Origin of the sequence: Bacillus sp. XF8 (genome assembly GCF_017498755.1) — a bacterium.
GTDB lineage: Bacteria > Bacillota > Bacilli > Bacillales > Bacillaceae_G > Bacillus_A > Bacillus_A bingmayongensis.
In genome coordinates, this window is record NZ_JAGDQK010000032.1 from 1 (window position 1) to 115,343 (window position 115,343).

Below are 115,343 nucleotides of genomic sequence, written 5' to 3' on the forward strand. Positions count from 1 at the left end.
GGTATATGAGGATACTTCAATTAAACGATAAGCAATTGAAGAAAATAAACAAACTCCGTAAAGTTTGTAATCTAGTTACTTTAGGATAAAAGGATAAGATGGGACGCTGTATGCGATGAAAGTCGCACGTACAGTGTTAAGCGGGGGAAAAGATGGAGATAACTTCAAAGTCTTACCTATCGCAACTAGTGGCAAATAAAAAGAGAGCACACATATAAATGCGCTCTTATAAGGTAGGATTCTATGAGTAAGGATCTTCATACAATAACATATGCTTGTCTCATTTAAATGTGAAAAAAATCAACAAAAACGCTAATTGAAAGGAAAGTGATCGGTATGGAAGTTCAATATGATGCACAAGAAAGAGTAAAGTGCCATACCGATTAATATTAGAATCACAAGAAGCCATACACAACTAAGACATTAGCAATATTAAGAGATTTTTTGTCGGTAGTTATGGATATAGATCTTTTCTACAAAGTAACTTACAATCAAACCAATAAGTAAAGGAACGACGGAGCCTGTTGAAATGAAGAAGCCATTTGTATTATCTATATATTCGTGGTGAAACATTAGCCATGGAATAGTGAACAAGTGACCAATTAAAAAGAATAGCCCCGTTGTTAATACAAACGTTGAAAAAGTAACAAGGAAACTTTTTAATTTCATCTAATGTACCTCCTAAAGTCATATTAACAGTATTTCGTATTATTGTTAACATGATAAATCGGATTGTTTGTTTAGCAATAATTTTTGAGAAAATAATCATTTAAAGAGTTTAAAGAATCGGTAAATTACTAAATAAAAATTTCATTTTGTACAAAACAAAACCCTAGTTTCCTAGGGTAATGGGTATAACAGCCCGATTTATTCGAGCCTCTATACTATAAGGTGTAACCGTGATAGTTACTAATGGTAAATGTAACTAAAAAAGAGCAGCTAGCAAAAGCTGACTGCTCGGCCCTAGGGAAAGGGAGAAGAAGAGTATGGTACTACAAAATAGGATTATGGCTATTCACCAGACAGTTTATAGTTTAACCGTGACTTGGAATTTTATTCTGACAAACCAAAAAGAGCACGTTTGAACAGTGCTCTTTAAGGAAAAAAAGTTAATGTTGAAACCGATTAAAGTGGTGTAAAAGGGGACCTTTTCATTATTGAGATATTAATTTTTTGTCTCAAAATAACATATGAGCATTGAATCTAAAAAGTGACAATGAAAAAAGCAAAAGAGCAGCTAGCAAAAGCTAACCACTCGGCTCCAATGGGGGTGGAGAAAGATTAGGGACTTTAAATGAGTTCTGGCTATCGCCTAACTACAGTATTGACGGAATATTGAGGTTTATTCAGCTAGAAACTTATATTATGTAATTTAACGGGTTAATTATACCGAAACTGGTGGTTCGAAATTAGACAAATTAGACACCTAAAAAGAGGTAATATAAAGAAAAATGTAACATACAATAGCACGGAAAGGTTCTCTAACGTGTTAGTTACTCCTGTCTTTTACATGGCACCTGGGCGAGGTGCTTTTTTTTGCACCTTTTGAGAAGGACAAGCATATATTGGAGTGTAGGATAAGCTCTCTTAGATCCTATTCAATATTCACCGAAAACTCCTTATCACACATTTGGGCATCTACTGAAGTGGATGCTCTTTTTTATTGAGAAAAGAGACTTTATTCATATTGAAAATGCTCCAATGAATGAGGGTATAACAATTACTATTTTAAGCGCTGTCGTGATCGGTACAGTGTCTTATTTGTTGTTAGGGAAAGATAAGGGGTTCGACCAAGATACATGTAATTTAGGCTCATAGACTGCATTTTATCTCTAGTATTAGATTGTAGTGTAACTAAATTTAAAACTTGAAGATTAGATATGATTATTATTACTCTAAAATGCAGCATGTAGACTATGAAACAAGCAGTTTTTGTTTTTAAGCATAGAATATGATGAATTCTATTGTTAAGAGGAGGGAATCATATTTATGAGATGTAATTGTCATTTCAATCACTTTCGAGATTGTGGTAGATTTTGGGATGATTTAGTGTTTGGAAGATGTATACGCAGACATAGAGATTTTAATGATTGTGATGATAGAGATTGGTAATTTTCTTTGAAAGAGTGCTTTGAATAAAAGCACTCTTTTTCTCTTAATAGAATTTCTAAACTCTTATTGATAATGTTTATTAAATAGCAAGAATGTAGTTGCAATTCGATTTAAGGGCTAACGAAAAAAACAACACAACGAACAAAAATAGAGATAGTTAACAAAGTGTTGGTATTCAGGGTTTATATGTGATAGTAATGAGTTATTTGAAATGCAGCAGCTCGATGAAAATAAACAATTCCAACAAATTGCAGGACAACCACAAGCTTTACAAATGTTGCAGCAATAATCGCAAGTGTGTGAGCAGTTCCAACAACAAGCTTAAGTAATGCAAGCACAAGGTGTAGAGCCAATGCAAGCTGGAATGCAATCACCACAATTATCATTAGAAACGCCAAAAGTTCGCGACTTCTATGATCATGAAGTGCATATATATATTCATAATGCATTTCGAAAGTCCAGCTTATACGATGAGTTACCACCAGAAGTACAACAGCTAGTCGATGAGCATGTGAAAGAGCATATGGATGCATTAAATGCTCCAATGGAAGCTGGTAAACAACAGCAGATGGAACCAGAGCAACAAATGCAAGAAGAGCAAAGACAGATGAAGGAACAAGACTTAGAGTTACAACATCGTAAGTTAGACATCGAAGAGAAGAAGGTTGAAAAACAAATGCAGAAGGGTGAGAAGCAAATGAAGAATACTGTAACACAAGAAGATATTAACGACATTTTAGAAAAGACTCGATGGACAGTGGAAGAGTTTCACGGCAAATGTACAGTAGTGGTTGCTAAGTTGCCGAATGGATTTATTTTAACCGAATCCAGCGCATGTGTAGCCCCTGCTAATTACGATGTGAATATTGGAATTCAATGTTGCAAGGACCGCATTATTGATAAAATTTGGGAGTTAGAAGAATATAGGTTGCAATGTGAATTAGCTAAGCAAGTCGCTATAGAATAGCGGCTTTTTTTACACTTTTTGAGAAGGACAAGCATATATTGTAGTGTAGGAGAAGCTCTCTTAGGTCCTATTCAATACTCATTGAAAGCTCCTTATCACACATTTTGGCATCTACTGAGGTGGATGCTCTTTTTTGATTGGAAAAATTATATACCAAAAAATAGTAATACTGTAAGCTATGAAATAAATACAATTTTCTTTGCTGTATTAAAGAATAATAATGGTATCGTACCTGCTCTACCTTATCAAGCAGATATGTTGGAAAAAGATAGGATGATAGTCGAATGAATCACGTGTTCTTACTTTTATTTTCAATATTAGGTAATACAAAATCTAGTTTCTTCGTGGAGTCAAATTTTTTTTATAAATCGTACACCTTTTGAGCAGGACAAGCATATATTGCAGTATGGAACAAGCTTAAATCGCTTTTTTCATACTCATTGAAAACTCCTTATCACGAAAGAGCACTTTTGAGTGCTCTTTTTAATTTGGAATATATACATAAGAGAAAAGCTTGGAGCAGTCATTTCATGCACAAAATGAAATGTATCAAAATATAATGGGGAAATGCAGGGAAGTCATTTTTGTTAGTGACAATATAAATATTGAAGTTTAAAAGTACCGAGAGAAACGTTTTCATTCAAAAGAGTATTTATGATAAATAAGATGATTCTAATATAGGTGGATGAATACTATGAATCCAAGAGGTTTAGAAGTTACGGGAGCATGGTTTCAAGTAGGAGGAAATACGATAGCGGCTATTGGAACTACAAGGGGATTTATAGGTGAAGAAAATGTGGAAGAACCACTTGTAATTGTAGGTGGGTCATTACAAGCTCTTGGATATATACTGCAATTGATAGCATTAATAAATTCCAGAGAAATACAAGGAATGCAAGTAGTGAAAAATGCACTTAGTAAAGAGGAACAAATCAAACGAGGAAACCAATCTTTGGAGGAAACAGGGATTGAATTACTGGCTTTAGGAAATGTTTCAAATGTAATAGGAACGTTTTTTAATATACAAAAAGAAACGGAAGAGAATGATTATCTCATTATCACAGGAAATAGTTTGCAGTCTATTGGTGCATTTGTAGGGGTAGAAGTGGCACTAAATGAGGAACCTGAAATTCCATGGCTGATTGTAGTGGGGAATTCATTGCAGACGCTAGGGGCAGGATTACAAGCATATCAAGGTATCCACAATTTATCGAAGGAAAAACAAATGATTGAGAAAAATGATCGAGAAAAAGAAGATGAGAGATTAGTTGGACTAATCGGTATTTGGATACAAGCAATTGGTACGGCAATTTCGGCAATTGGAATCACACAAATGGTAGAGGAGTAAGATTGACACTGTGGCTACTAGGGAAATTAGCGTCGATATGGATGAAAGGGAATATTTTATTCTCTTTTAAGATAGGGCAAGGACTCTAGAGACGATCATGTTCTATAGTGTTGTTATTTTTAGTAATTTCAAATATAGATAGATGTTTTATGGTGTAGGTTTTTCTTCTTTCCTGTCGAAGATGTAATAAAAGGGAGGGAGTAAAATGACACAGTTTGAAGTAGAAAAAATCACTTATTTAGGAAAGGAAAAAGAAGAAATTGATTTTCGAATAGCTTATGTAAGGATTGATGACTATTTAGACTGGGAAGTCATTATACGTGGAACTACTGATAAAGGTGCAATTTTTGTTGAAATAATGAAGAAAAATGAGCAACCAGTATTTGAATTTATTACTACTGAAGGAGAAATTCTTCAAGGTAGAACAAAAATAGTAAAATTCATCCCGAAATTAACTGACACTGAAATCGATTTACTTGGCATTGGAAAGTTAAATGGTTATGAAATAAAAAGCGTCCAATAGGATGTACAAAATCTTACTTTTTTAATAAAGCCGTCTCTTATTAAAAAGAGGCGGCTTTATTGTTTGTTACATATCAAATTCAATTGTTTTTTCTTCACCAATTGCTACAGAATCTTTATTTTGAGGTGCTTTAAATACTAATTTTAAGTGATTAATTTTTTCAGGATCACCATCTAGAAGGAAGACTACACTGCCTTCTTTTTTTGTTTTACCAGTAAATTAGCCACCAACCTGCTGACTTAACAAAGGATGAGCTTCTTTTTGTCATACTATGCTAAGTTACAGTTTACTTAGTAAGTGTTCATGAGAAAAAAGAATCCGTTACAGATTCTTTTTTTCTGTATATATTGGATTAGGAGAGTATGTTAAACCCTTGAAGGGAGCAAGGATTTAACGGTAATAGTAACCGTGGTATTAATGTAACATAGTTTACTCGTATAGTTAATTGATAATATTTGTATTGAATATTGCTAATGTTTAGTATAGATACTTAATACCATAAGTATAGTATTAAATCATTTTAATTTACCATTTGATAAATTGTTAAATAGAACTAGCAAAATAAACACCTATTTCGATCGATTCCTACTATATACATATTGCAGGCGTGTATCTAATCTAGAAGGCATCGCTCTTGGTAATTAAATATGATATGACAAAAGGAGAAGAGGAATAATGGACAAACATATTATTGATATTTCTAAGTGGAACGGTAATGTCGATTGGGATGTGGCGGCACCGCAAATTGAGATTGCTATATGTCGTGTACAATATGGTTCTAGAACAGTTGATGAGCGGTATAACAGCTATGTAACAAATTTAGAAGAACGTGGTATACCGCATGCTGCATATGCTTATGGTTGTTATGTTTCTGTTACAGATGCAGTTGTAGAAGCGAAAGATTTTATGGCAAGAGCAAGTTCTAATGCTAAATTTCTTGTTCTTGATGTTGAAGATGATACGTTAAAAAGTTGTGGCCCTAATAAGTTAGCTGAAGCATCTCAAGCATTTATTGATACTTGTAAAGCTGCAGGTTGGAAAGTTGGATTGTACGTAGGTCATCACATGTATAATAAATATGGTTTAAGTGGAGTGAGAGCGGATTTCCTTTGGATTCCACGCTATGGTGGTAATAAACCAGCATATCCTTGTGATATATGGCAATATACTGAAACAGGAAATATCAACGGGATTGGCAAAGTTGATTTGAATTATTTGGTAGGTGATAAGTCACTGTCATGGTTCATAGGCAATACAAGTCAGATGCATAACAATTCAGAACAAACTGTGGGTATTGGAATTGCTCTTTCAAAATACCCTGAAGGTTACGGAATTAATTTATATGAGAATCCTGAAGAGCTTATATTTACTGGACGTATCACAAATAAAATTCCTTATCTTATCTTTGAAGGATATTGGGGCGGTGGAGATAAAGATATGATTAGGTTAGGAAGTGAGAAACAGTGGGCGAAATTAGAGCATTTTGATATAGAGTGGTTCCATGCATATTCAAAATACCCCGTTGGATATGGAGTTAATTATTATGCAGAACCTGAATGTATAAATTTTAAAGGTGTGATCGATGGTTCAATTTCTTATCGTATTTGGGCAAAACAAGATGGTGCTATCGATATTGGACAGAGCAGTTGGATTAAAGAAGAGCATGTAGTGATTAAGTGATATTGATATATTTAAATTGAAAAATGGTATTACGTTTGACAAACAACGTAATACCATTTTTGGTTTTACATAAAATAATCTTTATACAATGATATAAATTGTTTCCAATTTGCAGTATTAATACCCCCACCTAAAAATTCAGTAACAGCAAAGAAGTTAAAAGGAATTGGAAACTCTATTGATTGAATTTTCGCTTTACAAGTAGGTGTAACAAATACAAAAAACGGTTCTTTTTATAATATAGACTGTTTAAATTTTGGTGTGACGATAGGAATTTCTAATATAAGTGTTATGATAATAACTTTTGGATTGGGCATTTCGTAATCCTTCGTATATATTTTCCGGTACATCGTAAAAATCATATGTACCATTTCTAAATTCAATTCGTAAAATCATAGATGATGGATTATAACCTATAGCGACTAAATTTTTGGAAATTACTGGATATAAAGTCATTTTAGTTCATCTCCCTTCTTTTATATATTTAGATGTTGAAAAAGGAAAAACCTTCTATTTTGTCGAAATGTGATTGTTGAGAAGGAGGGACAGATATGAATGAACAAGAATTTATAGATATTATATTGGAAGAGGAAGATTCACTTGCACACATTTTAAAACAACTTGTTGAGAAAAGAAGAGAAGAAACAGGTTCTTATAACATCACTGTTCAAAATGTAATTCCTGTTAGGGAAAATCATTTTACAGTAATTCTATATAAAATTGTTTCGGATTTCTAAAGAAATGTACTTCTACGTATGCTTTTTACTTATGGTAGGTATAATACAGAATTGAGAACTGTTTCGTAATGTTTATCCCGCTATTGGCGGGCAGTAATACTCCCATCTCAAAATTCAGCGGAAGCAAAGGAGTTAGATGGGAGATAAACTGCCCATAAAAGTCCGATTGGTGAGGGTTAATAATCAGTGGGGGATGAAGAAAACTCCACTGATTAATTTTTCAATTTATGAGTTATAGAAACAAGTGAAGCAATTTGCACATAGGTCATCTCTGAAAAGAAGGATGGAAATAAAATGAAGGGTTACTTTATTTATACATATGAAAATGACTCATTTATTATTACAATACAACAGAGGGATTTATTTTTAGAGTTGCAAGTCATTTGTGCTTTATAGATTCTGGGAATCTTTTCTGGATTCATTTCAATCACAAGTTTACGGATTGGTATTATATATTTTTTTATTAGTGATGAGGTAAAGAAGTGAGAAGATTCATCATAATAAAATAGTCGCTTTTTCTATTTGATAATATGAGGATATTTGTTGAGTCTGTTTTGTAAAATACGATGTAGAATTTAAAGGTATATCGTGTTATGTATTGACTGAATAGCACATTGTAAATAGTATATAGATTGTTGAATAATATATCGTATTTATCCTTTTTATTAGCTGTGTTGCTGCGTTTTATTACAAGTTCACACGGAATTCATATTGTTATGATATTTTAATTTCACTACTCTTTGCTGTTAATGATTGTTTAAAAGGGAGTTATGTTTTATAAGATAGTTTCTATACACTTAATCCCGAATGTAATTGAAGCTAAGAAAGTGTTTGATTTTAATACAATTAACAGCCAATTATTTGTATGGAAAAGTTGAGGGATAAGGTGTCAATACAGAACATTGAAGGAACACGGATCTAAATATGTTTGTTTTGTCTGTATCCTTTTGATACAAGCTTTGACAATGAACTATTTTTGATAAGTGTTTAAGAAATGATCTATATGGAATAAAAGGAGGAATAATAACTCAAATTTCAGGGTTAGAAAAATATGCTTCTTACTATTACAATCACATAGATTAATATAGTTATGTTTTTCAGCAAGAGAGATAGGTAGATAATACAAACAGTGCAATATGATGCTTTTTAAAAAGCGATGCGAAAATATATTCGGGGCCTGTTTTGATTAAACAACATTTCAAAAGTAGAGACTCATTTATTGATGATAAATCAACAAGAGAATTGAAAGGCAGGAGAAAGTAACATGTCAGAAAATTATCGTTCTCGAGAAGAGCGAAGACAAGTACTAAAGAAAAAGCAACCAAGTACTAATAAAGAAAAAACGAAAGGGAAAACATCGTTTTTTCGTAAATTTTTAATTGGATGCTTAATACTTGGAATCGTGGCGCTCGTAGGGGGAGTAACTACTTTTTTCATTATGATTAAGGATGCCCCTAAACTTGAAAAATCAAAGCTTGTTAATCCACAATCAGCAAAAATTTATGATAAAGATAAAAACCTGATATATGAATATGGGAAAGAGAAACGAACAAATATTACGTATGATCAAGTACCGAAATTAGTAGAAGAGGCATTTTTAGCTACAGAAGATGCGCGTTTTTATGATCATAGTGGAGTTGATTTTAAGGGTACTTCACGTGCAGTTTTAGTCAGCCTCACTGGGAACTATGGCTCGCAAGGTGGTAGTACAATTACACAACAGGTTATTAAAAACTATTTCTTATCTATGGATAAAACGCCTAAGCGTAAGGCGCAAGAAATATATTTAGCTTATAAGTTAGAGCAACAATATTCGAAACATGAAATATTGGAAATGTATTTAAATAAGATTAACTTAGGAAATCGATCTTATGGTATTGCGACCGCAGCTGAAAACTACTATGGAAAAGAATTAAAAGATTTGACTTTACCAGAAGTTGCGATGCTTGCAGGATTGCCAAAGGGACCAAGTATTTATGATCCAACTAAACCACAAAATGTAGAGAGAGCAACAGAGCGTAGAAATGTTGTATTACATTTAATGAATCGCCATGGATATATTTCGAAAAAACAAATGGAAGATGCATCAAAGGTTCCTGTAACTGAAGGACTCCTTCCTCCTAAAGAAATTACAGAAATGCCATATCCAGCATTTATAGACGCTGTTGTAAAGGAAGTAGAGAAAGAATTACCAGATGCGAATGTTGGGTCTGATGGTTTATCTATTTACACAACTTTAGATCCAGAAGCACAGAAATATGCAGATGAGCTTTTAAACAACAATATTATTAATTATCCAAATGATAAATTCCAGGGTGCTTTTACATTTATGGATACAAAAACTGGAGAAATCCGTGCTATAGGTAGCGGACGTGGTGAAAATAAAGCGACATTTAAGGGACATAATATGGCAATTGAACTAGATCGTTCAGCAGGGTCAACAATGAAGCCAATTTTTGATTATGGTCCAGCAATTGAATATTTAAAATGGTCAACGTATCATCAGCTTGATGATTCACCATATAAATATTCGACAGGACAACAGGTTCAAAATGCAGATAGAACGTTCAAAGGTATGATGACGATGCGTGATGCTCTTAAAATGTCTCGTAACATACCGGCAATCAAAACAGCAAAAGAGGTAGGATTAAGTAAAGCACAAAGCTTTGCAGAAAGCTTAGGTATTCCATTTAAAGAAAGTGCGGTTGAGTCAACAGCAATTGGTACGAACGAAGTATCACCAACTGAAATTGCAGGAGCATATGCTACATTTGGTAATGATGGTAAATATACAAAACCACACTTCGTTAAAAAAGTAGTTTATCCTGATGGGAAATCACAAAGTTTTGAACCAAAATCTAAACGCGTTATGGAAGACTATACAGCGTATATGGTTACAGATATGCTGCGTTCTGTTGTTAAGTCTGGTACAGGTACAGCAGCGAATGTAAGTTCTTTAGATGTGGCAGGTAAAACAGGAACAACAAACTATTCATCTGAACAATTAGCGAAATATGGTATACCAGCTAGTGCATCACGTGATAGTTGGTTTGCTGGTTATACACCGCAATATACAATGGCAGTTTGGACTGGATATATGAAAGATGGTTCTGAAGATTATATAAGTAGTAAAAATACGAAAATTGCACAACAAATTTTTAAAGAGATGATGAGTGAATTTGGCACAAGCGGAGCAAAATTCAAAATGCCAAGTAGTGTTGTTCAAGAGGGAGATGAATTACGTGTGAAAGGTGCAAAACGAGATTCTTCTCCAAATCCGAGCACGTCAAATTCAAAGTCAAATTCAAACTCAGGCGAACAGAAGAAAAACGATGAGCAACAGAAACAACAAATTGAAGAAGAGAAAAAGAAACAACAAATAGAGGAAGAACAAAAGAAACAACAAATAGAAGAGGAGAAAAAGAAACAAGAGCAAGAACAAAAACAAAATGAAGAAAATAAGAACAATGATCAAGATGGCCAAGGGAATACAAATCCGCCAAGTAGTGGAAACGGAAATAACCAAGGTGGAACGACTCCACCAAGTGATGAAAACGGAAATAACCAAGGTGGAACGACTCCACCAAGTGGTGAAAACGGAAATAACCAAGGTGGAACGACTCCACCAAGTGGCGGAGACGGAAATAACCAAGGTGGAAATGGTCAAGGTCAAGGTCAAGTTAGTACGAATCCACCGAGCACTGGAAATGGTCAAGGCGAGACAACCACAAATCAAAATGGTGGTCAATAAATCTAATGTTCTTTAAAATTCATATTGTATAAAATGCGTAATAAAAACCCCTAAGATACCGTAATTAATCGGTAACTTAGGGGTTTTTACATGCCCTTTAAATATTAAAGGTGCCATAAAAATTTTGAAAATAAATGGATGGAAAATGATAGTGAATTTTTGGTGCAGCATATGGGAAAGTGACTGGATAAGTATGACCATAATAGAGGCCAATAGGATGAGCTCCATGATGCCAAAAAGAAGGTATTGCTTCACCAGGTAATGGATATTGCTGCCAAGTTGCAGGAAGTTCAATCCCGACATCGGAAGTTGCTGTATGAACGGGAACGACATGAACAGAAGGCGACACAGGAGCTGCAACCGTAATTCTTGAAGGAAATAGATACATAAAAGAATCACTCCTAAAGTGCGTTATACCACAGTATATTCTTGTATTTACTGTAAGGGTTCGTATTTTGTTCGATTATTGTTAGATATGGAGAGAATAGCACGATTCAATCTGGTTATTCTTTAGGATTAGATTTCGAGGCGCCGGGAGATGATATAGATGCGACTACTGAACAGGATAGTATCTAATTTTTTATCGATTCTGATGATATTTGGTCTTTTCAAGACTATGATTTAGTTGAAAGTTATCATGTGGAAATGGATGAAATTGAATTTAATTATGTAAAATAATAACTTTATTAAAAATAAAAATATTTTATATGAAAATTGTATTGGATTAATATCGATATATAAAATGGGTGTAAGCGAGTTGTGTATATATACAACTCGCTTTTTTGTGTGCTGGAAAAATACACTAAATGTACGGAGTAAAATGTTTGTTTTATAAGCTTTAAAGGAAGCGTTGTTGAAAATTACTATATTTCGGTTCAAAAGAAAAAGAAGGGACATCGAGCTTCTTAGTAAAAAACTTAGACGTTATTCTTGAAAAATAGTTTTGTTACAGCAGGAAAAGTATAGGAAACTTATCATTATAAAATAAATTGAAATCTTCTAAAAACTCTGATACATTGAAATAGAAATGTATTTTCACGATATTGTAAAGGCTTACAGCTATGTGCACGAAGATCTATTAGGATTGGAGGAAATGATAATGAAAGCTGAAGAAAAATTTTCCCCGGGATTAGATGGTGTAGTCGCAGCGGAGACGAAAATCTCGTTTCTTGACACAGTAAAAGGTGAAATTGTTATTCAAGGATATGACTTAATTGAACTATCAAAGACAAAAGAGTATTTAGACATTGTGCACCTTTTACTAGAGGAACATCTACCAAATGAGGATGAAAAGAAGGCGCTTGAAAAGAAATTGAAGGAAGAATATGAAGTACCAGAAGGTGTGTTCAATGTCTTAAAAGCATTGCCAAAGGAAACGCATCCGATGGACGGATTACGCACAGGTGTATCGGCATTAGCTGGCTACGATAACGATATTGAAAATCGTTCGTTAGAAGTGAATAAAGCCCGAGGTTATAAACTGTTAAGCAAAGTGCCAAATATTGTGGCAAACAGTTACCATATTTTAAACAATGAAGAGCCTGTTCAGCCTCTTAAGGAATTATCATATAGTGCGAATTTCTTCTACATGTTAACTGGCAAAAAACCGACTGAGCTTGAAGAAAAAATATTCGATCGCTCCTTAGTTTTATATAGCGAACATGAAATGCCGAACTCTACATTTACAGCGCGCGTGATTGCATCTACGCAATCAGATTTATACGGTGCTTTAACAGGTGCAGTTGCATCTTTAAAAGGAAGCTTACATGGCGGTGCAAATGAAGCGGTTATGTACATGCTGTTAGAAGCAGGGAATGTTGAGAAATTTGAAGAGTTACTGCAAAAGAAATTATATAACAAAGAAAAAATTATGGGATTTGGACATCGGGTCTACATGAAGAAGATGGATCCAAGGGCACTTATGATGAAAGAAGCTTTAAAACAGTTATGTGATGTAAAAGGTGATTATTCATTATATGAAATGTGTGAAGCTGGAGAAAAGATTATGGAGAAGGAAAAAGGCATTTATCCAAACTTAGATTATTATGCAGCTCCAGTATATTGGATGTTAGGTATTCCAATTCAACTGTATACACCAATCTTTTTCAGTTCAAGAACGGTGGGCTTATGTGCGCATGTGATTGAGCAACATACAAACAATCGATTGTTCCGTCCGCGTGTAAATTATATCGGCGAGCGACATGTGCTTAGCAAATAAAAACAACTGGGGAGTTGTTAAGGCCGCCCGCCAGGTGGGTGTTTGACCGACACCCATTCTTAATAATAACGAATTTTCGACAGAAAGGGAAGGATAGCGTGATTAAAACAAATGAAATTAAACAAAAAGATGCAATTTTAGAAGAGATTACGGATTATGTATTAAATAAAGAGGTGACGAGTTCAGAAGCGTTCAGTACAGCTCGCTATGTGTTACTTGATACGCTTGGATGTGGAATATTAGCACTTCAATACCCAGAGTGTACGAAATTATTAGGACCAGTCGTACCAGGAACTGTTGTGCCAAATGGTACACGTGTACCAGGAACATCATTTGTACTTGATCCAGTAAAAGGTGCTTTTAATATTGGATGTATGATTCGTTGGTTAGATTATAACGATACATGGCTAGCTGCAGAATGGGGACATCCGTCTGATAACTTAGGTGGAATTTTAGCAGTTGCAGATTATATTAGCCGCGTTCGTATTTCAGAAGGAAAAGAACCATTAAAAGTAAGAGATGTACTTGAAATGATGATTAAAGCACATGAAATTCAAGGCGTACTTGCATTAGAAAATAGTTTAAACCGTGTGGGTCTTGATCATGTGTTATATGTAAAAGTAGCAACAACAGCAGTTGTTACAAAAATGCTTGGTGGCACGCGTGAAGAAATCTTTAACGCATTGTCTCATGCTTGGATTGATAACTCGAGTCTTCGTACATATCGTCATGCTCCAAATACAGGTTCTCGTAAATCTTGGGCAGCTGGAGATGCAACGAGCCGTGGTGTTCATCTTGCTCTTACTGCACTAAAAGGTGAGATGGGTTATCCAACAGCACTATCTGCGCCAGGATGGGGATTCCAAGATGTATTGTTTAATAAACAAGAACTAAAATTAGCAAGACCTTTAGATTCTTATGTAATGGAAAATGTGTTGTTTAAAGTATCATATCCAGCAGAATTCCATGCTCAAACAGCGGCGGAATGTGCAGTGAAATTACATCCAGAAGTGAAAGAACGATTAGATGAAATTGACCACATTACAATTACGACACATGAATCAGCAGTTCGTATTATTGATAAAGAAGGTCCATTAAATAACCCAGCAGACCGCGATCATTGCTTACAATACATTACTGCAATTGGTTTATTAAAAGGTGATATTGTTGCTGATGATTATGAGGATGAAGTTGCATTAGATCCTCGCGTAGATGAATTACGAAATAAGATGGTTGTTGTAGAAAACAAACAGTATAGTTTAGATTACCTTGATCCGAACAAGCGCTCAATCGCCAATGCTGTTCAAGTTCATTTTAAAGATGGCACAGTAACAGAAAACGTAGAGTGTGAATATCCATTAGGTCACCGTTTCCGTAGAGACGAAGCGATTCCAAAAGTTGTTCAAAAGTTCTCTGCAAATATGGCTGTTCATTATTCTAGTAAGCAACAAGAAAAAATTCATGAAGCGTGTCTGAATGAAGAAAAATTAGAAAATATGAATGTAAATGAATTTGTAGATCTTTTCTTAATTTAAGTATAGGGGGAATAAGCATGGCTTGGGTTGTGAATAAACAGTCAACACAAGAGGAGCTTGCTAATCGATTCCGAGCTTTAGTAGAAGCGCCTGAAATTTTACAAATCCCTGGTGCACATGATGCGATGGCTGCTCTTGTTGCAAAAAACACTGGATTTTCAGCTCTTTATTTATCAGGAGCTGCTTATACGGCAAGCAAAGGGTTACCAGACTTAGGAATTGTGACGTCTACTGAAGTAGCTGAACGAGCAAGAGACCTTGTTCGAGCAACGGATTTACCTCTTCTTGTTGATATTGATACAGGGTTTGGTGGAGTACTGAATGTGGCACGTACTGCTGTAGAGATGGTGGAAGCAAATGTAGCTGCCGTTCAAATTGAAGATCAACAATTACCGAAGAAATGTGGACATTTAAATGGGAAAAAGCTTGTTTCCACTGAAGAATTAGTACAAAAGATTAAAGCGATTAAAGAAGTAGCACCAACTCTTGTAGTTGTAGCACGTACGGATGCTCGCGCTGTAGAAGGATTGGATGCAGCAATTGAAAGGGCAATTGCTTATGTAGAAGCAGGGGCAGATGCTGTTTTTCCGGAAGCGCTTCAATCTGAAGAGGAATTCCGTTTATTTAACAGTAAAGTAAATGTTCCATTGCTTGCGAACATGACTGAGTTTGGGAAAACACCATATTACAGTGCAGAAGAATTTGCAAATATGGGATTCCAAATGGTAATTTATCCGGTTACATCACTTCGCGTTGCAGCAAAAGCATATGAGCGTGTATTTACGCTTATTAAAGAAACAGGCTCACAAAAAGAAGGGCTATCTAATATGCAAACGAGAAGTGAATTGTATGAAACGATTTCGTATCATGATTTTGAGGAATTAGATAACGGAATTGCAAAAACAGTTTTATCTGAAGATCAATAAAACAAAGGGAAAAGGCGATGATGATACATCTTTGGCAAAAACAACTGCTTGATGTGGAGAGTCATCGCCTTTTTATATTTCCTAATTGCTTGCAAAAGAGGTGGAAACATATGAACTCTATAGAAGATTACTCTGTAGGAAGATGGCTGAATAAAGATTTTCAGTTTGTGAAAATGAGTAATACGATTGCAGAGGCAATCAATCTACTTATCGCATCAAAAACTGATGAACTGCCTGTACTAGAGGAAAAAAGAATGATAGGTATTGTGAAATTACTAGATTGTGTTCAGTGGATGAAAGAAAACAGTGATGAAAATACTTCAGTTCATATGATTATAGATGAATCTTTTCACAAGGGAACGAGAACGAACGCAATGGAAGTGGTTCAGCATCTACCATTTTATGTGATAAATGAAAAAAACGGAATGCTAGAAGGAGTTATAGGGAAAAGCGAGCTTTTTGCTTTTCAGAAGTTTATAAAACAGCAATTAGAAGAGGCTGGGCATGTAATTGAATGGTTACGACTCTCTTTTGATACTGCGTATGAAGGCATTGCGATTGTGGATGAAAACGGTGTTATCCAAATGTTTAATGATACGTATAGCCGCTTTGTGGGCGTAACGAAAGAAGAAGCGATTGGACAGCTCGCTGAAAATATAATTGAAAATACAAGACTTCCAGTTGTATTAAAAACAGGAGTACCAGAAAGAAATCAAGTACACCGTCTACAAGGACAAAATTTAGTTGTACACCGGATGCCGATTTGGAAGCAAGGAAGAGTGATAGGTGCTGTAGGGATGCTTATTCATGAAGGAATTTCAGATATTTATAAAATACTAGAGCGATTTGATCAAAAGGATAGGAAAATCAAACCAACGTTTTCTAAACCGAAAAAGAAGCAGATTCGATTTGAAGATATTCTTGGAGAAAGCCAAACAATTTCTGAAACGAAAAAAATGGCCCGAAAAGCAGCTGGGTCGAAAGCATCCGTGTTAATTACTGGGGAAAGTGGTGTCGGTAAAGAGCAATTTGCAAGAGCTATACATGATGCAGGTATAACGAAAAACGGTCCATTTATTAGTGTGAACTGTGCTGCTATCCCTGATAATTTACTAGAATCTGAACTGTTTGGTTATGCAGAAGGTGCTTTTACAGGTGCGAAAAAGAATGGGAAGTCAGGGAAGTTTGAGCTTGCAAATCATGGAACGTTATTTTTAGACGAGATTGGTGATATGTCTCTATTAACGCAAGTGAAAATTTTACGTGTTTTACAAGAAAGGGAGATAGAAAGAATAGGTGGTACACATCCAATTCCTGTTGATTTCCGGCTAATCGCAGCGACAAACAAAGATTTAAAACAAATGGTTAGAGAAGGTACATTTAGAGAAGATTTATATCATCGTCTTCATGTTATTCCGATTCATATTCCACCGCTTCGCTTTCGAAAACAAGATATACCACTCATTGTCGAAGAACATTTACAAAAGTTATGTCAAATGTACGGTGCTGAAGAAAAGACAATTGATAAAGAGGTATTACGCCTTATGTTCCATTACAATTGGCCAGGAAATGTTCGGGAATTAATCAATGTGTTAGAAAGGCTATTTGCACTATCGGATGATGCACATATACGAGCTAAGGACTTACCAGAGGAATTCTATTACAGGGATATGGAACAGAAGAAATTAGTACCCATGATTCAGTCTTTACCAGCAAAACAAGAAGCGATGAAAGTGGTGCGTGAAGAGGAAGAACGAGGATTAATTGAACGCGTTTTAAAAGAAGCAAAAGGAAATAAGTCAAAAGCAGCAGCATTGTTAGGGATTTCTAGGGCGACCCTGTATAACAAATTGTCACGATTTAAAATCTAAACAAATTGTTATAAACAGTGTAAAACTGTCTAGACAGTTTTACGTTTTCTTTTCACTGAGCCCGTGTTCTATCAAGTTTTTAGTTTGGCATAGATTTTGCATATAAATAAAATGAAGACCGAAATGATAGGGGGATACAGATGGAGAAAACAAAATTGCAATGGGATGAATTTTTTTCGCTGAATAAGGATCTTAATACAACTTTTTTTACACCGGAAGATTTTTCAGGTGATGAAGATTTAATCGCAAAAACAACGGAACAATTTGTTAAACAGGAAATTGTTCCTCAAATTGAAAATATCGAGCAGCACAATTATCAAGTTTCTCGCGAGTTGTTTGAAAAGGCTGGAGAACTTGGGTTGTTAAGTATAGAGGTTCCAGAAGAATATGGCGGATTCGAATTAGGGAAGGCAGTTTCTGGACTTGTAGCAGAAAAGATGGGATATGCAGGAGCGTTTAGCGTATCCTTTAATATTCATGCTGGTGTAGGAACATTACCATATATATATTACGGGACAGAAGAGCAGAAAGAAAAATACTTACCTAAAATCGCATCAGGCGAATGGATTGGAGCTTATGCTTTAACAGAACCAAATGCCGGATCAGATGCGTTAAGTGCAAAAACAAGCGCTGTATTAAATGAAGAAGGAACTGCTTGGAAATTAAATGGTGAAAAGCAGTGGATTACAAATGCTCATATGGCTGATGTATATGTTGTTTTTGCGAAGACAAATAAAGGAATGACAGCATTTATTGTCGAAAGAACATGTGAGGGTGTTTCGATTGGCTTAGAAGAAAAGAAAATGGGCATTAAAGGATCTTCAACTGCAACGCTTATTTTAGAGGATGTCGTCATTCCAGCTGAAAATGTATTAGGGGAAGTTGGAAAGGGGCATCACGTAGCTCTTAATATTCTTAATTTTGCTAGATTGAAACTTGCTTTTGGAAATATTGGAACAGCAAAGCAAGCAATTGGTTTATCTGTTCAATACGGAAGAGAACGAAAACAGTTTCAAACAGAATTAGTTGATTTTACGATGATTCAAGAAAAAATCGCAAATATGATTATCGCTACATACGGCGCAGAGAGTGCTGCTTACCGGACAGCCGGCATAATTGATGACGCAATCTATGAGAGTGATGAAAGCATTATGCAGAAAATGTCTCAATTTGCAATGGAGTGCGCGATCAATAAAGTAAATGCTTCAGAAACACTTGGAAATATTGTAGATGAAGCTGTACAAATTCACGGTGGCTATGGTTATATGCAAGAGTATGAAGTAGAACGGTTATATCGTGACGCTAGAATTAGTCGTATATTTGAAGGAACGAATGAAATTAACCGATTAACAGTAGCGAAAATGTTAATGAAACAAATAAAGCAAATAGAGGATCACAAAGATGAAGGAAACTTTGAAAATATAGAACGAAATCATCGCTATATTTTATTATCGAAACAATTATTGAAACAATCTTTGAAAACGCTATCTCAAACTCCTGAATTAAAAATTGAACAAGAACAAGAATATTCACGCGTGTTAGCAGACATGTTGAAAGAAGTGTATGTAATGGAATCAGCATTTTTACGTACAAAGAAAGCAGTAAGTAAAAATGGTGAGGAAAAAGAACGTACAAAACAGTTTATAACGGATGTTCTTTGTGAAGAAGGATACCGCAAAGTAGAATCAGCGGCAATTGTTCTTCTGTCTGCAGCAGTACAAGAAGAACAAAATAGAAACACAATTCTAGATGAAATCCGTCAACTGTCAGTACCTCTATATACGAATGTGTTTACGAAAAAGAGAGAAATTGCGAAAGCTATTATCAATCGCGGAAAATATATTGTTTAAATTAGGAGGAGAACAGTATGAAAAAGGTTGGCTTTATTGGTTTAGGTAATATGGGTCTTCCAATGTCTAAAAATTTAGTCAAATCAAATTACACGGTATATGGCGTCGATTTAAATAAAGATGCTGAAGCTTCTTTTGAGAAAGAAGGGGGAATCATCGGCTTATCTATTGCGAATTTGGCAGAAACATGTGATTTGATTTTCACAAGTTTACCATCTCCAAAAGCTGTTGAAGCCGTTTATTTTGGAGAAGAGGGTTTAATTGAGAATAGTCATCCGAATGTTGTGCTAATTGATACAAGCACAGTAGCACCGCAGCTAAATAAAAGGCTTGCAGATGCTGCGAATGATAAAAAAGTAGACTTTTTAGCTGCGCCAGTTAGTGGTGGAGTGATAGGAGCGGAAAATCGAACATTAACCTTTATGGTTGGTGGATCGAAAGAAGTATTTGAAAAAGGTTTATCAGTGATGGAAGTATTAGGCGCAAATGTTTTTCATGTGAGTGAGCAAATCGATAGTGGTACGACTGTAAAACTGATTAATAACTTACTGATTGGTTTTTACACAGCAGGTGTTAGTGAGGCGCTGACATTAGCGAAGAAAAACAATATGGATTTAGATAAAATGTTTGATATTTTAAATGTGAGTTATGGGCAAAGTAGAATTTACGAGCGCAATTATAAAAGCTTTATTGCACCAGAAAACTATGAGCCAGGATTTACTGTAAATCTACTAAAGAAAGACTTAGGATTTGCAGTTGATTTAGCGAAAGAAAGCGAGCTTCACTTGCCAGTAAGTGAAATGCTATTTAACTTGTATGATGAAGCTGGTAAAGCGGGATATGGTGAAAAAGACATGGCTGCTTTATATCAGAAGGTAAGCGAACAATTAATCTCTAGTCATAAATAATAATGAATTCTAGCAAATATAAAAAATAAAAAGGAGCGAATACAATGATTACAACAGAAATTAAACGAGTGAAAAATCATATTAATGGTGAATGGGTGGAATCTACTGGTACGGAAGTTGAAGCTGTTCCGAATCCTGCGACTGGAAAAATTATTGCTTATGTTCCCCTTTCTCCAAAAGAAGACGTAGAGCGTGCAGTTGAAGCTGCAAAAGCTGCTTATGAAACATGGTCCAAAGTGCCAGTTCCGAATCGTTCAAGACAGTTATATAAATATTTGCAACTTTTACAAGAAAATAAAGATGAGCTTGCAAAAATTATTACATTAGAAAACGGAAAAACATTAAAAGATGCAAGTGGTGAAGTACAGCGTGGTATTGAGGCTGTAGAACTTGCGACATCGACACCTAATTTAATGATGGGGCAAGCACTTCCAAATATTGCAGGTGGAATTGATGGTTCGATTTGGCGTTATCCAATCGGAGTTGTTGCTGGGATTACACCATTCAACTTTCCAATGATGATTCCTTTATGGATGTTCCCACTTGCAATCGCTTGCGGTAATACATTCGTATTAAAAACATCTGAAAGAACACCACTTTTAGCTGAGAGACTTGTAGAGTTATTTTATGAAGCAGGTTTCCCTAAAGGAGTTTTAAACTTAGTACAAGGCGGAAAAGATGTTGTAAATAGCATTCTAGAAAATAAAGACATTCAAGCTGTCTCATTTGTTGGATCTGAGCCAGTTGCTCGTTATGTATATGAAACAGGAACAAAATATGGAAAACGCGTACAAGCGCTTGCGGGAGCGAAAAACCATGCGATTGTTATGCCAGATTGCAACCTTGAAAAAACAGTACAAGGTGTTATTGGTTCTGCATTTGCTAGTAGTGGAGAGCGCTGCATGGCATGCTCCGTTGTAGCTGTTGTGGATGAAATTGCTGATGAATTTATTGATGTATTAGTAGCGGAAACACGCAAATTAAAAGTCGGAGATGGTTTCCATGAAGATAATTATGTAGGTCCATTAATTCGTGAATCTCATAAAGAGCGCGTACTAGGCTATATTAATAGCGGTGTAGCAGATGGAGCTACTTTATTAGTAGATGGTCGTAAAATTAATGAAGAGGCCCGCGAAGGGTATTTCGTTGGAGCGACAATTTTCGATGGCGTAAATCAAGATATGAAAATTTGGCAAGATGAAATCTTTGCTCCAGTACTGAGTATTGTGAGAGTAAAAGATTTAGAAGAAGGAATTAAGCTTACAAACCAATCCAAATTTGCAAATGGTGCAGTTATTTATACATCAAGCGGTAAACATGCACAAACATTCCGTGATAACATCGATGCAGGAATGATTGGCGTAAACGTTAACGTTCCAGCACCAATGGCATTCTTCGCATTTGCAGGAAATAAAGCATCTTTCTATGGTGATCTTGGAACAAACGGAACAGATGGCGTTCAATTCTATACACGTAAGAAAGTTGTAACAGAGCGCTGGTTTTAATAGATGAATAGAACATACATGTAACAAGTTACATGTACAAAAAGTACACCGCTTATTAAAGAGTGGTGTACTTTTCATATTTAACTATTCTTTTCGAAAGCTAATTTGATACCAAATCCAATTAAAACAATGCCAGTAATTCCTTGGATGTATCTTTGGGTAGCTGGTTTTTTCATGAAAAGACTAATTTTATCAATTAAGAAGATATAAAAAGCAAACCATATCGCGGTTAAAACGAGATAGGTAAGACCCATAATTAAAAACTGAACGAATGTATTATGGTCGGGATTTAAAAATTGCGGTAAAAAGGTTAAAAAGAACACAGCGATTTTTGGATTTAAAAGATTAGTAAGAAATCCTTGGCGAAAACAAGAGCTGTTTCCATCTGCATGTTTCATAGGTAGCTCATTCGTATCTAGGTTGTTTTTGTTCTTTAAAGAAAACAGTGCTTTTGTGCCTAAATAGACTAGATAAACGGCACCCACATATTTAAAAGTAGAAAATAAGAAAGCAGATTTAACAATAATAGCGGAAAGTCCAATTACAGCAGCTAAAGTATGAATTAAAAGAGCAATACATGTACCGAAAACCGTTTTCACGCCTCCCATTTTTCCTGAAGTAAGAGTGTTTTTCGTAGCCATTGCAGTATCAGGGCCGGGTAAAATGATAAGACAAATGGACATGATAATAAAAAGAAGATAGTTCTCCACAATCACTCCGCCTTTCTTTTGTTTATTTTTTTGAAAATTGAATCAAAAATAGTGTAACATACTTTAAGTTATGTGTTAAATAAAATTTCATTATGTTAAAATGTATTTAATAATAATTGCTCAAAGGGGTATGAAATGTGGAAAATATAAATATCGGAAAAAAGGTGGAGGAGCTTCGGAAACTAAGGAAATTAAGCATGCGAGAGTTAGCAAAATTAGCAGAAATAACACCTTCTATGTTAAGTCAAATTGAACGAGGATTAGCTAATCCTTCGATTCAAACATTGAAATTATTAGCGAAGGCCTTAGAAGTTCCAACCTTCAGTTTTTTAATGGAAGATACGAACACGAATGACTTAGTTGTAAGAGCGAATGAACGTAAAAAAATGATTGTAGGCAATTTATCATATGAATTATTATCACCAGATTTAACAGGTGCCTTAGCTGTATCTTTAATGACTTTACCACCTAATGCGATTTCCTCTGACAAACTTTTGGAACATAAGGGAGAGGAAATCGCTCATATTTTAGAAGGGAAAATTATTTTTCATTTACAACAAGAGGTATACACTTTACACCCGGGAGACAGTGTGAAAATTCCTTCTTACATGAAACATAAATGGGAGAATTCATTTGATCAGGATGCTGTTATTTTATTCGCTGTAACACCTCCATCTTTCTAATCATGGAGAAATGTACAGAAATGAAAAAAAGCTAGATGAAGCAGTAAAAAACTACTTTCATCTAGCTTTTTTATTGTGCATTAAGCAGATTGAAGAAGCGATTTACATCTTCATCTGAAACGTCACTTAATTGTTTGTATTTATACTTAGGATTTTGATCTTTGTCGACTACGACTGAACGTACTCCTTCAAAGAAATCCTCGTGTCTCATGAAATTTTTAGCGAGTACGAGATCTGTTGCAAAACACTCTTCTATCGATTTTCCCTTTCCATCAATAAATTGTTTTAATGTAATTTTTAATGAGAACGGAGATTTTGATAGCAATGTTTCTTTTGTTTTTAAAGTGAAAGAGCCTCTATCATTCTCTAATGAATGGATGATATCTTCGACTGTTTGGAATGAAAAGTGTTTTTCAATTTCTTCTTGTATGGAAGCAAGTTCACTTTCTACACTAGGCGTTGTTTCATATTTATTAATGAACTCTTTTAAAGTGATATGTACATTTTGATTATGCCAATTTACTTTTTCGATTGCATCAAGAAAAGTAGGTAAAGTTTCAGATGGCATATAATGATCAGCAGCATTTATATATAATATATCAGCAGCTTTTAACACAGCAGCTGTTAACGCGACATAACGACCAGTTTGTCCAGGTGCTTTATTTAAGAAGTAAGCAGCACCGACATCTGGGAAAAATCCAATGTTCATTTCAGGCATTGCCCATTTCGTACGTTCTGTAACAATTCTATGTTTAGCACCATTCGTAAGACCAACGCCACCGCCCATTACAATTCCATCTAAGCAAGCGATAATCGGTTTTGAATAATGATATATATAAGTATCTATTTCATACTCTTCTTCAAAGAATTGTTCAGCATGCTGTAATGCAACTTCATTTGAACGCGCTTCGTATAATGTTTTAATATCACCGCCAGCGCAAAATCCTTTTGTACCAGCACCTTTTAAGACGATAATAGCGATGCGATTATCTTTTTCCCATTCTTTGAGTTTTTGCCCAATCGGTTTTAACATATCATAAGATAAAGAGTTAAGTGCTTTTGGGCGGTTTAAAGTAATCGATGCAACACCGTTTTCACTAATGGAAAATAAAACATTTTCAGTCATTTCGAATCCTCCTCTTATATATCTTCTCGTTCTTATTTCTCGATACAATCTGAAATGTCCTTTATAATGTATTTAATAAGCAAGTATCGTGCCAATTTTAATGCCTTTCATTAAGAAGAAATATGGGTAACAAAAGTGTCTAACTGTCTAAACAAATGGACATTTAGACATAATATTAGAGTTTTTGTAGAAAATTGCATATTTTGGCGAGTTCTATTTGCAGGATTTCTACGTATGAAAAGGAATATTACAACAATTATGATTGATTATAGGTTAAAAACGGAGGATATACTATATATATGACTCTTACGCTTGGAACGAAATGATTGGGTGTAGATGAGAATCATATTTTGTTATATTCGCTGAATTGTCAAACTTTTAACGACACTTGAGTTTGTATATAATAAGAAATAGAGAAAGGGGAGATCGGAATGCCAGGGCCTTTGCTGTTATCGGTTATTATTTTGTCTTCTCTCATGGTAGGAATTACACAGTATTTTCATCATACAGATACGACAGAAGAAGTGAAAGATAAAGTACGTCTCGTATTTCCGGTTTTTATCATATCTATTTCACTCTGTTTTATGTTAAATAAAGACGGGTATATCGCGGCCTTATTCTCATTTTTTGTAGCGATTATTTTAATCACTGTATTGTACTATATAATGAAAGATTATTTACAAAAATAAAAGTGCCTGAAAGGGCATTTTTATTTTTATAAATATTAATAATTTCACATACCGTAATATAATAAGGAAAATAAAAAAGAAAATAAATAGAAAAGTGTATTCTTCACTATGTATTCACTTGTCAATCTAGGATACCCACTATACTATTAAAGTGTAGAGAATAGAAAAAAAGGGGTTGTATCCATATGAAATTTGAGATGCACACAAAGATTATTTCAAATGAAAAAGAAACGAGATTACATATAGAAGAAAATGTATTTCAATTAGTATTAGATGGTTATCACTTATTTGCTATGAATGAAATGTTACCCTTATATAAAACGGATCAAGACAGAATCGGTAATGCAATCGTTCAAAAGTTAGGGTGGGAAGATGGAAAGACAACACTTAACTATCAACTTGTTTCATTACAATCAGTAAATTAAAAGAGAGAAAGGAAGGGAAAGATGAAGTTTTTTCATACAGCGGATTGGCATTTAGGAAAACTTGTTCACGGCGTGTATATGACAGAAGATCAACGGATTGTTTTAGAGCAGTTCGTTCAAGCTGTGGAAGAAGAAAAACCAGATGCCGTCATTATTGCAGGTGATTTATACGACCGAGCAATTCCACCGACAGAAGCAGTAGACTTATTAAATGATGTATTACAAAAAATAGTGATTGATTTACAAACGCCGGTAATCGCGGTAGCAGGGAATCATGATAGTCCAGACCGTATTCATTTTGGCAGTAGTTTAATGAAGAAGCAAGGGTTACATATTGTGGGACAATTTCAATTTCCTTACGAGCCAGTTGTTTTACATGATGCGCATGGGGAAGTACATTTTCATTTAGTCCCATATGCTGATCCAAGTATTGTCAGACATGTGATGAAAAATGAAGATATTCGTTCTCATGATGATGCGATGCGTATTTTCATGAATGAACTTTCGGAGACGTTGGATCAAGAAGCAAGACATGTATTCGTAGGACATGCATTTGTTACTGCTTCAGGTGAAGCAGAAGAAAATACGAGTGATGCAGAACGTCCGCTTTCAATTGGTGGTGCTGAATACGTAAATAGCCATTATTTTGACAAGTTTCATTACACGGCGCTTGGTCATTTACATCAAGCGCATTTTGTACGTAATGAAACAATTCGCTATTCAGGTTCACCACTTGCTTATTCTATTTCTGAAGAACGCCATAAAAAAGGATATTATATTGTTGAATTAGATGAAACGGGACAGATGACAATAGAGAAACGCTTATTTACACCTCGACGCCAAATGAGAACAGTAGAAGCAAAAATAGATGATTTATTAAAGCATCCGACAAGTGAAGACTATGTGTTTGTCAAATTATTAGATGAAAATCCTGTACTACAACCGATGGAGAAAATTCGTTCCGTATATCCAAATGCAATGCATGTTGAACGTTCTATGCAAAGACGAGAATTTACAGAAGCCAATGAAGTTACTGTTTCTAGACATAAAACGGATGACTTATCCCTTTTGAAAGCTTTTTATAAAGAAATGAAGGGCTCAGACTTATCAGAAGAGAAAGAACGTCTTTTCTTAGAAGTATTACAAACAGTGCAAGAACGGGAAGGTGAACGAGGATGAGACCACTTCAGCTTATTATGACAGCGTTTGGTCCATATAAACAGCAAGAGGTCATTGATTTCAGTGATCTTGGAGACCATCGTATTTTTGCGATTTCAGGAAATACGGGAGCTGGGAAGACGACGATATTTGATGCGATTTGTTATGTGTTATATGGAGAAGCAAGCGGGGAAGAACGTAGTGATACGAGTATGCTTCGCAGCCAATTTGCTGATGATAATGTATATACGAGCGTAGAATTAACCTTTCAATTGAAAGGGAAACAATATGAAATAAAAAGGCAGCTTGGTCATAAAAAACAAGGGAATAAAACAGTTACTGGGCATGCTGTTGAATTGTATGAAGTAGTAGATGATGAGAAGGTTCCATGTGTGGATCGTTTTCATGTGACGGATGTAAACAAGAAGGTCGAAGATTTAATCGGACTTAGCAAACATCAATTTAGTCAAATTGTTATGCTTCCACAAGGGGAGTTCCGAAAACTATTAACATCGGAAACTGAAAATAAAGAAGAGATTTTACGTCGTATTTTTAAAACGGATCGTTATAAATTAATGCGTGAATTGTTAGATCAAAAACGGAAGCAGTGGAAAGACGTCTTGCAAGAAAAACAAAAAGAAAGAGAACTGTATTTCCGTAACGTCTTTAAGTTACCAGTTCGAGATGGTTCATTGTTAGAGATATTGGTGCAGCAGGAACATGTAAATACGCATCAAGTAGTTGAAGCACTTGAACAAGAAACGAATTGTTATGAAGTAGAAGTTGAGCAATTGCAAGCGCAGCAAACATTACAAACGCAGCAATTAAAAGAAGTAGAAGTTCGTTTTCATGCAGGGAAATCTGTTAATGAAAAGTTTCAAGATTTGCAGCAGAAACAAGAACAACAAACAGCTTTACAAGAGAATCGTGCGCAAATAGAGTCGCAGGAACAGCGTTTTAAACACGCAGAACAGGCGAAGCGATTATTACCATTCGAACAGTGGTATGAAGAAGCGGTGCAAAGTGAACAGAATGCGGAGCAATTACTAAAACAAATAGTTGCTAAGAAAGAAAAGACAACTGAAACCTTTGGACTTGCAGAAGAGAAGTATGAAGAATTAAAGGGCAAGGAGTCTGTACGTGAAGAAGCTAAAAAAAATGTACAGAGACTAGACGAATTACAGCCAATCATATCCTCATTAGCAGAGAAGAAATCAACATTACAAAAGGCAGAACTTCAGAGTGAAAAGTTGAAGGCGGGTATTCAAAAGCTTGAACAACAGCTAGCAGGGCAGATATCGCAAAAGCAACAAATAGCTGGAGAACTACATCAGTTAGAAGTAGCACTTGAGCAATATGTAGCAAAAGTAGAAGAGCTAACAAATATGCGAGAAGATGCAAAAGTATTAAAGCAAGCATATGACGTTTGGCAAGAAAAACAAAAATATGAACAAGAAAAAGAAACTGCATATCAAAGGATGGAATTGGCAGTTAAATCATATGAAGATATGGAACGCCGTTGGCTAAACGAACAAGCGGGGGTTTTAGCTCTTCATCTGCATGAAGGGGAATCTTGTCCGGTATGTGGTAGCAAGACTCATCCAGAAAAAGCAACAGAACGAGGAGATTCCATCGATGAAAAACAGCTGAATGAGCTGCGAGAAAATAAAAATATGGCCGAAAAATCGCACGTTCAATTAGAAGAAAAGTGGAATTTCTATCGTCAGCAGTATGAACAAGTAATAGAAGAAGTAATAAAACGCGGTTATCGCTCAGAAGAGCTAGTTGAAACATATCGCGCATTGGTGCAAAAAGGAAAGCAACTAGCGGCTGAGGTGAACACATTAAAAGCAAGCGAAGAAAAACGTAAACAGTTGGCTTCAAATCTAAAAGGATTAGAAGAACAATTAGAAGAGTTACAGAAGCAAAAGCGAGAAGCTGAAACTATGCAACACCGCACCGAAATAGAGTGTATAGAGCTTCGAACGTCTTATGAACATGATCAGCAAAAAATTCCTGAAGGCCTACAAACAGTAGAAGCATGGAAACAGCAGTTTGACAATGCTGTTAAAGAGCTTCGTTTTATGGAAGATGAGTGGAAGAAAGTACAAGAAGCTTATCAACATTGGCAAAATGAAAATATACGTGTGCAAGCTGAGTATGATGGGGCTGTGAAGCAAGCAACTCATACAAAAGAAAAGAAAGAAGAAACTTTCCAGCGTTTTATGACAGAGCTTGAACAAGGTGGATTTATCAATCAACAAGCTTATAAAGAAGCGAAATTAAAAGATGTAGAAATGAAACATCTGCAAGAGCACATTCAAAAATACTATTCATCTCTTGAAGTATTAGCGAAACAAATTGAAGAATTAGCAAATGAACTAAAGGGAAAAGAATGGATTGATATAACAGTTCTAGAAGAACAAATGAAAGAACTAGAAATTCAGCTTGATATTACAAAAGAAAAGCGCCAACGTGCTCAAAGTGCAGTTGCATACATTTCTGATTTACATGAAAACATTAGACGGATTGATGAACAAATTCATGAAGAAGAAAAAGCCTTCCAAGAACTTGTTGATTTATATGTAGTCATGAAAGGGGATAACGAAAGTCGTATTTCCTTTGAACGTTACATTTTAATTGAGTATCTTGAACAAATTGTTCAAATTGCTAACGAAAGACTTCGGAAACTATCAAATGGACAGTTCTATTTAAAACGAAGTGAACGAGTTGAAAAACGCAATCGTCAAAGTGGACTAGGATTAGACGTATATGATGCGTACACCGGCCAAACACGTGATGTAAAAACATTGTCCGGCGGTGAGAAATTTAACGCATCGCTTTGCCTAGCGCTTGGTATGGCAGATGTCATCCAAGCGTATGAAGGCGGCATTTCTATCGAAACAATGTTTATCGATGAAGGATTTGGCTCACTAGATGAAGAGTCATTAACAAAAGCAGTTGATGCATTGATTGACTTGCAAAAATCAGGACGATTTATTGGTGTTATTTCACACGTGCAAGAGTTGAAGAATGCGATGCCGGCAGTACTTGAAGTAACAAAGCAAAAGGATGGTTGTAGTCAGACTCGGTTTGTAGTGAAATAAAGTATAGTTGTTTACAATTTTTGGTTAATATATATAGTTTTATCTTATAGATTTTTTGAGACAAGTATTCAATTTATATTTTTCAAAATAGAAAGAGACTGGTAAGCTACCAGTCTCTTTCATTGTGCTATATAACAGAATTAACGCACACCTTTCATAATTCCTTGAATCTTTGGTGAAAGTAAAAATAATAGTGCACTTAGAATTATAGAAATACCACCAATTACACCAAAATATATAATTTCTGTTTCTGGTTTATATAGTGGAACAATTTGAGCGTTAATTGCTTGAGCTGATGCATTAGATAAAAACCATAAGCTCATTGTTTGTGCAGAGAAGGTGGCTGGTGCTAATTTTGTTGTTGCAGAGAGTCCGCCTGGTGATAAGCATAATTCTCCAATTACAACAAGAAAGAAGCTAAGCACTAGCCAGATTGGACTTACTAATGATTCTGTCCCATTTACATAAGCGGGAATAATCATGATTAAAAAAGAAATTCCAGCAAAGAAGAGCCCGACAGAGAATTTCTTAGAAGTTGACGGTTGGCGATTTCCAAGTTTCACCCATAACCATGCGAATATAGGTGCGAATAAAACAACGAATAATGGATTAAAGGATTGGTAACATGAAGATTGAAGTCCTAGACCAGCAAAATGTAATTGTGTGCGTTCATCTGCATATCTTGCCAAAATAATTGATCCTTGTTCTTGAATGGCCCAGAACATAATACCAGCGATAAAGATTGGTATGTAAGCAAGAAAACGAGAGCGCTCTATTTCAGTCGTTTTAGGACTGCGATACATTACAATGTGTGAAAAATTCTTTCGATATGATGGAGCTTTCAGAACCAACCATTACTTTTGAAGAAACGGCTGTAAGATTATAAGAAAAGAGTCGGCTTAGGCTGGTTCTTTTTTTGTATATTGTATTACAACAGTGAAATATTTTACTTGAAAATTTGGTAAGAGAACAGAAGTTAGTAGAATCACCCATCAAATACTCACTGCACGAATTGAGTTATATTAGTATGATTTACATTTGGAGGAAGTGCCGTTTAGAGAAAAAGATGTGCATAGTCATTTTTAAATAAATTTCTTAATAAAATTTTTTCAGAAATTTATTGAGAAATTAAACGATTCATCATATGGGTTTTATTGTAAAATTAAGGTTTTTATGTAATTAATGATAAAGTTTGTTATTGTTAATTCGGAAATTTGAAAGTTCTATTTTAATTTTTTTAATCTGTTATTTTCATAGAAATTAGGATTAGAAAAGTAAATATTTACAATAATAGCAGGTTTTTTTTATGTAGATAAGTATAGAAGCATAATAAAATCTTTTATCTGAAAAATAAAAAAAGATTGACAAAGTTATTGAGAAACATTATCATTTCGGTGTAGCAAAAGAAAATGAAAATCATTATCAATTGTTTCTTTATGATTATCACCTAGGTGAGTGTGGATAAAATTAAGATTAAAATACACTTGACTGATAAGTTTACTGTGTGTATTATTTTTTGTGAAAACATTAATTGATAATGATTATCAATATCGTGATTTGTTTTCTTATATGGGGTTCGTCTTTTGCATTTTGTAAGACAGAAGTATATAAGGATCTAATAGATTCTTGCAAAGAAAGGAATTGAGAATATGGACCTTAGGGAGTTTGAGGGGAAAGTTGCTTTAGTGACTGGCGCAGCACAAGGAATTGGAGAGACTGTAGCGAACATGCTTGCGGAAAGAGGGGCAAAGGTTGCAGCGGTTGATAAGAATGTTTTAGGTCTCAATAAGCTTACCGAATATCATGCAACAAGAGGAAGTGTACTGAAAGCGTTCCCTTTAGATGTGAGTAATAGTTCCGCGGTGGAAGATACAGTAAATCAGATTGAGGATACAATGGGCCCAATTGACATTTTAATCAACGTTGCTGGTGTTTTGAAGATGAGTGCAATTCACTCTTTAAGTGATGAAGATTGGGACAAGACTTTTTCTGTAAATGCTACAGGTGTGTTTTATGTGTCTCGATCAGTAAGTAGACGTATGATGTCACGTAAATCTGGTGCAATCGTTACTGTAGGTTCAAATGCAGCGAGTGTACCGAGAATGGAAATGGCTGCTTATGTAGCATCGAAAGCTGCTGCAACGATGTTTACGAAATGTCTTGGTCTTGAACTTGCGGAATATAATATTCGCTGTAATTTAGTTTCTCCTGGTTCAACTGAGACAGAAATGCAGCGCCTACTTTGGAAAGAAGAAAATGGAGCTAAAAAAATTATTGCAGGCTCACAAGATACATATAGATTAGGAATTCCATTAAAAAAAATAGCAATTCCTTCAGAGATTGCTGAAGCAGTTCTATTTTTAGCGTCAGATAAAGCAAGCCATATCACAATGCATAATTTGTGTATTGATGGCGGTGCTACTTTAGGAATTTAAATTACATATAGGAGGCTTTAAAATGATGAATCATACAACTGCTTTAAAGGAGTTAGCAACAAAATTACTAGATGACTATAAAGCTGGATCTTCATTCTTTTTTGCTTCACCGTACCGTACAATACTTGCCGAAGGAACGTTTGCTACGGTGAAACATAGTCAGGCAGAAAATTTTCCTGAGCTTGTTCATGCTGTATTAAATAACGCGAAGCAAGCTGGGCATCAAAATCCAATTGTTGTAGGAGCACTGCCTTTTGATCGTACAAAAGCTGTACAGCTCGTTGTACCTCATGAGAGCAGAGTTGCTGATCGCTTGCAATTTGATTCTACAGATCGAATCAAGCAATCACCTGTACTTACATATGAAATGAATCCTATTCCAGCACCTTCAGAATATATGTGTGGTGTAGAGCAAGGAGTAGCCAAAATCAAGGACGGTGGCCTAAAGAAAATCGTTCTATCAAGATCGTTAGATTTAAAATCTCCAGAAAAGGTTGACATTCAAAAGCTGCTTCGTGATTTAGCAGAGCATAATAAACACGGGTATACGTTTGCGGTAGATTTACCGAAGAGTGAAGAAGTAGAAAATAGTGATGCTTTACTGAAGCGTAGTCGTACACTCATAGGAGCGAGTCCAGAGTTACTTGTTTCACGGAGTGGAATGCAAGTAATCTCCAATCCACTTGCAGGGTCTAGACCACGAGGCGAAGACCCTGTAGAAGATCAGAGACGGGCAGATGAATTGCTTTCTTCAGCTAAAGATTTACATGAACATGCGGTTGTTGTTGAAGCGGTAGCTGCGGCACTTCGCCCGTATTGTCGTACACTACATGTTCCGGAAAAACCATCATTAATAAATAGTGAAGCGATGTGGCATTTATCTACAGAAGTAAAAGGAGAATTACTTGATGCTTCGGTGTCTGCATTAGAATTAGCACTTGCGCTTCATCCGACACCAGCTGTTTGCGGAACGCCGATGGAAAAAGCTATGGAAGCGATTCAAGAAATTGAACCGTTTGATCGAGACTTTTTCACTGGGATGCTTGGTTGGAGCGATCTAAACGGTGACGGTGAATGGATTGTTACGATTCGTTGTGCGGAAGTTGAAGAGAATTCACTTCGTTTATTCGCAGGAGCTGGTATTGTTGCGGAGTCAAAACCTGAAGATGAGCTAGCTGAAACATCAGCTAAGTTTCGCACAATGCTTCGGGCTATGGGATTGAATGATGAATCGCTGAAATAAATGTTGGAGGGATAAATGATGTTAACAGGATGCCGTAAGTGGCCAAAAGAGTTTGCAGATCGATATAAAGAGAAAGATTGTTGGCGTGGAGAAACGTTTGGAGCGATGTTAAGAGAACGTGCTGAAAAGCATGGTGACCGAATTGCTGTTACAAGTGGCGACAAGCATGTAAGTTATGCTGAGCTTGATACAAAAGTAGATCGTTTAGCTGCAGGGCTCCGCAAATTAGGGATAAAACAAGAAGACCGAGTTGTTCTTCAGCTGCCTAATATTACGGAATTTTTTGAAGTATGTTTTGCACTCTTTCGAATTGGTGCACTTCCAGTCTTTGCATTGCCATCCCATCGTAGTAGTGAAATAAGTTATTTCTGTGAATTCACTGAAGCGACTGCTTACATTATCGCAGATAAGCAGCTTGGATTTGATTATCGTAAGCTTGCTAGAGAAGTGAAAGAGAAGGTTCCGGCGCTGCAACATGTCATTGTTGTAGGAGAGGAAGAGGAATTTGTCGGAATACGTGATCTTTATATGAATCCAATCGAACAGCCGGAAGTTAAATCTAGTGATGTAGCATTCTTACAATTATCAGGCGGGACAACGGGGTTATCTAAATTAATTCCAAGAACGCATGATGATTATATTTATAGCTTACGAGTAAGTGCTGAGATTTGTAAATTGAATCAAGAGAGCGTGTATCTTGCTGTACTTCCGGTTGCACATAACTATCCACTTAGTTCACCAGGAATTCTAGGCACACTTTATGCCGGAGGAAGGGTAGTTCTAGCTTCCAGTGGGAGTCCTGATGAAGCATTTTCTCTTATCGAGAAAGAACGCGTCACAATAACGGCGCTTGTACCACCACTTGCGATGGTATGGCTTGATGCGAAAGCATCACGCAATAATGATTTATCAAGCATTGAAGTCATACAAGTAGGTGGCGCGAAATTTAGTGCTGAAGTTGCGAAACGTATACGCCCGACATTCGGTTGTACACTGCAACAAGTTTTTGGGATGGCAGAAGGACTAGTGAATTACACAAGACTTAATGACCCAGAAGAAATCATCATTCATACACAAGGAAGACCAATGTCAGAGTTCGATGAAATTCGTGTAGTTGATGAAAATGATAATGATGTAGAGCCAGGACAAGTAGGGAGTTTATTAACTCGTGGGCCATATACAATCCGTGGATATTATAAAGCTGAAGAACATAACGCTAAATCCTTTACTTCCGATGGTTTTTATCGTACAGGTGATCTTGTCAAAATAAATGAGCAAGGTTATTTAGTAGTTGAAGGACGCGATAAGGATCAGATCAACCGTGGTGGTGAGAAAGTTGCAGCTGAAGAAGTTGAAAATCACCTTTTAGCTCATTCAGCGGTACACGATGTAGCGATTGTATCGATGCCAGACGATTATTTAGGTGAGCGTACTTGTGCTTTCGTAATAGCTCGCGGGCAAGTTCCGGCTGTAGGGGATTTGAAAATGTTCTTAAGAGATCGGGGAATTGCAGCATACAAAATTCCGGATCGAATTGAATTTATTGAATCGTTTCCACAAACGGGTGTCGGAAAAGTAAGTAAGAAAGAATTACGAAAAGCAATTGCCGAAAAACTAAAAACTACTATCAATTCATAGAGTATAAATATTATTAATAATTCGGAAGGAAGTGATTAGATGGCTATTCCAGCTATCTCAGTATACCCAATGCCATTAGAGTCAGATTTACCAAATAATAAAGTAACGTGGAAACCAGATCCAAAACGAGCAGTGCTTCTTATTCATGACATGCAAGAGTACTTTCTTGATGCATATGATGCAGAGGAATCACCGAGAGTAGAACTGATTTCAAATATTCAATCGATCAGAAATACATGTAAGGAACTTGGTATTCCTGTAGTCTATACTGCGCAACCAGGTGGACAAACGCTAGAGCAAAGGGGATTATTACAAGATTTCTGGGGAGCAGGCATTCCTGAAGGGCCTCGTAAGCAAAAAATTGTAGATGAGCTTACTCCTGATAAGAATGATATTTTCCTTACAAAATGGAGATACAGCGCTTTTAAGAAAACAAACCTTTTAGAGATTTTGCATGAACAAGAGCGCGATCAGCTTATTATTTGCGGCGTTTATGCGCATATTGGATGTCTTTTAACAGCATGTGAAGCATTTATGGATGGGATACAGCCATTCTTCATCGCTGATGCGGTTGCTGATTTTTCACAAGAACATCATAAACAAGCTTTGCAGTATGCATCTGATCGATGTGCAGTGACTACGACAACGAATTTATTATTAAACGATTTAAAGAATTCGAAGGAAGTGGATTCAATATTCACATTACAGCTAGTACGCGAACAAGTGGCTGAATTGCTTCGTGAATCACCAGCAGATATTGGTGATGATGAAGATTTATTAAATAGAGGGCTCGACTCAGTTAGAATTATGAGTTTAGTAGAGAAATGGCGCCAAAAAGGTGTAGAAGTTACATTTGCAGATTTGGCTGAGCGTCCAACAATATATGACTGGTTTCATTTGGTGTCCTCTCAAGAGGAAAAGGTGCTGTCAAATACAGATAGATAAAGGGGTAAATGCGAATGTCTAATTGTCAAAAGGTTCGTCATTCATTGTCAGGTGCGCAAACGGGTATGTGGTTTGCGCAGCAACTTGATCCAGAAAATCCAATTTATAATACAGGTGAATACATAGAAATACATGGTTCAGTTGATACGAAAATATTTGAATTAGCTGTACGTAAGGTTGTAATGGAAGCTGAATCTTTACATGTCCAATTTGAAGAAGATGAGAAAGGGCCATGGCAAGTTATCGATGCTTCTCCTGAATTTCATATGCATATTATCGACGTTAGTAAAGAAGAGAATCCTCAAAAAGCAGCTGAAGCGTGGATGAAAGTAGATTTATCTACGCCAGTTAATCTAAAAAAGGACAAGCTGTATACAGAGGCACTTTTTAAAGTTGATTCCAATCGTTTCTTCTGGTATCAGCGCATCCATCACATTGTGATGGATGGCTACGGCTTTTCGTTACTTGCAGAGCGAGTAGCAAAAGTATATACGGCATTCATGAATAATCAATCGTATGATGAGAGACCATTTGGCTCTTTGCATACCATTTTAGAGGAGGATGCTACTTATCGAGCGTCGGATCAATTTGAGCAAGATCGTAGCTTTTGGTTAGAACGATTCCAAGATCAACCAGAGGTAGTAAGTTTGGCGGAACGTGCTCCTCGAACATCAAAAGAATTTCTTCGCCAAACAGCGCACTTGTCTCGTTTACATACAGAGTCGTTGCAAAGGGTTGCGCATGGATGTAAAGCGAATTGGCCGGATCTTATCATCGCTGCAACTGCTATCTATGTACATAAGTTAACAAGTGTGGAGGATGTAATCTTAGGTTTACCAATGATGGGACGCTTAGGATCAGTGTCAATTAATACTCCTGGTATGGTTATGAATGTCGTTCCACTTAGATTGTCTATAAGCTCAAATATGAGTTTTGCTGAGGTTGTAAAGCAGATTTCTAATGAAATTCGTGATATACGTCTTCATCATAAGTATCGTCATGAAGAATTACGTCGTGATCTTAAATTATTGGGAGAAAATCAAAGATTATTTGGTCCAATGATAAATGTTATGCCATTTGATTATGGTCTGAGTTTTGCTGGAAAGCATGGAGTTAAACATAATCTTTCGGCAGGACCGGTGGATGATCTTTCAATAAATGTGTCAAACGAGTTTGGTGGAAACGGCTTAAGGATTAATTTTGACGCAAATCCTGAGGTGTATAACTTGGAAGAGCTAATAACTCATAAAAAGAGATTTGTGAATCTTCTGGAAAATATTTTAGATCTTCAGGTAAATTCATCGATTGGAAAACTAGAACTCTTACTTCATGAGGAAAGCAAGCAAGTTTTAGTAGAGTGGAATCAAACTACGAAAGAAAGTTCATTCGTAAGTGTACCTACTCTCATTGAAAAACAAGTGAGTAAATCTCCTGATTCTATTGCTGTAGTATGTGATGGGACGGAACTTACTTATAAAGAATTAAATGAACAGGCAAATCAACTTGCTCATTTTCTGTTAGAAATGGGAGTGCAACCTAAAGAATTTGTAGCATTGGCATTCCCAAGATCTGTAGAAATGGTTATCGGGATGTTAGCAGTTCTTAAGGCGGGAGCAGCATATTTACCAATCGACCCAGAATATCCTGAGGATCGAATTACGTATATACTAAGCGATGCTCAGCCTGCTTGTATCCTAACACATTCTTCTGTTTTGGATAATTTACCAAATAAGAATCATTTAACAAGGGTTGTACTTAATAATAAGGATACAAAAGAGCAGTTAAGAGGATATCCGAAAAATAATTTAGATTCATTTGATGGTGTATCACTTTTAAATCCTGCATATACAATCTATACTTCGGGGTCAACAGGTAGGCCAAAAGGTGTGGTTGTGCCAATGCAAAGTTTAAGTAACTTTTTATTGGCAATGCAAGATCAATTTTCAATGGATGCACATGATCGTTTATTAGCTGTTACAACCTTTGCATTTGATATTTCCGCTTTAGAAATTTATTTACCACTTATTAGTGGAGCAAGTGTTCAAGTTGCACAAAAAGAAACGGTTCAAGATTCTTCAGCTTTAACAGAGATCATCCAAAAGAAAAATATTACAATTATGCAAGCTACACCAACACTTTGGCACGCGCTTGTAACAGATTATCCAGAAAGATTAATAGGACTTAAAGTTCTTGTTGGTGGTGAGGCGCTTCCATCGAATCTAGCGTCTCGGTTAAAAGAATTAAATTGTCATGTTACAAATCTTTATGGACCAACTGAGACAACAATTTGGTCAACTTTCATGGATATGAATGAAGAAGAGACCAGTATACCTTCTATTGGAAGACCGATTTGGAATACAGAGGTGTATGTGCTAGATGCAGGGTTACGACCAGTACCAATCGGAGTGGTGGGGGAATTATATATTGCTGGTACGGGACTTGCTAATGGATATTTAGGAAGACCAGCATTAACAGCTGAACGATTTGTTGCTAATCCATTTGGGAAACCTGGTACACGAATGTACCGCACGGGTGACCTTGTTAAATGGCGTCAGGATGGTTCATTAGATTATGTTAGTCGTGCAGATCATCAAATTAAGATTCGGGGATTCCGTATCGAGTTGGCTGAAGTAGAGGCTGTATTACATCAGCATCCTCATGTTGAGCAAGTCGTTGTAATTGTTCGAGAAGATCAACCGGGCGATAAACGTTTGGTTGCTTATATTGTACCTGATGCTGAAGGGAATCCTGACCTTGCAGAAATTCGAACATATGTAGCAGAGAGTTTACCAGGCTATATGATACCGTCAGCAATTATGATTATGACTGAATTGCCATTGACACCGAACGGCAAGATTAATCGGAAAGTGTTGCCAGCACCTGACTTTAATTTACTTGTCAGTGAACGTGTAGCTAGAAATCCACAAGAAGAAATTTTATGTGATTTGTTTGCAGAAGTGCTTAGCATAGCGCGGATTGGAATCGATGATAACTTCTTTGAAATAGGTGGACATTCACTGTTAGCTGCCCGTTTAATGGGACGTATTCGTGAAACATTAGGTGTGGAATTAGGCATTGCAAAATTATTTGAATCACCTACAGTCGCTGAACTCGCTAAACAATTAGATAGCACGCAGAGTGCAAGGCCGGCTATTCAGAAAGTAGAGCGCCCAAAAGAAGTTCCTCTTTCTTTTGCACAGCGTCGTTTATGGTTCTTGAACTGCTTAGAAGGACCAAGTCCAACATATAATATTCCTGTAGTTATTCGTATGTCTGGAGAAGTAAATCGAGCAGCGTTACAATCTGCGTTCTACGATATTGTTAATCGACACGAAACGCTTCGAACCATTTTCCCGAATACGCTTGGTACGTCACACCAGCAAATTTTAGATACTGATGAGGTGAACACTAATCTAATCGTTACACCTACAACTGAATCGGAATTGTCTGAGGTACTTGCTGAAGCGGTGAGATATAGCTTCAACCTTGCAGAAGAGCCAGCTATTCGTATGGAGCTTTTTGAAATAAATCCGGATGAACATGTGTTGCTTGTATTGTTGCATCATATTGTAGGGGATGGATGGTCATTAAACCCATTGTCAAGAGATCTAGCGGCTGCGTATCAAGCACATTGTAAAGGTGAATCAGTTCAGTGGAAGTCACTGCCAGTACAGTATGCTGATTATGCCCTTTGGCAACAAGAACTATTAGGAAATGAGAGTTTGCAAGATAGTCTCATTTCACAACAAATTGAGTTTTGGAAAGAAGAGCTGAAGGGATTACCAGATCAACTGGAGTTACCTACAGATTATCAACGTCCTGTGGAAACAAGTTATCGGGGAGAAACGATAGATTTTCATGTGAATCCAGAGTTACATAAACGACTATTAGAGCTTGCTCGTAAAAATGGTGTTAGCTTGTTTATGGTGTTGCAATCCGGGCTTGCTGCATTACTTACACGATTAGGAGCAGGAACGGATATTCCAATAGGTAGTCCCATTGCCGGACGTAGCGATGATGCGCTTGGAGATATTGTCGGATTGTTCGTAAACACACTCGTTTTACGGACAGATACATCGGGAGATCCTAGCTTTAGTGAACTGTTAAGCAGGGTACGTAAGGTTAACCTTTCAGCATATGAAAATCAAGATGTTCCGTTTGAACGACTTGTTGAAGTATTAAACCCCGTGCGTTCGAGAAATAGTCATCCACTATTCCAAATTATGTTAGCCTATCAAAATACACCAGAGGCTACACTTGATATACCGAATCTAGAAACGCATCTGGAGATTAAGAGTGTGGGTTCTTCAAAGTTTGATATAACGATAGAAATAAGTGAACGTAGTACATCTGAAGGTCAGCCAAATGGGTTACATGGTTTACTTGAATTTAGTACAGATTTATTTAAGCGTGAGACAGCTGAAAAACTTGTCATTCGTTTCATTCGTTTATTAGAGGATGCAGTACAAGATCCAGAACAATCTATTGGACGTTTGGAAATTTTGGAAGAAGAAGAGCGTCAAACAATACTTGAAAAATGGAATGGTGGTTTTCAAATTGTACCAGAAATGACATTGCCGGAATTGTTTGAGAAACAAGTTCACATGACTCCAGATGCAATTGCTGTCGTATTTGAGGACACTACACTAAGTTATACAGAATTAAATAAGAGATCAAATAAGCTGGCACGTCTGCTAATTGAAAAGGGAGTAGGTCCAGAGCAAATGGTTGCTTTGGCGATGCCAAGATCTCTTGATATGGTTGTAAGTCTGTTAGCAGTTTTAAAAGCGGGGGCAGGATATTTACCGCTAGATCCTGATTATCCAACAGACCGAATTTCATTCATGCTAAGCGATGCTAAGCCTGTTTGTATGATTACGAACACAAAAGTGACAATAGAGAGTGAAGAAATCGAAGCAATTGTAGTAGATGATCCCAAAACAATGGACACATTAAACAAATATGGTGAAGAGAATATAGAAAATGTAGAACGAATACAGCCATTATCACCTTTACACATCGCTTATGTAATTTATACATCCGGTTCAACAGGTAGACCAAAAGGTGTAATGATTCCTCATCAAAATGTTGTAAGACTATTAGGAGCAACTGATCATTGGTTCCAATTTGATTCGGATGATATTTGGACAATGTTTCATTCTTACGCGTTTGATTTCTCAGTTTGGGAAATTTGGGGACCCTTACTGTATGGAGGGCGTCTCGTTATTGTACCGCATACTGTAAGCCGTTCGCCTAGAGAATTTTTAAATTTGCTTGTTCAGGAAAGAGTAACTGTTTTAAATCAGACACCATCAGCGTTTTACCAACTTATGCAGGCGGATCGCGAAAATGCCCAATTAGGACAGAAGCTTTCTTTACGGTATGTCGTTTTTGGCGGAGAAGCACTGGAATTAAGCCGTCTAGAAGATTGGTATAGTCGTCATCCAGAAAACGCGCCTAAGCTTATTAATATGTATGGTATTACAGAAACAACTGTACACGTAAGTTATATTGAGCTTGATCAAAATATTGTATCCTTGCGAGCAAACAGCTTAATTGGATGTAGTATACCAGATCTTAAAGTATACGTATTAGATAACTATTTAAAACCTGTACCACCAGGAGTGGTAGGAGAAATGTATGTTGCAGGAGCAGGACTTGCCCGTGGATATTTAGGTCGTGCAGGATTAACTGCGGAACGATTTATAGCAGACCCATATGGGAAACCTGGTACTCGAATGTATCGTACAGGAGATTTGGCACGTTGGCGTCAAGATGGCACATTAGACTACATAGGTCGGGCAGATCACCAAATTAAGATTCGAGGTTTCCGAATTGAACTTGGTGAAATTGAAGCGGTTATTATGCAGCATTCTCATGTTGAACAAGTTGCTGTCGTTGTACGGGAAGATCAGCCGGGTGATAAGCGCTTAGTGGCCTATATTGTTCCGTCAGAACATGTAAACATGAATACAGCTGAAATGCGCCAATATGTAGGACTTAGTCTACCTGATTATATGGTACCATATGCTTTCGTTATGATAAGTGAATTGCCTCTAACTCCAAATGGTAAGTTAGATCGTAAAGCATTACCAGTACCAGAATTTACTGTATCTACGATAAGCCGAGGACCAAGAACACCAAAAGAGGAAATTTTATGTGATTTATTTACAGAAGTTTTGAATGTACCTCGAATTGGTATTGATGATGGTTTCTTTGATCTTGGCGGTCATTCCTTACTTGCTGTGCAGTTAATGAGCCGTATCAGGGAAGCACTAGGGGTAGAGCTAAGTATTGGCAGCTTATTTGCAGCACCGACAGTTGCTGGGCTTGCCGAAAGACTTGAGATGGGGACGAGCCAAAGTGCACTGGATGTAATTCTGCCACTAAGGACAAGTGGAGAACAATTACCTATGTTTTGTGTACATCCAGCAGGTGGACTTAGCTGGTGCTATGCGGGATTAATGAGGTCTTTAGGAACTGATTATCCAATTTATGGTGTGCAGGCACGCGGTATTGCAAAAAGTGAAGAACTTCCAAAATCATTAGACGAAATGGCTGCTGACTATCTTGAGCACATTCGTGAAATACAGCCGCATGGGCCGTACAGATTGTTAGGTTGGTCTCTCGGAGGAAATGTTGTTCATGCAATGGCAACACATTTGCAAAATCAAGGAGAAGAAGTTGAATTACTTGTCATGCTGGATTCTTATCCTGGTCACTTTTTACCAAATACAGAAGCGCCTACTGAGGAAGAAGCGCTTATTGCGCTACTTGCATTAGGAGGATATGATCCAGATAATATGGACGGGAAACCACTTGATATGGCCAATGCTATTGAAATACTTCGCAGGGATGGTAGTGCATTAGCGAGCCTGGAAGAGGAAACAATTTTGAACTTGAAAGAAACATACGTAAATTCTGTTGGTCTTTTAGGAAAGTATGTTCCAAAACAATTCCATGGCAATCTTGTATTCTTTAGATCAACAATCATACCAGAATGGTTTGATCCGGTTTCTCCAGATACATGGCTTAGCTATATAGATGGGGAAATTGAACAATATGATATTGATTGCCGCCATAAAGATTTATGTCAGCCAGGACCACTTACAGAAATTGGACAAGTATTAGCGAATAGATTGCAAGGGATGAAAGGGGTAAGTAAGTATGACGAATCCATTTGAAAACGATAACTTTATGTATAAAGTGTTAGTAAATAAGGAAGGCCAGCATTCTGTCTGGCCAGCCTTTCTTGAGGTACCAGCCGGCTGGGATGTTGTTTATGAACAAGATAGTAGACAGGCTTGTCTTGCGTATATCGAATTACATTGGAGTGATATGAAGCCAAAGAGTCTTCACTCACTTGAATGCGTTTCAGTAGGGGAGTAGTAATGAATTTAAAGCTGAATCCGAAAATTGTTGTTAGTGTTGTATATGTAACTGCTATGTTTATGGCTGCTATGGATGCAACGATTGTAAATGTAGCTCTGCAAACGATTAGTCATGAACTACAAGTTCCGCCTTCAGAAATGGGGACAGTCAATGTTGGATACTTAGTAAGTCTTGCGGTATTTTTACCTATTTCTGGATGGCTTGGAGATCGGTTTGGTACGAAGCGAGTATTCCTAATTGCTCTTTCTGTATTTACAGCTGCTTCCGCGCTATGCGGAATGGCTGATAATATTACTACCTTAAATATATTCCGTATCATACAAGGTGCTGGCGGGGGATTATTGACGCCTGTAGGAATGGCGATGTTATTTCGCACATTTTCACCACAAGAAAGGCCAAAGATTTCTAGGTTCATCGTCTTGCCTATTGCTGTTGCACCAGCAATAGGGCCAATTGTTAGCGGGTTCTTTGTGGAACATATGTCTTGGCGTTGGGCGTTTTATATTAATCTACCGTTTGGAATAGTAGCTTTACTAATTGGAGCGTTATTTTTAGTAGAGCATATTGAAAAAACTGCTGGGCGGTTAGATTTACCTGGTTTTATGCTTTCCGCACCAGGCTTTGCAATGTTCATATATGCGATGAGTCAAGGTCCATCGAAAAGTTGGAGCTCTCCAGAAATAATAGGAACAGGATTAGGTGGGCTTTTGCTTATCATTCTCTTTATTTTTGTAGAACTTCGTGTGAGTCAGCCGATGCTGGATTTACGTTTACTACAAGATCGTCTATTTCGGAATATGAGTCTTATTTCGCTATTTTCAGCTGCTGGATTACTCGGAATGTTATTTGTATTTCCGCTTATGTATCAAAATGTATTGCATGCGTCAGCGCTAGAAACAGGTCTCACTACATTTCCAGAAGCGATTGGACTCATGATTTCTTCACAAATTGTGCCTTGGTCGTATAAAAGACTTGGGCCACGTAAGCTAATTTCTATTGGATTGTTGTGCTCGGCGATAATATTTGTTTTGTTAAGTTTCGTGAATCAAGAGTCAAGCCCTTGGATAATTCGAATGTTACTATTCGGCATAGGATTTTTCCTAGGTCATTCTGTAGGAGCTGTTCAATTTTCAGCTTTTAATACTATTCATCCGTCTTCAATGGGGAGAGCGACAACTATTTTTAATGTGCAAAATCGATTAGGTTCTGCCATCGGTGTTGCGATTCTTGCAAGTCTTCTAGCTGCTTTTGGAAATAATGATGTAAGTGAAGCGGGAAATGAGAGTGCTAGTATTATAGCGTATCAAATCGCCCTGCTTGGTGCAGCTGTATTTCTATGCATTGCATTATTGTTTGCATTACGTATTCGTGATACGGATGCAATAGCTACACCAAAGAAAAAAACGTCAGTCCAATCAAACGAAGCTCATTCAAAAGCAGTTGCAGGTGAATAACGGAGGAAATATCTGCCCAGGTATAATAATAAATCTGGGTAGGTTTCTCTATTACAATAGCAATGATAAAAAGTTAGAAGAGGAAATGCTAATGGAGATATTTGTCGAAAGACTGAATAGATTCCATGCTTTTCTTAGTATGAGATATGGGTTATGAAAAGGGGAGAATTTTTATGAGAGATTGGGAGATTGTAGATTCAGTACCAGAGCTAAGAAGTAATCAATGTCAAGTATGGTGGGCACGAATTTCAGACTTACAATCGTGGCATTATAGTTTATTAAATGAAACGGAGCGTGAAAAAGCAAATTTATTTCATCATTCCAAGGACCGAGCAAGATTTATTATTGGATGTGCAATTAGTCGATTGGTACTGGGAAAACTGCTCGCAATGTCCCCGCTTCATATACCAATAGATCGAACCTGTTCAGTTTGTAAGTTAGCTCATGGACGCCCGCAATTACCTGTAGGTATGCCGCAGCTATCTGTATCACATTCAGGAGACAGAGTGACTGTCGCATTTACAACATCTACACCAATCGGCATAGATGTAGAACAAATAAATTCTAATATTGATGTACTTAAAATGGCAGTAGGAGTATTAACAGATATAGAAACTGCTCAGTTAATGCAACTGCCAGTTGAAAGACAAATTGAAGGGTTTTTAACCTATTGGACACAGAAGGAAGCTATACTTAAGGCGACTGGAGAAGGGTTAATGATATCACCTTCTAATCTAACTGTATCAACTCCAGATGATTTACCGAAACTACTTGTTTTTCAGGATAAGCCACAGCTTGTTGAGACTACAACTTTGATGAATTTGCAGCCTGGATCAGGATATATTGCTTCAATAGCTTTTTTAAACAAAGATGTATCAGAAATGAGGCAGTTTAATGCAGGAACACTTTTGCAAAGTAGTAGATTTCTCACACATTAATGAGCAGTAACTGATTAGTTGATGGAAGTGTGTATCGATAATAGAACCGATACCTACTATGATCATTTTCATATGAAGTAATTTTAGGAATATGTTCGTCTGAGTGACTGCTAGATTATATAAATATAGAAGAGGTGTTAGTCATGTTAGTAGTGGAAAATAAAAAAAGAGAATTGGCTGATGCTACAGCAGTTAAAGTTGTGAAAGATTTATTATTTTCTAAAGAAAAGTCATCTATTGCTTCTTTAGAAAATATTGTGAAAGATACAATTCAGTTCAATGTTGTGGAACAAGAAATGTTAGATCGAAAATATATTCCAAAAGAAGTGAAAAGTTTTTTTGATAAAAATGGAACATTTCTTTATCGAATTTCTTCCATTAGTTACAAAGGAAAGGTGTTATCTGAAAATCTAATTTTTGTTGATACTTCACTTTTACCGAGTGAAATTGTAAAAGAATTAGAAACTGGAAACGTCCCTATTGAAAAATTAATAGAGAGAATGGATGTAAGAAAAAATATGTTATATCAAGGCTATCAGCCTTCCGGAAATATTATTGAATTGTTTGATGGTTGCTTATTACAATCTAGTATATATCCTACGAGAAAATATCAAATTGTAAGTAATTGTAGATGTGTATTTTATATTTGTGAAGTATATCATGCGGATAATATATATGAACTAATGAGATGAATTTCAGTAAAATAATAATACCCCAGCCTTGTCTAGGCTGGGGTATTATTATTTTACTGCTTCTTTTAATTCCTTTCCTGCTTTAAAGGCTGGAACTTTTCCAGCTGCAATTTGAATTTCTTCACCTGTTTGAGGGTTTCGCCCTGTACGAGCAGCTCTTTCACGTACCTCAAATGTTCCAAAACCAATAAGTTGTACCTTGTCACCAGTCTGTAAAGCGTTTGTAATAGCATCAAATACAGATTGAACAGCTACTGAAGCTTCTTTTTGTGAGATATCGGCTGTTTGAGCCACATTTTTAATTAATTCAGTTTTGTTCATGTTTTCACCTCATATTAATTTTTTGTCTAGGTTTGTTAGTGTAATGAATAATAGAATGGAGAAATATTTATTAATGTAAAAGATTGGTAGGGTCGTATTGTTATCTTATATTTCGGTGAAAGAGGCGGAATCCCTGCAAAGTATAGTGGAATTTATTTTTATTGCTCCTTGAAAAAGGAAGGATTTATATAGATTATAATAAATTCGATATATAAAATAGAAGTGAGGGGGGAATTCGATTATGATTATTCGCACAAAACCAGAAGAAATCATATTAATTCGACAGCATGACCATGGATTTTTGGCGGGAGAATTTGCAAAAAATTTTAGAAAAGATGTATTTGAAGACAAAACATATTTAAAAGATTGTATTGATGCGATTTATGAACATGATAGAGGATGGATTGGCTTAGATAAAACACCAATTTGGAATGATGCTAAAAATTCACCTTATACGTTTATGGATTGTCCAAGTTCATTAAGGTTTGTTTTTTATACTTTAGGTCTTGATGAGATTGAAAATTCAAATCCTTACGGTGCTGCACTTTGTAGTAAACATTTCATATCATTTCCTCTTAATCAAGAAGATCAGGAAATGGTAGCGTTTTATAAGCAGGAATTAAATCGCCAAAAGCAATTTTTGAAAACGTTAACAAAGACGCAGTATGCCATGTTTGATAAGCACTATAAACTTTTGAAATTCTGCGATGAATTATCTTTATATGCTTGTATGAATGAACCTGGTATAACGAAAAAAGAAGAAATTGATTTATTTAAAGGCGGATTTGAAGGGACTGAGATTTTTAACAAAGGTACCAACGATCCGTTAACAGCAGAGTGGATAGATAAAAAAAAGATTCGAATCACACCATTTCCTTTTGAAACAGAATTTAAGACACATGTAAGTTATAAACCTATACAAAAGAATTTAATAGAGGAAATTGGTATTGTTAAAGCAGATGAAAAAACAGAATTTAAGGAACTAGAATTATATTTTGTGAGGTAAGTATGTGGTTGTGTAAATATAAGGAAAAGAGGAATGTAATATGAAACAAAGTATGATAAAACAATTTGATTATCATGTATGGGCAAATAAAAGAATATTTGAGCGACTAAAGGAACTTCCAAAGGATGTGTATAATCAAGAAGTTCAAAGTGTGTTTCCTTCTATAGCAAAGGCACTGATTCATATTTATGTGGTTGATTGTGTATGGCTAAATGTTTTAAGTGGCAAAAGTATGACTGTAGCGCTAAAAATAGGAGAACAACTACAAGAACAAGTAGAAACCAAAACAAAGTGTTTTTGGATAAACAAAAAGATATCAATGAAGTAGTTATACTTGATAATCCATACGCTGGAAGATTGGAAACATCTGTTTCCGAATTAGTGCAGCATGTTGTAAATCATGGAACATATCATAGAGGGAATATAACAGCTATGTTGAGGCAGCTAGGTTATCCATCTTCTATGACGGACTTTGTATTTTATTTACATGTAGAACAAAAATCTTAATGAAGAAAATGAGAGCTTAGTATTCAAATACATTGAGAATAGAAGGAGAGGAGAGGAAAGAAATGTATAAAGCATGCAGTAGCGAACATTTTACAATTGAGAAATTAAAAGATGGTATTTACGCGGCAATTGCGAAAGAAGGAGGAGGTTCTTTAGCTAATGCGGGTTTTATAAATATGGGGGATCAAACCATCATTTTTGATACATTTAATACACAACAAGCAGCTGCAGATTTAAAAGAGATAGCAGAAAAGATAACAGGTCACTCTATATCATGGGTTATTAACAGTCATTGGCACGGAGACCATATTCGTGGAAATCAAGTTTTTAAAAATTGTAATATCATATCTAGTTATAAAACATACGAGCAAATGGCAGAAATTCATCCTTCCAGAATTGATAAACAGAAACAAGACATAGAAGGTTTACATACATATATACAATCCCTACAAGATCAATTCGCTCAAAAGAATGATGAAAGCTTACGAAAACAGATTTCATTCTTGAATCAGTTAGCGATTTCATTACCTACACTGCAACTTATATTACCTCAATATTCTTTCCAAAATGAATTTACTATACATGGTTCGAAGAGAACCGCAAAATTGATTACGTTAGGTGGAGGCCATTCCGTTTGTGATACGATTCTTTACTTACCTAAAGAGAAGGTTTGTTTTATGGGTGATTTGTTATTTGTGAAATCACATCCTACTTTTTTTGAAGAATCTAATCTTCAAGAATGGAAGCGTATGTTAGAAATGATTGAGGAATTTGAAATTGATAAAGCAGTGCCAGGACATGGGCCTATAGGTGTAAAAACAGACTTGAGAAAAGTAATAGAATACATTGAAGAATTAACAGTTTTAGTTAGAGAGAATACAAATATTGATGAGGTCAAATGTCCGAGTGCATATATAAATTGGTATGCTCCTGAAGTATTTACATCAAACTTAAAGCATGTAAAGAAAGGAATGGAATTATCAATTTTGTAAAGGAATGTTACGAAGTAAAAAGATTATATAAAAACTAATAAAGGGTATCCCATATAAAAATGGGATACCCTTTGCTTGAAAATTTGATTAACTTGCAATTTTTTTATTTGATGTTTTAAACTTTTCGGCTTGTAAGAATCGATTTGTTTCTGCTACCACAATACTGCTTAATCCAATTAGACCAATCAAGTTTGGAATGGCCATAAGTCCATTTGCGATATCAGCAAATGTCCACACGATTCCGAGTTTTAAGTTGGCGCCAATTGCGATCATTACAATGAAGATGGCTTTATAGTATCGTACGGCACCTTGTCCAAATAAATAAGCTACACATTTTTCACCATAATATGACCATCCTAAAATAGTGGAGTAGGCGAATAAAATAATTGCAATACCAAGAATCATGCTACCAGTGCTACCAAATACAGATTGGAAAGCGAGTGTTGTTGCTTCCACACCAGTTTTTCCAGATTTCCATGCACCTGTAGTAATTAGTACTAAACCAGTAATTGTACAAACAATAAATGTATCAAGGAAAGTTCCCGTCATTGACACAAGAGCTTGTTTTGCAGGTGAATCTGTTTTTGCAGCAGCAGCGGCAATTGGAGCGCTTCCTAAGCCAGCTTCATTGGCGAATACTCCACGTGCCATCCCGATTTGAATAGCAGAAGCAACTGTTGCACCAATAAAACCACCAGCAGCGGCAGTACCTTGAAACGCACCAGAAAAAATAAGTGAAAATGCCTCTGGAACTTGATCGAAGTGATAAAAAATAATAATGAGCCCAGAAATTACATAAAAGAAAGCTTTAAGTGGAACGAAAAAACCAGTCACTTTTCCAATCTTTTTCACGCCACCTAAAATAACAATCGCAATTAAGAAAGCCATTAATATACCAGTTAAAGCAGGAGGAAACGAAAAATTGATTCTCATAGCTTCTGCAACGGAATTTGATTGCACCATATTCCCGATTCCAAAAGAAGCGGTTGTCCCGAAAATCGCAAATAAAATAGCGAGCCATTTTTTCCCTAAACCACGTTCTAAGTAATACATTGGGCCACCAGAATATTCCCCATTTTCATTACTTACACGATATTTTACCGCAAGAATAGCTTCTGCATATTTTGTTGCCATACCAAACAAGGCAGTAATCCACATCCAAAATATTGCTCCTGGACCACCGATTGTAACAGCAGTTGCGACACCAGCTATATTTCCCATTCCGATGGTTGCGGCCATGGCTGTCATTAGTGCTTGGAAATGACTAATATCTCCGGAAGAAGACGCATCTTCTGATTTTTTAAATGCTAGTTTGTGAGCGTATAATAGCTTACGAAACTGTAAACCTTTTAAACGCACTGTGAGAATGATTCCAGTTCCAACTAGAAGGAATAAGGTCGGTAATCCCCATACGTAGTGATTAATTTGTTCTAATACTTTACTTACTGTCTCCATCTCTATTCTCCTTTTAGAAAAAATAAAAAACCACTTCACATAAATGAAATGGTCTCTGGAGAAACAAGGAATAGAAAAATAAACCGATACAAATCGGCGTTTTCTTTCGCTTGTCTCTGTCCTTTTACCTGAGAGATTATCCGCTAATACAGCGGATTTGCTCCTTCGGTGCTCTTTTTCCTCCGCGCTATATGGAAGCGAGAGGGAGTCTCTCCAGAGATTCGTCCCCATGCAGTTCTACTTATAATCAAGACCTGAGAGTTTCAAAGCTGAGTCATCAACTTTTTGCCCCGTCGGTAGATCAATTGATCTTCTCCTGAATGGTTCATCCGAATTATGTGGTTAAAAAATTAATTATATTGATATGAAATGGTTTTTACATAATCAATAAACAATATTATAGGTTCCTTGTAAACGAATTGCAATCATTTTTTATTGGAAAATAATTTTTAAGAAAAGATTTTTAATTGTACTACTTAAAATAAAAGGGATAAAATAATGAAATTATTTCTGTGTAACCCCTAATATTTCTTCTATTTCATTTAAAGTGGATAACGCGATTACAATATGTTGGTCGGCAAGTCCTAAAGATTCTTTTGCGTTATGTATACTTTGGTCCAATGGTGTACCATTTTTAAAACTTTGTATAACAGATAAAGTAGCATTTTCCATACAATTTGAAGCAGCAATAAATTCTTTTCTAAAGCTATTCATTTTCTTTTTTAAATCAGAATCATTCATGTTGTTTTCAGCGTTAAAAGCATCCATCTTTTTAGCTAGTTCATTATAATGATTAGCTACATTGTTCATTTTATCTAGTGATTCAGCTGTATTTATGTTGCTTGGATTTAAATTTATTTCAGTCCATGCTGGTAGCCATTCTTGCTCGATAATATTATCGTATTTTGTAGTAAGAAAATCGATTTGGGATTTTAATTCTTGTTGATAGATTTTTTTATCGACAGGTTCTTTAGTAGTTTGTATTTTTGTCTCTTTCGTGTAGTTCAAAAAAATAATGGCCACAATGCTAGTGATAATCATCATGCTAAAAAGCCAAAACCACCATTTTTTATGAAACGATTTTCTCATTGGATATTTCCTCCTAATATGCGAAAAACAAGATGTATTAATCTATAATAACAAGTTACACATTCGGAAATTGTTGTATTTTGTCGAAAAAAGAAAAAGTTTTTAAGAAATAATAATCAAACTTTTGTATATGCGCTGAATCGGTTGCTAAAAATTATAGATTTATTATGAAAATACTCTTTTTATCCCGCTATTTGCAGTCAGTAAGACCCCCACCTCAAAATTTAGCAAGAGCAAAGAAGTTAGGTGGGGGATTAACTACCCGTAAAAGCCCGATTGGTGCGGGCTGATAATCAGTGGGGGTTGAAGAAAACTCCCACTGATTAAAGTTTCACTTTATTGAATCATGTATTAAATGTAAATACTGTTACAATTGTATCAAAATAGATGTTTTTCCGAATTTTTTATTCTGAATTTTTTGATTTATAACTCATTTCTATATAACATGGAAGTAACACTTTATATAGAAATGAGTTGATAGATTGTCAATTATTAAAAAAATAGGTCGTTTTTGTCCTGTGGATGGTACAGGATACATCATTAATGACTCACATATCAATAATATTCAACCAGTTTTTCTGAGAGTTATACAAGAAGTAAAGGATATATGTTTCCGTTTGTTACAGGATGATCTTCATAGTATTTACATTAGAGGATCTGTTCCAAGAGGGATTGGAATAAAAGGGATTGCAGATATAGATACAATTATATTAGTTCGAAAAGATCCAAAGAAAATAGACTTGGAATGGATCGAAAGTGTAGAACAACAACTGCTCCAAAAATTTGATTGTATATCTGGGGTGGAATTAAGTTTTTATGATGTAGAAGAAGTGATACATTCTGCTCATTTTTCTTTTATAAGTTTTATGATTCAAACACATGGGGTATGTATATTCGGTGAGGATATAAGGCCACGTTTGCCTAAATATAAAGTAAGTAAGGAATTGGCGTATGAACATCTTATTCATTTACAGGCACAAATCGAGCAGGCACGTGAAGAGTTAATTCATAATGAAGGTAGGGAGGATATAAAAGATTGTTGCCGCTGGATTATGAAGATAGTAGTCAGAGCGGGTTTAGCACTAACAATTGATAGGGAAGGACTTTATTCTAGAGACTTATATCCAGCATATGAGATGTTTAGTATGCATTTTCCTGAACAAGAACAAAACATGAGGAAAGCGCTGCAATATGCTATTGACCCTTTAGATGACACAATGGGTATTTTAGTATTTTTAGAAACGTTCGGGAATTGGATGATAAATGAATCTAATAATTACCTAAGTAATATTGGGTTTTATAAAACATAATATTATTATGTAAACAAAAGTAGTTTTTTTCAGAACTATATATGAGGGAGAAATGGGAAGGATGGATTTCTATATTGTAGATGTCTTTTCACAAGGGAAGTATACAGGGAATCAACTTACAGTATTTGTAGATGCTCATCAAATTTCAAGTAAGGAAATGCAGTTAATAGCAAAGGAAATAAACTATGCTGAAACAACGTTTATTCTCTCAAAAGAACAGAGAAACGGAGGGTATGATGTACGCATTTTTACACCAAATGAAGAAATACCTTTTGCTGGACATCCTGCATTAGGAACAGCTTTTGTACTCAAAGAAGCAATTCTTCAAAATGATACGCTTGAAAATATTCTATTACATTTCCAAGGTGGTTCTGTAGAGGTTACTTTTCACGATGAAGAAAATGTATTATGGATGCATCAAAATGAACCTAAATTTGGAGGAGAATTGAATAGAGATATGATTGCAGAAGTACTAAATATTGATATTTCTCAAATAGACCTTCGATATCCAATTCAAGAAGTATCAACAGGTTTACCGGTTATTCTTGTGCCGTTAAAATCGTTAGCTGCTGTAAAGGAAGTTCAAATAAATAAGGAAAAATATTTTCAACTAATCGAAAAGATAGAGCCAAAAGGAATTATGGTATTTTCTTCTGAAACGTATGAGGAAGTAAATGATCTGAATGTCCGTGATTTTGCAGAGTACTATGGTATTCCGGAAGATGCGGGAACTGGTAGCTCTAATGGATGTTTAGCAGCATATTTAATAAAACATCGTTATTTTGATAAAAAGAAAATAAATTTGCGTGTTGAACAAGGGTATGAGATAAATCGTTCATCTTTATTATATATACGAGCTGAAGAAAAAGAGGATGTAATCGAGGTTTTTGTAGGTGGAGAAGTAACAAGCATTGCAAAAGGGACATGGAATGTATAGTAAGGGGGAGCAGTATGTTATTAAAAACGATATTTTGTCAGGTAGAAAAAGAGAAAAAGGGTTTGTTTTCAGAGGCACAAGAGAAATGGAGAGATTTACAAAATCTAGAGGGATTTCATGGACAATTTGGAGGCTGGAATGAAGATGAGGCCTGTGTGTTTACTGTATGGGAAAACATGAATACATATCAAAAATTTATGAATGAAATGCACGATCCAATTTTTCATAATAGCAATCAAAAGGATACGTATTTATCTTGTGAAGTAGAGTTGTTTCAAACGTTATTTGATATGAAAGCTACTTCATTTACGGATGTACTTACAAAAAATCTATTTGTCAGAGCTGCAGTTTGTGATGTGAAAAGAGGAAGGGAACAGCACTTTTTGCATATACAGGAAACAATTTGGAATAAAGGAATGGAAAAATTAGAAGGAATGTTAGGCGGCGTTGTGGGAAGATCTCTTAAAAACGCTAATCGTTATGTCGTCCTTTCTTTTTGGGAAAATGAAATATCACATCAAAGTTATGTGAAAGAAATTTTCCCTGGATTATATGAATTAGCTAATGTAACGGAGGATGTTGAAAATATAAATGGAAAGCAAGCTGCATGTATAAAAGAATGGTCTGTATATGAATTATAAAAAAAGTGAATAAATGATGTATATCTAGGATAAATGATTTTAGTAGTTATGGTTGTATGAGTTATTAGTTTAAAAGTAGAAGGAGTGCAGTGAATGTATTATTGGTATGTAGTTCAATAAGACGAATTCTATTCTCTTAAACATGAAAATTATAGAAGACGTCAGATACCCATTCATGTTAATATATTTAAGTTATATTAGGAGGCTTACTCTTTTGTTATTGTACGGTAGAAGCAGTGTGAGCTTGAAATTTTTAGAGAAAAGGATGTGCCTAACTTGCGTATAAATAAATTTATTAGTGAATCTGGAAAAGCATCTAGACGCGGAGCAGATAAATTAATTAATGAAAGAAGAGTAATTATTAACGGAAAGGTTGCAAAAATAGGTGACCAAGTACAACCAGGTGATGACGTGCGAGTAAATGGAGAGCAGCTTCGAATTGCTCGTGACCATGTGTATATCGCTTTAAATAAACCAGTAGGTATTACATGTACAAGTGAAAAGGCAGTTAAAGGGAACATTATCGATTTAGTGAATCATCCTTTACGAATTAATCACGTTGGACGTCTTGATAAAGATTCAGACGGTTTAATTTTGTTAACGAATGATGGCGATATTATTAATGAAATTTTACGTGCTGAAAATAAACATGAAAAAGAATATATTGTTTCAGTAGATAAACCGATTACGCCTGAATTTTTAAAACAAATGGCAGCGGGTGTTAAAATTTTAGGAACAAAAACACTTCCTTGTGAAATAACACAGTTATCAAAATATGAATTCCAAATTATTTTAACACAAGGATTGAATCGCCAAATTCGTCGTATGTGTGAAGCTTTAGGATATCAAGTATACACATTAAAACGTACGCGAATTATGAATATTCAGTTGAATAATTTACCAGTTGGACAGTGGAGAGATTTAACGAAGAAAGAGAAAAAAAGATTATTTGCAGACTTAAACTACGAACCACAAGATTGGTAAAAAATAGGGGAAAACCAAAAACATGAAAATTGTTTTTAGTTTTCCTTTTTTATTGAACAAAAAATATATTTTGACACTTGCAAAAATAAAATGAATAGGATATAGTAAATAACAATTAATGGATGTATTATAAAAGCAAAGAAAAGGATATGAGTTATTTTTAACGGTTATACAGAGAGGGAAGGAATGCTGAGAACTTCCTAACGCAGGGAAATAACTTACCACCTTAGAGCTGCACTGGGGAAAATCAAAGTATCTAGTGCCGTGTAAGCGACGTTACCGCAAAAGAAGCCATTGTATTTTTACGGTGGGAATCTGGGTGGAACCACGAATATAAGCATATTCGTCCCTTTTATTAGGGATGAGTATGCTTTTTTATTTTTAATTTCATAATAAGCGAAGAAAAGGACACGAGTTATTTTAAACGGTTATACAGAGAGGGAAGGAATGCTGAGAACTTCCTAACGCAGGGAAATAACTTACCACCTTAGAGCTGCACTGGGGAAAATCAAAGTATCTAGTGCCGTGTAAGCGACGTTACCGCAAAAGAAGCCATTGTATTTTTACGGTGGGAATCTGGGTGGAACCACGGGTAAAAGCACGCTCGTCCCTATTTTAGGGATGAGTGTGCTTTTTATTATGAAATGGAGAGATGAACAATGAGAGAACAGATGATTGAAATTATATTTCCGGATGGTAGTGTAAAAGAATTTGTAAAAGGAATTACTTTAGAGGAAATTGCAGAATCAATTAGTACTAGTTTAAAAAAGAAGGCAGTAGCAGGAAAGGTGAATGGTCAGGTTTTTGATTTACGCCGAAACATTGAAGGAAATGCGAAAGTGCAAATCATCACTATGGATTCAGCGGAAGGTGTAGAAATCGCAAGACATACTTCTGCCCACATATTAGCGCAAGCTGTAAAAAGAATATACGGTGATGTGAAACTTGGGATAGGACCTGTTATTGAAAATGGATTTTATTATGATATGGATCTTCCAAATAGCATAGCTATAGAGGACCTACCTAAAATTGAAAATGAAATGCAAAATATAATAAGCGAAAATTTGAAGATAGAACGAGTTGAAATCTCTAGGGAGGAAGCAGCAAAGCTGTTTGAAGAAGTAAATGATCATTTAAAGTTGGAGCTTTTAGAAGCGATTCCTGAAGGTGAAGTTGTAACACTCTATAAACAAGGAGAATTTGTAGATTTATGCCGCGGTCCGCATTTACCGTCAACTGGTTATTTAAAAGCATTTCGATTAACTCATGTTTCTGGTGCATATTGGCGCGGAGATAGTAATAATCAAGTACTTCAGCGTGTATACGGTGTTGCATTTTCTTCTCAAAAAGAATTAGAAAGATATTTGCAGTTTGTAGAAGAAGCAGCAAAGAGAAATCATCGCAAGCTTGGAAATGAACTTGAATTATTTATGTTCTCAGAAGAAGCACCTGGGATGCCTTTTTATTTACCGAAAGGACAAATCATCCGAAATGAGTTAGAGGCTTTTTTAAGAGAAATACAACAAAAATACGATTATCAAGAAGTGCGCACTCCTATTATGATGAATCAAGGGCTATGGGAAGAATCAGGGCACTGGGATCATTATAAAGATAATATGTATTTCTCAGAGGTAGACAATAAAAGCTTTGCATTAAAACCGATGAATTGCCCTGGACACATGCTTATCTTTAAAAATAAATTACATTCATATCGTGATTTGCCAATTCGAATGTGTGAATTTGGTCAAGTACATCGCCACGAATTCAGTGGTGCATTGAACGGATTATTAAGAGTACGTACATTCTGCCAGGATGATGCGCATTTATATGTAACACCTGAACAAATAGAAAGTGAAATAAAGTCAGTGTTAAAACAAATTGACTATGTCTATAGAACATTTGGTTTTGAATATGAAGTTGAGCTTTCAACAAGACCTGAAGATTCAATGGGTGATGATGAGCTATGGATCCAAGCAGAAGAGGCCCTTGAAAATGTACTGAAATCATTAAGTTATAATTATAGAGTGAATGAAGGAGATGGGGCATTTTACGGACCAAAAATTGATTTTCATATTAAAGATGCTTTGCAAAGAAGCCATCAATGTGGAACAGTTCAACTTGATTTCCAAATGCCACAGAAATTTGATTTGAATTATATTGATGAGAGAAATGAGAAAAGAAGACCAGTTGTTATCCACCGTGCTGTATTAGGTTCTTTTGATCGTTTTCTAGGAATATTAATTGAACATTATGGCGGCGCATTCCCGGCGTGGTTAGCTCCAGTTCAAGTAAATATAATTCCTGTTTCTACTTTAGCACATGATCAATATACAAAAGAAATGGAAGAAAAGTTCAAACAGGCTGGTATTCGAGTGAAACGAGATATTCGAAGTGAAAAGTTAGGGTATAAAATACGGGAAGCTCAGATTCAAAAAGTACCATATGTTCTTGTTATAGGGGATAAAGAAATGGAAAATGGATCTGTAAATGTGCGTAAATATGGTGAAGAGAAATCTGAGGTGGTTTCACTATCTGTATTTATGAAAAGTGTGCAGGATGAAATTTATAATAAATGCTCTAAATAAAGTGAAACTATAATCAGTGGGGTTTTGTTCATCTCCCACTGATTATTTGTCTTCACCAATCGGGCTTTTATGGGCAGTTGATCCATCACCTAACTTCCTTGTTTTGACTAAATTTTGAGGTAGGGGTCTTACTGCCCGTTAATGCGGGATAAAAAATGTTGCTACACACCAATTTTAATAAGTGGTGTGTTTTTTACTACAATAAAAAAATTATTCACAGATGCTTTACTTTGTCTGGTCAAAAGAATGATTAGGTTTTAATAGAGAAGCATCGTCGTAATTCATTAATCCAATCTCATTGCACAACTCTACCAACTTATGAACACCGTTATATTGTTGCCGGTTTCTTTGATGAATACTTAAAAGTGCATTCTCAGTAACTTTTTTTGCCTTTTTAATACTTTGATTTTCCACAGCTTGAATAATTTCTTTCATCTTATCTAAAAAGTAAACTGTTTTTCTTAAAGTACGAATAAGAAGAACTTGTTTTACGTGCATGTGGGTATACAACCTGTATCCATTCTCAGGATTTCTATTTGGGGATATTAGTCCTTCTTTTTCCCAATGACGAATAGCAGAGGTTTGTACACCAGTTATGGAAGCTACTTCACCTATAGTCATTGTACTTTTCACTTTCTTATCGTTCATAACAGTCAAATTTTTGTCCTGTAGGAATAGAAGTGTTTGATCAGCGAGTTTTTTTCATGCTGTAATGTTGCTTGTTCTGCGTTGACAATCCAAAATGCATGGTCCATATCTTTGTTTTGAATATGACGAAGTACATCATAAGTGACTGTGAACCCAAACCCAGGAACCATTGCGCGAAGACAGCGAAAGTAGGCTAAATGTACCTTTGTATAAAGGCGATATCCGGTTTCAGAACGTTCAGGAGATGGTACAACCCCTGAAGATTCATAATGCCTTAAAGCACTTGTACTGATTTGAAGTTCTTTAGCAATCTCTATTGGTTTGTAATAATGCATTGTAGCACTCCCTTAAATCGAAAGGTTGATTTTAAATTTATCAAAGCTAGTAGTGGATGTAAACCTTAAATAAAAAGATTAAAGTGCTTCGATAAACTTTTGTTATATGAATGTGTGTTTTACTGGAGAACTCTGTTATAACATTATCACTTGCATTAGTGTTGTATATTTGATTGTATAGATGTTCATTTCATTATAAGTAAAAAGGCAGGGGGAACAAAATGAATATATTGCATGAAATCCCGAATGTAAAAGAGTATATGGAACTAAGAAAAAGTGTAGGACTAAACTCACAAAAAAAAGCACTTACAAAAATAGCTTTAAGCAACTCAACATATTCAGTTATTGTGAGAGGAACTGACTCAAAACTTTTGGGTATGGGGCGAGTTATTGGTGATGGAGCTTATTTCTTTCAAATTGTTGATATTATCGTCTCGCCTTTGCAGAAGGATAAGGGGATAGAAGACATTATATTAAAGGGATTATTGACGTATCTAGATGGAGTTTCTAGTGAGAATACTCATATTACAGTAATGGCGGATGTATCAAGTATAAAGTTATATCAAAAATTTGGATTTAATCTTGTATATCCTGATTTTTATGGAATGTCTAGAAGTTTGTAAAATCCATTTAGCAAAAAAGTATGCCTCAAGATTCAGAAAGAAACGAGGAAGGGAGGTGGGACGAAGAAAAAACACTGATGGAAGGTTCGTTTTATTGTATTATATAATTATTAAAAAGTTTAAGGGGCTATATATGGTGAATGTAAAAGAAATGGCTGAAGTTTATAGGATAGGATTACAAATTGGAATATTTTCAAAAGCTGACATAATTAATTGGGCTGATCAAACAATTGAAAAATTGGATTATCCTTCTAATGAAATTATAGAAGTTTCTTTATCTAGTAATGATAAATTGGTTGATATTGCATCTAAATTAAAAAACATAAAGGGAAGATATGATAAAAAATTACCGCTAAAAATTATATTGGGACTTTTATGGGAGAAATTTATTGTATGTGAAGAAAATGTATTGGAAATAAAATTTTTTATATCTAGTTTGGTACAGTATGATTGCTGTGAAGAGTTAGATGATGTACATACAAAGCTTTATAATTTTAATGAGGAAATATATTTGGCCACAGAAAATATATATGGAAATTTAGAGAATATTAGCCAAGAAATAAAAGAGTTTTTATCTATTTATAAAGATTTTAGTAAATGCTTTCGGTAGGTGGACGACATGATGAATAAAAACCAAAGAGCTCAAAGGCTCTCAGAACTTCTTGAAGCAAACAAGAAAAAGCATAAACCTACTTATGGTGCTTTATATGAGGAATGTACTTGCATGTTAGGTGTTGAAACAAAAGAATTATCTCTTGAAAAAGGAGAGGAAATATACACATTATTAAGTGAATCTTATCCTTTTGAATGGTGGGGGCGAATCGCTTGGAATAAGGTTGCACTTCAATGTACTGTTGCCTCAATAGATAAAATAAATCAGTTTATTCCATTGACAAGTAAAGTATATATTCTATGGAGCACGGGACCAGCTCCTGTACTCTATGCAGACTTAAAAGATGTATTGCGTAATATTGACGATGTAACGGCGGTTGGTAGCGATACTTATCTTTTTTGTCCAAATAACTTTGTTATAGAATTTTACCATGAAGGTGAAATCATCATTGGTTTTGAGAAAAAGCACATTTAAAAGCTTACATATAAAGTGAAACAATAATCAGTGGAGATGCCTCAGCCCCACTGATTATTAGTTGAACCAATTTTCATTATAATTTGAGTAAGTTTTCCAGACACTTGGCATTCTAACTGTTTTTAAATTCCTTTTTTAACCTGTTTATTTTCTACTTTCCATTCATCATTTTTCTTCTTAATCTCTAAAGCTATATTCATTCCACTAGATTCCTTGTAAAGGATATAACCATGATCTAATTTAATATATGTCGAGGGTTCGCCTATGCATTTTTGAGAACATGTTTTGTTAATTCAATTAATGATGTTCGCTTGGATCGATTTTACTCAAATGAATTAGCTCATCAATCTTAACCCAATGAAAACCCTGTAAGTCTAATTCAAAGATATTTTCTAAACTACCAATCGTATTCGTATTTATTGCTTCTATTATGTTCTTTTTTCTAATATAAAACCATTTTCATAAAGAAACATCATATATCCAAACCTTGTAGTTATAAGTAACATAAGGAATAAACCAGCAATAGTAATCTGTCGCAGGCGTTTACTCACTATATTTTCGGAACGCTTCATTGAATTTAATCCTCCCCATTTTTACTTATTTTACATTATGCTTGTCTTAATATATTTAGAAGCAACCGTCTCTAAGCGAAGGGGAGGTGGTGGGATTTCATTTTGTTATTTTTGTACCTTACAAAAATGTAAGGTGAATGTAAGATAAATCGCGGGCAGATTGTAAATAAAATTGAGAATATTAAGAAATGAAGTCAGAAATTTAAGAAATATTAAGAATTTATGTAGTGGAAACCTAAGAAACGTATGGCAAAGTAATGATATACAAATGGGGATGGAGTGATAGAAATGGCAACAAATGTAGTGACAGTAAAAAGTGTGGAGAAAACATATGGTAAAAGAAATGAAAGTCAGTCAAAAGCATTAAGAGGGGTATCGCTTACGATACAAAAAGGGGAATTCGTTGGGATTATGGGACCTTCTGGATCAGGGAAAACGACACTACTTAATGTAATTAGTACACTTGATCATGCAACAGGAGGAAGTGTGACAATAGCAGGCACAGATATCACTTCCATGAAGGGGAACGCATTATCAGATTTCCGTTCTCAAAAACTGGGGTTCATTTTCCAAGATTTTAATTTGCTTGAAAACCTCTCGATTTATGAAAATATTGCATTGCCACTTTCATTACAAGGAGTGCCTTCAAGTGAGATAAGTGGGAAAGTAAATGAGGTTGCACAGAAACTGGGGATTATGGAGATTTTAACGAAGTACCCATCAGTTATTTCTGGTGGACAAAAACAGAGAACAGCTGCGGCGCGGGCTTTAGTACATAATCCTGCTATTGTATTAGCGGATGAACCAACAGGTGCACTTGATAGTAAAAATGCGAAGAGTTTATTAGAAGCGATGCAAGATTTACATGAAAATCATGGAGTAAGTATATTAATGGTGACGCATGATGCATTTAGTGCGAGTTATTGTCAGCGGATTCTATTTATTCAAGATGGACTACTCTATAAAGAATTGAAACACCGAGAAACACGTGAGGATTTTTATCAAGATATTTTAGGTGTGCTTGCTCATATGGGCTCAGCGGCTGAATCCAAGTAGGGGGCGAGAGCATGTTATTGGAATTATCACGTCATAGTATGAAAAAGATGTTAAAGGATTATCTTGTTTTACTTGTTGGTCTCGTTATTAGTATAAGTATCTTCTATATGTTCCAAACGATGGCAATCAACAGTCAATTTACAAAAGATAATAGTATGATTAATAGTATTCGACTTGTATTTTGGGTTGGTGCTGTCTTACTTTCCTTCATTACAGTCTTTTATATTGTATATGCTAATTCTTTTTTACTCACATTGCGCAGGAAAGAGCTTGGTATGTATATGATGCTCGGAGCGAAGAAGAAAAAAGTCGCACAGCTATTATTTATAGAAACATTCGGTATGGGGATTGTTAGCATTATCATTGGAATTATTGTAGGAATATTACTAGCAAGTGCAGCAGGGAATTTTTTAATGAATGGTTTAGAAATTTCAGCGAAAGGCTATGCGCCATTTTATATACCTGCAGTTCTTGTTACATGTGGATTCTTCTTGATCTTATTTATAATTACTGGATTTATCAATAGTATACGTTTATTACGTAAAACTGAACTTGAGTTACTTCGTGAAGATGAAACACAAGATGCAATAGAAAAGAGTAGACGCCGTGTTATCATTTTTACTGTAATGGGAGTGTTACTGTTAGGAACAGGGTATTATTCTATCCTTCATATAGATAAGTTACGTGAAATAGGTTTTATACTAGCAACGGGTGCTACAACGATAGGGACATATTTTATTTTTAGTTCATTGTTACCGTTGTTTGTGACGCGGTTAAAAAGTAACAAAAAACGAAATGAAACAGGTTTAAATAGTTTTACATATGCTCAGCTTCGTTTTCGAATCAATAGTTTATCACGGGTGCTTGGGACTGTCGCGATGCTAATTGCACTTGGTGCAGGAGCGATGACAGCTGGGATGGCTTTTCAAAAAAACGTCGGCATTATGACGGATTTTTCTCGAGTCTATGATGCGACGATTCATGATCCGAATGAAAAAGATACAGCCGCATTAAAGCAAATGAAAATTGTAGAGCAACAAACATATAAGTATAAAGTGGACGGAAAAGCAGTCTATTATTTACGAGATGATTTAACGGCAAAGCCGCCGCTCATTTCAGATCATAAGGATACAAAGAATGTAAAAGAGCCTGTACGTAAACGCGTAAAAGAACCTTTAACTGAACCTCTATACACATCTATGGAAGCACCTGATGCTCCGCTTAAACTCCCGCATGTTCCGAGTGATTGGGAAGATGCGATTGTAAGAGAAATTCAAGTTACACATAATCAATTTAATGGAAAACCTGTTCGAATTGCTGATGCGAACCATTATAAAAACATTCAAGGAACAGAGCATAGTGTTACGCTCATACAAGTAGACGATTTACAAAAGTATAAACCGTTGTTAATAGATATTGATCAACGACAAAAAGAATTAGTAGAAAAAGCAAAAGGTGGAAAAGTAGAATTATATACAAAAATGACAACTTATCAATTTATGAATAGTTTTATGAGCGGTACGATGTTCATGGGATTCTTCCTTGGAATTGCCTTTTTAGCAATGATGGCGAGCTCTCTTATGTTTAAAATTTTAACCGGAGCTTCTCGTGATGTACGCCGCTATGAAATGCTTCGGAAAATTGGAGCACGCCGTAGTATGTTGTCACGTAGTATTTATAAGGAAATTTCATATCTATTTATTTTTCCAGCTATCATTGGTATTTCTCACATTTTAGTAGGGCTTAACTTGTTCCGTCTCTTCTTAGTTGATCCGTTTGTAAAAGTATGGATGCCAATATCTATTTTTCTTGTAATTTATGCCTTATACTACTGGATTACGGTACAGTTATATAAAGGAATGGTTTTGCCGAAAGAACAAATGACAAAATAATGTATTCTTTTCTAAAGAAATTGAAACTGAAAAAAAGAGCAGAGTTTTCTGCTCTTTTTTGTGTGCTAAAGCTGAGGTAGTCCTCTGCTATAAGAAAGTAACAGGTGCTACTCTTTTGTTAAGAATTTTTGCTAGGTCTCATTTTAAATCTAAAAAATAAAGTTTACATTTTTTGAATATTTTGTAAAAATAAATTAAGGGTTAAGGGAGGAGAAATTTCATGTTGTTTCGAGTTGGAAAGTGGTGGTGGATTACTTTTTTACAATTATTAGCTGCACTGGGATGTATTCTTTGTTTAGGGGCACTCCCCCGTTTATTTAAAGGATTACAAATGGATCCTATTGGATATGGAAAAACGATTTTATACCTTGGTGAGAAATTACTTCATCCAGGGGAAATTATGTATGGGTTTCGGGACTCTCGAACTCTATTTCCGCAAATTTGGATACATTACTTGGAAACTATGCTAGTGTTTGTTTCGTCTTTTCTACTGTCGTTATTCATAGCGTATGTGCTTGTTGTATGGGTACTGCAGCGTTCTCATATGAGGCAACGTGTATGGAATGGGGTTTTTCTTACACTTGAAAGTATTCCGGATATTCTACTTATTTTATTATCACAACTTTTGGTAGTGATTGTGTTTCAAAAAACAGGATGGATGCCAGTGAAGTTTGCAGGGCTTGCGGGAGAAAGGGTTCGCCTTTTACCGATTTTATGCCTCACATTACCGACAACGTTATTATTTATTAAACTATTATTACTCCGTTTTAGAGAAGAGCTAGAAAAAGATTATAGTATATTTGCAAAAAGTAAAGGATTAAGTTTACGACATATATTAACGCACCATATTTCAAGAAACGTGTTACTTACTACGGTTTACTATGCGAAAACGAATATTTTATTCATGTTATCCAATCTTTATATCATTGAATGGCTCTTTAATACATATGGCATGTTTGTATTCGTAAAAGAAAATTCGAAAATAGAAGTGTTTACTGTCTGCTTAGTTCTATTATATGTTCCGATTTTCTTCTTATTTCGCTTGTTGCATACGCTCATGCAAAATGTGATAAAGGAGCGTGTGTAATATGTGGCAAACATTAAAACATGACATGCGATTTTGGATTGGTTTGATTTTTTTAAGCGGACTTTTGCTTGTCAGTATCGGAAATACTCTATTTTTTGATGGGGAAATTCGGGAAGTAACGATGTTGTATAACGAAAAAGGACAAGTAGAAGCAGCTCCTTTTCCTCCATCATCTCAGTTTTGGTTTGGAAGTGACAGTAAAGGAAGAGATTTATTTCAATTAATAATAGAAGGGGCAAAATGGACAATTGGTGCGAGTTTAATTGTTGCGATTTTGCGGGTTATCATTGGAGGAGGGCTAGGTTTACTTCTTGGTATGTATAGTAAACGTTCTTTTCCAGCTATTTCTGCATTTTTTGATCCATTTAGTATTGTTCCCATGATTATGATTTCGTATTTTATGTTAAGAGAAGTTTTATTCTTTGAAAATGGTACGCTTCCAGTTCCTTTCGCAATGCGAGTTCTGTTTCAAATTAGTATTCTCACATGTTTGGCTGTGCCGACTGTTATGCTGTATACAGGGCAAGAGGTACAGCGTGTAAAACGAGAAGAGTTTATGATGGCAGCAACTGTTCTTGGAGGCAGTAAGTGGCATCGATTATGTCACCATGTTTGGCCTCATCTTGTACCATCTTTTTTCTTACTTGTTGCCCAGCAATTTGTTAGCATGTTGCTGTTACTTATGCATCTTGGCTTACTCCAGTTATTCTTTGGAGGAACTATATTATTTAGCGGTGAAGCAGATAGTGTGACGAAGGAATGGACAGGACTAATTGGACAAAATTTCCGCCATTTGACCACACATACTTGGATCGTTCTTATACCGATGTTTTTCTATAGTCTGACTATTTTGGCAGGAAATCTTATTAGTAATAGTCTGCAAGGGTCGATTGGAATAGGAAATCTGAGAAGAAGGAAAGTAGGAAAGAAAGAAGAGAAAGTCGAGAAACAGGTGAAAAGTGAAAGAGAAGATTTTTCTTTCCATCAAGAAGTATCAAAATAAAAAAGATAGATGAGAACAATCTGTTTTCATCTATCTTTTTTCGATTTTACAAAGGTGGTAAATCAATTTTTCCTTCTTCAAATAACTCTTTTAACATATGTTTCGTATAGCCTGCTGCTTGCCCAAATGTAATTTTTGCGGGCATGGGTGCTTCATTTACATCTACTACTACGTCAATAATACAAGGTTTATCTTGCTTAACAGCACTTTCAAAAGCAGGAAGCAATTCACCGATATGTTCAACACGGTAACCAACTCCGCCGCATATTTCTGCATATTTTGCAAAATTAGGGTTTGTTAAGTCTGTACCAAATTCAACATTTCCCATTACTTCTTGTTCGAATTTAATCATAGCGATTTTATGGTTATTTAATACAACAACGATAATTGGTAATTTATACTTAACGGCAGTGACAAAATCATTCATCGTCATTCCAAATCCACCATCACCGCAGATCGCAAAGACTTGTTTATCTGGATAAGCAAGTTGGCCAGCAATTGCTCCAGGAAGGCCACATCCAAGTGTTGCGAGCCAACTAGAGATGATGAATTGTTGATTCGTCATCCGAAAATGGCGGGCAGCCCATACTGTGACATTTCCAACATCTACTGATAAAATTGCATCATCATGAGCGACACGTTGCAAAGCGTGCATCACTCTTTGAGGTTTAATTGGAGTAGAAGAATCTTCTTCTTGGTTATGCAATTTCTCTTCCCATTTTTTCATCAGTTCTTGATGATGTTCTAGGAATGAATGATCCGTATGCTTCTCTACATTTTCTAAAAACCATTTCAATGTTTTATCTGCATCACCAGCTAATCCGATATCTGTCGCATAACGTTTTCCAATTTGCGCAGGGTCCGTATCAATGTGAAGCGTTTTGGCTTTTTCAGGTAAAAAGCCAGTAAAAGGATAAGAAGTACCAACCATAATTAATGTATCCGCATTCTTCATTGCTTCGTAAGACGGTTTTGTCCCAATTAATCCTAATCCACCTATACAAAGAGGATGTTCATCAGGAATAATCCCTTTTGCTGGAAGTGTTAAAACGATTGGGGCACTAATATGTTCTGCAAATGCAAGTAAAGATTCCTTCGCATGTTTTGCTCCTTTTCCGGCTAAAATAACAGGTTTTTTCGCTTCATTCAATGCTAATTTTGCCAATTTTAGATCCTCTTCTTGCGGAAAAAGTTCAGGCAATGTAAAAGAAGAACTTGTTATACGTGCACCAGCTTCCACCTCAAACTTCGGAACATCATCTGGTATGGTAAGAACAGATACACCTTTCTTTGTATATGCCATACGAATCGCTTGGTTTACAACTGCAGGGAGTTGTTCAGCTGACATAATTCGTTGATTATAAACAGCCACATCATCAAACATTCTTTCTAAGTTTACTTCTTGGAAAAACCCAGTTCCAAGTAAATCTGATTCAACTTGCCCTGTAATTGCGAGTACCGGTGCTTGGTCTAGTTTCGCGTCATATAATCCATTTAATAAATGAATCGCCCCAGGTCCAGCAATCGCCATACAAACGCCGAGTTTACCTGTTAATTTTGCATAGGAAGCGGCCGCCAAAGCACCTGCTTCTTCATGACGAACTTGAATGAATTTAATTTTGTCTTGTTTTTTTCGAAGCGGTTCAATAATTGAATTGATTGAATCCCCAGGCATGCCGTAAATGTGGTCAACGCCCCATTCGATAAGCAAATCAACAAGCGCTTCACCCGCTGTTTTACGAAACATAATAGATCCTCCTTGTGCATTGAGATACTATTATATTTTGGATAAATAGGTAAAATATACAAAATATGAGTCCTTTTTTTAATGATGGTCAGCGAAAAGAGTAAAAATAGTTATGAGTAAAAATCCACTAATAGCCCAAGTAAGGAAGGGAAAAGGAGAAAGGTGTTTCTTCGCTTTCCATAACATCTCATGCATTGTGACATATCCTAAAGAACCAATGGCACTCCCCATTATCAGTCCTTGTAAATGAATCGCTTTCCCATTCATCATAATCCCAAAGAGCGTGCCGGTACCGAGGATAATTGATAATAGCAGAATTGTTAATAGAAATGAGAGATATTTATGCTGTGTAAATAGAAAAGGAATAATTAAAGCTAATCCTTCTGGAATATGATGTATAACAATCGCAAATAAGAAGGGAATTGCAGTTTCATTATGGTTTGTAAAGGCAACCCCTAATGCAAAGCCGCTCGGCATATTGTGGATAAAAATAGCAAAAGAGAGAAATAAAAAAGTTTGCCATGCTTGCTGGTCTTTTTTATGTATCATAGGGTGATGGCAATAATTATCTAGTAAACTCATAATTAATATACCAAGGGTAATCCCGAGCATAGGACCGATGATTTCAAAGTTTGAAAAAGTTTCTGGAATGATTTCTAGCGATAATAATCCAAATAATATGCCGCCACATAGCGCATATAAACGGTGCATTTTCTCTTCAATCAGTTGCCGCGTTGCAAGTCCAACAGCTCCCCCTAATAGTAATCCTCCAAAAGAAAAAAGCGTAACGATCATCGGAAGCCATAACCGTTCCATAGCATCACACTCCATTATTGTAACCTTCATTTTCAGCTTACTGTGTGAAAGGATAGATTAGTCCAAATTATTTGGAAGTAATTCTAGAGAAAGTGAAAAGATATCTGTTTATTTGTTATAATCTGTATATTAGCTTTAGCTGAAAAAAGAAAAGAGGTATTAGTTTGCAAGCGAAGTGGAATTTATCAGAATATGAAAATCCGAAACGATATGATGTAGAAAATACAAGTTTGTCAGATTTTCCGCTTTTATTATCTTGGTCCAAAAAACTTGGAATCCAAAATGAATGGATTTTAGATATAGCATGTGGTACGGGAAGAGTAACCATCCCTTTAGCAAAAGACAGAAATATTTTAAGAAATTCATCCAATAATGGTGAATATAAAGTATATATATTTAATATGAACTCGTGATAAAAATGCTTATTGAAACAGTGTGTTTTTTTGTTTAAGGTTAACGTATATCGTAAGTAGATAATAGAGATTATGGCTCTAATACTAACAGATTTTATTTTTAACAAAACTTTATGAAGAGGTGAATGATTTGGTGAAAACAAGAAAATTAGCCTTCTAAAATAAACCACATAATTTTAGGAGGCTAATAAGATGAAATTTCATATAATTGATAAAGAAAATTGGGATAGAAAGCCGTATTTTGATCATTATATAAATCTTAAATGTACGTTTAGTATGACAGCTAATATAGACATCACGGACTTATTGAAACAACTTCGCAATAAAGAAATTAAACTATATCCTACTTTTATTTATATGGTCAGTAGAACAGTCAATGCCCATAAAGAATTTCGGACTTGCTTTAACAATGAAGGTGTTCTAGGATACTGGGATACAATGATACCAAGTTATACAATATTTCATAATGATAACAAATCTTTTTCAAGTGTATGGACCGAGTTTTCTAACGAATTCAGCGTTTTTTATAAGAACTATCTAGAAGATATAAAACAATACGATAATATACATGGCCTTTTCACAAAAGAAAATATACCCCTAAATTCTTTTCCTATATCTAGTGTTCCATGGGCTAGTTTTACAGGATTTAACCTAAATATAAATAATGATGACAACTTTTTATTACCTATCATTACAGGGGGAAGATATTTTAATCAGGGGGATAAAATATTGTTACCTATTTCGATACAAGTGCATCATGCTGTTTGTGATGGATATCATGCAAGTAAATTTATAGTAGAGTTACAAGAGCTATCTAATAATTTCTATGAGTGGCTTGGATAAAACTATAAGTTATTAAATATGTAATACTGGAAAAAACGGACTCAAACCCTTATATATATAGGTATTGAGTCCGTTTTTTTTTGTTAATTGTAAACCTACTTTTCCGAATATATATTTCGCAAAGTTTTGAACAACTCCTTCTTATAAGTTTGGCAGAACCGGAAAATTTCTAAAAATAAAAGTACATACTTGAAAATAGATACTCACTTTTATGACAATTTTGTAATCTTCTTGTAAGGAAAATAGATATTTAGAATCTTCTGTTTATTGTAGAGTGAAAGAGCACGGAGTTAAATTTATTGTTGTGCACAACTAAATTTATAAAGGAGAATGTTTATATGTTAAAAGAAAGGTTTGATGTTGAATGTACTAATTATTATATTGACGATTGTTGTAACAATGATAAAGGTCATAACAGCAAATTCGGAACATAAGAATTTATTTCTGTGGGCAGCTAAAATAGACCGAGAAAAAACATATTATTGTCAGCACACCTACCTGAATATACGTATGTCGTCATTAGGATTATGGCAGGTATATAAATTGATAATAAATTGTTTAATTATTACATATGAAAATAAAAAATTATAGTGTTAGAAATCATTAATGCTCCGACATACGGCAATCTGATTTTCGTAGATGTTACTTAGGTAACAGTAGAATCATGAGAGGTATATGAATCACCTTGACATCAGGGGCTATTGAGGATTTTCAAAATTTCTATCTAGTTCTTCTATAGATTACCTTATATTAGTTGAACCTTTGCTAAGCGAAGTTTTGAAGGTGTAAGAGAAAAAACATTTGAGATTGTATTACAAAATTAAAGGAGAAGACGTTGTTGATGAATGCGAACGGAAGAATTATCGAGAATGTGTATAAAAAAGTATGCGGGATTCTGATCATTATAATTGTAATTACAAGTAATTTTATAGGGACAGAAGTTAAAGCTGAAACAACTTTTGATGTGAAGAAAGTTGATCAATTTATGGATACTGCAATGAAACGATTCAAAATTCCTGGTGCTTCGTTAGGGATTGTAAAGGGAGATAAAATTGTTTATCTTAACGGCTATGGAATAGCAGGACCGAACCATCAACCGGTTACTCCGCAGACTCCCTTTGTCCTTGGCTCTACCAGCAAATCTTTTACAGCACTGGCTATCATGCAGTTAGTCGACAAAGGAATGATTGATCTTGAGGCTCCAGTACAGCGTTATTTACCATGGTTTCGGGTAGCTGATGAAGAAGCGTCTAAGAAAATTTTAGTCAAAGATTTATTACATCAAACAAGTGGGCTTTCTACTTATGATGGTCGTGTTAGCCTGACACACGGTAATAAGTCTATAGAAGAACATATACGAAGCCTAAAAAATACAGCACTTACCAAACCTGTAGGAGCCGTGTTCCAATATTCGAATTTAAACTATGATATCCTTAGTGGGATCGTTCAAGCAGTATCCCAGGAATCTTATACACAATATGTGAGAAATCACATTTTCGAGCCAATTAACATGAACCACAGTTACGGTAATTCGAAAGAGGCTAAAAAAGATGGTTTGGCAACTGGATATCAACCTTTGTTTGGATTTATGGTACCGACAAAGCAATTAAACCACGAGGCCACGGTTGCGTCAGGTTATTTAATTTCCACTGCAGAAGATATGTCAAATTATTTAATTACACAAATGAACCGCGGCCGTTTTAAAAGCAATGTTATATTGTCCGAAGAAAGTACCAAGCGAATGCATAAGCCTTCCTCATCGATGAGAGGTGGTCCATCTTACGCTATGGGATGGAGTGTTAACAAGAACGTGATTTTTCATGATGGTTTAACTGAAAATACGTATTCGTTTATGGCTATGGAAGGGGAATACGGATTCATTCTTCTTACAAATGCACAGGATCCCCTCATATCCTATGATAGCATCATTGCAGGGATTAACGGGATTGTTCACGGTCAAGATCGTTCGCAAGCTGACATGCCAGATTATACCAAGATATACTTGATTGTTGATTTGGTTGTATTAGTAGTTCTCGCTTTAGTCGCTCGTTCCATCTATAGCTTATTTAAATGGAGAAAAAAATGTAAGACTACATCAGCACGTACTGTCATAAATGTCTTGTTTATATTGATTTTTAATATTTTACTCTCTTTGGCGGTGCTGTTCCTTTTACCTAAAATAACTTCGGTTCCATGGTCGGCTATAACTTTATTCATGCCGGGGGTGGGACATCTTCTCTATTACCTATCCATATTATTGCTATGTGTAGGTGTGTTAAAAATGGTTCTGATAATTCGGATCCATATAACAAAAAATAAAACAAAAGGATTCACACATATGTAGAGAAAGGTATAATGAATGGGGTTGTTTTAGAAACTATTAAATGTGTAATGGCATTTTTGATATAGAAATAAAGTAAAGAATTGAATCATATTAAAAAGTTTAATTTTGTTGAATAATAAAAGTCACTTCAAAATGAGTGGCTTTTATTTGTTACCGTATTTTAGGATTTTTTGGTACTACCCACAGACTAAGTTCGCAATATTATTATATTATTTTAATATTCTTTATTTTATAATTATTTGTAAAAATAGTAACTACTATGACTTTTATATTAGGAGGGGATCTGCTGTGAATATAGTACCAATACAGAAAGATGAAACTTTAATTAAAAATATGGCAAAACTGTACTGCATGGTGTATGAAGGAAAAGACTTTGATGAAATGGTAGAAAGAATTACAAGACATATGGATAATAAAAATTTCAAGGGTATAGTAGCTATAAGTGATGCAAATGAAATAATCGGTTTCGCTTATGGATATCAATCTTTAGAAGGACAGTACTATAATCATGTATTGAGAGAAGCATTAAGTTTGGAACAAGCAAATCAATGGTTACAGGATTGTTTTGAATTTGTTGAATTAGCGGTCCATTCCGATTATCGAAAAAACGGATTAGGAACTGTACTACATAATCATTTATTAGATGGAATATTCAATAAAACTAGCGTTTTAACGACTCAAGTAAGTAACCATAATGCGCGTTCATTATATGAGAAATTGGAATGGATTAATATAATGGAACCATTTCATCCGAGTAAAGATGATGTCCCTTATGTGATAATGGGAAAAGATTTAAGTGCTATATAATTGTTAGTATCTCATATTTCTAAGAAACTAAACAACAAAAAAGAAGACCTTATTAAAAGGTCTTCTTTTTTGTTGGAATCCTAAAGATTTAGTCTAAATGCACCGTGCAATTATATAATTCTGAATCCCATCCATTCTCTAATTTTATAATCTTAGTTATTGATGTATTTTTAGGGGATTCTAACATACTTAAATGGGGTACTAATTCTTTAAGAAGGTGCTTAATGAATGAACCATGACTAACGAGAAGTATATTTTTGTTAGGATGTTTATATGTAATTTCTTCAATAAACGGTATGGCTCTTGCTTTAACACTATCAGCGCTTTCAATTCCTAAATCAAGTTCTCTCCAATTATTTCCCCATTTCGAAATTCGTTCTTCTTCAGTCGTCCCTTCAATTTGTCCACCGCTTACTTCACGAAGTCTAGGTTCTAAATGGATTTCTATATTTTCAATGCTTTTTCCTATTGCCTCAGCAGTTTGCTTTGCTCTTAGTAAATCGCTAGAATAGATCAAATCCCAATTTTCTGTAGCTAACCGTTTTGCTAGTTTATAAGCATCAGAGAATCCGTCTTGATCAAGTGGAATATTTGAATTTCCTTGAGCTCTTCCTTCTTTATTCCAGTGTGTACTGCCATGGCGGATAATACCGAGTGTCGTCATACTAAAACCTCCAAACTATAGTTTTTTAGAGAAATTATTCCATTATTATATAATAATTCAAAAAATGAGAAAAAGAAACTTTAAATTTGTTATACAAAAATTTTTGAAAATGTTGTTATTCAATCGAATGAATTGTTCGGAAGTTAAATATAAAATAAACGCAAGTAGGATTTTTGCATAGTATAAAGAATCTTTGTTGTATGAGTTAAAAAGGGGGTAACGTGATGGAAGTTACGATTCGAGCAGTAGAGATACAAGATGCTAGAGCAATTCATCGTATATGCATACAAAATGATGTTTTACCTTATATGGTGTTCTTGCCTAGTATGAGAGTGGATGCGATGGAAAATAGAATTCGAAACCTAGCGTCTAATCAGTTTGAATTTGTGGCGGAGTATGATGGAAAAGTCGTTGGGTTTGTTGGATTAACGCAAGGACAAGGACGGAGATCACATTCGGGAGATTTATTCATTGGTGTAGATAGTGAATATCATAATAAAGGAATTGGAAAAGCTTTGCTTACAAAAATGTTAGATCTTGCGGACAATTGGTTAATACTGGAGAGAGTAGAACTAGGTGTTTTGGAAATAAATCCTCGCGCAAAAGCACTATATGAAAAATTTGGATTTAGGGAAGAAGGTATTAAAAAAGGGAATTTAAAAGCTCATGGTAAGTTCATTGATGAAATCATGATGAGTCGTTTTCGCCCAAACGGACTTCTTGTAGATACGTGACTATTGTAAGAAATATACATAATGCAATTTGAACTTGAACCAACAAATAGACTAATATGTTATTAGTCTATTTGTTGGTTTATTAATGCTTTATTTACAAGTTCCAAATCTGATACTGTGTACGTTTTAACTTACTATATATATGCCTCTATATCATATTTTTTTAATAGATGTAAGATTGACTTAAAAATGACGCTTTTACTTATTATGTAAATACTTTATACTAGAGTACATACATTTTAAATTGGAGCGATTAAATACGGTATGGAGCTGAGAAAATTAGAGCAAATCATTGAAGCGAAAAAAGAAGAATTATTCACACTAGTTTCAAATTATGGATTTCAACATGAAAAAGTGCTTGCAGTAAGCCAGGAACTAGACAAATTAATTAATTGCATAATGTTATTAAAATAAGATGCTTTTCACCATTTGTAGAAAATGTCATTTTTCTCATATTAACATCAACGTTATGAACTTCATGTTATCATATATTAAAGTGTATTCACCTCATAATACAAAGAGAGTATGGATTGATACAATTCATTAAATTCTTTTCTTTCATAAGGATAATATTCACTCAAACAGTTATTTAAAAAGATTGAGGATCTTCTTAGTATTTCTTATGAAATGATTTCCTATATAAAAGTAAATGTTAAAATCGAAAAACTGATTCAAACATTCAAAGAATATTATTAGGTCTAATAAAAGTTGTTTGAATCTATGTAATGAAATTAAAAATGACACTCTTAAGCTTAAAACTGAAAGTATAGTTAGAAATAGTGCTCTTTACACACAAGGCGAATCTGTACTGTGGAATATGGTCTGAAATTCATATTGCTGCGATTCCTTTTTCGAATCATTTAGTGCATAATGATCAACCTGAAATGTATTTGCGTACATTGTATACCTTTGAAAGAACTTTGTAATCTGCTAGTCGAGAAAGCTGACTTTTGGGTATAATAATAAAGGAATTTATTAATTTATAGTATCGGTTAGGAGCGCAGTAGATATGAAAACAGTTGTTGTCATAGGTGGAGGAATCACCGGACTTTCTACTATGTATTATTTAGAAAGATTAAAAAAGGATTATGAAATAGATTTGGAATTAATCCTTGTAGAAAAAAATGAATATTTAGGCGGGAAAATTCACAGTGTGAAAGAAAATGATTTTATTTTGGAAACAGGAGCCGATTCAATTGTTGCTCGAAATGAAAATGTTATGCCGCTTGTAAAAGAACTGAATTTAGAAGATGAAATGGTATATAACGAAACAGGTATTTCGTATATTTACTCAAATGATACATTACATCCGATCCCTGCTGACACGATATTTGGTATACCAATGAGTGTAGAGTCGTTATTTAGTAGTACGTTAGTTTCAACGAAAGGGAAAATCATTGCACTTAAAGACTTTATTACTAAGAACAAGGATTTTACAAAGGACACATCGCTAGCTTTATTTTTAGAAAGTTTCTTAGGAAAGGAATTGGTGGAGAAGCAAATTTCTCCTGTTCTTTCAGGTGTGTATTCTGGTAAATTGAATGAGCTTACAATGGCATCTACACTACCGTATTTACTTGATTACAAAAATACATATGGCAGTATTATTAAAGGATTTGAAGTGAATAAAAAGCAATTCCAAGCTGCTGGGAATAAAAAGTTTTTATCGTTTAAAGGTGGACTTTCCACTATTATCAATCGATTAGAAGAGGAATTAGCTGGGACGGTGATACGAAAAGGGTTAGAAACGACAAGGGTAAGTAAAGACGGTGATAGATATGACGTTTCTTTTTCGACTCATGAAACATTAAAAGCTGATTACGTTATTTTAGCTACCCCTCATGATGTTGCACAAACATTATTACATTCTAATGAATTAGATGATGATTTCAACAAGCTAAAAAATTCCTCTCTTATTAGCATTTACTTAGGGTTTGAAATACCGGATGAGAAATTACCAGCAGATGGAACTGGTTTTATTGTTTCGGAAAATAGCGATTTACTTTGTGATGCATGTACATGGACAAGTAGGAAATGGAAGCATACATCAGATAAGCAAAATTTATTGGTGAGAATGTTTTATAAGAGTTCGAATCCTGCTTATGAGAAAATGAAACATAAAAATAAGGAAGAATTGATTCAAGTTGCCTTGTCTGACATTGAGAAAAGCCTTGGAATTAAGGGAGAACCGCAAACTGTTGAAGTTACGGACTGGAAAGATTTAATGCCAAATTATCATTTAGAACATAATCAGGCAGTTCAATCATTAAATGAGAAATTATCAGCTGCGTTTCCAAATATTTATCTAGCTGGAGCTTCATACTATGGTGTAGGGATTGGGGCCTGTATAGGAAATGGAAAGAAAATGGCAGAGAAGATTATAAAAGCGTTGAATAATCACTTTGAATAATGTAATCTTTGTATTTTTGACGAAATCCCTCTCTAGTATAAGAGTGGGATTTCGTTCGTTGTTACTAAAAATTGTACCTATCGTTTATTATTTAACTTTGATTAGAGTTTCTGCACGTATAGTTTTATTTTCTGTAATTGTTAATGTGACGTTCCCGGATTCTTTAAACGAATAAGGGGAAAGTTGATAAATTTCTTTCACCTTATATTTTTCTTCAATTTTTTTTGTAGATGTATTTTTTATTAGGGAAATATTTGGTTGCCAAGTTTCTTTTTTACCAGAAGGATAGTTTATTATAATTTGAGGATTTTTTAAATGCAATGTTTCCCAAGAAGCGAAATAAAGTTCAGTTTCTTTTTCCTTTTTGATTAATTGTTCTGAGAAATAGCCGAATTCACCGATATCACCTGAAATGATGTATTGTGTGTTCGTTATTTTAATGTTTAGCAAGGAAGATTGATAAGTGGCTGCGTGATAAGTACCATAAGAAAGTGATAATACCGAGGCGATTACAAGCCCAATTATAAATTTTTGGAAACTGTTTCCTTTGAAACTTGTCATCATTGCTGAGTTTGGTGCGAATTTTTGTGCGAATAAAAAAACAAACAAAATGAACAAGAGGGCAATGCCTATAAAAATATACATGCTCTTCATTCACCTCCGTTAATATAACAATTAACTCTGCGTTGAATAACAACATATTTTGTTGATTGCGAATAGTTTAACATAAATATCCAATTGAATGTTGTGTATAAACCGAATAAATTAAGAAAACTATTGAGGAGATCTGTTTCGCGTATTATGAAAACAAACTTTTATTTATGAGGAATCCTCCAATACGAGAAGGTATTTCTGATATAATATACCAGTAGAAAGAAAAGGAGGATTTTAATGGCATTTCCTGTTTTAGAAACAGAGCGCTTACGTTTAGTTGAAATTGATCAATCTTATTGTCAAAAAATATATGAAATCTTTTCGCTTGAGGAAGTAACGTGTTATTATGGAATGAATTCTTTTACAGAATTTGGTCAGGCTTCGCGTATGATTGAATCTTTTTCAAAAAAATATTTTGAAAAACGTGCAATTCGATGGGGAATCGTATTGAAGGAAACAGGTGCGTTAATTGGCACAATTGGATTAAATAATTTACAACTTTGGAGTAAACGTTCTGAGATTGGTTATGATTTACATCCTTCTTACTGGAGAAAGGGCTATGCAACGGAAGCTGCGCAACAAATTATCACGTATAGTTTTCAAGAGCTAGGGATATTCAGAATTGGTGCAATTACATATCCTGAAAATGTAGCATCTTGTAAGATGTTATCCAAAATAGGATTTCAGAAAGAAGGATTATTAAGAGGATATATTCATCAAGGAGATCGACAACGAGATGTATATATATATTCTATTATACGAACAGATTTAGAAAAGAACCATGAGATATAACATCCGTGGTTTTTCTTTTTTAGGCTTAGAATGTTAGCGCAATAGTAATGAAAATAAAGACCCCCTCTTACCAAAAGGCAAGAGGGGGAATGCAAGCATTAACCTAATTTAGGTAATAAACGTTCTCCGCTTTTCATGTTACTTTTACATAAAGGGCATTTTGGCTCTTCTTCAAATGAAAAGTTCTTTCTCATCCATCCTAAACAATCCTCTGATTCACATTCCCAAACAGGGGTTTGTTCTGGTGGTACTTCTGCTACATCGTTTTTTCGATTGCGATACATATGACCACTCCTTTTATGTAAAAATTTTTTAATTATATATTAAAAAGGTTGTTAACCGTGCGATGGTAACAACCTTTTTATTGTTTAAATTATAGCTTTACAACGTTTTTAGCTTGAGGTCCACGGTTGCCTTCTTCAACTTCGAAGCTAACTTCTTGACCTTCGTCAAGAGATTTGAAACCTTCGCCAGTGATAGCTGAGAAGTGAACGAATACATCGTTACCGTCTTCAACTTCGATGAAACCGAAACCTTTTTCGCTGTTAAACCATTTTACTTTACCTGTTAATGTCATGGTAAGTGCCTCCTAAAAATAAGAAAAATAAATTACAATATGATCCGTCTTATTTCAATGAAAATAAAAATTCACATATTATCAAAAACCTATTAGGAACACTTAGTATCCGTAATAGATGCTTGATAATATGTAAAGTGAAACTTTTATGAATTTGACCTTAAGACCTATCTTACAACAAATGGTGAGAAATAGCAAGTGTTGGAAATATTAGGTTTTTTGACATGGTTGATTCTTTAAGAAAATAATCCAAATGCAGGTTGAAAATTATATTTAGTTAGTTGAACTTTATATACGTATTCAGTAATTGGAAATCTTTTTTTGTAAAAACTTATCCTGAATAAAAAACAATCGTTAAAGTAGGAGGGAAATTATAAATGTTGAATATATCGTATTAATATGAGCAATTTTAAATTTTCTATAGTAGAGAATACTGTTTAGAGATGTAATTGAGTCTGTTACTAATCATTATTTTAAATAAGGAGAGCTGATATGCAGAAGATAGCGGTGGCAATTATACATGGAATTGGAAATCAAGATCATGATTTTGCAAAAGAAATGGAAAGAGCATTACGGGAGAATTTCGTAGAGAAGATACGAGGTAAGACAATAGATCCTTCTGTACAATTAGTTATTGCTCCAGTTTATTGGGCGGATGTATTTGAAGAACGAGAAGAGAGGTTAATCGAGTGTCTTGTATTAAATGAGGAGCTTCGATATAAAAGTTTACGTCAATTTATTGTTCGATTTTTTGGAGATGCAATTGCATATCAACTAACAAAATTTGGAAATGATAATTATGAGGAAGTACATAAAAGAGTACGGAAAAGTTTAAAATCTCTTATGGAAGAAGCTGGAGAAACTGCGCCTTTATGCATCATTGGTCATAGTTTAGGAGCAGTTATAGCAAGTAATTATATGTACGATTTACAACAAGAAAATGAAAATGTGCAAAAGTATTTGAATGAATTGACCCCACTAGAAAAAGGAGAAACATTTACATTGTTCTACTCATTGGGGACAACCATTCCGTTATGGAGTTTACGATATGTTGATTTTGATCAACCAATACAGGTTCCATCTTCTAAAGCGAAATACTATTTCCCGAAGGTTGAAGGGGAATGGATTAATTTTTACGATAAAGATGACATTTTGGGATATCCTTTAAAACTAATAAGTCCAGAATATGATGAGGTTGTAACAGAAGATCAGGAAGTGAATGTTGGAAGTATGATGACAAGTTGGAATCCTCTTTGTCATTCAGCGTATTTAGTAGATCGGAATGTTATAAATTCTATTTCAGATGGAATTGTAAGAGTTTGGATAAATGTAAATGAAGTGTAAAATAAGAAATAAATTACTTAGGAGGAAGTATTTGGATAATGATAGATTTGAAACAATAGAAGCTGCACGAAAAGGGAAAAGAAAAGTACACCCTATATTAGCTGTTATATTAACTATATTATTTTTGTCACTTAGTGAGGTTTTTAGTTTATTCATGTTGTTATTGCCAAAAGCAGAAACGACATTTATGAAAAGCATTTATGATAACTTAAGGATGCTATTAACATTTGGTGGAGCAATTTTATTTGTATTTTTATGGGTTCGTTTTATAGAAAAACGTTTATTTTCAACAATTGGTTTTTGGAAAGATAATGCTTTGAAAAAATACTTACGCGGAGCATTCATTGGTCTTATATTTATAACAATACCAGTTTTCATTTTAGTTTTAAGTGGTTTTGTTACATTACATATACAACAGATTTCAAGTACAGTCATATTGGGGATATTAGGTTCTTTAATAGCGTTTTTAGTACAAGGTGCCGCAGAAGAAATTGTTGTGCGTGGTTGGTTATTTCCAGTTATTTCAGTTAGAAGTCGGATATGGATTGGGGTTGTTGTTACCTCATTTTTATTCGGATTGCTCCATCTACTTAACACAGGTATTACAATTCTTTCTATGTCAAATATCATATTAGTTGGTGTATTTGCCGCGTTTTATGTGTTAAAAGAAAATAGTCTTTGGGGTATATGTGCTTGGCATTCTATATGGAACTGGGCTCAATATAATATATATGGTTTTGCGGTAAGTGGTATAACAATTTACTCTACACCTTTGTTTAAATCAACAACAAGCGGTCCAGAATCATTACATGGAGGAGCTTTTGGAATTGAAGGAAGTGTAATTACGACGATTATGTTTGCTGTTGCCTCAATTGTATTATGGAGACAAATGTGGGGAAGACGGTCGAAACAGTATAATATTGGATAATTTATGGGGGGAGTTACATCATGGCTATAATTTGTTTAGAAGGGCCAAGCGCGGTTGGGAAAACTACAACATGCCAGCAGTTAGAAAAAGAGTATGATGCGTATATTATTCCTGAAGTTAATCTTTTATTTGAACGTCCTAAAAATGAACACAAAACATGGTATTTAGAGAGACAAGTGGAACGATGGCATATAGCAGTGCAACAATCGAAGAATTATGAATTCGTTGTACTTGATGGAGATGTTTTTCAACCGCTTAGTTATAATTGGTGTTTTCATTTTGAAGTATTTGATCAGTCGTTACCTTTTTTAGAAGAATTTTATAAAAACAGCATACGGAAACGAGAAATTGGGTTTCCAGACCAATATTTTTATTTGTATACGTCGGAATGTGAATTAAGAAAACGAAAAGGTTTTGATTATACAAGAAAAAGAAGGAATTTCGAAAAACATATACATATTACTAAACCTCATAAAAAGTATTATCAACATTTAAATAATATTATACAAGAATATTGTAAGTTAATTGAAGCAAAAAGTGTGGAAAACAATGTGAAAGAAATAATGGAACATGTATTTATTAGGAAAACAAATACAGCACAAAGATACGATGTCACTAATTTGGGAGATGTCGCGAATTGGCTAAAACTAAATCGTGCATAAATATAAAAAGCGAGTGCTAACCTAGTCGGTGCACTCGCTTTTATGTTTGTTTTTATATATGACTGTACTGTTTGGATATTTGTAAAATGCTCTCTAAGATTTGGATATTTGCTGTTTCATTTTTGTAATGGCTTCTTGATATTCTGGTAAAAACATTTCAGTTGGTGAGGGTGAAATTTCACCGCAAATATCGATGCCGTGAACGGATTTTTTGTTTTTTTTGAACGAACATACTGTAATAATTTTGATAAATCCATATGTCCTTGATCCCAATTTGTAATAGCGTCACGAGGTTCTAATACATCTTTATCGATGCTCATATAAACTGTATTTGTTTCTATATGTGACAAAATTGTATTCACAGAGACTGCATGTGTAGATTCTATTGGGAACACCTTCACTTTTGATGATATCAAAGAATGTATTTGAAAAGAAGATGGTCCAATGATAATTGCTTTTTGCAGCATAGGATTGTTTCGAAGGGCAAACGATACCCATGATCCGCAAGAAAGCATTGTTCTTCTTTGGGAGGATGATAACTTCATATCAGAGTGATGATCGAAAAGAATAAGTGTAAAGGGTTCTGTAACTTCTTGTAGTAGTAAATACGATACATAATGAAAGTTACCTGAACCGATGAAAGTAATCCCTTTTTGTTTTCTATTTTGCAATTGTTCTTTAATATGATGTAAGGTATTTTTTTCACAATATAAATTTGAGTGTTCTAGATGTTTAAAATCTATATTTTCATGTGAATAAGAATGGAGTTTATTTTGTAATTCATACGTTTCGTCAAAATGAAGGAATGTTATACCTTTATGTAATAAACTCATAATCAGTCATCTCCCTTACATACTAACCTAGCACAAATTTAAATGATTTTAAAATAAATGACTTTCTTCATTTAACTAATTTCAAAGTGTATAGTTTTGAATAAAGCTAATCACATTTTGCCGAAAAGAGATGGAGTGTGGAAAAATTCTTATTTGAATGTTAGAAAATCATAATCTTTTGACAGAATAATCTTGCAATATAAAGCTGAATAGAAATAAAATAAAAGGAAACATAGGAAAGGGACTAATAAAATAATACTTTTGGGGGAGAATTTTTATGAAAAAAGCATCTTCAATGAATCACTTATAACGAGTTGTTAAAAAACGAAATAAGTAGAAAGAAAATGAGTGATGGAATGTTGGGGGGAAATGTGTTCAATGAAAATATTATTAAAAATATTAGGGATAATTGTTGGTATGGCAGTAATCGGTGTGGCACTTACTTATGGAATCTTATATTATCTTAATTCTAGTAAACCCACCGCTAAAAAAACACCAACTGCAGCTCCGGCAGTAGAAGTGTTAGCTGATAGCAAAGTAAAAGCAGAGAATGCGAAGTTGTTAGAGAATGGAAATTATTCATTACCAAATAGTGAATTTAATAAGAATTTCAAGTGGACTGATGAAAAGGTGCAGATTGCATTACATGAAATGGCACATCAAAAAGTGAAAGCAGATCAAAAATGGGGTTATATTTTTATAACACAAGAACGAATTGAAAGTTTAATAGAGATTGTTAAGAATGGTGATTTAAATCAAAAAGGTGCATATATAGATATTCTAGAAAGATGGAAACAAGGGGAATACAAGAAAGTTGATGCAGATCATAATACGATTTGGAAATTACAAAGCGGTAATCTTGGGGAAGGTAAGGGTGTAATGTCACAAGATGAGCAGAAAGAGTTGGTTAACAAACTCTTCATGCAAAAAGAGACATTTTCAGGAAGCACGTTAATAGCAAGTGGTGAACAAGCTGAAAAATAACTTATAGAATATACATAATCATGTTAAAAAGTTTAGATTGTTATTGACCTTGTCTTGGTGGATAGATGAGAAAAAATTCCATTGAGACAAGGTTATTTTATTTGACATATGAAATATATGGGAATAAGATTCATATATGAAATAAAAAAGAAAGGCTTTTTCGAATGGATATGAAAAAAAGAGAGTTATATGGAAATATTCGAGATGTCTATCATTGGTTGCAAAGAAATTTGGATAAAGCGATAGAAGAGCACGATATAAGTTATGTCCAATTTGGTGTGATACAAGTACTTGAGAAATCCGGAAAGGTATCGATGTCTAAGTTGATTGAAAACATGGGGTGTGTTCCAAGCAATATGACCACCATGATTCAGCGGATGAAGAGGGACGGATATGTTGCAACGGAAAAAAATCCAAATGATCAACGTGAAACACTTGTGTTTTTAACTGAAAAAGGAGAAATAGCTAGGGAAAAAGTCGATGTAAAATATGCAGGTTTTTTACAAGAAAATTGTAGCTGTTTTACTGATGAAGAAGAACAGAAACTGCAAGAGCTATTATTAAAATGGAAGCATCATTTAATTTAATTGTGATATATAAGAAAAAGTGTAACATTCTGTTACATTTTTCTTTATATAAATAATTCATATATGAAATAAAATTACGTATATAGAGTAGGGGGAGAAGAATGATTTCAAGTAATTATTTCATATATGAAATAAGAAGAGAGGAATGCAAGATGCAACCAAAATCAATGTTACCTATTTATCTTCATGCTTTTTTCAAGAATTGGTTACAGTAATTGACTTTGTTCTGCACATTTTTTAATGTAGTCACCTAGAAGATCAATGTTATCTATGGGGGAAAGTGAATGAACGTAAGTCATACATATAGCAAAAAACATCAAGAATAAAAAATATTCATTTGATATGCTTTAGATAGGCGGAATTACAAGGGGGCTATCAAATTGTATACAGTAAAGGGACATTTTGCATCGCTAAGTGGAAATCATTATGAAATCGGGAGAAAGCAGGGTGAATTTGTTCGAAATAATTTACATCTTTTATCTCAATTTATTCAGCAAGAAAAATTTATAGCGGATGAGCATTGGAAAGAATCTAGAAATATTTTGGAACAGTATTGTCCAGGGATAAACGAAGAAATTGAAGGTTTTTGTGATGTGTTAAAAATATTTCCTAGACAAATCATGTATTATTATCAAACGTTATTAAAAGCAGGGTGTAGTCACTGTGCATTATTACCTCATAAGACAGATTTAAAACATACGTATGTTTTAAGAAACTATGATCTATCACCACAAATTGATGATATGCGCTTTTGTTCGACTCATGTAACAGGTTCATATTATCATAGCGGGTTTTCTACTCAATTTTTCGGGAGAACTGAAGGTATGAATGAACATGGAGTATCTATTACCTTTTCTGCATGTGGTCAACCTGTTGGGGATATTGAAGGAATGAAGAATCCAAGGGTAAATGGTTTGCAGTGTTTTGCTGTAATTCGTGTTTTATTAGAAAAATGTAAAAGTGTGCAGGAAGCAATTTTGTTGATAGAAGAAATGCCAATTGCGGCTAATATAAACGTAATTATATCTGATTGTTTTGAGGCAGCACAGATTGAAATATTTGATGGTCATAAATATGTAACAAGAATAGAAGAAGATACCCAAGATTTTATCGTATCAACCAATCACGCAGCTAGTTCTACAATTAAAAAGATAAATAACAGAAAATTAGAACATTCTTCCAATCGATTTCATGTTTTGCATGATTGCTTGGTTCAAAATGAATACATAAGTATGGAAGCGTTAAAAAATTTAGTAGAGCGTGAATATCCTGCTGGCTTAACAGTTCATAACTATCAAGAATGGTTTGGAACCTTACACTCATTACTATTTGATTTACACGAACGAACAATTGATGTTTGTTTCGGGTCGCCACTCTTAAATAAATGGTACTCATTGAAAGTGGGGGAAGAGCTTCCGTTTTCTGAAGTCGATGTGAATTTTGTAAATCAACTATACGCTGATTTTTGGAGAGTAGAAGATAATTGAGCAATAAAAAAGTATAATGAATCAATATGTTTTGAAATCAAATAAATTTAAATAATTATTAAACGAAATGATTCTGCAGCTTAAACTTTAACTATTAGGATAAAGATTACTGTGAAGTAATTGAAGAGAAAGCAAAGAAGTTAGGTGGGAGATCAACAAGCTCGATTGGTGAAGGCTAATATTGGTGTACGCGTTTAATTTTGTAGGGATGTTCACTTGGCTATCGTCAATGATTTTACTCTTAGTTGGTGCTTATTTCACAAAATATATTCCTAAATTTAAGAAAGTCCATTAATAAAAGTAGAAAAAGTTATGCATAAAAAGGCCGCTCTAAAAATTGTCATGTAACGATTTTTTAGAGCGGCCTCTTTTTACTTAATTGATTAAATGACGTTTTTGTAAGTTTCATTCCTAAATTGTAAGGGAAATCGATGTAAAAAAATGAAAATGAACTTTAAAATTCAGGTAGAAGATGTAGGAAGTTGAGGTGAAATGAGTGAATCAAATAAACTTTTCAACCAATTCCATTATTCTTTTTGATGGAGTTTGTAATTTATGTAACTCTTGGGTGCAGTTTGTTATTCAAAGAGATCCGGAAGCAGTATTTAAGTTTGCTTCGTTACAATCAGAAATAGCAAAAAGTTTAATCATGAAATATGAAAGGGAATATAAAGGAGGCGACTCTATCATTTTATTTGAAGAAGGAAACCTCTATACAAAATCCACAGCAGTTTTAAAAATTCTTCGGAAATTGAGAGGACCAATCAAAATATTAACCATCTTGATTTTTATTCCTAAATTTGCGCGAGATAAAATATACGATATGGTTGCTCGAAATAGGTATCGTTGGTTTGGGAAACAAACTTCTTGTATGATTCCAACAAAGGATGTACGAGATAGATTTTTGGAAGAGGGTATCTAAAAGAAAGAAGGGATTTTAATGGAAAAAAGGATTATAAGAATAAAGCTGAAAAAGAGTGTGATTACATCTTTTAGGTGTTTTTTAGCGATTATGTTTATCATATATGGCGTAGCAAAAATTTATCCAGGTCAATTCTCAACTGGAGATTTTATTTTTGATTCAACAAAAGATTCACCGATGAAATTAGCATGGTATTTTTTCGGTTACTCTGATTTTTATAATCTGTTTATTGCTTTTGGTGAGTTGACAGCTGCAATATTATTACTTATCCCGCGTACAGCAACAGTAGGGAATATTATATATTTACCGATAACTGTCAATATTACAGTTTTAGATTACTGTTTTGATATTCCAGCACTTCCTATTAGTATTCTGTTAACGACATTAAGTGTTTTTTTACTTTTACTGGAGTATTCAAAATTGAAAAGAGTGTTTTTTGAAAATGGAGTTATAGATAAGCAGAGAGATACAGAAGAAAGGTGGATGAATGTAAAGTGACTATCTTTAATATCATTCTTTTACTTATTATTTTTGCTATTTCTTGCTGTTATTATTTTTTTGTGGATAAGAAAAGTGAATAATAAAAAAATAGGGAGAGTTATAAATATACTCTCTTTATTTTTTTATTTAAATTTTTATTATTGAAAAGAATCTACAATGTTTTTAACTACTCAATAAACACTCTTGTAGCAGCGTAGATATATTTATCCTTTCTATAAATAACCCCAATTTCTATTGTTGAGGTAGGATTTTTAATTGAAATCACTTGAATAGAGTTACTCTGTAGAAATTTCATATATGGTTTAGGTGTAAAGTTAAAGTCCTCGCAATGCAAAGTAATAAGCTGTGTTAAAAAGAAATTTTGGGGTAGGAGGATAACAAGATACTACTGCAATGTTAAAATATAAATATTAAGTACCTCCTATGCATCCACCAGAGCGGATTCGTGCAAAATATATCCGTAGTGAAAAATTTTTGGATAAATATAGATTGTTCAAATGAAGAAAGATAAACAAAGGATTAGCGAATCTCACTTAAGTATTTTTAGGAGGAATTAATAATGAAAATAGGGTTAATCGGTTTAGGGAAAATGGGATTAAATTTAGGTCAAAATTTAATGGACAAGAATCATGAAGTAGTAGCGTATGATGTAAATACAGAAGCTGTAAAAGAAATAAAAGGATATGGGGCTATTGGTACAGCTAGTCTAGCTGAACTTATTCAATCTCTCGAAAAACCAAGAGTTCTATGGATTATGGTGCCGCATGCTGTTGTTGATAGTGTTATTAATGAAATTACACCGCTTTTAAGTCAAGGAGATATTGTGATTGAAGCGGGTAATTCTTATTATAAGGAATCCATTCGTCGTTATGATGAGCTTAAAAAAGCTGGTGTACATTTTATGGATGCAGGAACATCTGGTGGAACAGAAGGTGCTCGTAATGGTGCTTGTTATATGATTGGAGGAGATCCAGAAGCGTGGAGCATTGTAGAGACTGTAATTCGAGATACGGCTGTAGAAAATGGATATTTATATGCAGGAAAAGCAGGAAGTGGTCATTTTTTAAAAATGGTTCATAATGGAATTGAATACGGTATGATGGCTGCTATTGGTGAAGGTTTTGAAGTGTTAGAGAAAAGCGAGTTTGATTATGACTATGAAAAAGTAGCAAGAGTCTGGAATAATGGTTCAGTTATTCGTTCGTGGCTCATGGATTTAACGGAACGTGCATTTTCAAAGGATGCAAAGTTAGATGACATTAAAGGAATTATGCATTCTTCAGGAGAAGGAAAATGGACAGTTGAAACGGCTCTTGATTTACAAACAGCGACACCTGTTATTGCGCTGTCTTTATTAATGCGGTATCGTTCATTAGAAAATGATACATTTACAGGTAAAGTAGTAGCAGCACTACGTAATGAATTCGGTGGACATGCAGTAGAGAAAAGCGACAAAAAATGAGTCATTTTCATAATGTAATCGGAAAGTTTTATTACATAAAAACAATCCTGTTCTCAAAAGAACAGGGTTGTTTTTTATTTATCCCGTATTAACGGACTGTAAGCACCCCAACCTCAAGATTCAGAGAGAAGCAAGGAAGATAAGCAGGGGATAACTAACTGCCCGTAAAAGCTCGATTGGTGAGGACTTTCCATCAGTGTAGGATGAAAAAAACCTCTACTGATGGAAGTTTCACTTTACATATCTTTAAAAAGAAGAACGCGTGCTGGAGAGGCGTCAGTTCCAACTAATTTTAATGGTGCTGCTACCATAAAATACTGATCTGCCGGCACATCTTTTAAACGTAACCCTTCAATGACAATAATATTTGCACCGAATAATGCCTTATGGGTTGGGTGTCCTGGTTGGCTACGTTCCACGCCGAGGGCATCAATACCAACCCCTCTAATCTTGCGCTCTGCTAGATAATTGGCACCGTCTTCGTTTAAAAAAATAAATTCATAATTAAACTCGTCTTCAAAAGAATTACGAGTTTTAAATAAGATAAAGTCATTCTCTTGAATATCGAGTTGTTGTAAATCAGTTTTTGTAATTCCGTTTTCAACTGCTGTTAAATCAAAAACTTTAATAGGTCCCACTAGTTTTTCTAATGGAATACTTTCAAAAGTTGCTCCTTCGTTAATCATATGTAATGGTGCGTCAATATGCGTACCTGTATGGACGTCTAATGTGATACGTGACTCGGTGACATGTGCATTTGTTGTTCTTGAAAACTGTGGTTGTTTTTCAGGCTTATTTTTGTAAACGGTCATCCCTTCAAATATAGGTGCTGTAATATCATATATTTTCATTGTAACTTTCTCCTTTCAAATGAGTGGTTATCGTTGGCCACCAATGGAAACCATCTTTTTCTAATAAAGCATCAGATTCTTTAGGGCCCATTGAACCGGACTCGTAGTTAGGAAAATATTCAGCTGGTTTATTACTCCAAACATTTGAGATTGTATCAACGAATTTCCAAGAAAGGGATACTTCGTCCCAATGAGTAAAGTTAGTTGAATCACCACGCATACAATCGTATAGAAGAACCTCATATGCTTCTGGTGTATTCATTTTATCCATACAGTTATTACAATAGCTTAATTGTATAGGTGTCGAAGTAGTACCGCTATCAGTTTTTTGTGCATTTAAATGAAGTGTAATTCCTTCTTCTGGCTGAATATGAATGACCAACAAATTAGGATGAACCTTTTTTTCGTTATTAAAATATAGATTCATTGGTAAGTTTTTAAATTGTATGACAATCTCGGTTGATTTTTCTTGCATACGTTTCCCAGTTCGAATATAGAAAGGAACTCCTGACCACCTGAAATTTTCAATCATTAGCTTACCAGAAACAAACGTTTCTGTATTTGATTCTGAATCTACTGCGCTCTCTTCACGGTAGCTAATTACTTTTTGCTCGTCAATCATACCTGATCCGTATTGTCCTCGTACAAAATCATGCTCTACTGTTTCTTCTGAAAGTGGTCGTAAAGCACGGAGTACTTTCACTTTTTCACTTCGAATTTCATTTGCAGTTAGCTTGATTGGTGGTTCCATTGCAAGGAGTGCCACCATTTGTAACATATGATTTTGAACCATATCACGAAGTGCACCGGAATCTTCATAATAGCGACCGCGCTCTTCTACTCCTAAAGTTTCGCTTGAAGTAATTTGGATGTTAGCTATATATTGATTATTCCAAAGAGGTTCGAAAATTGCATTCGCAAATCGAATGACTTTAATGTTTTGAACCATTTCTTTACCTAAATAGTGGTCAATACGATAAATTTGATCTTCTGTGAAGGCATGACGAATTTGATCATTTAATGCTTGTGCTGATTCATAATCATGTCCAAACGGTTTTTCAATTACTAAACGAATCCAGCCTTTCGTTGAAGTTAATCCTTCCGATTTTAAATTCGTAGCAATTGTGCCGAAAAAATCAGGGGCCATTGCTAAATAAAACATACGATTCCCTTCAGTAAAATACTTTCCATCTAGAGTGGTTAGCAAACTTCTTAGCTCCTGATAAGAAGATAAATTTGTTACATCAAAAGGGTGATAATAGAAATGGGAAGCGAATGTATCTTGAGTCATGTTTTCTTCTTGTAAATTGTGAATAGATTGTTTAACATTTTCACGAAATTCTTCATTAGATAATGGTCTTCTTGCCACGCCAACAACAGCAAAGTTTTCAGAGATTTTCCCTTGTCGAAAGAGCCTGAAAAGAGATGGGAATAATTTGCGCTTTGCTAAATCACCTGTCGCACCAAAAATAACGATAATACATTTAGGAGTAGTATAATTTTTCATGGTTAAATAGCCCTCACTTTAAACGAAATTAGTTCCCACTTAGTATGTTGATTATTGAACAATACATGTAAGAGCAATATAAAATAATTTTCTCTGCCATATATAATTTAGCTGTTAAGTATAAAATCTATAAAAGTGTTGTAGTGCTAAGAAAATAATTCCTTTTAGTTTTACTGGTAGTTGTATAAATCATAAAAAGAAGGGAAGTAGTATTCTTAGTTATCTTGAAAACTTTAGCTTATTTTGGTATATTTTGTGAGGGTATGTTGGTTTGAAAGAAGGTTTACTTGATTTAAGCACAATAGAAAACGATTACATTAATAGGAATGAACTTATGGAGGAACAATATGGGGAATTTTATTCTTTCTGAAAACTTTTTTGTGAAAGAACCGAAAAAGGAATTGTTGTTTCAATTATTTGAAGAGGTGTTTCGTATTCCTGCTCAAACGTTACAAAATTTTGAGTCCAATGGATTTTGGGACACTACATACAAACCTTTTTCATATTTACAAGAAGGTCAAGTAATAGCAAATGTGTCAATGTTTTCGCTACCAATGTTTGTAAATGGAGAGCAGATTCATGCAGCTGGCATTCAATCTGTCATGACACATCCAGAATATCGTAGAAAAGGATTGATGAAACAGCTGTTTTGTAAAGTATTACAAGAAATAGATACACAATATGAATGTACGGTTTTATTCACAGAGAAACCGGAATTATACGAACCATTTGGTTTTCGAGTTGTACAAGAACATCTGATGACATTATCCTATGATAATGAACAACCTCGTTTATCTTCACTTCGAAAATTAAACTTTTATGATGAAAAAGATATGGAACTTATAAAGGAAATAATGGAGAATTCCCAACAGCTTTCAATGGAATTTTCAACATTAAACTATCAATCTTCTTTTTATTTTAATATGTACGATGCGAAATGGAATGAAAAATTATATTATTCAGAGAAGTTGGATGCGCTTATTGTATTTGAAGTGAGAGATCAAGTCTTAAAATTATTTGGAGTGTTTGCACCAATTCTTCCAATTTTAGATGAAATATGCGCTGAAATCTCTGAATCATTTACAGAAATTGAGTTCTACTTTTATCCTGATGAGTTAGGGCTTGAAGATTTGAGGTATAAAGAATTTCAGTCTAATAATTATTTAATGGTTCGAAGTAGTAATAAGATTATTTTTAATGGGTATAAGTTTCCGATTTTGACTGAGTTTTAATGTGTAGCCTAAAAAGTTTTTATGGAGGGACTTATGAAAACATCTTACATACCAAATCATATAGAACAACTTACATTAATGAACGAACCAAAATATTACGAAATAAGAGATGATTCAGTTATTGTTCATTCAAAAGAAGAAACGGATTTTTGGTTAAAAACGCATTATGATTTTGAAGTAATGAATGGTCATGTATTTTATGAAGAGGTGTCTACAAACTTTCAAGCTGAAGTTTCATTACACATGAATCCGAAATCAATATATGACCAAGCGGGACTTTTTGTTATGTTGTCTGAGGACTGCTGGTTAAAAACATCACTTGAATATATCCCTGAGGGACCATCACATTTAGGAGCCGTTGTAACGAACGGTGGATACTCTGATTGGTCGACGCAAAATTATCCTAATATACAGGTGGATCAAAATCTTTCATTTCGTATTGTTCGAAAGAATGGGGATTATACAATTTATGTAAAGGTCGCACAACTAAACCATGAGTGGGAACAAATCCGAATAGCACATCTTATTGAAGATCAAGGTAATAGTCCTATAAAAATAGGATTCTATACTTGTAGCCCGTCAAAAAATGACGGGTTTGAAACACAATTTTTTGATTTTACAATTGAACATATGTAATTGAAATTAACCGCATTCTAGTATGAAAGAATGCGGTTTTATTTTTGCCTAGAAGTTTTAATTTTTTAGAATTCAGCAAATGGAAGCATAAAGTTTGGTGATTGAAATACATCTTTTATAACAGCAAGACACATTTGTTGACGAATACATGATTAATATTTATCATTTAATAATGTTAAATATTAATCTGTATAATATAATCCTCATGAATGAATAAAAGGAAGGTGGTATTTGAATTATAATATGACAATTTCATAAGAAAAGGAGACAATGTATGAAATCATTCCGCAAATTGTTACAGTATTTAAAACCATACATGTTCTTCGCCATTATTGGACCACTGTTTATGGTACTTGAGGTTGCGATGGACTTAATTCAGCCGACGATTATGCAACATATTATTGATGTTGGAATTGCTAATCAAGATTTTCATTATGTAATTAAAATGGGAATTCTTATGATAGGAGCAGCAGCACTTGGATTAATTGGTGGGCTTGGATGTATGATGTATTCTACGAAAGCTGCTGTTAACTTCGCGACGGATATAAGAAAAGATGTCTTTACAAAAATCGAGACGTTTTCTAGTGAAAATCGGGACTCATTTGGAACTGGAAAATTATTAACAATCGTGACAAATGATGTTACATCTATTCAAGCCGCTATGACGATGACATTGCGTGTTCTTGTTCGTGGCCCATTATTATTTATAGGCAGTATTATCATTGTTTTTGTAACAGCAAAAGATTTATTTTCTATTTTACTTGTTGTTGTACCTATTCTTTTAGTTGCAATTATTTTCATCGCTGGGAATGCAAGTGGGTCCTTTAGAAGGGTACAAGAAGCTCTAGATAAAGTGAATACAAAACTACAAGAAAATTTATCTGGTGTCCGCGTTGTAAAGGCTTATGTAAGACAGAATCATGAAGTTTCTCAGTTTGAAAAAGTAAATAAAAACTTAACAGGTATTAATATTCGTGCGGTACAAATTATTTCATTAATGATGCCTATTATCATGCTTGTTGTAAATGGTGGTATTGTAGCTACGCTATGGATAGGTGGCGAAAAAGTGTTTAACGGTACACTACAAGTTGGAGCGATATTAGCATTTATTAACTATTTAAACATTATATTAATGTCACTTATGTCAATCAGTATGGTATTTATTCAAATTGCTCGTGCTTTTCCATCTGCTGACCGTGTACAACAAGTGCTAGAGACTAATGTTGATATTGAAAATGAAAAAAATGCGTATCAACCGGAGGAAGTAAAGGGAAATATTGAATTTAAGCATGTAAGCTATAGTTACAGCAAAAATGATGAATATGTTTTAAAAGATATTTCATTTACCGTAAGAAAAGGTGAAAAAGTAGGGATTATCGGTCCTACGGGAAGTGGGAAATCTACTTTAGTTAAATTACTTCCACGTTTATATGATGTTGATCAAGGAGCAATTTTTGTTGATGGTATCAATGTCAAAGAGTACGATTTACAGGTACTTCGTTCTTCAATTGGATTTGTTCCGCAAAAGGCATTGCTGTTTTCAGGAAGTATTGAAGAAAATATGCGATATGGTAAAGAAGAAGCTACGCAAAGCGAAATAGAATCTGCATCAGAAGCAGCATGTGCGACGGAGTTTATTCATAAGCTTGAAAATACATATCAGTATAACTTAACACAAGGCGCAACGAACCTTTCTGGTGGTCAAAAACAGCGTCTTTCTATCGCAAGGGCACTTGTCCGAAAGCCATCTATCCTTGTGTTAGATGATTCTACATCGGCTGTTGATGCAAAGTCAGAAGGGATCATACAAGAAGCATTGAAAGAAGAACACACAGAAACAACAACATTTTTAATTGCCTCAAAAATATCATCTGTTATAGATGCTGATCAAATTCTCGTTTTAGATCATGGTGAGTTAGTTGGAAGTGGGACACACGAATATCTAATAGAAACATGTGAAGTGTATCAAGATATATATCTTTCCCAAGGTGGTAGTTTACATCAAGAAGGAGGGAAAGAACATGCGTAATTTTCAAGGGCAGTTCGGAAATAAAGGTGGGCGTAGCAATTCCAAATCAGGAAAACCGAAAAATACAAAAGGAACTGTAATGAGAATTTGGAACTATATGGGTTATCAAAAAGCAGCTCTTATGTTCGTTATTGTTCTTGTATTTGTTACAACGTTACTTGGTTTACTAGGCCCATATTATATGGGAGTTATTATTGATGAATATATTGTGCCAAGAGATTTAAATGGGACAGCGAGAATGTGTATACTGCTCATTGGGATCTATGGCGTTACAGTATTATTAACGTGGCTACAAACATTCTTAATGGTCAATGTTGCATTAAAAACGATACAAAAAATACGGCAAGATATTTTTGGAAAAATCCAAACGCTTTCACTTCGTTTCTTTGATGTACGTTCACAAGGAGACTTAATGAGTCGTGTTACAAATGATATCGATAGTTTAAACCAAGCGTTAACACAAAGCGTCGTTCAAATCATTTCGTCTGCTTTAACATTTATTGGTGTGACGATCGCAATGTTTTCACTAGATTGGATTTTAGCAATTGTGACACTCATTACAGTACCAATTATGTTTTTCGTAACAAAAAAATTGGTAGCATATAGTGGTAAAAACTTTGCGAAGCGCCAAAAAGATTTAGGAGAATTGAATGGTTTTATTGAAGAAGCTATTACAGGTGCAGATGTTATTACGTTATACGGAAAAGAAAAAGAAACAGTAAACAAATTTCATACGATCAATGAACAGCTTAGAATTTCTGCTACAAAAGCTGATACATTTTCAGCGTTTATATTCCCAAGTATGAACTTTATTAATAACTTAGGTATGGGGCTTGTTATCTTAGCAGGTGCAATTATGGTTTTAAATGGTATGACAACAGTTGGTGTCATCGCAGCATTTATTAACTATTCTCGTCAATTCTCAAGACCGCTCAGTCAGTTTGCAACGCTTATGAATACAATTCAAGCTGCAGTTGCTGGGGGAGAGCGGGTTTTTGAAATTATGGATGAAGTACCAGAAATTCAAAATAAAAAAGATGCAATTGTTGTTAATAATCTAAAAGGAAATGTTGCTTTCGAACATGTATCATTTGGATATACGAAAGAAAAAGAAATTTTAAAAGATGTAAACTTACATGCGCATCCAGGAGAAACAATTGCACTAGTTGGACCAACGGGATCAGGAAAAACAACAGTTATTAATTTATTAACGCGCTTTTATGATATCCATGAAGGCCAAATTAAGATTGATGGAAAAGATATAAAAGATTACGATATTAGTTCCTTACGGAGTAAAATTGGAGTCGTCTTGCAAGATACATATCTTTTTGCTGGGACAGTTATGGATAATATTCGTTATGGACGATTAGATGCAAGTGATGAAGAAGTTATTGCTGCAGCAAAAGCAGCCTCTGCACATTCCTTTATTAAACATTTACCAATGCAATATGAAACAGAGATTGCTTCAGAAGGATCGAATTTAAGTCAAGGACAAAAGCAATTGCTTGCAATTGCAAGAGCAATCTTAGCAGATGCAGATATTTTAATTCTTGATGAAGCTACATCTAATATCGATACAAGAACAGAACTGCAAATTCAATCTGGATTAAATAATCTGATGAAGGGACGCACAAGCTTTGTCATTGCCCATCGATTAAAAACGATTGAAAAAGCAGATCAAATTCTTGTTATTCAAGATGGAGAAATTATCGAGAGAGGTAATCATGAATCTTTAATTGAAAATCAAGGGTTCTACCATGGATTGTATACGAGTCAGTTTAAGATTTAACTATAAATGTTCTTTCATAATTAATAACCATTCACCTATTTTATAAAAAAGAGTATCCATATCGGATGCTCTTTTTTTGATGCGTATATATTCCACAATAAATTTAACCTTAAACAAAGTGAACTTCCTATTTGTTTTTACCGCAATTACATCCTTTTTTCTTTACATATCCTTGGCGATATAAATTTTGTGATGATTGATAATTGGAAGATTGTGAAGATGGAGTGCGGATATCTTTATTGTTGGAAGAATAGCTGTTTGAGTTAGAATCTTTATTCATGATATCATCACCTCCAGTGTAATATATATATATTATATGTGTAAACTCTAGTAAAAGTTACGATAACAATGAGATAAAGGCTAGAAGATACTCAAAAGGAAGAAATGTCTACTCACAACAAGAAACTGACAAATGAGATTTTTCAACCTGAGTTAAGTAGGAGGTGTTTCTGAAAGTACAAATAGGTTTTAACAATAACTTTTTCTATCAATATCCCCAATAAGGATGAAATGGAAACTGTTGTTGGTAATAAGAAGGTGGCTGCTCGGGATATGTTTGGTTTTGAGATGGTATATTACACATTGTATCCCGGTTTTGATTTTTGGTGCAGTTTGCCTGGGGACCAATTACGGTAGTAGATTGAATAGGGGATATCGCTTGCTTCCATTGTTGTTCATCGAGACAATAGGTATGAGCCATGACATTTGATGGTGTCAGTCTTAAAATATCCGAACCAAATATAACCTCTGGTGTAGATGCGTTAAAAATTGCTAATAAATGCGTATTGTCTACAGAGGCAATTTCATAATGCCACCAACCTTGAGGCACGTTGGCAACTTGTCCTGGTTTGATAGGGAGATTAAGAAGTTGATTCGTAAACGGGTTAATTAATGAAACGACAGCAGATCCAGAAATACAGTAAACAAGTTCAGCAGCATTTTGATGTACATGAGGCTCTATGACATTACCAGTACTTAAAAAAATATCTAATAATGATGTATTGTCTAATGTATTTAACTGTTTAATTCCAAGTACATTTATATAATTTTGCTCATCCTTTTTAAAAAAATTACTTGTACTTAGATCATGAGTGAAACGGACAGAGGGAGATGTGTAATCTATATAAGAAGTCATTTGTTTTTCCTTCCTTTCTGTTTTGAAATGGGTTAAGTATACGCATTAGGATATGTGTCTAGTTATCTTAGTGTGCAGTACTGATTGCGAGTTTTGGTTTAAAGTATGAATTTTTGTAGGTATTAAAGTGTTGAATAATATTAGTAAATATTGAAATATAAAGAGTGCTGAGGAAATGGCTATTATGTACATAAAACGATATATAAAATATCAATAATGTATTATTAATAGGCAGGCAATAACCAAACCAAAAAGACTATAGGTTTTCCATAAAATGAAACTCCCATCAATGGGGTCTTACTGCCAGTTAGTACGGAATAAAGCTATGGATTATTTACAATTTAGTTCAGAATTTAAAAGAGAGGTTATTTATAACCTCTCTTAATTTCCATGTAGCTAAATATTGAATTATTAGTTCGTATAAGTTTAAAGCATAAAAAATTGAATTTATTCAGCGTTATTGGAAAGTAAAAGCCTCAATGGTTGATTTATGGGTGTGATAAGATATAGAAATTCTAGCAACTAGCCATTTAAATTACAATACATCACTTTGAATTGTCTGTTTTATTTATCTTTTTTGTATGCTTAAAATCCGGGTGTTCTTCCGAAAATTCTGTCGCATATCTGTTATGATTAATTGTTTGAAACCTTGTTTTCTTGACGGAATGATTTAAAACGATTTTCTTCATATAGATATGGAAGAGTATTTCTAAAACTCCTATAATTGCTGCTGAAAAAAATGCAGTTGCAGCAATATTACGATTTGTGTCTATAAGCAAATAGCTTAAAAGCCAAATCCCTAAAAAACTCATGCCAAAGTCAGCGATTGTTGCAATGGTATTTCCATAGCGAGGCAAGATAAATAAATCTCCAACTATATACGCTGCGCCTGTAATGAACAATGAAATTAATAATATTGTTGGAATGCTTACACCCACAAAAATACCCAAAATAAAAAGTAATACGCCACTAATTGCAGTGTACTTAATTAGTAGTGCGACAAGATGGTTCATTCATGTTCCTCCGTTTTTATACATGTTTTAATTCCTTATTAGATTGTCTGAATGTTTTTAAAGGATACAGGTAATTTTATCCAATAATATAGTGGTTAACTTTTTAAAATTTATCATGAAGTTTAATCATAATGGAATGGGCTCTTACTTTGAAATCTTTGGAAGTTTCACTTTAACCAATGATAAAGTGAAACTTCCATCAGTGGTGGGGGGCTTCATCCCCCACCTATCTTCCTCGTTTCTCTCTGAATCTTGAGGTGGGGTCTTACTGCCCGTTAATGCGGGATAAATCAATGTGTATAGGAAATATCAAACGATTTTCGTAAATACATTCATACTTTTGTGTAATGTAACTTTTAATGAAAAGAGGTATCTTAATGTTACATTTAAATAATGAAGGAGTGAATGTTATGTCATTTAGTGAAATGATTAGAAAAGAAGTTTTAAGCTGGGAAGGTGTAACTGAAAAACCTCATCGATTTGGTGGGGTCGAATTAAATTATAAAAATAAAGAATTAGGCCATCTTCATGGCGACAAATTAGCTGACCTTCCATTTCCAAAGTCAAAACGGGATGAATTAATAAATCAAGGATTAGCACGTCCGCATCATGTATTACCTGAATCAGGATGGATTAGTTATCACATAAAAAGCGAAGAGGATCTTCCGTTTGTCATTGAACTTTTTCGGATGCAATATGATAGATTCGTAAAAAATTAGAGAAAAGCTGAAGTTGGGACTTCATAAAAAAATAACTAGGCATAAATACCTAGTTATTTTTTTAATGACAGAGGAATTCAGATTGTTTTTTGATTCTAGAGTGAAAGAATAAATATGATACGTAAATAGTTGAGAGAAAAGGAAAAAACATTAGATTTATTACAATTCAAGTTTGAATTGTATGTAAGAATTCAGTTAATATATGAAAAAATAGTATATTTACTAGGGGGGGATGGGTTGTTTATGAAAGAAGATATTAAGATTAGAGATGCTAAAATTAGTGATTTATCTAGTGTTGTGGATATATATAATTCAACTATTTCAAGTAGAATGGTAACTGCTGATACAGAACTTGTTACTGTTACGAGTAAGGAACAATGGTTTAATGAACATTCACCTTCTTTTAGACCTTTATGGGTAATAGAATCTCAAGGAGAGATATGCGGCTGGGTTAGTTTCCAATCCTTTTACGGTCGACCTGCTTATAATGGGACGGCTGAAATAAGTATATACATTCATCAAATTTATAGAGGTAGGGGGATAGGTAAACATATACTACATAAAGTGTTAGATACTTGTCCGAAGCTCAAGATTAAAACATTGTTAGCATTTATATTTGCTCATAATAAAGCTAGTCTTCAATTATTTTCTTGTTTTGATTTTGAAAAGTGGGCGCATTTGCCTAATGTTGCAGAATTAGATGGGGTTGAAAGGGATTTAATTATTCTTGGTAAAAGGGTTTCTTGATATTTTAGTGAAATATTATAAAAGCAGTGTAACAAGTTCAGTAAAATGAGAAATGATATTTTTATATAAAAGTGAATAATCTGTAGTCTAATTTTAAAATAAACAAGTTAATTAATCTAGCTTGTTTATTTTAGTTTAAAAATATGCAATATTTCATGCAAACGATTGCGCTTTTTGTCTTATAATGAAAACGGATACACAAAAAAATTCTAAATTAAAGAGGAGAGAAGCGATGAAAAATCAGTTTCAATATTGTTGTATTGTTGTTTTGTCTATCGTGATGTTATTTGTATCATTATTAATTCCACAAACTAGTTTTGCAGCTGTAAATGGAAAAGGAATGAATCTGGATTACAAAGCATATTTAATGGCACCATTAAAAAAGATTCCGGAAGTAACAAATTGGGAGACATTTGAAAATGATTTAAGGTGGGCAAAACAAAATGGTTTTTATGCGATTACCGTTGATTTTTGGTGGGGAGATATGGAAAAGAACGGAGATCAACAATTTGATTTTTCATACGCACAGCGTTTTGCTCAATCGGTAAGAAATGCAGGTATGAAAATGATTCCTATTATTTCTACACATCAGTGTGGTGGAAATGTTGGAGATGATTGCAATGCACCAATTCCTTCATGGGTTTGGAATCAAAAGAATGATGATAGTCTTTACTTTAAATCTGAAACCGGAACCGTTAATAAAGAAACATTGAATCCACTTGCTTCAGATGTAATTCAAAAGGAATATGGTGAACTATATACAGCATTCGCAGAAGCTATGAAACCCTATAAGGATGTAATCGCAAAAATATATTTATCTGGGGGACCAGCTGGAGAGCTGAGATATCCTTCATACACATCTGCTGATGGAAGCGGTTATCCATCACGTGGAAAATTTCAAGCGTATACAGAATCTGCAAAATCAAAATTCCGTTCCTGGGTAATAAACAAATATGATTCCTTAAATGAAGTGAATAAAGCGTGGAGTACAAAACTTACTTCTTTTTCAGAAATTTTACCACCAAGTGATGGGGAACTGTTTCTTAAGAATGGATATAATTCTTCGTATGGAAAAGATTATTTAGATTGGTATCAAGGTGTTTTAGAAAGTCATACAAAATTAATAGGCGAATTGGCACACAATGCTTTTGATCCAAGTTTCCAAGTACCAATCGGCGCAAAGATTGCAGGAGTACATTGGCAATATAATAATCCAGTTATACCTCACGGAGCAGAAAGGCCAGCGGGATATAATGATTATAGCCATTTACTTGATGCTTTCAAAAGCGCAAAGTTAGATGTAACATTTACTTGTTTAGAAATGACAGACAAGGGTAGTTATCCAGAATATTCAATGCCTAGAACATTAGTACAAGAAATTGCGACATTGGCTAATCAAAAAGGGGTTGTATTAAATGGTGAAAATGCTTTAAGTATAGGAAATGAGACAGAGTATAACAAAGTTGCAGAAATGGCCTTTAATTATAATTTTGCTGGATTTACTTTACTTCGTTATCAAGATGTCATATATAACAATTCATTGATGGGGAAATTTAAAAACTTATTAGGTGTGACCCCAGTCATGCAAACGATTGTAGTAAAAAATGTTCCTACAACATTAGGAGATACTGTTTATATTACTGGGAATCGTGCGGAATTAGGACAATGGGACACGAAACAGTATCCAATTCAATTGTATTATGATTCTGATAATAATGACTGGAGGGGCAATGTTGTGTTGCCAGCTGAGAGAAATATAGAATTTAAAGCGTTTATTAAAAATAAAGATGGAACGCTCAAATCATGGCAAACAATACAACAAAGTTGGAACCCGGTCCCAATGAAGACTACCTCTCATGTAAGTTGGTGGTAATAATATTATGTAAATAAAAGACCCTTAAATATGAAATAAAGGGTCTTTTTCTGTTTATCAAAAAATAATTCTCTAACAATGTCACATTCCCCCTCTGTCAGCCGTCTTGTGTGTAGAACAATAAGGAGGGAATTTATATGGAGAATTTTAATGTTGCAATTATTGGCGGGGGACTTGCTGGATTAACAGCCTCGATTTATTTATCTAGGGAAGGAAAAAAAGTTGTAGTATTAGAAAAAGCAAATTGCTTTGGCGGAAGAGCAATAACTACGAATAAAAACGGCATTCTTATGAATCTTGGGGCACACGCTTTATATCGCGGGGGAGAAGCACTATCAATTTTTGAGGAACTGGTGATCCAGATTCCAGGAGGAATACCTTCAACTAGTGCGCATGGTATATGGAAAAATGATGTGTATGCAGTGCCGACAGATTTTCGGTCAATCTTATCTACGCCATTACTTTCATGGTCTGCTAAAATACAATTTTCTCATTTGATGTTAAGGCTAGGGAAATTAGATTTGAATACAATTCCTAAAATGAGTCTGAGTGTATGGGCAGAAAAAGAAATTAAAGATCCCATGGTAAGAAATATGTTTTATGCATTATGCCGAACAACAACCTACACATATGCTCCGACAATACAACTAGCATCTTCTGTACTAAAACAAATACAAAGATCAATGAAAGAAGGAGTCTTTTATGTAGATGGTGGGTGGGAGACAATTATAACAAAACTAAGAGACGAAGCTACAAATGCTGGAGTTCAATTTATGGCTAGTAAAAATGTAGTTGAAATCGAACACTGTGATGATTTTCAAAGAATTCGCTGTTCTGGTGATGAAATATTTGAAGTCTCTACGGTTGTCATTACTATACCACCAAAAGAGGCTTATAAAATTGTAAAGGGTGCTAAAGATACAGCGCTGCATATATGGAAAGAACAATCCGTGCCAGTAACAGTTGCTTCGTTAGATCTAGGTTTAAGAAGATTGTCCAATCCATCACATCAATTTGCTTTAGGATTAGATCAACCTGTATTTTTTACGAATCAATCGAGAGCCGCTAAGTTAAGTGATGATGGAGCGGTAGTCGTGGGATTGATAAAATATCATAATCCTACATTACAGGTTAATGATTCTAATGACGATAAAATTTTGTTAGAACATACAATGGATTTATTACATCCAGAGTGGCAACGGGAGTTAGTTGTAAAGCAATATTTACCTAAAATAACAGTTGTATATGATTTCCCTCATATTGGTCGTACTGAAAATCCAGGTCCTATTGTTCCTGAAATGCCTGGGATATATGTTGCAGGAGATTGGGCTGGACATAATGAATTATTAGCTGATGCTGCGGTTTCTAGCGGTAAACGAGCAGCACTACAAATTCTAGAACGAGGTAAAGTCACAAATTGAAAGAAGGTTATGTGAGTGTGGAAACTGAACAATTGTATCAAGCATATAAACCTTTATTATTTTCGTTAGCCTACCGTATGCTTGGGAGTGTTATGGATGCTGAAGATATTGTTCATGATACATTTCTTTCCTTAAGTCAAATAGAAGATCTAGATTCAGTTGATAATATAAAAGCGTATTTATGCAAGATGGTCACGAATCGTACAATCGATAAATTGCGTTCAGCAGCTCATAAACGAGATGTTTATGTTGGCACGTGGTTACCTGAACCACTTGTTGAAGAAAATGATGATCCTTCAATGACATATATAATGAAGGAGTCTATTTCTACAGCGTATCTTTTGCTTTTGCAACAACTTACTGAAGTTGAACGTGCCGTCTTCATATTAAGAGAGGTTTTTTGCTACGGGTATGATGAAATTGCTTCAATTGTTGATAAAAGCAGTACAAATTGTCGGCAAATTTATCATCGGGCAAGGAAGAGTTTAATAGATAAACCAAAAGCTTCAAAATTTAGTACAAAGCAGATGGCTGCATATGTTGAACAGTTTGTTGCATCTTTGCAGCAAGGAGATGTGCAAGCAATGCTAGAAATCTTAAAAACAGATGCGATATTTAAATCGGACGGCGGAGGGAAGGTTACAACGGCCCTTAAACCAATTTACACTTCGGAACGAATTGCACGCTTATTCTTAGGAATTACTAAAAAGTTATCAGAAGAACATTCCATCACATTTAAAATGGTAAATGGTGTTCCGGGTATTATTGTTAGTAAAAATAATCGCGCTGTGTATGTAATTTCATTTGAATTTAAAGAGGGAAAAATATCATCTATTTACATGATGGCGAATCCAGATAAGCTTATGCATTTAAATCAGAATGCATAGAATGAAAAGGACGCATTTCCACAGAAATGCGTCCTTAATTTGGGATTATATGATTTATTTCTCTAACATTTCAAGAGGAACATCCTTTTCACCTAATACCTCGAACTTGATTTCTCCGTCCTCTTCGTAAATACGCTTAATAATCGGTATAGTTATCATTCGCTTTTTATGCTGCTTACGTTTTCTAGCAGCTTCTAAATTAATCACGTTCATGTTTAAAGCATCCTTTCTTACTTACAGTTATAAACAAAAGAAAATGCGTCCCAAAAGGGCGCTTTTTTAATGTGAAATACCGATTAAAAATGATTTTATAATTGCATTTTGATTGTAAAATAATGTGAATGGAATGATTACACGTAGAAATTAACTTTATCAAAAAACAAAACAATATGCTACAAAAAAATTCAATTCTTTGTCTTATAACAGGAAAAACTTATTCGTTTAGCATATAATGAAAAGTAGACAAACATAATCAAGTTTCTCATCAATTTTGATCATGTAGTAAATTTGCTTGGAAAGGCGATGAATAAAATGCATCATATAGAATCATTGTTGTTAGAACTTGAAAAATATGGAAAAGACTATGATCGTACAAAAGAAAAACGAGAAGAAAGATTAAGAAATATTTCTCGAGAAATGGGACAATTTTTATCCATTTTGTTGAAAGGATGTAGTGCTCAAAGAATATTAGAAATCGGGACATCGAATGGATACTCCACAATATGGCTTGCGAATGCTGCGCAAGAAACAAAAGGAATCGTTACAACTGTGGAACTTTCTTCGGAACGTGTTGCAGAGGCGCTTGTGAATTTCGAAAAAGCAAGTCTTAGACATCGCATTGATATTCATAACCAGGAAGCTGGTGCATTTTTAGATGCACAAGTTAATCGTTCGTTTGACTTTATTTTCTTAGACTCAGAGCGTACACAATACATGTGGTGGTGGGAAAATATAAAACGAATATTAGAGCCTAAAGGATTTCTAGTAATTGACAATGCAATTTCACATACAGAAGAGTTAGCAGAATTTATTCAGATGATTGAAGAAGAAGAGATGTTTGAAACTGTGTTACTAGCTTTTCAAAAAGGAGCGTTTGTAGCACGAAAAAAATGAAGAGATACAGTCACACTCAACAAGGAGATTTAATAAAAAATGCGTATACATTCTTATTTCTATGAACAGGCGCAAAAATATCCTGACCGCGTCGCGCTTTCGGAACAACATAATAGATGGACTTACAAAGCATTGGCGAAATGTGTTTCAAATCGTGCATCAGCTCTTATACAAGACGGAGCGCTACCAGGGCATATTTTTATTATTAAGTTAGAAAATTGTATGGAATGGATTCAAGATGCGCTTGCGGTTTCGAAAATTGGTGGAATAATAATGCCGGTTCATCCAGACGTTACAGAAATTGAATGGCAAGGAATTATAAGTAATACGGAGCCTAATTGGATTATCACATCCAAAGAGACTTTATGTCAAACAATTGAGCATAATACCATCTCATTTCCTTTTAAACATGTGAGTAGTAAGGATGAGTTATACTTCTTTGGTTATACTTCAGGTTCAACCGGTACACCTAAAGGTTTTGTTAAAAGTCATCGATCATGGACTTGTAGTTTTGAAGGATGGAGTAAGGCATTTTCACTAACTGAAAACGATCGTGTAGTAGTTCCGTTACATTTATCTTATTCAGCCCAGCTATATTCAGCACTGCATGCATTAGCTATAGGAGCTGAGATTGTTTTATTATCTAAATTCACACCAGAGACCTTTTTAAAAGCAAACGGATCATGTGCTTCTATCACACCAGCTTTAATTGAGCCTTTAATTCGCCATGCAAAGCAAAAACGAAGTGTGCAGGAAATGATGCCTGGGTGTATGATTTCAGTTGGGACAAAATTATCGCCTATACAAAGACAAAAATTTGAGGAATGTTTTTCTAAATCATTTTTGTATGAATATTATGGATCATCGGAAATGGGATATGTTTCACTATTAACATCAGAAGATGCAAGAACTGCACCTGAAACAGTCGGAGTACCATTCTCAGATGTTGAGATTGCTTTCTTTAATGAGAAAAAAGAACGAGTAGTAACTAATAATGAAAACTTTGGGAAATTATTTGTTCGATCCGGTCAGGCTTTTGAAGGATATATTGAAAATGAAGAGCAAACAAAAGCTACTTTCATAGAAGATTGGGTAACATCACATGATATTGGTTTCCAAAGAGAAGATGGAAAAATTGTTTTAGTAGGTAGAGACCGAGACGTTATAAAAGCTGCTGGGAGCTTTGTGTACGCTGGCGAAATAGAGGATGTATTACTTGGAATCACCGGGGTTATAGAAGCAGTAGTGTTTTCGGAAAAGGATGAGAATCGTGGAGAAATTATACAGGCTGTTATCGTTAAGGAGTTTTCTCGAGAATTAGTAGATATTCAGAAAGAGTGTCGCCAAAAATTAATATCATATAAGCAACCAAGAAATTGGACTGTACTATCATATTTACCAAAGAAGCCGAACGGGAAGGTAGACAAAATGAAATTGAGGGCCGAATTATTAAGCGATTAACTATGTAACATGTGAAGAATCCGCCTTCAGCACGTAGCCTTCTAGGTCTTAAGTCTGAGGAAAATAATGCACGAAACAGGTATACTTATGGTAAGAAACAGGGAATGACTGCATAAGCGGGGATTCGTAGTTTGGTTATTTTGAATTTGATATTTTAACTGGAAAATACATGGAGTATCAAATATAGTGCAAGTAAATTCGCACATATAAATAAAGGAGCGATTTTGTTGACTGAATTAGAGAAAAAAGAACCTGTATCAGTAGTAAAAGATAATGTAGAAGTGGTTGTTGATACAGTTATTAAAGATGAAGAACTTGTTGAACTGAATAAAGAAGCTGATTTATATGTACAAAAGTTAAATAGTGAACAAAATACAGATCTTTCAAAAGTATTATCCCAGCTTGGGGATTTAGGAGATAAAGAGCAGCAAGCCGCAGGACAAACACTATCAGCACTTAAACGCCCTGTAACAGCGATGATGAATGGAAAGAATGAAGAAATTCCAAATACACTGTTAGAGTTACGTAAAGTTGTATCAGAGCTCGATCCTAATTCACTAAAAGCATCGGGTATGAAGAAATTTATGTTTAAAGTTTTTAAGAAAAATCCACTTGAGACATATGTTCATAAATATCAATCCATAGATAAACAAATTGAAGAAATAATACGAGCATTACTTATTGGGCGTGACAACCTTCAAGAAGATACAGTTGGTTTAGAAATGTTAAAAGAGCAATCACATGATAAAATTCATGCCCTAGATAAACAGGTGTATCTAGGACGAAAGCTTGCTGGCATGCTTGAAGCGGAAAAACAAAATCCAGATCGTCAAAAGGATATTCCATTAATTAATGATGCATTAGAAAAAATTCTTGTACGTACACGAAATATGCAGCAAGCAAAAAGTGTATTATTGCAATCTATCGCATCTGTAGACATCATTAAGAAAAATAATGAAAAGTTAACAGAAGCAATTCGTAACGCAATTACAATGACGCAAAACGTTATTACTGTTTCGGCAGCGATTCAGCTAGCATTAACAAATCAACGTAAGACGATTGATGCAGTTAATGCGACTAATGAAGCAATTGAATCGATGGTATTAAGTAACTCACAGGCTTTAAAACAAAACACAGAAGAAACGACGCAGCTGCTTGAAAATCCAGCAATCAGCATGGATAAATTGCGCGAATCATTCCAAAATGTATTTGCGGCTATTGAAGCGTCTGAGAAATCATCAGAGCGCATTATTGAATCTAGTAAGAAGTTTGTTATTGAACTTGACACATTTAATGATGAAATGAAGCAGAAGCTCATTCAGCGTCCAAAGAAATAAAGAAGCGTTAGAGGAGGTGAAAAAATGGGTTTCTTCGAATTTGTTTTAATGATTGGTGGGATTTTACTTTTACTAGGATTTACAGTTGTCGTTTTACTTGTTTATTTTGGTCGAAAATTTTACTTGTCATGGGCGAAGCCGTATAAACGAGCACATGAATCGATTGAAAAGTTATCAAATAAATCAACGCCATTTTTACAAGAGTTTACGCAACATCCACTTTTTTATCGTTGGATTCGTACTGAGGGGAAAAAGGAACAAAAAGCATTTAATACCCTTTTCTGTACAGCAAATCAACGTACAAGAGAACAAGTCTTCTCTATGTTACCGAAGGATAAACAGAAGAAAGTACACGCTATGGCAAAAACAACGAAAAAAGTGACAAATGAAGATATCGATGTAGCAGCGATGAAAGTAAAAGATTTCTTAAGACAGGAATCACAACAATCATCTAAGCCAACGGATTTATCGTTTTATAAATTGTATTTTTATGACCGTTATCCAGATGCATTAAATACAATTCAAGTGTATAAACGCTCAGTTAATCCGTCACTACAAAAAACAGTGGATGAAATTACAATTTCCGTATTAAACGCACTACCATATTACCAAGAACATCGCATGTTTGAACAACAACACAAACTTGAAACGTTCTTAATGAAAGACTTAATCGATATGTTGTCACTAGTGGCACAGTTGCCACCATCACAACGTCCTGAAAAAGAAGAAGAATTACAGGTTTACTTACAAAACTTCCAAAAAGAAATGGAAGCAGTAGAGCGTGATATTCGGGACTCCATTGATCATGATTTGAATGTGAAAATGAGAGCGGCGAAGGAGAAGTTTAAGAATAAGTAAAAGAAATCCTCTTGAGTAATGTACTCAAGAGGATTTTGTAGTTTAAACATAGATTTAATTTGAATTGTATCCAAACTTACGTGTACCTAATTTTTTTATATGAGTTTTCAATTTGAAGTACTTCATTAGGTGTTAATGTTTTTGGTAGTGTTTGAAGAAGTGAAAAAGAAAAATTATATTTGTAATCAGGATTAGTATTAATTAACGATATTAATTGAACATTATTTTCATGATGAAATTGAAAGTTTAAAGGGAGATGTTCTATATTTTCTATTTCAAAAATGGTAAAATATAGAATGTTATATTGGTATTCTATTTACAAGTATAAATTATACAAAACGAGGTACTTAAAATGAAAAATCATTTTGAGAAAAACAGTGATAAAGAGAAAGATAGTCTTGAGAAAACAATAATTGTTATTATATTAGTTGTTGTAGAATTAACAATTCTTTGTACAATGATTTATTATACACGTGGAGATTATGACGATAAAAGTACTAAGCATGTAACATATGAAGAACAGAGTACGCAAGAAAATTCTAGTGGAATACAAGATAATAACAATGAAATTGATGAAAAAAAGATAGAAGAAAATAAAGATGAAAATGAAACGAATAATAGTGTGAATGATAATGAAAATATAGATGATAATACGATAAAAGTACAGACGACTGGATCAAACCTAGCTTTTATTGGGAGGGATCTTTTCGATAAGTATGTATCGAAAATGTCTAGCGAAGAAAATGGAAATGAAAAGTGGAAAGGTTCAGCTCAAGTAGTGGATCAAATGTTAGTAAGAGAAGAAGAAAACTATTATTCTGTAGCAATTAAATTTAATGTTGAATCTTTACAAGAAAAGAATAAGTATCATGCGGAGTGGGATGCAACTGACAATGAAGGGAAAATTGTAGATAATCAATGGATTATAAATTTCAATAAAGTAAATCCGTATACTTACACATTTTTGAGTAAAGAGAAGGCACCCCAAAATTTAAAATGGGAGAACGGTCTAGATGATAGTCAAATAGAAAATATAAAGGTAAAGAAACATGATAAAAATTATGTGATTGAGAATTCGAATCTAAAGGTGACGTATGACGGAAAGAAAACGTTTAGAAAAGTTCCTGTTGGTATTGATCAATTTATGCGTGAAGATGGACGAGTAAATGAAGATGAATTGCAAGAAGGGAGCTATTATATTACAAAGACAAAGACTGCTTTTGTGCATGGTGGTCATCATAGTCCGGTAAAAGTTACTATGTCTGATGATGAAGGAAAGACATGGGAGACTGTAACAGTTGGGAATGATATTGATAACCGAAGACTTAGTTTTATTGGGTTCACCTCAAAAGAGAATGGTTATATTGTTATAACTGGTGATAGGACGATGAGCTTTGAAACGAATATTGTATATCAAACAACTAATGGTGGGAAATCATGGACGAAAATGGGAAGCACATATGATCTTACACAATTTCTTGCGACGGGAGTAAGTTTTGCTACTGATCAAATTGGATTTATTACATTTAAGGATTCAGGTGGAGATCCTGATGTTTATCGTACAGAAGATGGCGGGAAAACATGGGCTAAGTTAGATATTAAATTGCCAAATAAATACCATAGTGTTTTTACATCTGTAATGCCTCCTACTTTTGCTGGAGCAAAAGGTACGTTACTAGTATCACAAGAAGAAGGGGAAATGGATCGGAAAGGAAAGATGGCAAGATTTGTATCAGAAGATTTTGGAGCTACATGGACATTTGAAAAAGTAGTAAATATTTCTTATGAAAAATAGATCAAGATAAGGAGAGCATCGTATTGTGTTAATGATTATTTTTATGTTTCTCGCATTATTATTATTTATTATCCCAATTGAAAGGATTTGGAAAAGTTTTTCACAAGAAGGAGAGATTACCGCAAGTGTATTACAAGTTAAGAAATTGGAATTTATATCTATTTGTATAAGCTATTTTATATTATGGCTAGGCATAATGGGAAATCTAAGTGACGTACAAGCAGGACAGCCCTTACACAAATATGAATATAATAACCTTATGCAATAAAAATATGCTTCTTTAGCTCCAGATCATATTTTTATTGTTGTTTTGTTGTTCATTTTAGGTGGTTTTTCATATTGGAAATTAAGTTCAGATATAGAAAAGCTTTCGCCTGTTATGTATATTGTTTATAGTTCGTTATTAATCTTAAATGTAATATTTACAGTGGTTTATATAATACATACGGGTATTGCTGTTTTTGCAGAACTTCTAAGGTTCAGATATATTTCAGTTTTGTTTATTCAAGCGAGTGCTCTCTCAATCAGTTTATTATTTGTATCTAAATTAAAATATTCCTTGAGCTATTTTATTCAGTGTCAGAAGAACAGAGATTATAAACAGGAAAACAAGTTTATGAAGTTTTTATATCGTATTTCTTTTGGATATCAAAAGATGTCGAGAATGTGGATCGTTTATTTAGATGCATAAAGTAAAATCCCTCACATTTAGAGTGAGGGATTTTATTATTACTTCGCTTTTATAATAGTTTTGCCAGAAGGAATACTTTCATTATGCAAGCGATCTATAGCAGTCACCACATACGTATACGTCTCACCAGATACTGCCGTCTTATCTACATAAATTTCCCCAGGTTTTGTTTTTCGCACAGTAGTAAGTAAGTTTTCTGCTTTTTGAATATCAATTTCATTTTTTCCGTTCACTCGATAGATAGCATAATACGTAGAGTCATTATTTCTATCATCGATAATTCCTAAGGCAACACCATCATTTCTTGCAATGGCACCTTTTAATGTAGGGTGTTTAGGTGGATCGTGATCTAACCAAGGCATTGACGGAATTAATGCAGGGTGTTTGTAAATATCATTTTTTAATCGATCTTTTATCCCTAATGGATTGTTATTTATATCTTTTAGACTAAAGTGCATACTGCCTTTTATTTGTGAATATTGATGGTTTAATGCAATTTGTCTTGGGTATTCTTCAGGGTCTGACCATGCGGGAACAGAGTTATTATTAATTTTATATGCAGCTTGTCCAATATATAGGTGTATTGGTTTGTTTTCTGTTTCTTTTACCCACCAATCTAGTAAAACGTCATATGCTGCAGGTGTAAAACCGATATTCCAATAAATTTGAGGAGTAATATAGTCAATATATCCTTTTTGGATCCATTCTCGTGTATTAGCATATAGGTCATCATAATTTCTTTGTCCAGCAGTTGTATTTGAACCGGTTGGATCATCAGCTATATTCCGCCATACACCAAATGGACTAATTCCAAATTTGACATAAGATTTTTCTTGTTTAATAGCAGTATTTAATCCGCTTACAAGTTGGTTCACATTGTCACGACGCCAGTCTTCAATGTTAGAGAATCGCCCATTATTATATGTTTCATATGTGCTTTGATCAGGAAATTCTTCTCCAGCAACTTTGTAGGGATAAAAATAATCATCCATATGAACAGCATCGATATCGTAATTTTGTACAACCTCTAGTACACCATCAGTTATAAAATTTTTCACTTCTGGAATACCAGGATTATAGTATAGTTTTCCGCCGTAGGATACCACCCAATCGGGATGTTGCTTAGCGGGATGATTTTCTGCTAATCGATTTAAATCAGTGTGGTTCATGGTTATTCGATAAGGATTAAACCATGCATGAAATTCAAGATTTCTTTTATGTGCTTCTTCAACCATGAATGCGAGTGGATCATAGCCAGGATCTTTGCCTTGGGTGCCTGTAAGATATTCGGACCAAGGACCATATTGGGAAGGATAAAAAGCATCGGCGGTTGGTTTAATTTGAACAACAACTGCGTTCATACCTATGTTTTTCACATCATCTAGTAGTTTAATAAATTCTTGTTTCTGCTTGTCAATAGGTAAGCCGGTTTTAGAGGGCCAATCAATGTTGAGCACAGATGCAATCCATGCGGCACGTAATTCTTGTTTTTGATAAGTAGTGGGTACTTCAGCAAGTGTAGTCTTTAGGGGCATGAACAGGAAAGGAATAAACAAGATGACGCTACAACAACTCATCAATAATCTTCTAAAAATCATCGTACGCCTCCTTACATATTCTATTATAGAGACTACTATATCACGTGAATGTAAGATTCACAATTGAGAAAGTTAGATATTGAAACTTCTATTTCATATAAAAAATATTTTTGCTGAAATTTCATTTTGCCAGAACTAATTTGTCTCTATTCCTCATATGATTTTTAATAACGTGAAACTTCCTTTTAGTGATGGTTTGACAGTCCTTGAAAAAGGATGAAAATTACTTAAAGTATATAGGAGGATTATGAAATGAAGGTTCTGTTTGTATGTTCTGGAGGAATGTCTAGTTCAATTGTTGTAAACGCTTTAAAAAAAGAAGCCGAGAAGAAAGGAATCAGTATGGACGTACACGCAATTGGTACGAGTGAAGTGGAAGAAGAGGTGAAAAATGGTTGGGATGTTGTAATGGTTGCTCCGCAAGTAAGGCATAGATTTGATGCAGTGAAAAAAATAGCAGATGAGCAGTCTATTCCATGTGGTATAATCCCGCCGCAGGCTTATACACCACTCGGTGGACCGACGCTATTAAAAGCTGTGAATGAATTAATTCGCTAAGGAGGGAGATGTATGAATAAGTTTGTCTCGTTTCTTGAGAATAACTTATCTGGCCCAATGGCAAGGCTTTCCGAGCAAAGGCATTTACAAGCAATTCGTGATGGTGTTATTTCAGCATTACCTTTTATTATCGTCGGGAGTTTCTTTTTAATAGTAGCGTTTCCACCGCTCCCAAAGGATAGCTTTATTTCATTATGGGCAGCAAAGCATCAAGCGAGCATTTTAATTCCATATCGGTTAACGATGTTTATTATGTCCCTCTATATCGCTTTTGGTATTGGATATAATTTAGCGAAAAGTTATAAATTAGATGCCTTATCAGGAGCACAACTTGCAGTCTGTTCCTTACTTCTTACATTGACACCTGAACTAATTGATAAGAAAGGATTTATGCTTCCAATGACAAACCTTGGAGGGCATGGACTATTTGTTACCATGATTGTTTCTATTTTGTCAGTTGAAATTTTAAGGTTCTGCAAGTCAAAAAATGTAATGATTAAGATGCCAGAACAAGTACCACCGTCTGTGTCTCGTTCTTTTGAAGCACTTATACCTGCTGCTTTCGTTATTATTATTATGAGTATTATTACTGTTGTTTTTAGTATTGATTTACATCATGTCGTTGATAAGTTAGCTGCACCACTCGTAAAAGCTGGCGATAGTTATTTTGGAGTTATTTTACCGGTGTTTCTAATTACCTTTTTCTGGTCTTTTGGGATTCACGGTGTTTCCGTTGTTGGGACAGTTGCGCGTCCATTATGGGAAGTTTATATCGGGAAAAATGCCGAGGCAGTAGCTGGTGGAGCAAGCAACATTCCTTTCATTGCACCAGAACCATTATACCAATGGTTTATATGGATTGGTGGCTCCGGTGCGACGTTAGGGC

96 protein-coding genes, 8 pseudogenes, 1 riboswitch and 2 other annotated features (1 of these 107 running past the window's edge) are annotated in these 115,343 nt (G+C 34.6%); of the genes and pseudogenes, 77 read left to right on the plus strand and 27 right to left on the minus strand.

The genetic code is table 11. The features are described from left to right. Positions 1-432: 432 nt before the first annotated feature. Positions 433-669 carry a hypothetical protein gene (locus J4P91_RS18635; RefSeq protein WP_207995332.1) on the minus strand — a complete coding sequence of 79 codons (237 nt, stop codon included), beginning with the start codon at positions 667-669 and terminating at the stop codon, positions 433-435. Between the two features lie 1,625 nt (positions 670-2,294). Continuing rightward, entirely contained in the window at positions 2,295-2,486 is a 192-nt protein-coding gene (locus J4P91_RS28990) for a hypothetical protein (RefSeq protein WP_243763911.1), read from the minus strand. A 323-nt stretch (positions 2,487-2,809) separates the two neighbouring features. On the opposite strand from J4P91_RS28990, the gene J4P91_RS18645 reads away from it, so the two are divergent. The 4 genes from J4P91_RS18645 to J4P91_RS18660 all read left to right on the plus strand — a co-directional run bounded on the left by J4P91_RS18645 (position 2,810) and on the right by J4P91_RS18660 (position 6,630). Further along, positions 2,810-3,079: a Gp49 family protein gene (locus J4P91_RS18645; protein WP_207995418.1), complete on the plus strand. Its 270-nt coding sequence runs from the start codon at positions 2,810-2,812 to the stop codon at positions 3,077-3,079. Between the two features lie 694 nt (positions 3,080-3,773). Next, positions 3,774-4,427, plus strand: coding sequence for a DUF6944 family repetitive protein (locus tag J4P91_RS18650; protein ID WP_207995333.1), 654 nt, complete (start codon positions 3,774-3,776; stop codon positions 4,425-4,427). A gap of 205 nt (positions 4,428-4,632) precedes the next feature. Then, positions 4,633-4,950 carry a hypothetical protein gene (locus J4P91_RS18655; RefSeq protein WP_207995334.1) on the plus strand — a complete coding sequence of 106 codons (318 nt, stop codon included), beginning with the start codon at positions 4,633-4,635 and terminating at the stop codon, positions 4,948-4,950. A 675-nt stretch (positions 4,951-5,625) separates the two neighbouring features. Further along, a complete protein-coding gene (locus J4P91_RS18660; protein WP_207995335.1) occupies positions 5,626-6,630 on the plus strand; it encodes a GH25 family lysozyme in 1,005 nt (334 codons plus the stop codon). Between the two features lie 249 nt (positions 6,631-6,879). On the opposite strand, the gene J4P91_RS18665 is transcribed toward J4P91_RS18660, so the two are convergent. Then, positions 6,880-7,086, minus strand: a complete 207-nt coding sequence (locus tag J4P91_RS18665; protein WP_207995336.1) for a KTSC domain-containing protein — start codon at positions 7,084-7,086, stop codon at positions 6,880-6,882. Positions 7,087-7,181: 95 nt separating this feature from the next. Between J4P91_RS18665 and J4P91_RS18670 the strand changes: the two genes are divergently transcribed. Together J4P91_RS18670 and J4P91_RS18675 are read left to right on the plus strand one after the other, a co-directional pair. Next, positions 7,182-7,367 (plus strand): hypothetical protein, encoded by a 186-nt coding sequence (locus J4P91_RS18670; protein WP_207995337.1) that lies wholly within the window; start codon positions 7,182-7,184, stop codon positions 7,365-7,367. 1,264 nt (positions 7,368-8,631) lie between these two features. Next, a complete protein-coding gene (locus J4P91_RS18675) occupies positions 8,632-11,118 on the plus strand; it encodes a transglycosylase domain-containing protein (protein WP_207995338.1) in 2,487 nt (828 codons plus the stop codon). Between the two features lie 97 nt (positions 11,119-11,215). On the opposite strand, the gene J4P91_RS18680 is transcribed toward J4P91_RS18675, so the two are convergent. Beyond that, positions 11,216-11,506: a hypothetical protein gene (locus tag J4P91_RS18680; protein ID WP_207995339.1), complete on the minus strand. Its 291-nt coding sequence runs from the start codon at positions 11,504-11,506 to the stop codon at positions 11,216-11,218. A gap of 711 nt (positions 11,507-12,217) precedes the next feature. Between J4P91_RS18680 and mmgD the strand changes: the two genes are divergently transcribed. From mmgD to J4P91_RS18715, 7 genes are all read left to right on the plus strand, one after another. After that, positions 12,218-13,336 carry a citrate synthase gene (gene mmgD, locus J4P91_RS18685; protein WP_207995340.1) on the plus strand — a complete coding sequence of 373 codons (1,119 nt, stop codon included), beginning with the start codon at positions 12,218-12,220 and terminating at the stop codon, positions 13,334-13,336. A gap of 98 nt (positions 13,337-13,434) precedes the next feature. Continuing rightward, positions 13,435-14,871 (plus strand): 2-methylcitrate dehydratase, encoded by a 1,437-nt coding sequence (prpD, locus tag J4P91_RS18690; protein WP_207995341.1) that lies wholly within the window; start codon positions 13,435-13,437, stop codon positions 14,869-14,871. Positions 14,872-14,888: 17 nt separating this feature from the next. Further along, on the plus strand, positions 14,889-15,797 hold the full coding sequence (gene prpB, locus J4P91_RS18695; RefSeq protein ID WP_207995342.1) for a methylisocitrate lyase: 909 nt from the start codon (positions 14,889-14,891) through the stop codon (positions 15,795-15,797). Positions 15,798-15,907: 110 nt separating this feature from the next. After that, positions 15,908-17,668, plus strand: a complete 1,761-nt coding sequence (locus J4P91_RS18700; protein ID WP_207995343.1) for a sigma 54-interacting transcriptional regulator — start codon at positions 15,908-15,910, stop codon at positions 17,666-17,668. A 140-nt stretch (positions 17,669-17,808) separates the two neighbouring features. Then, positions 17,809-19,518, plus strand: a complete 1,710-nt coding sequence (locus J4P91_RS18705) for an acyl-CoA dehydrogenase family protein (RefSeq protein WP_207995344.1) — start codon at positions 17,809-17,811, stop codon at positions 19,516-19,518. A 17-nt stretch (positions 19,519-19,535) separates the two neighbouring features. Next, a complete protein-coding gene (locus tag J4P91_RS18710) occupies positions 19,536-20,426 on the plus strand; it encodes an NAD(P)-dependent oxidoreductase (RefSeq protein WP_017149611.1) in 891 nt (296 codons plus the stop codon). A gap of 44 nt (positions 20,427-20,470) precedes the next feature. After that, complete coding sequence (locus J4P91_RS18715; RefSeq protein ID WP_207995345.1) at positions 20,471-21,931, plus strand: CoA-acylating methylmalonate-semialdehyde dehydrogenase; 1,461 nt, start codon at positions 20,471-20,473, stop codon at positions 21,929-21,931. Between the two features lie 80 nt (positions 21,932-22,011). Here J4P91_RS18715 and J4P91_RS18720 read toward each other — a convergent pair whose 3' ends face one another. Next, complete coding sequence (locus J4P91_RS18720) at positions 22,012-22,644, minus strand: LysE family translocator (RefSeq protein ID WP_026049052.1); 633 nt, start codon at positions 22,642-22,644, stop codon at positions 22,012-22,014. A gap of 134 nt (positions 22,645-22,778) precedes the next feature. On the opposite strand from J4P91_RS18720, the gene J4P91_RS18725 reads away from it, so the two are divergent. Next, positions 22,779-23,324 (plus strand): helix-turn-helix domain-containing protein, encoded by a 546-nt coding sequence (locus J4P91_RS18725; RefSeq protein WP_207995346.1) that lies wholly within the window; start codon positions 22,779-22,781, stop codon positions 23,322-23,324. Positions 23,325-23,394: 70 nt separating this feature from the next. Here the strand turns inward: J4P91_RS18725 and J4P91_RS18730 are convergent, their stop codons facing one another. Next, positions 23,395-24,450 carry an enoyl-CoA hydratase/isomerase family protein gene (locus J4P91_RS18730; protein WP_207995347.1) on the minus strand — a complete coding sequence of 352 codons (1,056 nt, stop codon included), beginning with the start codon at positions 24,448-24,450 and terminating at the stop codon, positions 23,395-23,397. Positions 24,451-24,881: 431 nt separating this feature from the next. Between J4P91_RS18730 and J4P91_RS18735 the strand changes: the two genes are divergently transcribed. The 4 genes from J4P91_RS18735 to J4P91_RS18750 all read left to right on the plus strand — a co-directional run bounded on the left by J4P91_RS18735 (position 24,882) and on the right by J4P91_RS18750 (position 29,829). After that, positions 24,882-25,139, plus strand: coding sequence for a hypothetical protein (locus tag J4P91_RS18735; protein ID WP_017149606.1), 258 nt, complete (start codon positions 24,882-24,884; stop codon positions 25,137-25,139). A 185-nt stretch (positions 25,140-25,324) separates the two neighbouring features. After that, positions 25,325-25,564, plus strand: a complete 240-nt coding sequence (locus J4P91_RS18740) for a DUF2584 family protein (RefSeq protein WP_207995348.1) — start codon at positions 25,325-25,327, stop codon at positions 25,562-25,564. Between the two features lie 21 nt (positions 25,565-25,585). Beyond that, entirely contained in the window at positions 25,586-26,743 is a 1,158-nt protein-coding gene (locus J4P91_RS18745; protein WP_207995349.1) for an exonuclease SbcCD subunit D, read from the plus strand. Then, positions 26,740-29,829, plus strand: a complete 3,090-nt coding sequence (locus tag J4P91_RS18750; RefSeq protein ID WP_207995350.1) for an AAA family ATPase — start codon at positions 26,740-26,742, stop codon at positions 29,827-29,829. The genes J4P91_RS18745 and J4P91_RS18750 overlap by 4 nt, the downstream gene beginning before the upstream one ends. Before the next feature lie 140 nt (positions 29,830-29,969). On the opposite strand, the pseudogene J4P91_RS18755 reads toward J4P91_RS18750, so the two are convergent. Further along, positions 29,970-30,638: pseudogene (locus J4P91_RS18755) on the minus strand (peptide MFS transporter); the annotation flags it as partial. A gap of 840 nt (positions 30,639-31,478) precedes the next feature. Here J4P91_RS18755 and J4P91_RS18760 point away from each other — a divergent pair. The 9 genes from J4P91_RS18760 (at position 31,479) to J4P91_RS18800 (ending at position 46,566) form a co-directional block, all read left to right on the plus strand. After that, the gene (locus J4P91_RS18760; protein ID WP_207995351.1) at positions 31,479-32,264 is read left to right on the plus strand and encodes a 2,3-dihydro-2,3-dihydroxybenzoate dehydrogenase; all 786 of its coding nucleotides are present in this window, start codon (positions 31,479-31,481) and stop codon (positions 32,262-32,264) included. 25 nt (positions 32,265-32,289) lie between these two features. After that, positions 32,290-33,507, plus strand: a complete 1,218-nt coding sequence (dhbC, locus tag J4P91_RS18765) for an isochorismate synthase DhbC (RefSeq protein WP_207995419.1) — start codon at positions 32,290-32,292, stop codon at positions 33,505-33,507. An 18-nt stretch (positions 33,508-33,525) separates the two neighbouring features. Then, the gene (locus J4P91_RS18770; protein ID WP_207995352.1) at positions 33,526-35,145 is read left to right on the plus strand and encodes a (2,3-dihydroxybenzoyl)adenylate synthase; all 1,620 of its coding nucleotides are present in this window, start codon (positions 33,526-33,528) and stop codon (positions 35,143-35,145) included. 39 nt (positions 35,146-35,184) lie between these two features. After that, a complete protein-coding gene (locus J4P91_RS18775; RefSeq protein ID WP_207995353.1) occupies positions 35,185-36,090 on the plus strand; it encodes an isochorismatase in 906 nt (301 codons plus the stop codon). 14 nt (positions 36,091-36,104) lie between these two features. Next, complete coding sequence (locus J4P91_RS18780; protein WP_207995354.1) at positions 36,105-43,274, plus strand: amino acid adenylation domain-containing protein; 7,170 nt, start codon at positions 36,105-36,107, stop codon at positions 43,272-43,274. Next, positions 43,258-43,479: an MbtH family protein gene (locus tag J4P91_RS18785; protein WP_207995355.1), complete on the plus strand. Its 222-nt coding sequence runs from the start codon at positions 43,258-43,260 to the stop codon at positions 43,477-43,479. The genes J4P91_RS18780 and J4P91_RS18785 overlap by 17 nt, the downstream gene beginning before the upstream one ends. A gap of 2 nt (positions 43,480-43,481) precedes the next feature. After that, positions 43,482-44,936 carry an MDR family MFS transporter gene (locus tag J4P91_RS18790; RefSeq protein WP_207995356.1) on the plus strand — a complete coding sequence of 485 codons (1,455 nt, stop codon included), beginning with the start codon at positions 43,482-43,484 and terminating at the stop codon, positions 44,934-44,936. Between the two features lie 173 nt (positions 44,937-45,109). Next, entirely contained in the window at positions 45,110-45,874 is a 765-nt protein-coding gene (locus tag J4P91_RS18795) for a 4'-phosphopantetheinyl transferase family protein (RefSeq protein WP_207995357.1), read from the plus strand. 143 nt (positions 45,875-46,017) lie between these two features. Next, the gene (locus J4P91_RS18800; protein ID WP_207995358.1) at positions 46,018-46,566 is read left to right on the plus strand and encodes a cold-shock protein; all 549 of its coding nucleotides are present in this window, start codon (positions 46,018-46,020) and stop codon (positions 46,564-46,566) included. A 48-nt stretch (positions 46,567-46,614) separates the two neighbouring features. Here J4P91_RS18800 and J4P91_RS18805 read toward each other — a convergent pair whose 3' ends face one another. Next, a complete protein-coding gene (locus J4P91_RS18805) occupies positions 46,615-46,887 on the minus strand; it encodes an HU family DNA-binding protein (RefSeq protein WP_017149588.1) in 273 nt (90 codons plus the stop codon). Between the two features lie 241 nt (positions 46,888-47,128). On the opposite strand from J4P91_RS18805, the gene J4P91_RS18810 reads away from it, so the two are divergent. The 3 genes and pseudogenes from J4P91_RS18810 (at position 47,129) to J4P91_RS18820 (ending at position 49,392) form a co-directional block, all read left to right on the plus strand. Beyond that, the gene (locus J4P91_RS18810; RefSeq protein ID WP_207995359.1) at positions 47,129-47,893 is read left to right on the plus strand and encodes a DUF3891 family protein; all 765 of its coding nucleotides are present in this window, start codon (positions 47,129-47,131) and stop codon (positions 47,891-47,893) included. 52 nt (positions 47,894-47,945) lie between these two features. Next, positions 47,946-48,400 (plus strand): annotated as a pseudogene (locus J4P91_RS18815) (DinB family protein). A gap of 62 nt (positions 48,401-48,462) precedes the next feature. Further along, entirely contained in the window at positions 48,463-49,392 is a 930-nt protein-coding gene (locus J4P91_RS18820) for an MBL fold metallo-hydrolase (RefSeq protein ID WP_207995360.1), read from the plus strand. A gap of 87 nt (positions 49,393-49,479) precedes the next feature. On the opposite strand, the gene J4P91_RS18825 is transcribed toward J4P91_RS18820, so the two are convergent. Together J4P91_RS18825 and J4P91_RS18830 are read right to left on the minus strand one after the other, a co-directional pair. Next, entirely contained in the window at positions 49,480-50,847 is a 1,368-nt protein-coding gene (locus tag J4P91_RS18825; RefSeq protein ID WP_207995361.1) for an alanine/glycine:cation symporter family protein, read from the minus strand. Positions 50,848-50,953: 106 nt separating this feature from the next. Further along, positions 50,954-51,074, minus strand: a riboswitch (glycine riboswitch). A 277-nt stretch (positions 51,075-51,351) separates the two neighbouring features. Next, positions 51,352-51,936: a hypothetical protein gene (locus tag J4P91_RS18830; RefSeq protein ID WP_207995362.1), complete on the minus strand. Its 585-nt coding sequence runs from the start codon at positions 51,934-51,936 to the stop codon at positions 51,352-51,354. A gap of 482 nt (positions 51,937-52,418) precedes the next feature. Here J4P91_RS18830 and J4P91_RS18835 point away from each other — a divergent pair, with 482 nt between their 5' ends. The 5 genes from J4P91_RS18835 (at position 52,419) to thrS (ending at position 58,393) form a co-directional block, all read left to right on the plus strand. After that, a complete protein-coding gene (locus J4P91_RS18835) occupies positions 52,419-53,246 on the plus strand; it encodes a nucleotidyltransferase (RefSeq protein ID WP_207995363.1) in 828 nt (275 codons plus the stop codon). Between the two features lie 52 nt (positions 53,247-53,298). Continuing rightward, positions 53,299-54,183, plus strand: a complete 885-nt coding sequence (locus J4P91_RS18840; protein WP_207995364.1) for a PhzF family phenazine biosynthesis protein — start codon at positions 53,299-53,301, stop codon at positions 54,181-54,183. Between the two features lie 14 nt (positions 54,184-54,197). Further along, a complete protein-coding gene (locus J4P91_RS18845) occupies positions 54,198-54,824 on the plus strand; it encodes a DUF4937 domain-containing protein (protein ID WP_207995365.1) in 627 nt (208 codons plus the stop codon). Positions 54,825-55,100: 276 nt separating this feature from the next. Beyond that, on the plus strand, positions 55,101-55,808 hold the full coding sequence (rluF, locus tag J4P91_RS18850) for a 23S rRNA pseudouridine(2604) synthase RluF (protein WP_017149579.1): 708 nt from the start codon (positions 55,101-55,103) through the stop codon (positions 55,806-55,808). A gap of 129 nt (positions 55,809-55,937) precedes the next feature. Beyond that, positions 55,938-56,162 (plus strand) — a binding site (T-box leader). Between the two features lie 36 nt (positions 56,163-56,198). Then, positions 56,199-56,423 (plus strand) — a binding site (T-box leader). Positions 56,424-56,467: 44 nt separating this feature from the next. Further along, positions 56,468-58,393, plus strand: a complete 1,926-nt coding sequence (gene thrS, locus J4P91_RS18855; RefSeq protein WP_207995366.1) for a threonine--tRNA ligase — start codon at positions 56,468-56,470, stop codon at positions 58,391-58,393. Between the two features lie 225 nt (positions 58,394-58,618). Here thrS and J4P91_RS18860 read toward each other — a convergent pair. Further along, positions 58,619-59,376 (minus strand): annotated as a pseudogene (locus J4P91_RS18860) (TioE family transcriptional regulator). Positions 59,377-59,597: 221 nt separating this feature from the next. Between J4P91_RS18860 and J4P91_RS18865 the strand changes: the two are divergent. From J4P91_RS18865 to J4P91_RS18875, 3 genes are all read left to right on the plus strand, one after another. Beyond that, positions 59,598-59,999, plus strand: coding sequence for a GNAT family N-acetyltransferase (locus tag J4P91_RS18865; protein WP_207995367.1), 402 nt, complete (start codon positions 59,598-59,600; stop codon positions 59,997-59,999). Between the two features lie 133 nt (positions 60,000-60,132). Then, positions 60,133-60,609 carry a hypothetical protein gene (locus J4P91_RS18870; protein ID WP_207995368.1) on the plus strand — a complete coding sequence of 159 codons (477 nt, stop codon included), beginning with the start codon at positions 60,133-60,135 and terminating at the stop codon, positions 60,607-60,609. A gap of 12 nt (positions 60,610-60,621) precedes the next feature. After that, the gene (locus J4P91_RS18875) at positions 60,622-61,086 is read left to right on the plus strand and encodes a CDI toxin immunity protein (protein ID WP_243763913.1); all 465 of its coding nucleotides are present in this window, start codon (positions 60,622-60,624) and stop codon (positions 61,084-61,086) included. Between the two features lie 122 nt (positions 61,087-61,208). On the opposite strand, the pseudogene J4P91_RS18880 reads toward J4P91_RS18875, so the two are convergent. After that, a pseudogene (locus J4P91_RS18880) lies at positions 61,209-61,658 on the minus strand (hypothetical protein). A gap of 288 nt (positions 61,659-61,946) precedes the next feature. Between J4P91_RS18880 and J4P91_RS18885 the strand changes: the two are divergent. The 4 genes from J4P91_RS18885 (at position 61,947) to J4P91_RS18900 (ending at position 66,696) form a co-directional block, all read left to right on the plus strand. Beyond that, on the plus strand, positions 61,947-62,714 hold the full coding sequence (locus J4P91_RS18885; RefSeq protein ID WP_207995370.1) for an ABC transporter ATP-binding protein: 768 nt from the start codon (positions 61,947-61,949) through the stop codon (positions 62,712-62,714). An 11-nt stretch (positions 62,715-62,725) separates the two neighbouring features. Beyond that, on the plus strand, positions 62,726-64,606 hold the full coding sequence (locus tag J4P91_RS18890) for an FtsX-like permease family protein (RefSeq protein WP_207995371.1): 1,881 nt from the start codon (positions 62,726-62,728) through the stop codon (positions 64,604-64,606). A 220-nt stretch (positions 64,607-64,826) separates the two neighbouring features. After that, positions 64,827-65,693 (plus strand): ABC transporter permease subunit, encoded by an 867-nt coding sequence (locus tag J4P91_RS18895; RefSeq protein WP_207995372.1) that lies wholly within the window; start codon positions 64,827-64,829, stop codon positions 65,691-65,693. A gap of 1 nt (position 65,694) precedes the next feature. Beyond that, the gene (locus J4P91_RS18900) at positions 65,695-66,696 is read left to right on the plus strand and encodes an ABC transporter permease subunit (protein WP_207995373.1); all 1,002 of its coding nucleotides are present in this window, start codon (positions 65,695-65,697) and stop codon (positions 66,694-66,696) included. A 46-nt stretch (positions 66,697-66,742) separates the two neighbouring features. Here the strand turns inward: J4P91_RS18900 and J4P91_RS18905 are convergent, their stop codons facing one another. Both J4P91_RS18905 and J4P91_RS18910 read right to left on the minus strand, forming a co-directional pair. Next, positions 66,743-68,443 carry a pyruvate oxidase gene (locus tag J4P91_RS18905; RefSeq protein WP_207995374.1) on the minus strand — a complete coding sequence of 567 codons (1,701 nt, stop codon included), beginning with the start codon at positions 68,441-68,443 and terminating at the stop codon, positions 66,743-66,745. A 78-nt stretch (positions 68,444-68,521) separates the two neighbouring features. Continuing rightward, positions 68,522-69,259: a ZIP family metal transporter gene (locus J4P91_RS18910; RefSeq protein ID WP_207995375.1), complete on the minus strand. Its 738-nt coding sequence runs from the start codon at positions 69,257-69,259 to the stop codon at positions 68,522-68,524. Positions 69,260-69,423: 164 nt separating this feature from the next. On the opposite strand from J4P91_RS18910, the pseudogene J4P91_RS18915 reads away from it, so the two are divergent. The 4 genes and pseudogenes from J4P91_RS18915 to J4P91_RS18930 form a co-directional block, all read left to right on the plus strand. Continuing rightward, positions 69,424-69,603, plus strand: a pseudogene (locus J4P91_RS18915) (SAM-dependent methyltransferase); the annotation flags it as partial. 261 nt (positions 69,604-69,864) lie between these two features. Further along, entirely contained in the window at positions 69,865-70,515 is a 651-nt protein-coding gene (gene catA / locus J4P91_RS18920; RefSeq protein WP_207995376.1) for a type A chloramphenicol O-acetyltransferase, read from the plus strand. A gap of 841 nt (positions 70,516-71,356) precedes the next feature. Then, positions 71,357-72,859, plus strand: a complete 1,503-nt coding sequence (locus J4P91_RS18925) for a serine hydrolase domain-containing protein (RefSeq protein WP_207995377.1) — start codon at positions 71,357-71,359, stop codon at positions 72,857-72,859. A 333-nt stretch (positions 72,860-73,192) separates the two neighbouring features. Beyond that, the gene (locus J4P91_RS18930; protein WP_243763917.1) at positions 73,193-73,666 is read left to right on the plus strand and encodes a GNAT family N-acetyltransferase; all 474 of its coding nucleotides are present in this window, start codon (positions 73,193-73,195) and stop codon (positions 73,664-73,666) included. Between the two features lie 88 nt (positions 73,667-73,754). On the opposite strand, the gene J4P91_RS18935 is transcribed toward J4P91_RS18930, so the two are convergent. After that, the gene (locus J4P91_RS18935; RefSeq protein WP_207995379.1) at positions 73,755-74,330 is read right to left on the minus strand and encodes a histidine phosphatase family protein; all 576 of its coding nucleotides are present in this window, start codon (positions 74,328-74,330) and stop codon (positions 73,755-73,757) included. 224 nt (positions 74,331-74,554) lie between these two features. Here J4P91_RS18935 and J4P91_RS18940 point away from each other — a divergent pair, with 224 nt between their 5' ends. The 3 genes from J4P91_RS18940 (at position 74,555) to J4P91_RS18950 (ending at position 77,474) form a co-directional block, all read left to right on the plus strand. After that, positions 74,555-75,064: a GNAT family N-acetyltransferase gene (locus J4P91_RS18940; protein ID WP_207995380.1), complete on the plus strand. Its 510-nt coding sequence runs from the start codon at positions 74,555-74,557 to the stop codon at positions 75,062-75,064. A gap of 264 nt (positions 75,065-75,328) precedes the next feature. Beyond that, positions 75,329-75,478 (plus strand): aspartyl-phosphate phosphatase Spo0E family protein, encoded by a 150-nt coding sequence (locus J4P91_RS18945; protein WP_017149561.1) that lies wholly within the window; start codon positions 75,329-75,331, stop codon positions 75,476-75,478. 595 nt (positions 75,479-76,073) lie between these two features. After that, on the plus strand, positions 76,074-77,474 hold the full coding sequence (locus J4P91_RS18950; RefSeq protein WP_207995381.1) for a protoporphyrinogen oxidase: 1,401 nt from the start codon (positions 76,074-76,076) through the stop codon (positions 77,472-77,474). Positions 77,475-77,561: 87 nt separating this feature from the next. On the opposite strand, the gene J4P91_RS18955 is transcribed toward J4P91_RS18950, so the two are convergent. Beyond that, positions 77,562-78,119, minus strand: a complete 558-nt coding sequence (locus tag J4P91_RS18955) for a hypothetical protein (RefSeq protein WP_207995382.1) — start codon at positions 78,117-78,119, stop codon at positions 77,562-77,564. Positions 78,120-78,365: 246 nt separating this feature from the next. On the opposite strand from J4P91_RS18955, the gene J4P91_RS18960 reads away from it, so the two are divergent. Further along, a complete protein-coding gene (locus J4P91_RS18960) occupies positions 78,366-78,920 on the plus strand; it encodes a GNAT family N-acetyltransferase (protein WP_207995383.1) in 555 nt (184 codons plus the stop codon). A gap of 98 nt (positions 78,921-79,018) precedes the next feature. Here the strand turns inward: J4P91_RS18960 and J4P91_RS18965 are convergent, their stop codons facing one another. Both J4P91_RS18965 and cspD read right to left on the minus strand, forming a co-directional pair. After that, positions 79,019-79,204, minus strand: coding sequence for a cold-shock protein (locus tag J4P91_RS18965; protein WP_000286200.1), 186 nt, complete (start codon positions 79,202-79,204; stop codon positions 79,019-79,021). A gap of 89 nt (positions 79,205-79,293) precedes the next feature. Continuing rightward, the gene (cspD, locus tag J4P91_RS18970; RefSeq protein WP_017149558.1) at positions 79,294-79,497 is read right to left on the minus strand and encodes a cold-shock protein CspD; all 204 of its coding nucleotides are present in this window, start codon (positions 79,495-79,497) and stop codon (positions 79,294-79,296) included. 492 nt (positions 79,498-79,989) lie between these two features. On the opposite strand from cspD, the gene J4P91_RS18975 reads away from it, so the two are divergent. Genes J4P91_RS18975 through J4P91_RS18985 form a run of 3 tightly spaced genes read left to right on the plus strand, consistent with a single transcriptional unit; the run spans position 79,990 to position 82,431 of the window. Next, complete coding sequence (locus J4P91_RS18975; RefSeq protein WP_207995384.1) at positions 79,990-80,841, plus strand: lipase family protein; 852 nt, start codon at positions 79,990-79,992, stop codon at positions 80,839-80,841. Then, a complete protein-coding gene (locus J4P91_RS18980) occupies positions 80,831-81,769 on the plus strand; it encodes a CPBP family intramembrane glutamic endopeptidase (protein WP_374192058.1) in 939 nt (312 codons plus the stop codon). Before J4P91_RS18975 ends, J4P91_RS18980 begins: the two co-directional genes overlap by 11 nt. A gap of 20 nt (positions 81,770-81,789) precedes the next feature. After that, positions 81,790-82,431 (plus strand): chloramphenicol acetyltransferase, encoded by a 642-nt coding sequence (locus J4P91_RS18985; RefSeq protein WP_207995386.1) that lies wholly within the window; start codon positions 81,790-81,792, stop codon positions 82,429-82,431. Positions 82,432-82,483: 52 nt separating this feature from the next. Here the strand turns inward: J4P91_RS18985 and J4P91_RS18990 are convergent. Then, positions 82,484-83,264 (minus strand): annotated as a pseudogene (locus J4P91_RS18990) (arginase family protein). Positions 83,265-83,642: 378 nt separating this feature from the next. Between J4P91_RS18990 and J4P91_RS18995 the strand changes: the two are divergent. The 5 genes from J4P91_RS18995 (at position 83,643) to J4P91_RS19015 (ending at position 87,742) form a co-directional block, all read left to right on the plus strand. Further along, the gene (locus tag J4P91_RS18995; RefSeq protein ID WP_207995387.1) at positions 83,643-84,248 is read left to right on the plus strand and encodes a PRK06770 family protein; all 606 of its coding nucleotides are present in this window, start codon (positions 83,643-83,645) and stop codon (positions 84,246-84,248) included. A 164-nt stretch (positions 84,249-84,412) separates the two neighbouring features. Further along, on the plus strand, positions 84,413-84,835 hold the full coding sequence (locus J4P91_RS19000; RefSeq protein WP_207995388.1) for a MarR family winged helix-turn-helix transcriptional regulator: 423 nt from the start codon (positions 84,413-84,415) through the stop codon (positions 84,833-84,835). A gap of 380 nt (positions 84,836-85,215) precedes the next feature. Beyond that, entirely contained in the window at positions 85,216-86,322 is a 1,107-nt protein-coding gene (locus J4P91_RS19005; protein ID WP_207995389.1) for a C45 family autoproteolytic acyltransferase/hydrolase, read from the plus strand. A gap of 496 nt (positions 86,323-86,818) precedes the next feature. Next, on the plus strand, positions 86,819-87,244 hold the full coding sequence (locus tag J4P91_RS19010; protein ID WP_017149550.1) for a thiol-disulfide oxidoreductase DCC family protein: 426 nt from the start codon (positions 86,819-86,821) through the stop codon (positions 87,242-87,244). Between the two features lie 18 nt (positions 87,245-87,262). Then, the gene (locus J4P91_RS19015; protein ID WP_207995390.1) at positions 87,263-87,742 is read left to right on the plus strand and encodes a hypothetical protein; all 480 of its coding nucleotides are present in this window, start codon (positions 87,263-87,265) and stop codon (positions 87,740-87,742) included. Positions 87,743-87,911: 169 nt separating this feature from the next. On the opposite strand, the pseudogene J4P91_RS28995 reads toward J4P91_RS19015, so the two are convergent. Beyond that, positions 87,912-88,130, minus strand: a pseudogene (locus tag J4P91_RS28995) (type 2 periplasmic-binding domain-containing protein); the annotation flags it as partial. A gap of 174 nt (positions 88,131-88,304) precedes the next feature. On the opposite strand from J4P91_RS28995, the gene gnd reads away from it, so the two are divergent. Next, complete coding sequence (gene gnd, locus J4P91_RS19020) at positions 88,305-89,207, plus strand: phosphogluconate dehydrogenase (NAD(+)-dependent, decarboxylating) (protein WP_207995391.1); 903 nt, start codon at positions 88,305-88,307, stop codon at positions 89,205-89,207. A gap of 236 nt (positions 89,208-89,443) precedes the next feature. Here the strand turns inward: gnd and J4P91_RS19025 are convergent, their stop codons facing one another. After that, the gene (locus J4P91_RS19025) at positions 89,444-90,058 is read right to left on the minus strand and encodes a cyclase family protein (protein ID WP_207995392.1); all 615 of its coding nucleotides are present in this window, start codon (positions 90,056-90,058) and stop codon (positions 89,444-89,446) included. Beyond that, complete coding sequence (zwf, locus tag J4P91_RS19030) at positions 90,045-91,565, minus strand: glucose-6-phosphate dehydrogenase (RefSeq protein ID WP_207995393.1); 1,521 nt, start codon at positions 91,563-91,565, stop codon at positions 90,045-90,047. Before zwf ends, J4P91_RS19025 begins: the two co-directional genes overlap by 14 nt. A 347-nt stretch (positions 91,566-91,912) precedes the next feature. On the opposite strand from zwf, the gene J4P91_RS19035 reads away from it, so the two are divergent. The 4 genes from J4P91_RS19035 to J4P91_RS19050 all read left to right on the plus strand — a co-directional run bounded on the left by J4P91_RS19035 (position 91,913) and on the right by J4P91_RS19050 (position 97,251). Further along, positions 91,913-92,797 carry a GNAT family N-acetyltransferase gene (locus J4P91_RS19035; RefSeq protein ID WP_207995394.1) on the plus strand — a complete coding sequence of 295 codons (885 nt, stop codon included), beginning with the start codon at positions 91,913-91,915 and terminating at the stop codon, positions 92,795-92,797. A gap of 33 nt (positions 92,798-92,830) precedes the next feature. Next, entirely contained in the window at positions 92,831-93,433 is a 603-nt protein-coding gene (locus tag J4P91_RS19040; RefSeq protein WP_207995395.1) for a DUF1349 domain-containing protein, read from the plus strand. A 274-nt stretch (positions 93,434-93,707) separates the two neighbouring features. After that, on the plus strand, positions 93,708-95,462 hold the full coding sequence (locus J4P91_RS19045) for an ABC transporter ATP-binding protein (protein ID WP_207995396.1): 1,755 nt from the start codon (positions 93,708-93,710) through the stop codon (positions 95,460-95,462). After that, entirely contained in the window at positions 95,455-97,251 is a 1,797-nt protein-coding gene (locus tag J4P91_RS19050; RefSeq protein WP_207995397.1) for an ABC transporter ATP-binding protein, read from the plus strand. Before J4P91_RS19045 ends, J4P91_RS19050 begins: the two co-directional genes overlap by 8 nt. 127 nt (positions 97,252-97,378) lie before the next feature. Here J4P91_RS19050 and J4P91_RS19055 read toward each other — a convergent pair whose 3' ends face one another. The 3 genes from J4P91_RS19055 to J4P91_RS19065 form a co-directional block, all read right to left on the minus strand. Continuing rightward, positions 97,379-97,531: a hypothetical protein gene (locus J4P91_RS19055; RefSeq protein ID WP_167321101.1), complete on the minus strand. Its 153-nt coding sequence runs from the start codon at positions 97,529-97,531 to the stop codon at positions 97,379-97,381. A gap of 207 nt (positions 97,532-97,738) precedes the next feature. Beyond that, on the minus strand, positions 97,739-98,386 hold the full coding sequence (locus J4P91_RS19060; RefSeq protein WP_207995398.1) for a cupin domain-containing protein: 648 nt from the start codon (positions 98,384-98,386) through the stop codon (positions 97,739-97,741). Positions 98,387-98,931: 545 nt separating this feature from the next. Beyond that, on the minus strand, positions 98,932-99,399 hold the full coding sequence (locus tag J4P91_RS19065; protein WP_207995399.1) for a YndM family protein: 468 nt from the start codon (positions 99,397-99,399) through the stop codon (positions 98,932-98,934). Positions 99,400-99,809: 410 nt separating this feature from the next. Here J4P91_RS19065 and J4P91_RS19070 point away from each other — a divergent pair, with 410 nt between their 5' ends. The 5 genes from J4P91_RS19070 (at position 99,810) to J4P91_RS19090 (ending at position 105,046) form a co-directional block, all read left to right on the plus strand. Continuing rightward, positions 99,810-100,118: a luciferase domain-containing protein gene (locus J4P91_RS19070; RefSeq protein WP_207995420.1), complete on the plus strand. Its 309-nt coding sequence runs from the start codon at positions 99,810-99,812 to the stop codon at positions 100,116-100,118. Between the two features lie 243 nt (positions 100,119-100,361). Further along, positions 100,362-100,865: a GNAT family N-acetyltransferase gene (locus tag J4P91_RS19075; RefSeq protein WP_207995400.1), complete on the plus strand. Its 504-nt coding sequence runs from the start codon at positions 100,362-100,364 to the stop codon at positions 100,863-100,865. Positions 100,866-101,097: 232 nt separating this feature from the next. Continuing rightward, entirely contained in the window at positions 101,098-102,738 is a 1,641-nt protein-coding gene (locus J4P91_RS19080; RefSeq protein WP_207995401.1) for a family 14 glycosylhydrolase, read from the plus strand. A gap of 137 nt (positions 102,739-102,875) precedes the next feature. Next, the gene (locus J4P91_RS19085) at positions 102,876-104,159 is read left to right on the plus strand and encodes a phytoene desaturase family protein (protein WP_207995402.1); all 1,284 of its coding nucleotides are present in this window, start codon (positions 102,876-102,878) and stop codon (positions 104,157-104,159) included. Positions 104,160-104,176: 17 nt separating this feature from the next. Next, positions 104,177-105,046, plus strand: coding sequence for an RNA polymerase sigma-70 factor (locus tag J4P91_RS19090; protein WP_207995403.1), 870 nt, complete (start codon positions 104,177-104,179; stop codon positions 105,044-105,046). Between the two features lie 54 nt (positions 105,047-105,100). On the opposite strand, the gene J4P91_RS19095 is transcribed toward J4P91_RS19090, so the two are convergent. Next, on the minus strand, positions 105,101-105,259 hold the full coding sequence (locus tag J4P91_RS19095; protein WP_017149532.1) for a hypothetical protein: 159 nt from the start codon (positions 105,257-105,259) through the stop codon (positions 105,101-105,103). A 318-nt stretch (positions 105,260-105,577) separates the two neighbouring features. Here J4P91_RS19095 and J4P91_RS19100 point away from each other — a divergent pair, with 318 nt between their 5' ends. From J4P91_RS19100 to J4P91_RS29755, 7 genes and pseudogenes are all read left to right on the plus strand, one after another. After that, positions 105,578-106,159: an O-methyltransferase gene (locus J4P91_RS19100; protein WP_207995404.1), complete on the plus strand. Its 582-nt coding sequence runs from the start codon at positions 105,578-105,580 to the stop codon at positions 106,157-106,159. A gap of 39 nt (positions 106,160-106,198) precedes the next feature. Further along, positions 106,199-107,620, plus strand: a complete 1,422-nt coding sequence (locus J4P91_RS19105; RefSeq protein ID WP_207995405.1) for a class I adenylate-forming enzyme family protein — start codon at positions 106,199-106,201, stop codon at positions 107,618-107,620. Between the two features lie 227 nt (positions 107,621-107,847). Further along, the gene (locus tag J4P91_RS19110) at positions 107,848-108,957 is read left to right on the plus strand and encodes a toxic anion resistance protein (RefSeq protein ID WP_207995406.1); all 1,110 of its coding nucleotides are present in this window, start codon (positions 107,848-107,850) and stop codon (positions 108,955-108,957) included. A gap of 24 nt (positions 108,958-108,981) precedes the next feature. After that, positions 108,982-109,815, plus strand: coding sequence for a DUF3974 domain-containing protein (locus tag J4P91_RS19115; protein ID WP_207995407.1), 834 nt, complete (start codon positions 108,982-108,984; stop codon positions 109,813-109,815). A gap of 352 nt (positions 109,816-110,167) precedes the next feature. Then, the gene (locus J4P91_RS19120; protein ID WP_207995408.1) at positions 110,168-111,610 is read left to right on the plus strand and encodes a WD40/YVTN/BNR-like repeat-containing protein; all 1,443 of its coding nucleotides are present in this window, start codon (positions 110,168-110,170) and stop codon (positions 111,608-111,610) included. 25 nt (positions 111,611-111,635) lie between these two features. Next, positions 111,636-111,878 (plus strand): hypothetical protein, encoded by a 243-nt coding sequence (locus J4P91_RS19125; protein WP_207995409.1) that lies wholly within the window; start codon positions 111,636-111,638, stop codon positions 111,876-111,878. Positions 111,879-111,893: 15 nt separating this feature from the next. Next, positions 111,894-112,301, plus strand: a pseudogene (locus J4P91_RS29755) (DUF6688 domain-containing protein); the annotation flags it as partial. A gap of 38 nt (positions 112,302-112,339) precedes the next feature. On the opposite strand, the gene J4P91_RS19130 reads toward J4P91_RS29755, so the two are convergent. Then, entirely contained in the window at positions 112,340-113,899 is a 1,560-nt protein-coding gene (locus tag J4P91_RS19130) for a glycoside hydrolase family 10-like protein (protein ID WP_207995410.1), read from the minus strand. Between the two features lie 252 nt (positions 113,900-114,151). Between J4P91_RS19130 and J4P91_RS19135 the strand changes: the two genes are divergently transcribed. Both J4P91_RS19135 and J4P91_RS19140 read left to right on the plus strand, forming a co-directional pair. After that, positions 114,152-114,457: a PTS sugar transporter subunit IIB gene (locus tag J4P91_RS19135; protein WP_207995411.1), complete on the plus strand. Its 306-nt coding sequence runs from the start codon at positions 114,152-114,154 to the stop codon at positions 114,455-114,457. A 12-nt stretch (positions 114,458-114,469) separates the two neighbouring features. Beyond that, on the plus strand, positions 114,470-115,343 hold the 5' portion of the coding sequence (locus J4P91_RS19140) for a PTS sugar transporter subunit IIC (RefSeq protein ID WP_207995412.1). Its footprint extends 416 nt past the window's final position; only the first 874 of its 1,290 coding nucleotides appear in the window; the start codon lies at positions 114,470-114,472; its stop codon lies off the right edge, out of view.

What these genes read in the sequence shown, in the direction of transcription:
- J4P91_RS19040 (WP_207995395.1), top strand. Translation starts at nt 92,831, where the DNA reads ATGAAAACATCTTACATACCAAATCATATAGAACAACTTACATTAATG.
- J4P91_RS18635 (WP_207995332.1), bottom strand. Translation starts at nt 669, where the DNA reads ATGAAATTAAAAAGTTTCCTTGTTACTTTTTCAACGTTTGTATTAACA.
- J4P91_RS18745 (WP_207995349.1), top strand. Translation starts at nt 25,586, where the DNA reads ATGAAGTTTTTTCATACAGCGGATTGGCATTTAGGAAAACTTGTTCAC.
- J4P91_RS18825 (WP_207995361.1), bottom strand. Translation starts at nt 50,847, where the DNA reads ATGGAGACAGTAAGTAAAGTATTAGAACAAATTAATCACTACGTATGG.
- J4P91_RS18875 (WP_243763913.1), top strand. Translation starts at nt 60,622, where the DNA reads ATGAATAAAAACCAAAGAGCTCAAAGGCTCTCAGAACTTCTTGAAGCA.
- J4P91_RS18660 (WP_207995335.1), top strand. Translation starts at nt 5,626, where the DNA reads ATGGACAAACATATTATTGATATTTCTAAGTGGAACGGTAATGTCGAT.
- catA (WP_207995376.1), top strand. Translation starts at nt 69,865, where the DNA reads ATGAAATTTCATATAATTGATAAAGAAAATTGGGATAGAAAGCCGTAT.
- J4P91_RS18830 (WP_207995362.1), bottom strand. Translation starts at nt 51,936, where the DNA reads ATGAGAAAATCGTTTCATAAAAAATGGTGGTTTTGGCTTTTTAGCATG.
- J4P91_RS18930 (WP_243763917.1), top strand. Translation starts at nt 73,193, where the DNA reads ATGGCAAAACTGTACTGCATGGTGTATGAAGGAAAAGACTTTGATGAA.
- J4P91_RS19070 (WP_207995420.1), top strand. Translation starts at nt 99,810, where the DNA reads ATGTCATTTAGTGAAATGATTAGAAAAGAAGTTTTAAGCTGGGAAGGT.
- J4P91_RS18845 (WP_207995365.1), top strand. Translation starts at nt 54,198, where the DNA reads ATGTTATTAAAAACGATATTTTGTCAGGTAGAAAAAGAGAAAAAGGGT.
- J4P91_RS18935 (WP_207995379.1), bottom strand. Translation starts at nt 74,330, where the DNA reads ATGACGACACTCGGTATTATCCGCCATGGCAGTACACACTGGAATAAA.
- J4P91_RS18805 (WP_017149588.1), bottom strand. Translation starts at nt 46,887, where the DNA reads ATGAACAAAACTGAATTAATTAAAAATGTGGCTCAAACAGCCGATATC.
- J4P91_RS18790 (WP_207995356.1), top strand. Translation starts at nt 43,482, where the DNA reads ATGAATTTAAAGCTGAATCCGAAAATTGTTGTTAGTGTTGTATATGTA.
- mmgD (WP_207995340.1), top strand. Translation starts at nt 12,218, where the DNA reads ATGAAAGCTGAAGAAAAATTTTCCCCGGGATTAGATGGTGTAGTCGCA.
- J4P91_RS18645 (WP_207995418.1), top strand. Translation starts at nt 2,810, where the DNA reads ATGAAGAATACTGTAACACAAGAAGATATTAACGACATTTTAGAAAAG.
- J4P91_RS18940 (WP_207995380.1), top strand. Translation starts at nt 74,555, where the DNA reads ATGGAAGTTACGATTCGAGCAGTAGAGATACAAGATGCTAGAGCAATT.
- J4P91_RS18760 (WP_207995351.1), top strand. Translation starts at nt 31,479, where the DNA reads ATGGACCTTAGGGAGTTTGAGGGGAAAGTTGCTTTAGTGACTGGCGCA.
- J4P91_RS18770 (WP_207995352.1), top strand. Translation starts at nt 33,526, where the DNA reads ATGTTAACAGGATGCCGTAAGTGGCCAAAAGAGTTTGCAGATCGATAT.
- cspD (WP_017149558.1), bottom strand. Translation starts at nt 79,497, where the DNA reads ATGACATTAACAGGTAAAGTAAAATGGTTTAACAGCGAAAAAGGTTTC.
- J4P91_RS19025 (WP_207995392.1), bottom strand. Translation starts at nt 90,058, where the DNA reads ATGAAAATATATGATATTACAGCACCTATATTTGAAGGGATGACCGTT.
- J4P91_RS18840 (WP_207995364.1), top strand. Translation starts at nt 53,299, where the DNA reads ATGGGAAGGATGGATTTCTATATTGTAGATGTCTTTTCACAAGGGAAG.
- J4P91_RS18730 (WP_207995347.1), bottom strand. Translation starts at nt 24,450, where the DNA reads ATGACTGAAAATGTTTTATTTTCCATTAGTGAAAACGGTGTTGCATCG.
- J4P91_RS18905 (WP_207995374.1), bottom strand. Translation starts at nt 68,443, where the DNA reads ATGTTTCGTAAAACAGCGGGTGAAGCGCTTGTTGATTTGCTTATCGAA.
- J4P91_RS18800 (WP_207995358.1), top strand. Translation starts at nt 46,018, where the DNA reads ATGTTAGTAGTGGAAAATAAAAAAAGAGAATTGGCTGATGCTACAGCA.
- J4P91_RS19050 (WP_207995397.1), top strand. Translation starts at nt 95,455, where the DNA reads ATGCGTAATTTTCAAGGGCAGTTCGGAAATAAAGGTGGGCGTAGCAAT.
- J4P91_RS19055 (WP_167321101.1), bottom strand. Translation starts at nt 97,531, where the DNA reads ATGAATAAAGATTCTAACTCAAACAGCTATTCTTCCAACAATAAAGAT.
- J4P91_RS19130 (WP_207995410.1), bottom strand. Translation starts at nt 113,899, where the DNA reads ATGATTTTTAGAAGATTATTGATGAGTTGTTGTAGCGTCATCTTGTTT.
- J4P91_RS18965 (WP_000286200.1), bottom strand. Translation starts at nt 79,204, where the DNA reads ATGTATCGCAATCGAAAAAACGATGTAGCAGAAGTACCACCAGAACAA.
- J4P91_RS18895 (WP_207995372.1), top strand. Translation starts at nt 64,827, where the DNA reads ATGTTGTTTCGAGTTGGAAAGTGGTGGTGGATTACTTTTTTACAATTA.
- J4P91_RS18985 (WP_207995386.1), top strand. Translation starts at nt 81,790, where the DNA reads ATGGCTATAATTTGTTTAGAAGGGCCAAGCGCGGTTGGGAAAACTACA.
- J4P91_RS18780 (WP_207995354.1), top strand. Translation starts at nt 36,105, where the DNA reads ATGTCTAATTGTCAAAAGGTTCGTCATTCATTGTCAGGTGCGCAAACG.
- J4P91_RS18910 (WP_207995375.1), bottom strand. Translation starts at nt 69,259, where the DNA reads ATGGAACGGTTATGGCTTCCGATGATCGTTACGCTTTTTTCTTTTGGA.
- J4P91_RS18650 (WP_207995333.1), top strand. Translation starts at nt 3,774, where the DNA reads ATGAATCCAAGAGGTTTAGAAGTTACGGGAGCATGGTTTCAAGTAGGA.
- J4P91_RS18810 (WP_207995359.1), top strand. Translation starts at nt 47,129, where the DNA reads ATGATTATTCGCACAAAACCAGAAGAAATCATATTAATTCGACAGCAT.
- J4P91_RS18715 (WP_207995345.1), top strand. Translation starts at nt 20,471, where the DNA reads ATGATTACAACAGAAATTAAACGAGTGAAAAATCATATTAATGGTGAA.
- J4P91_RS19105 (WP_207995405.1), top strand. Translation starts at nt 106,199, where the DNA reads ATGCGTATACATTCTTATTTCTATGAACAGGCGCAAAAATATCCTGAC.
- J4P91_RS18665 (WP_207995336.1), bottom strand. Translation starts at nt 7,086, where the DNA reads ATGACTTTATATCCAGTAATTTCCAAAAATTTAGTCGCTATAGGTTAT.
- J4P91_RS18670 (WP_207995337.1), top strand. Translation starts at nt 7,182, where the DNA reads ATGAATGAACAAGAATTTATAGATATTATATTGGAAGAGGAAGATTCA.
- J4P91_RS18925 (WP_207995377.1), top strand. Translation starts at nt 71,357, where the DNA reads ATGAATGCGAACGGAAGAATTATCGAGAATGTGTATAAAAAAGTATGC.
- dhbC (WP_207995419.1), top strand. Translation starts at nt 32,290, where the DNA reads ATGAATCATACAACTGCTTTAAAGGAGTTAGCAACAAAATTACTAGAT.
- J4P91_RS18975 (WP_207995384.1), top strand. Translation starts at nt 79,990, where the DNA reads ATGCAGAAGATAGCGGTGGCAATTATACATGGAATTGGAAATCAAGAT.
- J4P91_RS18705 (WP_207995344.1), top strand. Translation starts at nt 17,809, where the DNA reads ATGGAGAAAACAAAATTGCAATGGGATGAATTTTTTTCGCTGAATAAG.
- J4P91_RS19135 (WP_207995411.1), top strand. Translation starts at nt 114,152, where the DNA reads ATGAAGGTTCTGTTTGTATGTTCTGGAGGAATGTCTAGTTCAATTGTT.
- J4P91_RS19060 (WP_207995398.1), bottom strand. Translation starts at nt 98,386, where the DNA reads ATGACTTCTTATATAGATTACACATCTCCCTCTGTCCGTTTCACTCAT.
- J4P91_RS18980 (WP_374192058.1), top strand. Translation starts at nt 80,831, where the DNA reads ATGAAGTGTAAAATAAGAAATAAATTACTTAGGAGGAAGTATTTGGAT.
- J4P91_RS18870 (WP_207995368.1), top strand. Translation starts at nt 60,133, where the DNA reads ATGGTGAATGTAAAAGAAATGGCTGAAGTTTATAGGATAGGATTACAA.
- J4P91_RS18740 (WP_207995348.1), top strand. Translation starts at nt 25,325, where the DNA reads ATGAAATTTGAGATGCACACAAAGATTATTTCAAATGAAAAAGAAACG.
- J4P91_RS18960 (WP_207995383.1), top strand. Translation starts at nt 78,366, where the DNA reads ATGGCATTTCCTGTTTTAGAAACAGAGCGCTTACGTTTAGTTGAAATT.
- J4P91_RS19115 (WP_207995407.1), top strand. Translation starts at nt 108,982, where the DNA reads ATGGGTTTCTTCGAATTTGTTTTAATGATTGGTGGGATTTTACTTTTA.
- J4P91_RS19085 (WP_207995402.1), top strand. Translation starts at nt 102,876, where the DNA reads ATGGAGAATTTTAATGTTGCAATTATTGGCGGGGGACTTGCTGGATTA.
- J4P91_RS18795 (WP_207995357.1), top strand. Translation starts at nt 45,110, where the DNA reads ATGAGAGATTGGGAGATTGTAGATTCAGTACCAGAGCTAAGAAGTAAT.
- J4P91_RS18680 (WP_207995339.1), bottom strand. Translation starts at nt 11,506, where the DNA reads ATGTATCTATTTCCTTCAAGAATTACGGTTGCAGCTCCTGTGTCGCCT.
- J4P91_RS18950 (WP_207995381.1), top strand. Translation starts at nt 76,074, where the DNA reads ATGAAAACAGTTGTTGTCATAGGTGGAGGAATCACCGGACTTTCTACT.
- J4P91_RS18785 (WP_207995355.1), top strand. Translation starts at nt 43,258, where the DNA reads ATGACGAATCCATTTGAAAACGATAACTTTATGTATAAAGTGTTAGTA.
- J4P91_RS18735 (WP_017149606.1), top strand. Translation starts at nt 24,882, where the DNA reads ATGCCAGGGCCTTTGCTGTTATCGGTTATTATTTTGTCTTCTCTCATG.
- J4P91_RS19065 (WP_207995399.1), bottom strand. Translation starts at nt 99,399, where the DNA reads ATGAACCATCTTGTCGCACTACTAATTAAGTACACTGCAATTAGTGGC.
- J4P91_RS19000 (WP_207995388.1), top strand. Translation starts at nt 84,413, where the DNA reads ATGGATATGAAAAAAAGAGAGTTATATGGAAATATTCGAGATGTCTAT.
- J4P91_RS18655 (WP_207995334.1), top strand. Translation starts at nt 4,633, where the DNA reads ATGACACAGTTTGAAGTAGAAAAAATCACTTATTTAGGAAAGGAAAAA.
- gnd (WP_207995391.1), top strand. Translation starts at nt 88,305, where the DNA reads ATGAAAATAGGGTTAATCGGTTTAGGGAAAATGGGATTAAATTTAGGT.
- J4P91_RS18945 (WP_017149561.1), top strand. Translation starts at nt 75,329, where the DNA reads ATGGAGCTGAGAAAATTAGAGCAAATCATTGAAGCGAAAAAAGAAGAA.
- J4P91_RS18890 (WP_207995371.1), top strand. Translation starts at nt 62,726, where the DNA reads ATGTTATTGGAATTATCACGTCATAGTATGAAAAAGATGTTAAAGGAT.
- J4P91_RS19035 (WP_207995394.1), top strand. Translation starts at nt 91,913, where the DNA reads ATGGGGAATTTTATTCTTTCTGAAAACTTTTTTGTGAAAGAACCGAAA.
- J4P91_RS18885 (WP_207995370.1), top strand. Translation starts at nt 61,947, where the DNA reads ATGGCAACAAATGTAGTGACAGTAAAAAGTGTGGAGAAAACATATGGT.
- J4P91_RS19100 (WP_207995404.1), top strand. Translation starts at nt 105,578, where the DNA reads ATGCATCATATAGAATCATTGTTGTTAGAACTTGAAAAATATGGAAAA.
- J4P91_RS18700 (WP_207995343.1), top strand. Translation starts at nt 15,908, where the DNA reads ATGAACTCTATAGAAGATTACTCTGTAGGAAGATGGCTGAATAAAGAT.
- J4P91_RS19015 (WP_207995390.1), top strand. Translation starts at nt 87,263, where the DNA reads ATGGAAAAAAGGATTATAAGAATAAAGCTGAAAAAGAGTGTGATTACA.
- zwf (WP_207995393.1), bottom strand. Translation starts at nt 91,565, where the DNA reads ATGAAAAATTATACTACTCCTAAATGTATTATCGTTATTTTTGGTGCG.
- J4P91_RS18710 (WP_017149611.1), top strand. Translation starts at nt 19,536, where the DNA reads ATGAAAAAGGTTGGCTTTATTGGTTTAGGTAATATGGGTCTTCCAATG.
- J4P91_RS18955 (WP_207995382.1), bottom strand. Translation starts at nt 78,119, where the DNA reads ATGTATATTTTTATAGGCATTGCCCTCTTGTTCATTTTGTTTGTTTTT.
- J4P91_RS19080 (WP_207995401.1), top strand. Translation starts at nt 101,098, where the DNA reads ATGAAAAATCAGTTTCAATATTGTTGTATTGTTGTTTTGTCTATCGTG.
- J4P91_RS19095 (WP_017149532.1), bottom strand. Translation starts at nt 105,259, where the DNA reads ATGAACGTGATTAATTTAGAAGCTGCTAGAAAACGTAAGCAGCATAAA.
- J4P91_RS18675 (WP_207995338.1), top strand. Translation starts at nt 8,632, where the DNA reads ATGTCAGAAAATTATCGTTCTCGAGAAGAGCGAAGACAAGTACTAAAG.
- J4P91_RS18820 (WP_207995360.1), top strand. Translation starts at nt 48,463, where the DNA reads ATGTATAAAGCATGCAGTAGCGAACATTTTACAATTGAGAAATTAAAA.
- J4P91_RS18900 (WP_207995373.1), top strand. Translation starts at nt 65,695, where the DNA reads ATGTGGCAAACATTAAAACATGACATGCGATTTTGGATTGGTTTGATT.
- J4P91_RS19075 (WP_207995400.1), top strand. Translation starts at nt 100,362, where the DNA reads ATGAAAGAAGATATTAAGATTAGAGATGCTAAAATTAGTGATTTATCT.
- thrS (WP_207995366.1), top strand. Translation starts at nt 56,468, where the DNA reads ATGAGAGAACAGATGATTGAAATTATATTTCCGGATGGTAGTGTAAAA.
- prpB (WP_207995342.1), top strand. Translation starts at nt 14,889, where the DNA reads ATGGCTTGGGTTGTGAATAAACAGTCAACACAAGAGGAGCTTGCTAAT.
- J4P91_RS19120 (WP_207995408.1), top strand. Translation starts at nt 110,168, where the DNA reads ATGAAAAATCATTTTGAGAAAAACAGTGATAAAGAGAAAGATAGTCTT.
- J4P91_RS19045 (WP_207995396.1), top strand. Translation starts at nt 93,708, where the DNA reads ATGAAATCATTCCGCAAATTGTTACAGTATTTAAAACCATACATGTTC.
- J4P91_RS18775 (WP_207995353.1), top strand. Translation starts at nt 35,185, where the DNA reads ATGGCTATTCCAGCTATCTCAGTATACCCAATGCCATTAGAGTCAGAT.
- J4P91_RS18750 (WP_207995350.1), top strand. Translation starts at nt 26,740, where the DNA reads ATGAGACCACTTCAGCTTATTATGACAGCGTTTGGTCCATATAAACAG.
- J4P91_RS18995 (WP_207995387.1), top strand. Translation starts at nt 83,643, where the DNA reads ATGAAAATATTATTAAAAATATTAGGGATAATTGTTGGTATGGCAGTA.
- J4P91_RS18865 (WP_207995367.1), top strand. Translation starts at nt 59,598, where the DNA reads ATGAATATATTGCATGAAATCCCGAATGTAAAAGAGTATATGGAACTA.